Origin of the sequence: Pseudomonas sp. NPDC012596 (assembly GCF_042902325.1) — a bacterium.
In the GTDB taxonomy this organism is placed as follows: Bacteria; Pseudomonadota; Gammaproteobacteria; order Pseudomonadales; family Pseudomonadaceae; genus Aquipseudomonas.
Window position 1 is genome coordinate 1 of record NZ_JBIBEB010000001.1, and the last position, 113,403, is coordinate 113,403.

The window sequence follows — 113,403 nt, forward strand, 5'->3', positions numbered from 1 at the left end:
ACTATCAGTCCGTACTCACAAGCACCCACACGAATTGCTTGATTCAATTTGTTAAAGAGCGTTTGGTTAAGAGCTTTTCGCCTCAACCGAGGCGCGCATTATACGCTTTCCCCAGAGCCTGTCAAGCGTTTATTTTGAAGTTTTTACCGAGAAACTCGTTTAGCTTCAAACACTTAACTCGCTGCGATCTCTCATAGCGGGAGGTGAATCATACAGCGTTTAGAAGCGCTGTCAATCACCATTTCAACCGCTTGCGATCATTCGATCGTAGCCCTTTCAGCACCACCTTAACTACTTAACTCATTGAATCTCAAGGAGTTTGTCGTTCCGATGTCGCTGGAAGTGGGGCGCATTATAAGGGGATCTGGAAATGGGTCAAGGGTTAATTTCAGGTATTTGAAATATTCCAGGCGAAGGCCGTATCAAGGCCACCAGGTGCCCGCCACAACACATTCAGCGCCTATAAGATCGAGCGCCGCCCGCGCGGCGCATCGCGGCTAAAGCCGCTCCTACATTTGTTGCAACGTGCCATGGCCTGACTAGGCCATAGTTGTCAGCCTTGTTGGCACGGCGCGATATTTCGGCTGGCGCTCTAGCGCCGCCCCACCCGTCTTCAGCCATGCGCCAAAGCGGACAACCATGGCCTGTCTGGAACGGCACGTTGCAACAAATGTAGGAGCGGATTTATCCGCGATGCGCCGCGCGGGCGGCGCTCGATCTCAAGGGCGCCGTATCCCCCAAGCCAAGCACCCCTCAGCCCCACCATAAAAAACAAAACGGGGAGGCCTTTCGGCCTCCCCGCTTCTCCTCATGCCTTAAAGGCTAGGGAACGCAAATTGCGACGCCTCATGGCTGGCCCGCTGCGGCCAACGCTGGGTGATCGCCTTGCGACGGGTATAGAAGCGCACCCCGTCCGGGCCATAGGCATGCAGGTCGCCAAACAGCGAGCGCTTCCAACCGCCAAAGCTGTGGTACGCCACCGGCACCGGCAGCGGTACGTTGACGCCGACCATGCCCACTTCGATCTCGTCGCAGAACAGCCGCGCGGCTTCGCCATCGCGGGTGAAGATGCAGGTACCGTTGCCGTACTCGTGATCATTGATCAACTGCATGGCTTGCTCCAGGCTGTTCACCCGCACTACGCACAGCACAGGGCCGAAAATCTCTTCTTTATAGATGCGCATCTCAGGGGTCACCTTGTCGAACAGGGTGCCACCCACGAAATAGCCATCTTCATTGCCTGCCACACGGAAACCACGCCCATCCACCACCAGCTTGGCGCCAGCAGCAACGCCGTCGTCGATGTAGCCGACCACCTTGTCACGGGCAGCGGCAGTTACCAACGGGCCCATGTCCAGGCCACAAGAGGTACCGGCACCAATTTTCAGCGCTTTGATCTGCGGTTCCAGCTTGGCAATCAGCGCATCGGCTACCTGGTCACCTACGCACACCGCAACGGAAATGGCCATGCAACGCTCGCCGCACGAACCGTACGCGGCCCCCATCAAAGCACTGACGGCGTTGTCCAGGTCGGCATCGGGCATCAGCACTGCATGATTCTTGGCGCCGCCCAGTGCCTGGACACGCTTGCCGCGCTTGGTGCCTTCGGCGTAGATGTACTCGGCGATCGGGGTCGAACCGACGAAGCTCAGGGCCTTCACTTCCGGTGCCTCGATCAGCGCGTCCACGGCTTCCTTGTCGCCATGCACCACGTTGAGGATGCCCTTAGGCAGGCCAGCCTCCAGCAGCAGCTGAGCAATGTACAAGGTCGAGCTCGGGTCGCGCTCGGACGGTTTCAGAATAAAAGCGTTACCGCAGGCAATGGCCAATGGGTACATCCACAGCGGGACCATGGCCGGGAAGTTAAACGGGGTGATGCCAGCGACCACGCCCAGTGGCTGGAAGTCGGACCAGGCGTCGATGTTCGGGCCGACGTTGCGGCTGTACTCGCCCTTCAGCACTTCAGGCGCTGCGCAGGCGAACTCGACGTTCTCGATGCCGCGCTTCAGTTCACCTGCAGCGTCTTCGATGGTTTTGCCATGCTCTTCGCTGATCATTTGCGAAATACGTGCTTCGTTCTGCTCCAGCAATTGCTTGAAGCGGAACATCACCTGGGCGCGCTTGGCCGGTGGGGTGTTGCGCCAGGCCGGGAAGGCCGCCTTGGCCGAATCGATCGCTTCCTGCACGGTCGCGCGGCTCGCCAGCTCGACCTTGCGTACCGCCTGGCCAGTGGACGGGTTGAAGACATCGGCGGTGCGCTCACCTTTGGTAACCAGCTCGCCGTGAATCAGGTGCTGAACAATGCTCATGCAAAACTCCAGATAAAGAGGTTGAGGCTGGCGCGTAATCGGCTCACACGCCTTACGTCAAATTCGGAACGGTCAGTCGACCTTGTTCAGCGCTTCACCGACCGCATCGAACAGGCGGTCGAGTTCTTGCGGCTGGGTATTGAAGGTTGGGCCGAATTGCAGGGTGTCACCACCAAAGCGGACATAGAAGCCGGCTTGCCAAAGTTTCATCGCAGCTTCGTACGGACGGACGATGGCATCGCCATCGCGGGCAGCGATCTGGATCGCGCCGGCCAGGCCGTAGTTGCGAATGTCGACAACGTTCTTGGTGCCCTTGACGCCGTGCAGCAGCTTCTCGAAGTGCGGTGCCAGCTCGGCAGCCGACTGCACCAGGTTTTCCTTCTGCAGCAGGTCTAGCGCGGCAATACCGGCGGCGCAGGCAACCGGGTGAGCCGAATACGTATAGCCGTGTGGGAATTCCACGGCGTATTCCGGGGTCGGCTGGTTCATGAAGGTGTGGTAGATCTCGCTGCTGGCGATCACGGCGCCCATCGGGATGGCGCCGTTGGTGACCTGCTTGGCGATGCACATCAGGTCCGGGGTGACGCCGAAGGCTTCGGCGCCGGTCATGGCGCCCATGCGGCCGAACCCGGTGATCACTTCGTCGAAGATCAGCAGAATATTGTGCTGGGTGCAGATTTCACGCAGGCGCTTCAGGTAACCCTTCGGCGGCGGCAGCACACCCGCTGAACCCGCCAGCGGCTCGACGATCACCGCGGCGATGTTCGAAGCATCGTGCAGTTCGATCAGTTTGAGCATCTCATCAGCCAAGGCGATGCCACCCTCTACCGGCAGGCCCTTGGAGAAAGCGTTCACCGGCAGCACGGTGTGCGGCAGGTGGTCGACATCCAGCAGCTGGCCGAACATCTTGCGGTTGCCGTTGACGCCACCCAGGCTGGTACCGGCGATGTTCACCCCGTGGTAACCACGGGCGCGGCCAATGATCTTGGTCTTGGTGGCCTGGCCCTTCAGGCGCCAGTAGGCACGGACCATCTTCAGCGCGGTGTCGGCACACTCGGAACCGGAGTTGGTATAGAAGACGTGGTTCAGGTCGCCCGGGGTCAGCGCGGTGATCTTTTCCGCTAGCTGGAACGACAGCGGATGGCCGAACTGGAAGGCCGGGGAGTAGTCCAGGGTATTCAGCTGACGCGTGACTGCATCAGCAATTTCCTTGCGGGTATGCCCGGCGCCACAGGTCCACAGCCCCGACAGGGCATCGAAGATCTTGCGCCCCTTGTCGTCGACCAGGTAGTTACCTTCGGCCGCCACGATCAGGCGTGGGTCGCGATGGAAATTGCGGTTGGCGGTGTAAGGCATCCAGTGCGCGTCCAGCTTGAGCTGGCTGGCGATACCGGCGGGGGCGGTTTCGGGCATGTTCATCGGCGGTTCCTCGGGAGACGATTAGGCAACGATGGATGTTGTTGCAGCTAAATTGGCACGCAGATAAAGTCTGAAAAAGCCTACATTTCTAATCTTCAGGTAGCGCAAGACTAAACATATGAGCCGACGCCCCGACCCTCTCGCTCAAGTCAGTGATTTCGACATCCGCCTGCTGAAAATTTACCGCAGCGTCGTTGAATGCGGCGGTTTTTCGGCCGCCGAGAACGTGCTTGGCATCGGCCGTTCGGCCATCAGCCAGCAGATGAACGACCTTGAGCAACGCTTGGGCCTGCGCCTGTGCCAGCGTGGCCGCGCGGGCTTCTCGCTGACCGAGGAAGGCCGCGAGGTCTACCATTCGGCGCTGCAACTGCTCGGCGCGCTGGAGTCGTTCCGCACCGAGGTGAACGGGCTGCATCAGCACTTGCGTGGTGAGCTGAACATCGGCCTGACCGACAACCTGGTGACCCTGCCGCACATGCGCATCACCCACGCCCTGGCCGAACTCAAGGACCGCGGCCCGGATGTGCGTATCCACATCCGCATGATCGCGCCCAGCCAGGTCGAGCAGGGCGTGCTGGACGGCAGCCTGCATGTTGGGGTGGTCCCGCAGACCAGCCCGCTTTCCGGCCTCGAGTACCAACCGTTGTACAGCGAACGCTCGTTGCTCTACTGCGCGGTCGGCCACCCGCTGTTCTATGCCGACGACCAGCAAATCGACGATGAACGCCTCAACGACCAGGAAGCGATCGCCCCGACATTCCGCCTGCCCGCTGATATTCAGGCGCACTACCAGGCGCTCAACTGCACTGCCAGTGCCTCCGACCGCGAAGGCATGGCGTTTCTGATTCTCACCGGCCGTTACATCGGCTACCTGCCCGACCACTACGCAAGCTTCTGGGTGCAGCAAGGCCGCCTGCGCGCGCTCAAGCCTGCCCAACGCTTCTACGACCTGAGCCTGAGCTGGGTAACCCGCAAGGGGCGTCGACCGAATTTGGTGCTGGAAAGCTTCCTCGAAAGCCTGGCAGCGACACGCTGATGCCTGCTTGTGACGCTAATGCTTGTCACGTGAGCGCAGGCAGGTAATCTTGTCCGACATCCGTTGCCACAGACCTGTACGGAATCGTCCATGACCTTAGAAGTCCCTGCGCATCGCCTTTCCGCCTCGGGCAAGCCCGCCGGCCGCATCCGCCAGAAGAACGAACAGGCCATCATCCAGGCCGCCGAAGACGAGTTCGCCCGCCATGGCTTCAAGGGCACCAGCATGAACACTATCGCGCTGAAGGCCGGCTTGCCCAAGGCCAACCTGCATTACTACTTCACCAATAAGCTCGGGCTCTATATCGCCGTGCTGAGTAACATCATCGAACTGTGGGACAGCACCTTCAACGCCTTGAGCGTGGAGGACGACCCCGGTGCGGCGCTGAGCGAATACATCCGCACCAAAATGGAGTTCTCCAGGCGCAACCCCCAAGCCTCACGGATCTTCGCAATGGAGGTGATCAGCGGTGGCACCTGCCTGACCGAGTATTTCAGTGCCGACTACCGCGAGTGGTTCCGAGGCCGGGCCGCAGTGTTCCAGGCCTGGATCGACGCCGGCAAGATGGACCCGGTCGACCCGGTGCACCTGATCTTCCTGCTATGGGGCAGCACCCAGCACTACGCCGACTTCGCCACCCAGATCTGCCAGGTCACCGGCCGCAGCCGCCTGACCAAGCAAGACATGGAAGACGCGAGCAACAACCTTATCCACATCATCCTCAAGGGGTGCGGCATCGCGCCGAGTGCCTGACATCTATATATGCCTTCTACCCTGCTCGACCTCTGCGAATTTCGCGAGGAAATCCGCAAGAGCCGTTTCATTACCCTCGCCGGCCCCATATCCAGTGCAGCCGAGGCGATGAGCTTCATCGAACAGCACAGCGACCTCGCCGCCACGCACAACTGCTGGGCCTGGAAACTGGGCGGGCAATACCGCAGCAACGATGATGGCGAACCTGGCGGCACGGCCGGGCGGCCGATCCTTGCGGCCATCGAAGCCCAGGACTGCGACCAGGTGGTGGTACTGGTGATCCGCTGGTATGGCGGTATCCAGCTGGGCACCGGCGGCCTGGCTCGCGCCTACGGCGGTGGCGCCAACAAATGCTTGCAACAGGGGCCGAAAAGGCTGTTGGTGCAACGCAGCGAATACCGCTGCAGCTGCAGCTTCAGTGAGCTGGCCTTGGTCAAACTGCGTTTGGCGGAAATCGATGGGCTGGTGCTGGATGAGCAGTTCACCGCCAACGGGGTTGACCTGCAGATAGCCGTGGGCGAGGCCTTCATCAGCGCTCTGCAACAGCAGCTTGCTGACCTCAGCCGCGGCCGCATTCTGCTGCAGGCCTGCTGAAGGTTGCACACAACTGCTGTGGGCCTGGCTGTGGATAAGCTTGGGGCAACCCTCTGCAGGCCACGTATAACATGGCCTGCAATGCATTGAGCATATTTTGATCACTGTTTGATGACAGCCGTAACGCACTGAGCCATCGAAAGTTATCCCCAATCCGGCAATCAGCATCCGACAGGGCTTCAGCGCAGCTTGCGCACATTAACTGTGGATCAGGCTGTGGATAACCCGTTAGCCAACAAGCGAAGCGCCCGTCTGCGCACGGCAAATCGTAACTGATCGTTTTTTAATCAATCGTGAATACAGGCGCATTCAGCCCGCCTGAAGTATGCTGAATTTCTTTTTCCTGAACCGATAAAGGAAGGTTCCAATGGCAACCTCAAGAACTGCCCTCATCATCGGCGCCTCCCGCGGGCTTGGCCTGGGCCTGGTGCAACGCCTGAACGAAGATGGCTGGAACATCATTGCCACGGTGCGCGACCCACAGAGCCCCGGCGCACTGAAAGATGTGCCAGGTGTACGCATCGAACAGCTGGAAATGAATGACACCGCTCAGCTCGACGGCCTGAAGCAGCGCGTGCACGGTGAGGTATTCGACCTGGTGTTCGTCAATGCCGGGGTCATGGGCCCCCTGCCACAAGACCTGGAAACCGTGCAACGCAGCGACATCGGCGACCTGTTCATGACCAATGCCGTAGCCCCGATCCGCGTAGCCCGCCGCCTGGCTGGCCAGGTTCGTGAAGGGTCCGGTGTGCTGGCGTTCATGAGTTCGATCCTGGGCAGCGTGACCATCCCCGATGGTGGCGAGATCTGCCTGTACAAAGCCAGCAAAGCCGCCCTGAACTCCATGATCAACAGCTTCGTGGTCGACCTGCAGCGCCCCGACCTCTGCGTGCTGGCCATGCACCCGGGCTGGGTGCAGACCGACATGGGCGGCGAGAATGCGGAAATCGATGTACTCACCAGTACCCGTGGCCTGCTTGAACAGATCAACGCCCAGAGCGGCAACGGCGGCCTGCGTTTCATCAACTACAAGGGCGAGGCCCTGACCTGGTGACGTGCAACTGATCAGTGGTTGACGCATTCCAGGGCCTGTCCGGGCGCAATGCCTGGCCAGGCCCTGTAGAATGGCGGCAACCGTACCTGATTCGAGAACACCCACTATGTATGAATGGTTGAACGCCCTGCCCAAGGCCGAACTGCACCTGCACCTCGAAGGCTCGCTTGAGCCCGAGCTGCTGTTCGCCCTGGCCGAGCGCAACAAGATAGCCCTGCCCTGGAATGACGTCGAAGCGCTGCGCAGCGCCTATGCCTTCAACAACCTGCAGGAATTCCTCGACCTCTATTACCAGGGCGCGGACGTGTTGCGCACCGAGCAGGACTTCTACGACCTGACCTGGGCCTACCTGCAGCGTTGCAAGGCGCAGAACGTCATCCACACCGAACCGTTCTTCGACCCGCAAACCCACACGGACCGTGGCATCCCGTTCGAAGTGGTACTTAACGGCATCAACCAGGCACTCAAGGATGGGCGTGAACAACTGGGCATCAGCAGCGGCCTGATCCTCAGCTTCCTGCGCCACCTCAGCGAAGACGAAGCGCACAAGACCCTCGACCAGGCCCTGCCCTTCCGCGACGCCTTCATTGCCGTCGGCCTGGACAGCTCTGAAAAAGGTCACCCGCCCAGCAAGTTCCAGCGCGTCTTCGACCGCGCCCGCAGCGAAGGTTTCGTGGCGGTGGCCCACGCCGGTGAGGAAGGCCCACCCGAGTACATCTGGGAAGCCCTCGACCTGCTCAAGATCAAGCGCATCGACCATGGCGTGCGCGCCATCGAAGACGAGCGCCTGATGCAACGCATCATCGACGAGCAGATCCCCCTCACCGTCTGCCCATTGTCCAACACCAAACTGTGCGTGTTCGATCACATGAGCCAGCACAACATCCTCGACATGCTTGAGCGCGGCGTGAAGGTTACGGTCAACTCTGACGACCCGGCCTACTTTGGCGGCTACGTCACCGAGAACTTCCATGCCCTGCACACCCACCTGGGCATGACCGAAGACCAGGCTCGTCGCCTGGCGCAGAACAGCCTGGACGCACGCCTGGTCTGACCGGGGCACGGCGTTGCGGTCACCCCACCTGCAACGTCGGCACGCGGGCAATGCGGTTGATCTGCTGAATACCCAAGGCCGATATCTGCAACGCCCGCGTGTTGTCGGCCTCGCGTATCCAGCCCGACTGCAGGAACAACCTGAGCAACGCCTGCCCCAGGCTTCCGCCTAGATGCGGCCCCTGATCGCTCCACTCATTGCAGTGGCAAATCACGCAGCCTTTTCGCTGACGGGGTGCCAGCGCATCGATGTAAACGCCGATGCTGGCCAACTGCGTCCGTCCCTCGTCACTGACCATCATCTGCTGCACGCCGCCCTCCAGCCAGCCTGCCACCACCAGGCGGTGATACAGTTCACCCGCCAGTTCGCCGCCTAGATGATCACCACAGCGGCGGGCCCGGCGCATCGACATCGGCATCTGCAGCGGCGTCGCCTGCCCCCCTTTTTCGCCTCCCAGCTGTACGCTGGCCAACGCTTCGACTGCAGCCCCCACCTGGGGCGTTGCCAGCCTGAAGTAGCGCTTGCGGCCCCGCGCTTCGAGCCTGAGCAAACCTGCAGAAGACAACAACGACAGATGCGCGCAGGCTGACGATGAGGTCAGCCCCGTTATCATCGCCAGCTCATCGGTTGGTCGCGGCATGCCATCGATGAGCGCCCACAACATCGCGCTGCGCTTGGGGTCGGCCATCAGGCCGGCAATCTGACTGATACTGCTGACTGCACTCATGTCCTTCAACTCCCTGCAAGATCACATCTGATTTCCAATGGCAAAGCCTGGCAACGACGGTAGCCATCCCAGCAGCTGGGAGCCTGGCACCGGGGTAAGTATAAGCCGCACGAATGGGCACTCCGGCAGCTGCCCCACCGGCTTGCTGTGTTGAAGTGGAATGGGTATGACCACCCTCACGGGGTTCGAACCGGCGCACGGTTTGGCCGCTGGTCCCGAAAACAGGCAGGAACCGAGAGGTGTAAGGGAAGAAACACCGCATCAGGAAGAATGGCCCCACGCGGCCAGCGACTCTGCCGACAGCCTCGTTCCTTAAATAGCGCAAACAAAAGCGAACCTTCTACACGTATCCAGACATTGCACCTGGATACGGCTGACACTACTCGCGGACAAGCGCCCCGACCGCCAGTCAGGACGCTCACGCCGGCCATGGCGCCACGTGGCCACAGCGCTACACTAGGTCCGCTCTCCCCCCATTCGGAGGTATGCCGCGATGAAGATTGTCGTCAGTGCGTCGAACCGTAACCCCAACTGCCCCTGGCAGGTCCGGCTCGACCAGCATGTTGTGAGTTTCCGCAGCGAGGCCGAAGCGCGCGCCTTCGTGGTCACCCTGGAGGCCCGCCTACAGGCCCCCCATACCCTCATGCCAGACGCCTGGCCTGCAAACGGTGGGTCAACAGCGCGACACTGACCACCAGTGCCCCACACAGGCTGACGACCAAGGTCATGGGTACCGCACTGCCGTCGTGCAGCAGGCCGACCAACGCTGCCGCCCCGGCCGCGACGCTGAACTGCAGGCAACCCATGAGTGCAGAGGCACTGCCTGCGCGTGCGCCCTGGCCACTCATGGCGCAGGCCGACGCGTTGGGGATGATGCAGCCGAGGCTTGAGATGCAGACAAACAGCGGCACCAGCAGTGGCCACAGGTGCGCCGGGCGCAGCGCTGCAACACCCAGCAACACCAACCCTGCCGCCAGGTACAACCAGACTGCGCGCACCAGCAGGAACGCCGGGCCACGCTTGGCCAGCAGGCGTGCATTGATTTGCGCCACCAGAATGAAGCCCGCTGCGTTGGTGCCGAACAACCAGCCGTAATGCTCGGCCGGTACGCCATAGAGCTTGATGAATACGAAAGGCGAACCGGCGATGTAGGCAAACATCCCGGCGATGGCAATTCCCCCGGTCAAGGCATGCCCAACGAACACCCGATCAGCCAGCAGCCGCAGGTACTGGCGCAATGCGCCTGAAAGTGGCTGGCGTGGCATATGCGCGGGCAAACTCTCCGGCAGCCCCAGGCCGATCGCGACCAGGCAGGCGGCGCTGAACAAGCTCAAGGTGAGGAAGATCGACTGCCAGCCGGCCAGGTTCACCAGCACACCACCCAGCATCGGCGCGAGAATCGGCGCCAGCCCCATGACCAGCATCAGCTGCGAGAACACCTTGGCCGAGGCCACCGGGTCGCACTTGTCGCTGACGATCGCCCGCGACAGCACCATCCCGGCACACCCACCCAAGGCTTGGACAAAGCGCGCCACGATCAACGTGTCGAGGCTGGGGGCGTAGGCGCACGCCAGCGAGGCCAGGGTGAACAGCGCTACACCAAACAGCAGCGGTATGCGCCGGCCAAAGCGGTCGGCTACCGGGCCGTAGGCCAACTGCCCGAGGGACAGGCCCAGGAAGTAGGCGGCCAACGTGGTTTGTACGTGTTTTTCATCGGTGGCGAACGCCTGCGCCATCGCCGGGAAGGCAGGCAGGTAGAAGTCGATCGCCAACGGCCCGAACGCACTCAATGCGCCCAGGATCAGCACCATTCGCAGGTTCATCAGGAATCCATAGCAGGCTAAGCAAGCGCACAAGTCTACCTGCAGTGGGCGCCATCAGCATGAAAACATTTGCAACAAACTAGGGGCCGACGTGCGGCCCCTTCACGCTCAAGCCTGTTCGGCCTCATAACCTTCTTCACGGATTGCCGCCAGCAGCTGCTCGGCCGGCAGCGCGCTTTGTACACGCACTTGCTTGCCAGCCAGGTCGACCTCCACCTGAGCATTCACATCCTGTTCCTGCACCGCACGGGTCACCGCTTTCACGCAATGGCCGCAGGTCATGCCTTGAACATTGAACGCTTGCATGGGTGTTGCCTCCTTAGGGATTTTACGCAGTTTCAAGCTTGCCACCGGGGCAAGGTCAAGTTCTGCGTTGAACGGCCGGGCTGGAAATCCGCGCAAACCTCGGCCAAGCTGCGCCATTGACGATTTGGCAAGCAGGAGATTCTTCATGTTCAGGGCAGCAGTGGGCGTTGCCGGGCTAATGACCGCGCTGGCGGTTGTGCCTCCGGCCAGTGCCGAGGGCAACTCGGACTACAGCGTGCTGATCATTTCGCGGGAACGTCTGGAAGTGGCCACCAGTTGCGAAATCGGCGTGTACCTCAACGATCAGCTTTCCGGGCGCCTGTTCCAGGAGCAGTCGACCTCGTTCAACCTGCCGCCCGGCCCAATCGACGTGCGCTTGCGCTTGCTGCCCGGGCAGATGCCGGGTTGCGCCCCCGGCATCGAGGACCAGCGCAGCACGCGCCTGACGCTGCAGGCGGGTCAGATCAACAAATACCGCATTGCCATGGGCCACAATGGGCTGGAGCTCAGACGCGCCAATCTGGAGTATTGACCTTCCCCACATGGCAAGGTTGATGCTGGTGGCCTGTCCAAGGAGGAGAGCCATGTCCGCATCCACCGTTTTCGACCTGCCGATTTCCGGCATGACCTGCGCCAGCTGTGCTGGCCGCGTCGAACGCGCTCTGCGCAAAGTCAGCGGCGCTGAACACGTCAGCGTCAACCTCGCCACCGAACAGGCCCGGGTCCAAGCCCCGGCCGACAGCTTGCCCGCCCTGGTCGATGCCGTGCGCAGCGCCGGCTACGGCGTACCAACCCGGGGCGTCGAGTTGCAGATCGGCGGCATGACCTGCGCCAGCTGCGTCGGCCGTGTCGAGCGCGCCCTCGGCAAGCTGGCAGGGGTTGAGCAGGTCAGTGTCAACCTGGCCAACGAACGCGCCCACCTTGAGGTGCTACAGGCTCTGGATGACAACCTGCTGATCAGCGCGGTGGAAAAGGCCGGCTACAGCGCCAGCCTGCCGCAGCCCGACAAAGACCAACAACAGCAAGTACTCCGCCGCCTGCGCAAGGAACGCCTGGCGGTTGGCGCCGCCCTGGTGCTGGCCATGCCACTGGTGCTGCCGATGCTGGTGCAGCCGTTTGGCCTGCACTGGATGTTGCCCGCCTGGGTACAGTTTCTCCTGGCCACGCCGGTGCAGTTCATCCTTGGCGCACGCTTCTATGTGGCAGCTTACAAGGCGGTGCGCGCAGGTACCGGCAACATGGACCTGCTGGTGGCACTGGGCACCAGTGCCGGGTATGGCCTGAGCCTGTATCAGTGGGCCCAGGCCCCTGCCGGCATGGCCCCGCACCTGTACTTCGAGGCGTCGGCGGTGGTCATCGCCCTGGTGCTGCTGGGCAAATACCTGGAAAGCCGAGCCAAGCGCCAGACCGCCAGTGCCATACGCGCCCTCGAAGCACTGCGCCCCGAGCGGGCCGTCAGGCTGGTCGATGGCCGCGAGGAAGACGTCGCGATTGCACGGTTGCAGCTGGGAGATCTGGTGCTGGTCAAGCCCGGGGAGCGCTTTCCGGTCGATGGCAAAGTGGAAGAAGGCAGCAGCCACGCTGACGAAGCCCTGATCAGCGGCGAGAGCCTGCCGGTGCCCAAGCAACCAGGTGACAGTGTGACCGGTGGCGCCATCAACGGTGAAGGCCGGCTGTTGGTGCGCACCCAGGCTTTGGGTACCGAGACCGTGCTGGCGCGGATCATCCGCCTGGTCGAAGATGCTCAGGCAGCCAAGGCACCGATCCAGAAACTGGTGGACCGGGTCAGCCAGGTGTTCGTCCCGGCCGTACTCATCGTTGCATTGCTCACGCTGATTGGCTGGTGGCTGGCGGGTGCAGCGCTGGAGACCGCGCTGATCAATGCCGTCGCCGTGCTGGTCATTGCCTGCCCCTGCGCCCTTGGCCTGGCCACACCTGCAGCGATCATGGCTGGCACCGGGGTGGCCGCGCGCCATGGCATTCTGATCAAGGATGCGCAGGTACTGGAGCGTGCCCATGCGGTGAACCGTGTAGTGTTCGACAAGACCGGCACGCTCACCTCCGGCAGCCCGCGCGTGGTCCACAGCCAGGCAGTGGTGGATGACAGCGGCGAGCTGCATCGCCTGGCCGGCGCTTTGCAACGCGGCAGCGAACATCCCCTGGCCAAGGCCGTACTGGATGCCTGCAGCGAGCAGGGCCTGAACGTTCCAACCGTGGCCGACAGCCAGTCACTCACCGGCCGAGGCATCGCAGGCCAGGTGGAAGGCCGCGAGCTAGCGCTAGGCAACCGCCGCCTGCTAGACGAAAGCGGCCTGCAACCTGGCGACCTGGCCACCCTGGCTCAGGCTTGGGAAGCCGAAGGCCGCACCCTGTCGTGGCTGATCGAACGTGGCGCGCAGCCACGCGTTCTCGGCCTGTTCGCCTTCGGTGACAGCTTAAAGCCCGGCGCCGATCAGGCGATTGCCGCTCTACACGCACAACATATCAGCAGCCACCTACTGACCGGGGACAACCGCGGCAGCGCCAACGTGGTGGCCGATAGCCTCGGTATCGATGATGTGCACGCCGAAGTATTGCCCGCCGACAAAGCCGCCACCGTGGCCGAACTGAAAAAGGGCGGCGTGGTGGCGATGGTGGGCGATGGTATCAACGACGCCCCGGCCTTGGCCGCCGCCGACATAGGCATCGCCATGGGCGGTGGCACCGATGTGGCCATGCAGGCCGCCGGCATCACCCTGATGCGTGGCGATCCGCGCCTGGTGCCGGCCGCCCTGGAAATCTGCCGCAAAACCTACGCGAAAATCCGCCAGAACCTGTTCTGGGCGTTCATCTATAACCTGATCGGCATCCCTTTGGCCGCGCTGGGTTACCTCAACCCGGTGCTGGCCGGCGCCGCCATGGCGCTGTCCAGTGTCAGCGTGGTAAGCAATGCCCTGTGGTTGAAAACCTGGAAACCGTCCAGCACCCAGCAGGAGGAGCAATGAACATCGGCCAGGCCGCCCGCCGCAGCGGGCTCAGCACCAAGATGATCCGCTATTACGAGTCCATCGGCCTGCTCAAGCCGGCCACCCGCAGCGACAGCGGCTACCGCCTGTACCAGGCGCAAGACCTGCACAGCCTGGCGTTCATCAAACGCTCCCGCGACCTGGGGTTTTCGCTGGAAGAGGTCGGCAAATTACTCACCCTGTGGCAGGACCGGCAACGCGCCAGTGCCGACGTCAAGGCGCTGGCCTTGCAGCACATCGATGAGCTGAACCGGCGTATCGAGGAGCTGGTCAGCCTGCGCGACACGCTGGCTGAGCTGGTTGCCCACTGCAAAGGCAATGATCGGCCCGACTGCCCGATTCTCAAAGACCTGGCAAACGGAGGCGAGTGCTGCCACTGACGCATTGAGCACGGAATCAGCTTTTTGGTATGCCATATTAGCCTTAAGCCGACCGAATAGTCGCCAAACCCGACTTTGCCCAATAAATACGGGCATTTTCGCTCAAAAAATCCCGGACGCTGCCGATGCAGAAATACCTGCCTCGCGTGTCGAAAAAAATAAATTCCGGGAGCGTCGATGAACATCAAACAGAAACTGACCTGGGCCTTCGCGGTGATCGCCGCGTTGCCCATCGTCCTTGTGGCCACGCTGGTGGTCATCAATTTGCGCGGTGAAGCCCGCGAAGGATTCCTCGACAGCAGCAGCCGGGAAATCCGCCAGGTCAGCAATGCGATGAACCTGTTCTTCCAGGGGATCACGCAAAACGTCGATTACCTGGCCAGCCTGCCGCAGGTTACAGGTGCCGGCGGGACCATCAAGAAGCACATCAGCGCCGACGCCGCGCAGATTGCCCCCGGCGAGCAAGACAAAGCGCTGTTCGAACTGTTCACCCGCCTGGCCACCAGCCACCCTGACTACGCCTACGTGTCCTACGGCCTGAAGGACGGTGGTTACGCGTTCTGGCCCGGCGACCCGAGCATGAGCAACTACGACCCGCGCACCCGCCCGTGGTACCAGGCCGCCATGGCCAACCCCGGCAAGACCCTGCGCACAGCGCCTTACTACTGGGCAGGCGATGATGCCGTGCTGGTCAGCACCGTGCGCTCCGTCGCCAATCAGCTCGGCAACCCCGGTGGCGTGGTCAACATCGATGTGTCGCTCAAGGGCCTGACCGAGATCGTCCAGCAGATCAAACTGGGCGAAAGCGGCTATCTGATCCTCATGGAAAACAACGGCAACGTGATGGTCGACCCGCGCGATGCCAGCCACAACTTCAAACAGCTGGCCAGCTTTGGTGACGGTTATGCGGAGCTGGCCAAGGCCGGTAAAGGCCTGGTTGAAGTCGACCTCGGCGGGGTGCGCTACATGGCCAACGTCTACCCCGACGAGAAACTCGGCTGGACCTTCATTGGCCTGATCCAACAAGGCGAGGTGATGCAGACCACCACCCGCCTGACCTGGCTGGTCGGCAGTATCGCGCTCATCCTCGCTGCCCTGTTTGCCGTGGTCGGCGCGGCGTTCGCCAAGCTCATCGTGCGCCCCATCAACAGTGTCTCCAGCGGCCTCGAGGGCATCGCCCAGGGCGAAGGCGACCTGACCCGCAACCTCGAAGTGCGCGGCCGTGACGAAACCGCGCAACTGGCCAGCTGGTTCAACCAGTTCCTTGGTGCCATCCGCAGCCTGATCCAACACATCGGCTCGGCCGCCAGCAAGATCCTCGCAACCTCCACCAGCTCCACCCGGGTGTCCGGCGACATGGCCGAGGCTGCCGGGCGCCAGCGTGAAGCCGTAGACATGGTATCCACCGCCTTCCACGAAATGGTCGCCACCGCCAACGAAGTCGCCCGCTCCTGCAGCCAAGCCGCGCAGTCGGCAGACAGCGGCCAACAGCAGGCCCGGGAAGGCCAGCAACAGATCGATGCAGCGGTGAACAGCGTTGATCGGCTGAGCCAGGAGATCGAACAGTCAGCGCAGTCGATCCAGCAACTTGAGCGTGACAGCAATGCCATTCAGTCGATCCTCGGCACCATCCGCTCGATTGCCGAACAGACCAACCTGCTGGCGCTGAATGCCGCCATCGAGGCCGCCCGCGCGGGCGAACAGGGCCGTGGCTTTGCCGTGGTCGCCGACGAAGTGCGGGCCCTGGCCAAGCGCACTGCCGACTCCACCGCCGAGATCGATGGCCTGCTGGGCAACCTGGCCAGCCGCACCGCCGAAGTGGCCCAGCAGATGCACGCCAGCCTCGAAGTGTCGCAGCAGTCGGTCAGCCGCATTGGCCTGGCCCGCGACAGCTTTGGCCAGATCCGCGAATCGGTGGACATCATCCGCGACATGAACACGCAGATCGCCACGGCGGCGGAGGAACAGCACCAGGTGGCCGAGGACATCAACCGCCATATCAGCCAGATTCACGGCGATGCGCAGCTGGTGGCCGAGCTGGCCCAGGCGGCGCGGCAGGATTCGCAGAGCCTGGCGGGGTTGTCGAATGAGCTGGATTCGCTGGTGCGGCGCTTCCGTACCTGATCGGTTGCCAATACTGACCCCATCGCCGGCAAGCCGGCTCCTACAGGTACTGCACAAGCCTTCAGGCCCGCGCTGTACCTGTAGGAGCCGGCTTGCCGGCGATGAGCCCAGTGCAGCCAACGCTACAATTTCAGCTCGCCCGGGGTTGAGCCAAACATCTGCTTGAAAGCGGCAATGTAAGCTGAAGTCGAATCATACCCACAGCCCAACGCCGCATCGGTCACGCTCTCCCCCGCCTCCAGCAACGCCAGCGACGACAACAGCCGCATGCGCTGGCGCCAGTTACGGAAACTCAACCCGGTTTCACGCTGGAACAGCCGCATCAGGGTCTTCTCCGAGCACCCCAGTTCCCGTGCCCACTGTTGCAAGGTCTGCACCTGATCCGGCGCAGCGATCAGGCCATTGCACAGTGCCAGCAGCCCAGGATGGCGCGGTAACGGAAGCGAAAAGCCCACCTCTGGCAGCGTCCGCAGTTGGTCGAGCAGCACCGCAACCAGGCGCGCTTCGTCACTGTCATCCTCCGGGTAATCCGCCGGGAACAGGCAGAACGCCTTGATCAATTCGCGCGCCAGCGGCGTGACCTCCAGCACCCGGCATTGCGCCGGCGCCCACGGGCACGCATCACGGCGGACATACAGGCTGCGCATTTCAGCCTGCCCGGACGTCAGCACTTCATGTTCGGCATCGGCCGGGATCCACACCCCCCACTGCGGCGGTGCGAAGTAACTGCCGTCACGGGTGTACACACCCAATACGCCACTGATGGCGTAGGAAAACTGCACCCAGTCATGGCTATGACGCGTGGTCCACGACCCTGCCCCCAAGCTCTCGGCCCGGGCGTAGAGTGCCCTGGGCAGGTGGTCCAGGGCAGGAATAGCGCGCGGCTGTCCGATACTCGACATAGACAATTCTTGTAGTTGTGAGCAGACAAGCCTACCACTGCAGGCCGTCAGGGGCTCACCGCTCGACGATTACCGTCACCCCTTGGCCGCCTGCCGCGCAGATCGAAATCAGCCCGCGGCCCTTCCCTGACGTCGCCAACAGCTTGGCCAGGTTGGCCAAAATTCGCCCACCGGTGGCCGCAAACGGGTGCCCGGCGGCCAGCGAGCTGCCCTTCACGTTCAGCTTGCTGCGGTCAATCGCGCCAAGCGGGGCATCCAGCCCCAGCCGTTCACGGCAGTAATCGGCGTCTTCCCAAGCCTTGAGCGTGCACAGCACCTGGGCAGCGAAGGCTTCGTGGATCTCGTAGTAATCGAAGTCCTGCAGGCTCAGGCCATTGCGCGCCAGCAGCCGCGGCACGGCGTAGACCGGCGCCATCAGCAGCCCCTCCTGGCCTTTGACGAAGTCCACTGCTGCGGTTTCGCCATCGACCAGGTAGGCCAGCACCGGCAAGCCCTGAGCCTGAGCCCATTGCTCGGTGCCCAGCAGCACCAGCGAAGCGCCGTCGGTAAGTGGTGTGGAGTTGCCCGCTGTCAACGTGCCCAGGCCGCTACGGTCGAAAGAAGGTTTGAGCTTGCCCAGTTGCTCGAGCGTCAGGTCCGGCCGCAGGTTGTTGTCGCGGGTAAGGCCCATAAACGGTGTGAGCAGGTCGTCCTGCCAGCCCTCGGCATACGCCGCCGCCAGGTGCTGGTGGCTGAGCAGCGCCAACTCATCCTGTTCGGCGCGGCCGATCTGCCAGGTTTGCGCCATGCGCTCGCAATGTTCGCCCATCGACAACCCGGTACGCGGCTCGCCATTGCGGGGTAGCTCGGGCTTCAGGTGGCCGGGGCGCAGTTGCAGGAACGGCTTGAGCCGCTCGCTCAAGGCCTTGCCACGGTTAGCCTGCAACAGGATGCGCCGCAGCCCCTCATTAACGGCGATTGGCGCATCTGACGTGGTGTCAACGCCACCGGCGATGCCGCTGTCGATCTGCCCCAGGGCAATCTTGTTGGCCACCAGCAGCGCCGCCTCCAGTCCCGTCCCACAGGCCTGCTGGATGTCGTAGGCCGGCGTCTGCGGCGACAGGCGCGAGCCCAGGACGCATTCGCGGGTGAGGCTCATGTCGCCCGAGTGCTTGAGCACCGCGCCCGCGACCACCTCGCCCAGGCGCAGCCCGTGCAAGCGGTAACGCTCGATCAACCCTTCCAGCGTAACGGTGAGCATCGCCTGGTTGCTGGCGGTGGCGTAAGCGCCGTTGGAACGGGCGAAAGGGATTCGGTTGCCGCCCAGAATCGCGACCCGGCGAAGTGAACGCATGCGTAGATTCCTCCTTAAACAATTCGATCCGAATAGCCTTGGGTTTGTACGGAAAGTCGCCGAGCGGCGATCAGGCAAGGCGAAAACAGGCGAGGAAGCGGAGTTTGCTGGTTGCAAATGAGCATTCCGAGCCTGTTTTCAACGCAGCATGATCGTCGCGCAGGCACTTTCCGTACAAAGCCTAGGTGTTTTTGCTGCATTCGAACGACCCCGCCACAAAGTTGGTCCACACTTCAATGCTTGCCTTCAGGGAGACCCGCACATGAGCGACCGCTATCTCGACTTTGCCAACTCCAACCTCGGCCGCCGCCTCGTCGATGCCCTCGGGCTGCCAAGCCCGGCGCCGCTGGAGCGCTGGCAGGCCGGCCGCCTGCGCCCGGTGGAGGGCGCACTGGTCATCGGCGGAGGCCCTTTGGCAACCCAAGTCGAAGCCATCGCCCCGCGCCTGACCGATGAAATCTACAGCTTCAATGGCGAAAGCCTGCAAGCGCCTGCCTGGGTCGCTGGCCTGGGGCCCAAACTCAAGGCGGTGGTGTTCGATGCCAGTCATTTGTCCGACAGCGACGAGCTGAAGCAGTTGCGCGAATTCTTCCAACCCTTGCTCCGCAGCCTGGCGCCCAGCGCGCATATCGTGATCCTCGGCCGCGCACCCGAAGGCATTGACGAGCCGCTGGCCAGTGTCGCCCAACGTGCGCTGGAAGGCTTCACCCGCTCATTGGCCAAGGAATTGCGTAATGGCGCAACCGCGCAACTGTTGTATGTCGCCGAGGGCGCGGATGAGCAGCTTGAAGGGGCCTTGCGCTTCTTCCTTTCGCCCAAGAGTGCATTCATTTCTGGCCAGGTATTGCGCCTGCAGGCCTGCGCCAGCCAAGTCGAAGACTGGACCCGTCCGCTCGCGGGCCGACGCGCACTGGTAACCGGTGCAGCACGTGGTATCGGTGCCGCCATTGCCGAAACCCTGGCCCGGGATGGCGCCGAGGTGATGCTGCTTGACGTGCCACAAGCCCAGCAAGACCTCGACGCCCTCGCCGCCCGCCTGGGCGGAAAAGCGCTGGGCCTGGATATCTGCGCCGGCGATGCCGCGGCAAAGTTGCTTCAAGCCTTGCCCGGCGGCATCGACATCGTCGTGCACAACGCCGGCATCACCCGTGACAAGACCCTCGCCAACATGACCCCGGAATACTGGGACGCGGTCATGGCCGTCAACCTCAAGGCCCCTCAGGTGCTGACCCAGGCACTGTACGATGGCGGCGCGCTGGGCGAGAACGCTCGTATCACGCTGCTGGCCTCGGTGAGCGGCATCGCTGGCAACCGCGGCCAGGCCAACTACGCCGCGAGCAAGGCCGGGCTGATCGGTTTTGCGCAAGCCTGGGCGCCGAAACTCGCCGAGCGCGGTGGCAGCATCAATGCCGTGGCACCCGGGTTTATCGAAACCCACATGACTGCCGCCATGCCAATGGGCCTGCGCGAAGCTGGGCGGCGCCTCAGTTCGCTGGGTCAGGGCGGTCGCCCGCAGGATGTCGCCGAAGCCATCGCCTGGCTGAGCCAGCCCGATTCAGGCGCGGTCACCGGCCAGGTACTGCGTGTTTGTGGCCAGGCATTGATGGGGGCTTGAGCATGAACCGGCAATGGCACGACCTGAACAGCCCCGACTCGCGCGCCAGCCTTTACCTGCGCGCGGCCAGCAAACGCAAGATCAGCGGCAACACGCTGCCAACAGATGGCCTGCGCTGTTTCATTCGCGTGCAGCCCGACAACCTCGCAGCCTACCGGCGGCTCTGCCACTTTACCGAGGACGGCCGCCTGCCGGGCACCTACCCGCATGTGATGGCCTTCACCCTGCAACTGCAATTGCTGACGGCGCCCGACTTCCCTTTCCCGTTGCTCGGCCTGGTGCACCTGCACAACCGCATCGAAGTGCTGCGCCCGTTGGGCGGCATCGATGGGCTGCGCTTCGCGGTGTATGCCGACAACCTGCAGGCGCATACCAAGGGCGGCACCTTCGACCTGATCACCGAGGCTGAGGATGGCCTTGGCCTGCTGTGGCGCGAAACCAGCCGCATGCTGGTACGCGGCCTGAAACTCGAGGGCTCAGCCGATGAGCACGAAGAACGCGAACCGGCGCCATTGCCTGAAGCGACGCGTTGGTACGCCGACAGCGACATCGGCCGGCGCTACGCCAAAGTCTGTGGCGACTACAACCCGATTCACCTGAGCGCCGCCAGCGCTCGGCTGTTCGGCTTCCCCAAGGCGATTGCCCATGGCATGTGGAGCAAGGCCATGGCCTTGGCCGCGTTGGGCGGGCACCTGCCGCACAGCGGGTATGCCTTCGAAGTGGATTTTCGCAAGCCGGTGCGCTTGCCTTCCGAGGTTGTGTTGAGCGCCAGCGCGGCAGGCCCCACGGGTGAGCTGCGCCTGGATGGCCATGGCGAACTGCTGCACATGGTCGGGAGATGGGCCTTGCTCTGACGGCCAGGGCTGCTGCGCAGCCCCGAATCCACTTGCTTTGCAACAGGCCTCCACCGAAGCTATGCGGCACTAGGAGACCCGCAATGAACCTGCAAGAACTCACCAAACGCCTGCACCAGATCCGTGACAACAACGACTGGCGCGGCTTCCACAGCCCGAAGAACCTGGCCATGGCCGCCAGCGTCGAAATGGCCGAGCTGGTGGAAATCTTCCAATGGCTCAGCGAAGACCAATCGCGCCAGCTGCCTGACGACAAACTCGCTCACGCCGGGCAGGAGGTGGGTGACGTCGTCCTCTACCTGTTGCTGCTCTGCAGCGAACTGGGCCTGGACATGGAGCAGGTGGTACGGGCCAAGCTGGCCGACACTGAAAGGCGTTTCGCCCGATGAACGACCGTCATTTCGATGAGCTGGCCACCCGCTTCGCCGAGAAAATCTACGGCGGTGCCAAGGGCGCCATCCGGCTGGCTGTGCTGCAGGCCGACCTGGCCGAAGCCCTGCCCGACCGCCCACTGCGGGTCCTCGACATCGGTGCCGGGCTCGGCCACATGGCCCTGTGGCTGGCCCAGCGCGGCCACCATGTGACCCTCGCAGAACCTGCCGCCCCCATGCTTGAAGGCGCCCGCGCGCGCTTTGCTGAGGCCGGCCAGGCCGCCACGTTCATCCAGGCGCCATGGCAGGATTTGCTCGGCCAACTTACCGAGCCCTACGACCTGGTGCTGTGCCACGCCGTACTCGAATGGCTGGCCGAGCCGGAAAGCATCCTGCCGGTGCTGCACCAGCTGACCGCACCCGGCGGCTGGTTGTCGCTGGCCTTCTACAACCGCGACGCACTGGTTTATCGCAACCTGCTCAAGGGCCATTTCCGCAAGCTGCGCAGCAACCGCCTGGAAGGTGAAAAGCAGAGCCTGACCCCACAAAAACCGCTTGATCCGCGTGAACTCAAGGCGCAACTTGAGCCTATCTGGCAAGTCGAAAGCGAGAGTGGTGTGAGAGTGTTCCACGACTACATGCCCAAGGACTTCCAGGCCAAGGCCGAACTGCTCGACTTGCTGGAAATGGAACTGGCCCACCGCCGTCACCCAAGCTTTGCCGGGCTGGGCCGCTACCTGCACTGGATGTGCCGCCCCCGCTGACCTGCCCGCCGGGAGGAATCCATGCCGTACCGCCTGTTATGCCTGGCCTTGCTGCCGCTCGCCCTCTGCGCTTGCCAGGGCAGCAACCCCTACGTTGCCAGCAGCCGCCCGCTACCACCCGCCCCCGCGCAAGCGGCTACCACCTTCGACGCCAGTGCCTACCCGGCACCGGCGCGCGATTATGGGCGCTACCGCAGCTGGAGCTGGCGGGGCGGCCAGCTGCCAAGTGGTACCGCCGATGCCGACCCGGCGCAGCTGGCCGACGCTGTCAGTGGCGCACTCGACCAGCACGGCCTGCGCCCGGCCCGGGGCGCCGCCGGCGACCTGCTGGTGAGTGCCGACATGCGCCTGGAGCGGCGCTTACGCCAGGTACGTGATTACGACTACTACGACCCGTATTACGGCCCGTCCCCCTACGGTGGCGTCGGTTTCGGCGGCTACCGCAACGGCTACGGCGCCTATGGCAGCGTGCCGATCGTGCGCACCTACGAAGTTGAAGTGATGGTGGTGCGCATCGACCTGTTCGATGCCCGCAACGGCCAGCCGGTGTGGAGCGCGAGCGCGGAAAGCGGCAGCGACAAAGGCTCGCCACGTGATCGCGAAAGCGCCTTGCGCGAATCGGTACACAAGGCACTCAGCGGCTATCCTCCCAGTTAACACCTAACGGAGAACCATCATGTTGCGTCGTCTCGTTCTACTGTCATTCGCGTTCTTGCTGGCGGCTTGCTCCAGCAACAACGTCCAGCAGGATTTCGACGCCAGCCGCGATTTCGCCGCCTACCGCAGCTGGGCGTGGCAGGAGCCGGGCCTGCAATACCGCCCGGATGATCCACGGATCAAGAGCGACCTCACCGAACAGCGCATCCGCGCCGCCGTCACCGACCAGCTTGACCAGCGCGGCCTACGCCCGGCCCAGGGCAATGCCCGGCCTGACCTCAAGGTGCGGGCCTACCTGATCGTCGAGCAGCGCCAGCAACAGATCACCACCAACTATGGCGGCGGCTGGGGTGGCTATTGGGGGGGTTACTGGGGCGGGCCGATGTACAACGAGACCCGCAGCGTCGACTACAAGGTGGCGACCATCCAGGTCGACATGTTCGACGGCCGTGACGGCAAGCTGGTCTGGCGCGGCAGTGCCGAGCAAATCATGAACAACTACCCGCCCAGCCCCGATGAGCGCAACAGCGCCATCCAGAAGACCGTGAGCCAAGTGCTGGGCAATTACCCGCCAGGCAGAGCCAAGTAGCCTCCACGTAGCCCGTTCGTCAGATCGCGTCTACCCTGATGAAGACACCTGAGTGAACGGGTAGACGTGTTCAACGAATAGGGATGGCGACCTGCCAATGCAAAGCATTGTTCTCCTGATGTGGCTTGCCTTGTGCTCTGAACAGGATATTCGCGAACGCCAGATCGCCAACATGCTGACCTTGGGCGTAGCAGCGTGCGCCCTGGTCTGGCTGTTCGTCACTGGCCACAGCTGGATCGGTGCCGACGCCAGTGAGGCCGGCTGGGCACTGGCCATCGTCATGCTGCTGACCTTGCCCGGCTACATGCTCGGCCGCTTCGGCGCCGACGACGTCAAATTGATGGGCGCCCTGGCCTTGGCAACCAGCCCGCAATACGTGCTCGGCACCTTCATCGGTGCTGGCGTCAGCGTGCTGGTGTGGTTGCTCATGCGCCGTCGCCTGTGGACCCTGCTCAACCCCAAAGTGAAGAAGCGCCTGCAGGCATTGACCGAAGAAATGGGCGACAAACAAGCCTTCGTGCCCTATGTGCTGGCCGGGTTCATGCTCACAGCTGTATGGATCCAATAATCAATCCCGTTGTCCGATAACTTGTACATGCGTTGTACAGGGTCGCCAGCAGCGTCTATGGTTAAGCTGCCAGAGCGTCTGGCCCGGGAGCAGGGCCGCTTACGAACAGGGAGTTGATCGTGAACAAGTCATTTAGTGAGGTGAAGGTTCTGGTGGTCGATGACCAGCCCCTGATCGTCGAACAGTTGTGCGAGTTCCTCGAAAACCAGGGCCACCATTGCGTGGCGGCTCATTCCACCGACGAAGCCATCGAGCGCTATGTAGCGGATGAGGCGATTGGGCTGGTGTTGTGCGACCTGCACATGCCCGAGCGCGATGGCATCGAGCTGGTTCGGGCGCTGAAGGAAGTTGCCGGGCGCCAGCGCATGTTCGAAGCGATCATGCTCACCGGCCGTGCCGAGAAGCAGGATGTGATCCGCGCCCTGCGCGAGGGTTTCGCCGATTACTACCAGAAGCCCATGGACCTCGACGAATTGCTCGAAGGTTTGCGCCGGCAGGAGAAGGTGCTGCGCGAGCGCAAAGCCAACTTCCAGGACTTGGGTAACCTCAACCAGCGCCTGCAAGACCTGGCAGGGTGCATCGACGAGCTCTATCAGGACCTGGAAAAAGCCCGCGGCCAAGGCGTGCACCGCCGCGCCACCGATGGCGAAGAGCCTGAAAGCGAGCTGCCAGCAGCGTTCGAGAAGCTTTCGCCGCGCCAACTGGAGGTCGCCCGGTTGGTGAGCAAGGGCAAGACCAACTACCAGATTGCCTGCGAGCTGGGGATTACCGAGAACACCGTCAAACTGTACGTCTCGCAGGTGTTGCGCCTCACCCATATGCACAACCGCACGCAGCTGGCACTGGCGCTGACGCCCAGCTCTTCACCGGTGCATCTGCGCTTTACTACCCACTGAGAAACCTGGGGGCGCCGTGCGCCCCCTTTCGCGACGCAGGGCCCCGCCTCCACAGGCAACCTCACTCAAGCTGATAGCTGATGGTCAGCATCAACCGCGGCCCACGGTTCAAGCTGTCCAGCGCCACATCCGCCAACGGCTTGGCCACTTCAACCGCCACACTGCCTAAGCGCCCATCGCCCAGGCGCAGGCCCAGCGCTACCGAACTCATATGCGCATCCTCGAATGGCCCACCGTTGTACCAGGCCTGGGCGGCATCGAGCACGGCATAGGGCTGCAGCAACTTTACCCAGCCGTCACCCGGTCTAATGCTGTAGTTCAGCTCGTAAGCTACCCCCCACCCCTTGTCGCCAGCAGCTTGGTCCCGGGGGTAACCACGGCCGAAATGCTGCCCACCGAACACCGCTCGCTCAGTGTCGGGCACCCTGTCGTCACTCCAGTAAAACGCCGCCGACGCCACGCCCTGCCCACTGTCGAATAGCTGGTCGCTCTGCAAGGCAGAGACCCGAAAGCGCAAGAAGTCCATGTCGTAGTCGGCATCGCTACGAGCCCCAAGGTAATCCAGGCCCTGATAAACCCCGGCACTGACGATGCGCAGCCGACGCGAATCCGCCTTGCGCCAGTCGCCCTCGAATGACAGTGCGCGCACATACGTGTCGTATTCGAGCTGCCCTGCACGCCGATCGTCGATGTGGTCACTCAGCGAATACAAGCGCCCGGACACATTGACCCACTCATCCGGCGCAATCATCAGTGACTGTCCAAGGCCGATCGAATAACGCTCGATTTCACGGCGCTGGGTGACATCGCTGCCATCCTTCAGCCGCACACGCGTGCCCGGCTCAGCGCGATAACGCGCAGCCGACACCAGCAACTGGCTGCCCTGTGCGTCCAGATACTGGCTGTAGTCCAGGCTTTGGTAATGCATCGAATCATCGCCCGGCGGCAGCAGAAAGCGCGCAGTCAGCTGCTCGGCGAAGCGTGTGTGGGCGTTGCTCGACACCTTGAACAGCGCCTGCAGATCGTTGCGGTTACCATCGCTCAGCGTCACATCGGCATCGAACGGCCTGCGCTGCACGCGAAGCGTAAGCCGCGTGTGCCCATCCGGGCCCGGCGCGGCGGCAGCGTGCGCCTCTACCGAAACGCCCGGGAGACGTTGCGTCAAGCCGATAAAGCGCTCGAACGCTTCCTGGGTCAGCGGGCGCTCGGCCTGCAACCGCGCGATCATCTGTTTTAGGTAGGCCGCAGCCGGGCCGATATCGCCCAGCAACTCATAGTCATGGATGTACCCTTCCACCAGCACCACCTGCACGCGGCCTTCGGCGAGGTCCTGCGGTGGCAGGTAGGCATACGACAACGGGTAGCCGTCACGCCGGTAACGCTGGGTCAGCCGCTCGGTGAACTGCTGCAGCTCGCCCACCGAGATCATGTGGCCGATCAGGGGCTGGTAGTGCTCACGCAACTCGCTCAGCGGATAGACCGTGCCCCCCTCGAAGCGCACCTTGTGCAAGCGCAGGCGCGTGTCCGCCGGCAGCGCGGCGGCGCCGGTGCCAGGCACTGCAAGTCGCAGCTGCGTGGCACCAGGTAGGTAGTGTTCAACCGGCAGGTTCGCGGTGGGCAGGCGACGCTCGTACTCGTGGCTGTCGAGAAACCCCGGCAACGGTTCGGCACGGGCCAGGCTGGCCCAGGTCAGCAGCAACAGGGGCACGACCAGAGGACGCATAGGACGCTCCACAATCCCTTGGGCGCCGGGGCGTCGGCCGGTCACACCCGTCACCAGCAAGCGTAGGTGCTGCCCCGGCAAACGTCGAACGGCTAGTCGCTGACTTGAAACGCTACCCGTGCGGTTTCACCGCTCTCGTCCAGCGCGCTCAGCTCGACCTGCCCGGCGTGCTCGAAGCGAACCAGCAGGCTGTCCTGGCCTTCGGTTTCGCCCAACGGCTGGCCGTTCACGAACCACCAACGCCGCCCACCTCCACCCAGCGCCGAGACATGCAGTTGCAACGGCTCGGCGCTGGTCGCTGGGCGGCGCAGGTTGTCACCGCTGCGTACGCCCACAATGGCCAACGGCGGCGCACTGGCAGGCACCTGGGGTGGGCAGCTAGGGTCAACCGCCGGCAACCGAGCGGCTCGCCGCTCCACACGCCCCAGCCACGGCTCCAGCGGCGCCGGCCAGAGGGCGATGTCGCGCGCCTTCGCGCCTGGGCAGCTGCCATCCACACGCAAACCCTGGGCGTTGACCCACACGCTCTCGCGCAAGCCCAAACCGAGCGGTTGGTCGGCCGCCTGCAGGGTGGGTGGCGTGGTGCCGTCGAGTGTCCAGGCAAAACGCTGGCGCCTGCAGTTCGGGTGCTGGCGGTTCATGGGCTGGCCCAGCGGCCAGCAAATCGCGGCGACTCCAACGCTGCCCGGCACCTGCTCGACCGGCACGGGCAGCCCTCGCTGGCTGTCGCGGTTGCTCAGCAGGTCGTGAACCTGCAGCATCAGCGGTGCTGCCGAGGCCAGGCCGAACTGCCCAGGCACCGGGGTGCCATCGGGGCGGCCAATCCATACACCTATCAAGTAGCGCGGCCCGACACCGATCGACCATGCATCGCGAAAGCCGTAACTGGTGCCTGTTTTCCAGGCCAGCTGAGGGCGCTGTACCAGTTCGGCATGTGGGTCGCGGTCAGGCCGTGCCTGGCCGCTGAGGATGCGCCGAATGATCCATGCCGCCCCCGGCGACAACAGGCGCCGCTCCACTAGCGGGTCCTGGGGTTGCAGGCGCACCCGAGCGCTGTTGCCGCCCCGAGCGAGCGCCGCATAGCCACCGACCAGCTCTTCCAGGCGGCTGCCGGCCCCCCCGAGGATCAACGACAGGTTGGGCTCGGCCAGGGGCGGCAGCGCCAGCGGCATGCCGGCCATGCGCAACTCTGCAGCGAAGCGCTTTGGCCCGTACGCTTCAAGCAACTGCACCGCCGGCAGGTTGAGCGACAAGGCCAGCGCCGAACTGGCCGAGACCGGGCCGCTGAAACCCATGGAGAAGTTGCCGGGGCGGTAGTCGCCATAGCGGCGCGGCACATCCTGCAGCAGGGATTCGGAATGGATCAGGCCATCGTCCAGCGCCATGCCATACAGGAACGGCTTCAGTGTCGAGCCTGGCGAGCGCAGCGAGCGGACCATGTCGACATGCCCAAAGCGGCGCTCATCGGCAAGGTCGACCGAGCCCAGGTAGGCGCGCACGGCCATGCTCTGTGCGTCGACCACCAGCACCGCGGCCGAGGTGCGCTCGGGCAGGCGCGCACGCCAGCCCAGCAGCAGGTCTTCGAGGCGCCGTTGCAACGAGGCATCGAGGGTGGTGCGGATCAGCGGCGGGCTGCCGGGGGTATTCAGGCGGCGCGCCAGCAGCGGCGCCAGGGCAGGCTCCTGGCGCGGTGCCAATAGCAAAGGCTCTTCGGCGGCTTCCTTCAGTTGCTGGGCAGGCCACACCTGGTACTCGCCCAGGCGTTGCAGCACCTTGTCGCGGGCACGCTGGGCACGCGCGGGATGGCGGTCCGGGCGCAAACGGCTGGGCGCCTGCGGCAGCACCGCCAACAGCGCCGCCTCGGCTGGGGTGAGGTGCATCGGCGACTTGCCCAGGTAAGCCCAGCTGGCTGCTGCCACCCCCTGCAACGTGCCGCCAAACGGCGCGCGATTCAGGTAGATCTGCAAGATTTCACGCTTGGGCAGGTGCCACTCCAGCTGCGCCGTGCGCCACAGTTGCCGCAGCTTGCCAGCCAGCGTGCGATCGTGCGGGTCGAGCAGCCGCGCCACCTGCATCGACAGCGTGCTGCCGCCAGACACCACGCGCCCGCCGCGCAGGTTGAGCCAGGCCGCGCGCACCAGCGCCAGCGGGTTGACCCCCGGGTGGCGGTAGAACCAGCGGTCCTCGTAGGTCAGCAGCGCCTGCAGGTACAACGGCGAAACCTCCTCGGGGCTGACCGGGTAACGCCACACACCATCGGCATCGGCGAAGCGCCACAACGGTGTGCCGTCTTCCGCCAGCACCACCCGCGCCAGGTCATCAGCCGGCATGGGCAGCGGCCAGATACGGTCAGCCAGCCACAACAGGCCAAGCAACGCGACCACGGTGACCACACCGGCACGCAGGAACCTTCCCGCTCGCGTGCGCGGCCGGGCTAAGCTTGGCATCGGGAACCGACCTGGCCAGGTAATGGCCAAAGGCTTGGGAACGGCAACCTCGCCGATTCGTTCATCAGGAAGCAACTATGCATGTAGAAGGTTTTTTCGAGTGGCTTGGCCAGGCACTGGGTTCGTTGATCCGCTTCATCGTCGACGCATTGAGCGGCTTGTTCAACCTGTTGGCCAACGCCGGGGGCAACTTCATCGATGGCCTGGCACGCACGTTGGGTATGGACACCTCACTGGTCAGCATCCTCGCCCTTATCGTCGGTTTGATGCTGCTGTACTCGGCGATCCGCGCTTTCATGCGCGCCTCGATCATCCTCGGGATCATCTGGCTGGTGCTGGGGTTGTGGGTGATGAGCTGGGTGATTCATTAAGCTTCAAGCTACAAGCTTCAAGCCGATTGGCGATGGAAGACCCACCGCGTTTGGCTTTGTCTTGTAGCTTGCAGCTGCACGTTAGCGCCCTATGACGGTCATCTCACCCTGCCCATCACCCACCGCCTGCAGGTTCGGCCGGTACATCGACTCGACCTGCGGGGGCGGCACGCGGTAGGTGCCCGGGGTTACCGCACGGGCCAGGTACAGCAGGTGGGTGGTGCCATAGCCGTCGAGCTTGAGCGCCGCCACATAACGGTCATCACGGTACTCCTGATGCACCACGCTGGCGTTCTGCATCGACTCGCGCCACTGCTTCACGGCGCTGCTGGCGTTGTCCAGGCTGGCAGCGCTCTGCGCCAGGTTCTGGTTTTCCAGCTCCAGGCCCGCCGGCAGCAGGTCGACCACCAGCGCATCCGGCACCGCGTCGCTGGCCTTGAGTGCCAGGTGTACCAGCACCAGGTCGCCGCTGCGCAGGTTGTGCAGGTCCAGCGCCTGGCCATTCATGCCCAGGTACTCACGGCGGATCTCCATGCCATTACCGCCAGCGGCAGGCGCCTGGCGCGGGTAGCCGGAGAGCGTCAGTTGCTGGTACACGGTTTCGCTGCCTTCGTTCTGCAGGCTCAGCGGCGAAGCCAGCAACGGGCCTTCCAGCTTCATGCCTGACTCCCCATTGTTGAACTCACGGACCTCACCGGCACTGTCCAGGCGCGCCTTCCATGGGCTTTCCGGCTTGCCGAGCAAGCCCCGGCCGGCAAGGAACAACGCATTGCGTTCCTGGGTCGACAGCCAGCGGTTGGCTGCCAGCTCGTCGGACAGCGCGAACAGGCGCTGGTCGACCTGGTTGCTGGCCAGGTTGCTCTCTTGCAACAGCGCCAGGATCAACGCCTGGTCCCGCAGGCTGCTGCCGTAATCGGCCATCCAGCCCTTGCTGCGGCTGATGCCCAGGCCCGCCTGCAGGGCCTCCTGGGCACGCGGCTTGTCGCCCATCTTGTCCAGCGCCACCGCCAGTTGCACCAGCGGCAGGCCGGAGCGTGCGTCGGCGCGGCGTTCGAACAGGCTGCGCAAGGCACCCAGCGGCGCCTGTTGGCTGCGCGACAACACCAGCGCGGCGTAAGCCTGCACGGCAAAGCGGGTGTGCTCGGCGTTCTGGCTGTAGTCGACCTCGATCAGGTTGCGCTCCTGCAGGTAACGTAGCAGGCGCTCGCTGGCCTTCTTCAGCGCCTCGGCCGGCACACCGTAACCCTGGTCGCGGGCGCGCAGCAGGAAGTCGGTAACGTAGGCGGTCAGCCAATACTCTTCTTCACTGTCCGAACTCCACAGGCCGAAGCTGCCGTTGTAGCGCTGCATTCCCAGCAAATGCTCGATGCCCATCTCTATCTTGCGCTTGCGCACGTCGGCCGGCTCGCCCTTGATGCCCAGGCGCTTGAGGCTCTCGGCGTCGGCGTAGAGCGAGGGGTACAGGCCGCTGGTGGTCTGCTCCAGGCAGCCGTAGGGGTAGGCTTCGAGTGCGCGAATCTGCTCGGCCAGGTTAAGCGGTGGGCGGCTCGACAGGGCCAGGCTGGCTTCCAGCCCAGCAGGCTCGAAGGCGGCCAGGTCGGCTTCCGGCAAGGTCCACGGCTGGTCCTTGAGGGCCACCCGGTAGTGCTTGAGCATTGCCGGGTAGGCCGGGCGGATGCCCAGGGTCCATTCGCGCTCGAAGGCATTCACCGCCTCGCCCGGCAGCTTCAGGCCATTGACCCGCACATGCACCTTGCCCTGGCCCAGGCCGCCCTGAGCCTGCACCGGAACCATCAGCGTGGTGCGCTGGCCTTCGGCCAAGGCCACAGTCTGCTGCGCGCTCGCCGCCAGGCTCAACTGGCCCTCGGTGGTGATGTCGACGCTCAGTTGCTGAGCGCTGCCAGACAGGTTGGCCAGGTCCAGCGCCAGGCTGGTGCGGTCGCCACCGGCGAGGAAGCGCGGCGCCGAAAGCTCGGCGATCAGCGGCGCGGCCACTACAGTTTTGCCCTCGGCCATGCCGAAGTGCTCTTCGGTCCAAGCCTGGGCCATCAGCCGCAGCTCCCCGTTGAAATCCGGGATATCGACCGTCGCCTCGCCTTCGCCCTGCTCATTCAGGGTTACCGGCAGGCTCTGCTGGGCAACGATGGTCACCGTAGTGTTAGGGCGCTTGCCGCCCTTGGCCATGGCCGCGTCACCACCGAACGCCAGGCTGGCGAGGCGGCCCTGGCCGGCTTCGATCAGCTGACCGTAGATATCCAGCTGGTCGGCGCCGTAGGCTTTGCGGCCAAACAGGCTTGCGAATGGGTCTGGGGTCTTGAAGTCGGTGATGTTGAGGATGCCCACGTCGACTGCGGACAACAGCACATGCACCTGTTTGGGGATGCTGCCGTCGGCATTAGCGGCCTTGAACTTCACTGTAAGAGGCTGCTTGGGCCGCATCTTCTCCGGCGCCTGCAGGCTGACCGCAAGCTTGCGCTCGGCACGGCCAAGCGGCAGGTGCAGCACGCCCACAGCACGCTTGGGCGTGGCATTGGCCTTGCGCTCGCCCGGGCGAATCACCAGGGTGCTGATGTAAAGGTCGTGCCGTGCCCACTTTTTGTCCAGCTGCACGTCGAAGGTCTTGCCCTCGGCCGGCACGTCGATTTCCTGCCACCACAGCGGGCCATCGCTGGACTCGATCATCAGGTACCCGGTACCGGCGGCTGGGGGCGTGACGGTGACCTTTGCCGTGTCACCGTCGGCGTAGGCGGGTTTGTCCAGTGCCAGTTTGACCTGGTCGGGGCGCACCGCGCCGCCTTCGGCGTTGTCCTGGGCGCGATAGCCCGCCCAGAAGCGTTCGCTGGAAACCAGGCCAGTCTCAGGGTCTTCCACCTCGACCCGGTACGGGCCCCACTCGACCTGGAAGGTCAGCTTGGCGGTAGAGCCGGCTTTGACCTGAATGTTTTCCTCGCTCTGGGTGAGGAATTTTTCGTTGTAGTTGTAGCTCCAGCCGTCGCTCTGCGAGTAGTTCCAGTAGTAGTCGCGGCGTTCGCGGACCAAGCGAACCTTCAGGTCGTTGGCTGCCAGCTTGTTGCCGTCGCGGTCCGCAACCAGGAACTCGAATTCCACCGGGCCGTCACTGTCGGTCTCTTCGCCATCGAACAGACCACGCAAGCCAGGCAAGCGCTCGGCAGGCCAGATTGGCTGTTCGAGGCGGCGGGTTATCGGGCGGCCACCAGACTCCTGCAGGCTGGCCTGCACGGTCAGTTGCAGTGGCGAACGGGCTTCGGCCCACCGGCTTTCAATAGCGACCGTGGCCTTGCCGGCCTGGTCGAGGGTAACTTCGTCCAGCTCCAGGTCCTGGTTCAATTCGCTCTCGGTCACAGAGCCGAACTGGTAGCCAGGCAGCGCGGGCACCGCTTCGCGAAGGGGGCGAACGTAGGCCTGGCCGCTCAGGCGATTGCCGGCTGCCGGGGCACCATAGAGGTAACGACCGTTAATCTGGATCTCTGCAGCCTGGTCCGGCGAAAGCGGCGTGCTGCTGCCTTTGAGTTCCAGCGCCAGCCGCTCGGGGAGGAAGTCCTCGACGAGGAATTCGTAGACCTGTTTGTGCCCACCGCCAAGGTCGAGCAGCAGCTGCCATCGGCCGGTCGGGGCTTCTGTGGCCAGTTGCAACTGATACTGATACAGGCCATTGGCATCGGCCTCCCAGACGAACTTGCGGCTCACCTGTTCATCCGGTCGGCGCACTTCCACGCTTACCGGCTGGGCCTTGACCGGCTTGCCGTCCTGGTCACGCAGCAGGCCGTTGAGCAGCACCGTCTCCCCCGGGCGGTACAGGTCGCGCGGGCCAAAGATGAAGAACTGCAAGGGGTTGGCCTGGGGGCCGGTGATGTCGAATTCGGCCAGGTCCAGGGCTGCCGTGTTCAGGCGCAGCAGCGTGGTATGTACGCCTTGGGTAGCGATCAGGGTGTCGGCCTTGGCTGTGATGGGCAACTGGGCATGGCCGTCGCCATCGGTCTTGGCCTGGGCCAGCAGCTTGCCCTTCTCGTCATGCAGCTCGAGGTTCACATCCTTCAGTGCCTTGCCACCCTCCAGCGCCTGGGCAAATACATCGAGGCGGTCGCGATAGCGGTGGGCAGACACGCCGATGTCGCTGAGGGTGAACAGCGTTGCCGGCTGCGAGTAGTCGTAGGTGCCCGAGGCACGCATCACGGCCAGGTACACGCCCGGCTCTTGCAGCGGCTTGATCCCGGCGATCGGCAGCAGCACCGTTTCGCGCGTGTTGCGGGCCGGGTTGAGGTCAAAGCGGCCGCTGTAGACCAAGTCTGCCAGGGCCAGGGTTTCCTTGGACTGGTAGTAGTACAGGCTGCTGTTGCGCCCCCAGTTGACCAGGAAGGTCGACAGCATCTCGGGTTTTACCCGGAAGAACTCGACATCGACCTTGTCGACGTTCAGGGCAATCACCGGCAGGCCCTCGGCCAGGCGGGTGGGCAGCAACGAGCCGCGGCTGGCAAAGCCGATGGTCGGCTGCATGTCGCGGGTTTCCAGGCGGGTGACCGATTCGCTGTCGAGCTGCTTGCCGTTCACCGCCAGCAGGCCTTTGTCGACGGTCAGCACCAGTTTGCGCTGCGGCTCCAGGTGGCGCAGGCGCAGTTCCATCTGGTTGTCGGAGAGTTCCCAGGCACCGTCCACCTTGCCTTTGACGGTGTCGACCAGGTGCAGTTTGGTGGCGAAGTCCTGCTTGGCGTCCAGCGGTGCGGAAAAACTGACCGACAGGGTGCTGGCACCATCGAGCTGCACTTCCGAGACATCCAGCACGGACAGTTCGCGGCCCTCGTAACGCTTGGCGAGCACCGCGGGGTCCTCGCGCTTGGGCGCCGGGGCCTCGGCTGCAGCAGTCGCGGCCGGCTTTTCGGTAGCGGCGGGTTTGTCCGGCGTCGAGGAATCACAGGCACTGAGCAGGGCCAGCGCGCAGGCCAGCAACAATCCTTTGTTGAACATGGAGTGGGGACTCTTTGGCAGCGTGTACGTGAGGGCGCAACTATAGCGCAACGGCAGGTGGCTGGCCGGTACAATGCGGCTATTCGATCCAAAAGGGGGCGCTGCGCGCCCCAATCGCCGGCAAGCCGGCTCCCACAGCGTCCTCAGCGCCGGCAAAGGCGGTGCATGCCCCGTGGGGGCTGGCTTGGGCCCCGCTTACCCAGGACTTCAAATGTCGCAAATTGCCACCGACTGGCAGCACCGTCTCACCCATCGCAAGGTCTGGGCCCTGGCCGCGCCGATGATCCTGTCCAACATCTCGGTGCCCCTGGTGGCACTGGTAGACAGCACGGTAATCGGCCACCTGCCCCACGCCCACCAGCTTGGCGCAGTGGCGGTGGGCGCCACGCTGTTCACCTTCATGGTCGGCCTGATGGGCTTCTTGCGCATGGGCTCCACCGGGTTCGCCGCCCAGGCAGCGGGCCGCGCGGACGGCGCCGCGCTACGCCAGGTCCTGGTGCAAGGCCTGCTGCTGGCGCTTGCTTTCGCCTTGCTCATCGGCCTGCTCGCCCTGCCCTTCAGCCAGCTGGCGCTGCACGCGATGCAACCGAGCGAGGCCTTGCAACAATCCACCGAAGCCTTCTTCCACACGCGCTTGCTCGGCCTTCCTGCAGCACTGGCCAGCTACGCGCTGGTCGGCTGGTTCCTCGGCACCCAGAATGCCCGTGCGCCGCTCGCCATTCTGCTGACCACCAACCTGCTGAACATTGCGCTCAACCTCTGGTTTGTACTGGGTCTGGGCTGGGGGGTGCTGGGCTCGGCGCGGGCATCGGTAATCGCCGAGTGGGCTGCGGCGCTGCTCGGCCTGGCCCTCACCCGCCCTGCCCTGCGCGCCTACCCCGGCCATATCGCCTGGGCGGCACTCAAGCGCTGGCAGGCCTGGCGGCCGTTGCTGGCGGTGAACCGCGACATCTTCCTGCGCAGCCTGGCGCTGCAGTTGGTGTTTTTGTTGATCACCGTGCAGGGCGCGCGCCTGGGTGAAGCCACGGTGGCGGCCAATGCGCTGCTGCTCAATGGCCTGCTGCTGACTGCCTACGCCCTCGACGGCCTGGCGCATGCGGTGGAGGCCCTTTGCGGCCATGCCATCGGCGCGCGCGACCGCGACACCTTGCGCCGCTCACTGGTGGTGGCCTGTGGCTGGTCGTTGATCACCAGCTTGGGCTTTGCCGGGTTGTTCCTGCTGGCTGGGCACTTGTTCATCGACCTGCAGACCGATATTGCCAGCGTACGCGCGGCTGCCTACCCGTACTTGCCGTATCTGGCGGTACTGCCGTTGGTGGCGGTGTGGAGTTATTTGCTCGATGGGCTGTTCATCGGCGCAACGCGGGCACGGGAGATGCGCAACGCGATGCTGGTTTCAGTGCTGATTGCACTGCCGTTGGCGTGGGCCATGAGTGGCTTTGGCAACCATGGGTTGTGGTTGGCGTTCCTCGGCTTCATGGCGTTGCGGGCGGTGACGCTGGGGTGGGTGGGGTGGCGGTTGCAGCAAAAAGGGTTGTGGGTTCACTGAAGCTGGGGCTGCTTTGCAGCCCTTTCGCGACACAAGGCCGCTCCCACACATAAAAGTGGAAGCGGCCCCGGCGGTTACGACGACAGGTAAGAAGACCGGGTCAGCCCCAGGCGCAGCGCATCGAGGAACTGGGTGCGCTCGCGGGCGGTGATCTTCGCGCTGGCCACCTTGTCACGGTAGTGGGTCATCAACTCCTCCGGCGACAGGTGCACGTAGCGCAGCATGTCTTCGATGGTGTCGTGGGTCTCGATGCCGGCGTGGTACACGCTGCCATCGGCGTTCTGGTAGATGTTCACCGAATCGGTGTCACCGAACAGGTTGTGCATGTCGCCGAGGATTTCCTGGTAGGCGCCGACCAGGAATACGCCCAGCAGGTAGTCCTCGCCCTCGTTGAGCGCATGGACCGGCATGCTGGTCTCGATGCTCTGCTCGTCGACGTACTGGTTGATCTTGCCGTCGGAGTCGCAGGTCAGGTCCTGCAGCACAGCGCGGCGCAGCGGCTCCTCGTCCAGGCGGTGCAGTGGGATGATCGGCAGCACCTGGCCGATGGCCCAGGTGTCCGGCAAGCTCTGGAACACCGAGAAGTTGCAGATGTACTTGTCGGCCAGCTTGTCATTGAGCTCGTCCAGCACCTGGCGGTGGGAGCGCTGGCGGGCCTTGAGCGAATTGTGCAGGCGACGGCACACGGCGAAGTAGCACTGCTCGGCCAGGGCTTTCTCGGCCAGGCTGATCTTGCCATCGGCATACTGCGCTGCCACGTCACCCATGTAGTGGGTGGCGCGCCAGTAGGTTTCGGTGACCATCTCGATGTCAGTCGGGCCGAGCAGGTCGGCCAGCCACTGAACGGTCTCGGGCAGGCTTTCCTTGTTTTCGATGGTCGGTACGTCGTCGTTATGCTTCTCGACGTCGGTCACCTGGATCACCAGCATGGCGTGGTGCGCGGTCAGCGAACGGCCGCTCTCCGAGAAGATATGCGGGTGCGGCAGGCCCTGCGCGTCGCAGAACTCCTTGAGCATGCCCACCACTACACCGGCGTAGTCGTCCATGTCGTAGTTGATCGAGCTGGCGTTGCGCGAGTGAGTACCGTCGTAGTCCACGCCCAGGCCACCGCCCACGTCGATGTGGTCGACCGGCAAGCCCAGCGCGCGCAGCTCGCCGTAGTAACGGATGGCTTCCTTGAAGCCGTGCTGGTAGTCGGCCAGGTTGGCGATCTGCGAGCCCATGTGGAAGTGCAGCAGGCGGATGCCCTGGTCCAGGCCGGCATCGCGGAAGCGCTGCACCACCGAGATCAGCTGGGCAGCCGACAACCCGAACTTGGATTTCTCCCCACCGGTATCAGCCCACTTGCTCGAAGCCAGCGACGACAGGCGCACACGCAGACCGACCTGCGGCTTGACCTTCAGGTCGGCAGCCTCTTCGATCACCAACGCCACTTCGGACTCTTTCTCGATGACGATGAACACGTTGTGGCCGAGCTTCTGGCCCATCAGCGCCAGGCGGATGAACTCACGGTCCTTGTAGCCGTTGCAGACGATGGTGCCGCCCTTCGGCGCCAGCGCCAGCACAGCCAGCAGCTCGGGCTTGGAGCCGGCTTCAAGGCCGATCGAGACGTTCTGGGTGGCGATGATGTTTTCCACCACCGCTTCCTGCTGGTTGACCTTGATCGGGTACAGCGCGGTGTACTGGCTCTGGTATTCCAGGCGCGCGATATTGGCGTCAAAGGCACCGGTCAGCTGGCGCACGCGGTCCTGCAGAATATCCGGGAAACGCACCAGCAGCGGCAGCGACAAACCGCTCTGGCGCAGCTCGTCGACCTGCTCGAACAGGTCGATCGGCGCGCTCTCGGGGCCGTTGGGGCGCACTTCGACGCGCCCGGCTTCATTGATGGCGAAATAACCAGCGCCCCAATGGCGGATGCCGTAAACACTGCGGCTGTCGGCCACGGTCCATTGGCTACCATCGTCTTTGCGTGTGCGTCGTACGGACATTCAAGTCCCCTATAGATAAGTCGAAGACACTGCCCCGCAGGCAGCGGGGCGAGTGTAAAAGCTGAAAATGACGATTCATCCGTGCTCAGGCATAGACCCTGGCCACGGGAACGAGTTTAGAAAGCACTGGGCAAAAAATCGCGCGATGGCCTCAGCCGCCGGACTTTTTCGCCTTGAAACCCTGTTTGGTCAGCTCGCCGATCAACAGCTCGACATGGTCGCCCTGGATCTCGATAACCCCGTCTTTCAGGGCACCGCCGGTGCCGCAGCGGCGTTTGAGCGTGGTGGCCAGCTCTTTGAGCTGGCCAGGCGGCAGCGGCACGCCGGTGACGGTCGTCACGGTCTTGCCGCCACGGCCTTTGCTCTCGCGGCGCACACGGGCAATGCCGTCGCCTTCGGGAAGGGTTTGCTGCTTGCAGATGCAGGCATCCACCGGCTGGCTACAGTCGGGGCAGTGCCGACCAGCGTCGGTGGAGAACACGAGACCGCCAAGGGCGGAAAAGGAAGAAGCTTTCTTGGCCACTTTTGTTCCTCTGTGCTGAGGACAAAAACTGGTCGGCGGGAGCCGACCGCGAAGCCCCACTCTGGCAGGGGCGGCGCTACTGCCGCAAGTACCTGCGACAGCCCGAAAAGGGCGCGCAGTGTAACGATAAATCGGGCGGTTGTGTAGGAGCGGATTTATCCGCGAACAGGGCGTAGTCCTTGCCATGAAATGCAGGTGTCTGGACCGGCGCCTCGCGGATGAATCCGCTCCTACGGGCTGGCTTTATATCGCTGCAAAGCCGCCAGCGAGTCAGGGCAATAGGGCAGTACTTTGCTCTCAGCCTCCGCCTGGGCGACGGTGACAAACCTAGCCTCGATCACCTCTTCCGGCTGCAACCGCAGGGGCGCATCGGACACCGCCGAATACACCGCACACCACAGGTGGTTGCCTGGTTGGTCGAAGTAGAAGCGCTCATGAAAGCGCAATTCGGCACCTTCCACCCCCAGCTCCTCGGCCAGTTCGCGTGCCGCTGAATCGGCGTAAGCCTCGCCCGCCGCCACCATGCCGCCGGCCGCCACATCCCAGTAACCGGGGTACAGCGCCTTGCTCAAGGTACGACGGTGCACGCACAACTCACCGGCACCATTGAAGAGCAGAATGAACGTGCAGCGGCCGATCAGGCCGCGCTCACGCAGTTCAGCCCTGGGCAGGGCGCCGAGCACCTGGTCGGCTTCGTCCACCCAGGCGACCAACTCGCGGTCGGAGGCCGCCCGGTGGGCGGCCTCGTTTGGGCTGATGGCCATGTTCAACCTTGCGACAGCAGCTGACGCAGGTCGATTACCGCAGCGTTTGCCCGCGAGATGTAGTTGGCCATGACCAGCGAGTGGTTGGCCCACATGCCGAAGCCGCTGCCGTTGAGCACCATCGGGCTCCACAGCGGTTCCTGCGAGGCTTCCAGTTCACGGATGATCTGGCGCACGCTGACGGTGGCGTTCTTCTTGGCCAGCACGTCGGCGAAGTCCACCTCGATGGCACGCAACAGGTGCGACAGCGCCCAGGCCTGGCCGCGGGCTTCGTAGAACACGTTGTCGATCTGCAGCCACGGGGTTTCGACCACTTCCTCATCCACCTGCGGCGCCTGGCCAGCAACCACCGACTCGGTTTTCAGGTTGGTGTTGAGCTTGACCCGGCCAACGCTGGCCGACAGGCGCTGCGACAGCGAGCCAAGACGCGTGGCGACATCACCCAGCCAGTTGTTAAGGTTGTCAGCACGGGTGTAGAAGATCGCACCCTTGTCGCCGGCGGCCAGACGGGTCTGGTAGCGCGAGAGCGACTTGATGCCCTCTTCGAACTCCGATTCGCTCGACGGCAGGATCCAGCTCTTGTTGTCAAAGTTGAAACGCGGCTCGGCCTTGGCCAGGTCGGCGTCTTCGGTGGACTGCGACTGCGAGCGGGCGAAGTCCTTGCGCAGGGCACGGGACAGATCACGCACCTGCACCAGCACGCCATATTCCCAGCTCGGCATGTTGTCCATCCACAGGCCCGGCGGGAAGCGGTCGTTGGAGATATAGCCACCCGGCTTGTTCAGCAAGGTACCGGCCACGGTCTTGAGGGTTTCGATGGTGGTGTAGCCGATCACCATCTGCTGGCCGTTGCGCTCGGCCGCCGCCTGGGCATTCTGCTGCACCGGGAACAATTCCGGCTCCTGGCTCCAGTACCAGCCCAGGCCAATACAGACCAGCAGGTACAACCCGATCAGGGTCCCCAGGGCACGGCTCCAGAGCCCACCCAAGTAGCTACGGGCGGCAGCGCCGCGGCCGTCGACACGCTCACGGGGCTCGGCTTTGGCCTCGCGGTTTTTCCAGTCCAGCATGGCTTTTGTCCTTAATCAGTCACGACGGTTCAGGGGCTTTGACCACAGGCGTTCGCCAGGGTGCCACGGCAAGCCCGTGTAGCTGCACTATAAAGCAGACACTGCCGTACGCATAAGCGACCAGTGGGTCAGTAACTGAATATTCGTTATCAACGCTTTGTTGATGCTGCGCACGCGCACGCCTCAAAAGAGCTGCTAGCATAGAGCCATCATCGCACCTGCACCTCCCACCTATAAGTAGTCAGGACATGACCCAAGCCGCGGAGCCGAGCCAAGAGCGCCTCAAGCAGGAGCTCGACCACCTGCTGCAACGCCTTTCGCGCACCCGCTTGCGCGAAGGCGACCCTCCCGATCAGGCGCTGCTGCGACCGGCACGTAAACCCGTGTACCTGTTGTTGCGTGACCACGAGCGGGCCGAGCGCCTGGCCCAGCAGCTGGAGTTCTTCGGCCTGAGCGTGCAGCCGCTGCCCAACGCCGTCGCATTCATGGCGTCTGTGGCTGAACAACCGCCCGCAGCCATTGTGATGGATGTCGACTTCGACGGGCCTGGGGGCGGCGTGCCGTTGGCCGCATGCGTACAGCAAGGCCAGGAACAAACCTTTCCACTGTTGTTTTTCAGCCACCACGAAACCGACACGCCCACCCGCCTGGCGGCCGTGCGCGCGGGTGGGCAGGCGTTTCTGACCGGCACGCTGGAGGCCTCCAGCCTGCTGGAAAAGCTCGAGATGATCACCAGCACGGCCCCGCATGATCCGCTGCGGGTGCTGATCATCGACGACTCACGCACCCAGGCGCTGCATACCGAGCGCGTGTTGGCCAATGCCGGCATGATCACCCGCAGCCTGACCGACCCGATCCGCACCATGGCCGAGCTGGCCGAGTTCCAACCCGACCTGATCATCCTCGACTTGTACATGCCAGGCTGCTCCGGCCCGGAACTGGCCAAGGTGATCCGCCACAACGACCGCTATGTCAGCGTGCCGATCATCTACCTGTCGGCCGAGGACGACCTGGACAAACAGCTCGACGCAATGAGCGAAGGCGGCGACGACTTCCTGACCAAGCCAATCCGCTCGCGCCACCTGATCACCACGGTGCGCAACCGTGCCGCCCGCGCCCGCCACCTCAAAGCACGCATGGTCCGTGACAGCCTGACCGGTTTGTACAACCACACGCATATTTTGCAACTGCTCGAAGACTGCAGCTTCCGCGCCCGCCGCGAGCGCCAGCCGCTGAGCTTCGCCATGCTCGATATCGACCACTTCAAGAAGATCAACGACCACCATGGCCACCCCATGGGTGACCGGGTGATCAAGAGCCTGGCGTTGTTCCTCAAGCAACGCCTGCGCAAAAGCGACTTCATCGGCCGCTACGGCGGCGAAGAATTCGCCATCGTCATGCCCAACACCGCGCTGGACGCTGCGCACAAGGTGCTCGACGAGATTCGCCGGCGCTTTGCCGAGATTCTCTACCCGGCGCAGCCCAGCGACCTGCAGTGCACGTTCAGTGCCGGGGTGGTGCAGATGGATGAAGAACTCGATGCATTGACCATGGCCAGTGCAGCTGACGAGGCGCTGTATCGGGCCAAGCATGCGGGTCGCAACTGCGTGGTGCGGGTAGAGCCTTAGCGTTCAATCGCAACATAGCAATAAGCCACCACCGTCATCACCACGTCACAAAATAGCAATAACTTCAGCCACCTATCTTCTCCCCCGCAGGAAGTTCGCGGCTATGCGCCTGAAGTGGCTGACCAATTTCAACACCCTGTTGCTGGTGACTGTGTGTATCGCCTTGGGCGCAACCCTGTGGTGGTCGCAGCGCGCCCTGGAACGGCCCTATCAATTGATGGAACGCTACCTGGGCCTGTCGCAACAGTTCCAGAACCAGGCTGCCCGCAACATCCAGGCCTACCTGGGGAGTGGCGACGCGCTGCGCCATGCGGCCGCGATAGATGCCAACCAGCAATTGCAGGCCGCGCTGACCGATTGGCCCGACGCACTTGCCGGCAAATTGCGCCCGAGCCTGGACACCCTGCAGGCGTACGCCGCCAACGAACTGCTTGCCGCCGGCAAGTTGGCCGGCGACCCGCAGGCTTTGCTGTTGCAGGCCGAACGTGAGCTGGGTGGCAACTTCGAGCAGCTGGCCGGCTATGCGCGTGACAGCGGCAACAGCGAAGCCAGCCGCTATCTGCTGCCGTTGCTCGACGCCAGCGTGCACCTGGGCCGCCTGTCGCTGGCGCGGGAAAAACTGGTCAGCAGTGGCCGCGCCGAACTGGCTGACGAGGTGGAGCGCGAGCTTCAACTGATCCGCGCGCAGGCCCAGGTCATTGAAGGCCTGCCGCTACTGGGGGTGACGCGCGCGGCCGAATCCAATGCCGATGATTTCGCCGCCATGCTGGGCCTGGAAACCCAGGCCAGCGAGCAGCAGGAAGACGTCGCCGTCGGCCTCAAGCGCGAACTGCAAAGCCTGCTCAACCGCTACCCCGGCGAACTGCAGCGCACCCGCGCGCAGATCGAGCAGCGCACCGCTTTGGCCACTAGCACCAACGAACGGCTCGACGCCGTGCAACAGGCCATCGCCAGCCTGGAGCCGGAAGTGCGTGCACAGCACGCGAAGATCGCCAGCGAAGTGCGCACCATGCAGGGGCTGATGATTGGCCTGATCCTGCTGATCGCGCTGCTCATCGACACCTTGCAGCGACGCCTGACGCGCACCCTGACCAGTCTGGCCCCCGGGTTGTCCGCTTGGGCCGAGGGCGATTTCGCCGCCCCCATAGCCTTGGGCAAGACCAACCGCGAACTGCACGACATCGAGGAATCGCTCAACCGCCTGCGCCAGTACCTGGTGGAGCTGGTTGGCACCATCCGCCACAACGCCGAACAGGTCGCCGGCAGCAGCCACGCCCTGGCAGGCATGAGCGCCGCCCTGCACGACGGCGCCGAGCGCCAGGCGGGCGACACCGGGCAGATCCGCGATGCCTTGGGCGAACTGGAAGCGACCATCCAACAAGTGGCTGGTGATGCCAGCGCTGCCGCCGATGCCAGCCGCGATGCCGGCCGTGCCGTGGAACAAGGCCAGACGGTGATCGGCCAGAGCCTTTCCGGCCTGCGGGCACTGGTCGACGAAGTGCAGGGCAACGCCCGCATGATCGAACAGCTGGCGGAGGAATCAGCCACCATTGGCGGTGTGCTGACCGTGATCAGGTCGATTGCCGAACAGACCAACCTGCTGGCACTCAACGCCGCCATCGAAGCCGCCCGTGCGGGCGAGATGGGCCGGGGTTTTGCGGTGGTGGCAGACGAAGTTCGCTCGCTGGCGCAACGCACCACAGGCGCCACCGGCGAGATCCAGGCATTGATCGACCGGCTGCAGTTGGCCGCGCGTGAATCGGTGGCGGGCATGCGGGCGCAGCTCGAACACGCCGAAGCCACGGCTGACAAAGCCCAGGCAGCCGATGGCGCGCTCGATGAGATCGTCAGTGCAATCCGCACCATTGCCGATACTGCGGTGCGCATCGCCGATGTCACCGCCCAGCAGACCGGCGCGGTCAGCGAGATCCGTGGGCACAGCGAGCGAATTCATGAATTGGGTGAAGACAACCTGCAGCGCATCGGCGAGGGGCGCGAGCACGGCGAGCAGCTGTTAACCCTCGGCGGTGAGCTGAACCGGGCGGTGGGTGCGTTCAGGGTCTGAGGAATCATGCGCCCCTTGTGGGAGCATGGCCCCAACACTCCCCAACTCCGCTATCATGCCCGCCATGTTCCACCTCGCGAGTCCGCCATGCGCCGCCTGTTTTTCCTGCTGTTCCTGCTGCTGGCCAGCCCTGCCTTCGCCTCGGGCCTGCTCGACAACCGCCCCAGCGCTACCCTCGGCGCCGCCTCTCTGAGCAACAGCGCAGACTTCCTGCCGGTACACGAAGCGTTCAAGCTCAGCCTGGTCAAGGCCGATGCGCAAACCGTCAAACTGCGCTTCGTCGCCACCGACGGCTATTACCTCTACCGCCATCGTTTCCAGTTCCGCACCGAGCCTGCGGACGTCGCGCTGGGCACGCCCGTCATCCCTGCGGGCGAGGCCAAGCATGACGAATTCTTCGGCGACGTCGAGGTGTATCACGGTGTAGTCGACATCGAACTGCCGCGCACCGACCCCCGCGCGTTCACCCTGCTGGTGGGCTACCAAGGCTGCGCCGACAAGGGCCTGTGCTACCCACCGGAAACCGAACGCCTGAGCATCGGTGGCGAAGGTGGCGTTGCGGCCGGTGCAGCGGCGACGGTCAGCGAACACAGCTGGAGCTGGAAATCGCTGTTACTGTTCTTCCTCGCCGGCGTTGGCCTGACCTTCACTCCGTGCGTGCTGCCGATGCTGCCGATCCTCTCGGGCGTGGTCATGCGTGGCCAGGCCGGAGGCCTGCGCGGGTTCGCCCTGTCGTTGGCTTACGTGGTTCCGATGGCCGCCAGCTTCGCCGTACTGGGCGCGCTGATGGGCCTTTTCGGCGCGGGCTTGAACCTGCAGGCGCGGCTGCAATCGGCTTGGGTGCTGGTGCCGTTCGCGCTGTTCTTCGTGCTGTTCGCCCTTGCCATGTTCGGCCTGTTCGAACTGAAACTGCCGCAAGCCTTGAGCAAGCGCCTGGACACACTCGCCCATCGCACCAAGGGCGGCTCGCTGCTGGGTGCGGCGGTGCTGGGCGTGCTGTCGAGCCTGCTGGTTTCGCCGTGCGTTTCGGCGCCACTGGCCGGCGCCTTGCTGTACATCAGCGCCAGCGGCGACGCCTTGGGCGGTGCACTGAAGCTGTTCGCTCTCGGTTTGGGCATGGGCGCGCCGTTGTTGCTGATCGCCACCGGTGGCGCGGCCTGGCTGCCCAAGAGTGGCCCTTGGCTGAACACCGTGAAAAACGCCATTGGCGTGCTGCTGCTGGGCCTGGCCATCGGCTTGCTCAGCCGAGTCCTGCCGGGCCCCGCGACCTTGCTGCTGGTCGGTTTCCTGAGTGCGGGCGTGGCGCTGTTCCTGGGTGCCCTGGAGTTCGTGATCAAGACCCCGCGCCAACGCCTGGCGCAACTGCTCGGCCTGGCCCTGCTGGTGTATGCCCTGGCCTGCTGGTACGGCGCCCTCAATGGCCAGGGCGACCCGCTGCGCCCGCTGCCCGCGCCCACCCACGCAGCTGCAGGCAACAGCCCGGCAGCAGCAACGGACGCCTGGCAGACCATCACCACACCTGCAGCACTCGACGCCGCCCTGGCCCAGGCCAAGGAGGCAGGCCAGCCGGTACTGCTGGACTGGTACGCGGACTGGTGCATCAGTTGCAAGGTCATCGAGCATGAAGTGCTCAATGCGCCACAGGTTCAACCGCAGCTGGGCGCATTCAAGCTGTTGCGTTTCGACATCACCGAAAGCAACGCAGAACAGCGCGTGCTGCTGGATCGTTACCAACTGTTCGGCCCGCCAGCGCTATTGTTCTTTGCAGCTAACGGTAGCGAAATCACCGATGATCGGGTGGTTGGCGAGATAAACGCCGGCGAATTTGCCAACACTCTGACGCGCGTGCGCAGCAAACTCGGTCTATAACTTCCCGCGTGCCAGGAAAAATCTGCGTATGAGTGACCGGATTTAAATATTCGGTCACATACTTCGCGCGAACCTCGGACATCGTGCTGGCTATTGCCGGGAACTGGACACTTGCCGTCGCTTTGCGGCACACTCGCCGCGCTGTGTCGAATTGCCCTACAAATCCAAGGAATCCGCAGATGGCAACGCTACTGGTGCTCCACGGCCCCAACCTGAACCTGCTCGGTACCCGCGAGCCGGGCCACTACGGCGCCGTGACCCTGGCCCAGATCAACCAGGACCTGGAGCAGCGCGCGCGCGCCGCAGGCCACCATCTGCAGTACCTGCAGAGCAATGCCGAGTACGAATTGATCGACCGTATTCATGCCGCACGCAACGAGGGTGTGGACTTCATCCTGATCAATCCGGCTGCTTTCACCCACACAAGTGTCGCATTACGTGACGCATTGCTTGCGGTGAGCATCCCATTCATCGAAGTGCACCTGTCCAACGTGCACAAACGCGAACCGTTCCGTCACCACTCCTACTTCTCCGATGCAGCCGTAGGTGTGATCTGCGGTCTGGGCGCCAGCGGTTACCGCCTGGCCCTGGAAGCCGCGCTGGAACAACTGGCTGCCAACGCACAGCCCTGATGATTGAAACCCTGGCCTGAGTGGGCCGGGGTTCGAGAGAAACGTTCAGATACGTTTTTTAACTTACGCCCCCTGACCGAACCTTTGGGAGTTGATGATTAATGGATATCCGTAAAGTCAAGAAACTGATCGAGCTGCTGGAAGAGTCTGGCATCGACGAGCTGGAGATCAAGGAAGGCGAAGAGTCGGTCCGTATCAGCCGTCACAGCAAGACCCCGGCTGCTCAACAGTTCTACGCACCAGCACCGATGGCTGCCGCACCTGTAGCTGCTCCGGCCGCCGCCGCTGCCGCCCCGGCTGCTGAAGCTGCCGCTGCTGCACCTGCCCTGAAAGGCACCGTGATCCGCTCGCCAATGGTCGGTACCTTCTACCGCAAGCCGTCGCCGACCTCGCCTAACTTCGCTGAAGTTGGCCAGTCGGTGAAAAAAGGCGACACCCTGTGCATCGTTGAAGCGATGAAGATGATGAACCACATCGAAGCCGAAATCGGCGGTGTCATCGACGCCATCCTGGTGGAAGACGGTCAGCCGGTTGAGTTCGACCAGCCGCTGTTCACCGTCGTTTGATTCGCGGAGAGCCAACGATGTCTGGGAAGCTGGAAAAAGTCCTGATCGCCAACCGTGGGGAAATTGCCCTGCGGATCCTGCGTGCCTGCAAAGAGCTGGGCATCAAGACCGTGGCCGTACACTCCACGGCTGACCGCGAACTGATGCACCTGGGCCTGGCAGACGAGTCGGTCTGCATCGGTCCTGCTTCGTCCAAGGATTCGTACCTGCACATCCCGGCGATCATCGCCGCGGCTGAAGTGACCGGCGCCACCGCCATTCACCCGGGTTACGGCTTCCTGGCGGAAAACGCCGACTTCGCCGAGCAAGTCGAGAAGTCCGGTTTCGCCTTCATCGGCCCGAAAGCCGACACCATTCGCCTGATGGGCGACAAGGTTTCGGCCAAGGACGCGATGATCAAGTCGGGCGTACCGACCGTACCGGGCTCCGATGGCCCGCTGCCGGAAGACGAAGAAGTCGCCCTGGCAATCGCCCGTGATGTCGGCTACCCGGTGATCATCAAGGCCGCCGGTGGCGGTGGTGGTCGCGGCATGCGCGTGGTGCACAAGGAAGAGGACCTGATTTCCTCGGCCAAGCTCACCCGTACCGAAGCCGGTGCAGCCTTCGGCAACCCGATGGTTTACCTCGAGAAGTTCCTGACCAACCCACGCCACGTGGAAGTTCAGGTGCTGTCCGACGGCCAGGGCAATGCTATCCACCTGGGTGACCGTGACTGCTCGCTGCAGCGCCGTCACCAGAAGGTACTGGAAGAAGCGCCGGCTCCGGGCATCGACGAGAAGGCCCGCCAGGAAGTCTTCAAGCGCTGCGTCGATGCATGCATCGAAATCGGCTACCGCGGTGCCGGTACGTTCGAGTTCCTGTACGAGAACGGCAGTTTCTACTTCATCGAGATGAACACCCGCGTACAGGTTGAGCATCCGGTGTCGGAGATGGTCACTGGCATCGACATCGTCAAGGAGATGCTGAGCATCGCCGCTGGCAACAAGCTGTCGTTCCGCCAGGAAGACGTAGTGATTCGTGGCCACTCGCTGGAGTGCCGGATCAACGCCGAAGACCCGCGCAAGTTCATCCCGAGCCCAGGCAAGGTCAAGCACTTCCACGCCCCGGGTGGCAACGGCGTTCGCGTCGATTCGCACCTGTACAGCGGTTATTCGGTTCCGCCGAACTACGACTCGCTGATCGGCAAGCTGATCACCTACGGCAAAGACCGCGAGGAAGCCATGGCGCGCATGCGCAATGCCCTGGACGAGATCGTCGTCGACGGCATCAAGACCAACATCCCGCTGCACCGCGACCTGGTGCGTGATGAAGGTTTCTGCAAAGGCGGCGTCAACATCCACTACCTCGAGCACAAACTGGCCAACCAGGAGTGATCGCGTTAGCGTGATGCATGAAAAACCCCGGCCGAGTGCCGGGGTTTTTTATTGCTGGGAGGCCGCGCCCCGAACGCGAAGCGCGCTATTCGGGCGAAGCAAAGGCCTCCATGGCCGACGTGTTTCGCCATGCATCCTGGAAGCTCGAAATAGCCGTGAGCAGCGCACCCCCGCGATTATTGCTCCGCAAGTCCCGCAGACTTTGCAGATGCGCATGCAGCAGTAGCGTAATCCGCTTGTCATAGGCAGCGGCTTCTACCAGATCTGCCGGCCGAGCCTGCCAGTGCCGCAGCAGGTAGTCCTCATAGGCCTCAACCAGCCTGCTGTCCACGCTTTCAATCACGATCTCGATCCATTCATGGACCTTGCCGTCGGCTTCGGCACGCCAGGCCTGATCAGACCGGTCCAGCACTGCATCCTGCAATTTGGCCCTAAGCCCTGTTGCAAGGACATCTCCTGTCAATGTTTGATATTCAACCGTCAACTGCTGATTCAGTACGGCCAATAACGGCGCCTGGGACTGCAAGCTGGTTTCGAATACGTCACTCCACCAAACCAACCGCTGTTGCAAGTTTTCGCTGTCGTGCATGGCATGTCATCCACAATACTCAGGGAGCCTCCACGCTAACGCCCCGACAGGGGTCTAAAGCGATACACATTGCTCCGGATTGGCCATCACCGGCAAAACTAGCGGTCCACCCCCTCCTCTACAAACCCCCCGCACTCGCGTAAACTGCCAGCCTTCGCGCAGCCTCGAGCTGCCCCTGTCGATTTACCAAAGGTGCCCGCCATGCCCTGGCTGCAAGTACGCCTGGCCATCAGCCCGGAACAAGCCGAAACCTACGAAGACGCCCTGCTCGAAGTCGGCGCCGTCTCGGTCACGTTCATGGATGCCGAAGATCAGCCGATCTTCGAACCCGACCTCAACACCACCCCGCTGTGGTCGCACACCCACCTGCTGGCACTGTTCGAAGCCGACGCCGTGCCTGAGGCAGTATTCGCCCACCTGCAACTGCTGACCGGTGCCGAACTGCCCGAGCACCAGGCCGAGGTGATCGAGGACCAGGACTGGGAGCGCAGCTGGATGGACGGCTTCAAGCCAATGCGCTTCGGCCGCCGCCTGTGGATCGTGCCAAGCTGGCACGATGCGCCGGAGAAAGACGCGGTCAACTTGCTGCTCGACCCGGGCCTGGCCTTCGGCACCGGCACTCACCCGACCACCGCCTTGTGCCTGGAATGGCTCGACGGCCAACAGCTCGAAGGCACCCAGGTGCTGGACTTCGGCTGCGGCTCGGGCATCCTCGCCATTGCCGCGCTGCTGTTGGGCGCCCGTGAAGCGGTCGGTACCGACATCGACGTGCAGGCTATCGAAGCCTCGCGCGACAATGCCCAGCGCAATGGCATCGCCGACGAGAAGCTGGCGCTACACCTTCCCGAAAACATGCCGGCCATGCAGGCCGACGTGCTGGTCGCCAACATCCTCGCAGGCCCGCTGGTCTCGCTGGCACCGCAACTGTCCGGCCTGGTTCGCCCCGGTGGCCTGCTGGCCCTCTCGGGCATTCTTGCCGAGCAGGGTGAGGAGGTGGCCGCAGCCTACGCCGCCGACTTCGAGCTGGACCCGATCGTCGTACGCGACGGCTGGGTGCGCATCAGTGGTCGCCGCCGCTAAGCGGGCCTAGAATACTTCTCTGCACAGCCCTCCGGATCGCCGCATGACCGACAGTTTCGTCACCCAGTGCCCGCATTGCCAGACCAGCTTTCGCGTCACCCATCACCAATTGAGCGTGGCGCGTGGCGTGGTCCGCTGCGGCCAGTGCCTGCAGGTGTTCAATGCGGCTAAGCAGTTGCTGGAGCAGAGCCGCGCTGGCGCTGCGCCTGTGATCCCGCCGATCCCGGTGGTCGAGCCCGTCGCCGTGCTCGAACCGCCGGTAAGCGAACGCCCGAGCGCCCAGCCGCAAGACTGGGCGGCCACTGCCCAAGCCCTGGACGAACTCGACCTGGACCAGGAGCTGGCCCGCCTTGAACGGCGCGGCAAACCTGACGAGCCACGTATTGCCCCACCTGCCGATGCGCTGCAGGCACGGCGTGACGAGCCCGCCACCGACACCCATGGCGACGCGCTGTTTGGCAATGCAACTGACGAACACCATGAGCCGCTTGAAGCCGTCGAGCCCGCGCCGGTGCTGCTGGAGCAGGAGCCGCTGGACCTGGAGCCAGCCCCTGGGGACCGCACCGAGCCCACGCTGGGCGGCAACCTGGACCTGGAGTTCGAAAACGAGCCTACTGCGCCTCGGGCTACCCAACACGATGACATGGATGATTTCCACGAGCCGCTGCCAGCGGGAGAGGAAATCATCCACGAAAAAGGCCTGAGTGCCCGTGACGACGACGAAACGGATATCCGCCTGTCGGCGCGGGATGACGACCCTGACGAACCGCTGCCCGGCGAGCGCCTGGAGCCTGGTTTTAGCGCCAAGGGCGAGCGCCCGGCACGCAAGGAGCCGTTGGTCGATGTTGTCGACGACCCGCTGCAGCTGGGCTGGGAAAAACCCAAGCCCAACTGGGGCAAGCGCCTGCTGTGGGGCTTCCTGACGCTTCTGGCCGCGGGCCTGCTGGCCTTCCAGTATGTATGGTTCCATTTCGACGAAATGGTCCGCCAGGACCAGTACCGGCCGCTGTTCCAGCAGCTGTGCCCCCTGCTCGGTTGCGAAGTGCCTACCCGGGTCGACATCGGCCGCATCAAGAGCAGCAACCTGGTGGTACGCAGCCACCCGGACTTCAAGGGAGCACTGATCGTCGACGCGATCATCTACAACCGTGCACCGTTCGCTCAGCCGTTCCCGCTGCTGGAGCTGCGCTTCGCCGACCTCAATGGCCAACTGATCGCCAGCCGTCGGTTCAAGCCCAGCGAATACCTTTCGGGTGAACTGGCTGGCCGTGGCGAAATGCCCAGCCAGACACCGATCCACATCGCCCTGGATATCCTCGACCCAGGGCCGAAGGCCGTGAACTACAGCCTCAGCTTCCGCTCCCCGGAGTGACCGGCCGCGGCTGGCCGCCGTGTTTTCGGCGCCAGCCTGCTGTCGCTAACCATCGGGCATAAGCCCAAAGTTGTTCAGATTTTATCCAGATCCATCTTTATCCGGTCACCGAGAGCGGGTATTATGCCAACCCTTTTTCGAACTCCAATGATTCGGCCCCACAACAGGGAACACCTATGTCGGCGGTACGCATCGGCCCATACACACTACGCAACAACCTGATCCTCGCGCCCATGGCCGGGGTCACGGACCAGCCTTTCCGTACACTTTGTCAGCGCCTGGGCGCGGGCATGGTGGTGTCGGAGATGGTCAGCAGCGACATGAGCCTGTGGAACAGCCGCAAGTCGAGCCTGCGCCGCATCCATGAAGGTGATCCCGAGCCACGCTCGGTACAGATCGCCGGTGGTGATGCGCAGATGATGGCAACGGCGGCCCGGGCCAACGTCGAAGCGGGTGCTCAGATCATCGACATCAACATGGGCTGCCCGGCAAAAAAAGTCTGCAACAAAGCTGCAGGCTCTGCTTTATTGAGAGATGAAGCTCTGGTTCACGAGATCCTCCACGCCGTCGTCGGCGCCGTGGACGTCCCGGTGACCCTGAAGATCCGCACCGGCTGGGACCGGGCGAACAAAAACGGCCTGAACGTGGCGAAGATCGCCGAGCAGGCCGGCATCCAGGCGCTGGCGGTGCATGGCCGCACACGCGCCGACCTGTACACCGGCGAAGCCGAATACGACACCATCGCTGCAATCAAGCAGGCGGTGTCCATCCCGGTCTTTGCCAACGGCGATATCACATCGCCAGAAAAGGCCCGGGCGGTGCTGGACGCCACTGGCGTCGACGGCCTGCTGATTGGCCGGGCTGCCCAGGGGCGGCCATGGATCTTTCGCGAGATCGAGCATTTTTTAGGGACTGGCCAGCATTTGCCAGCCCCACAGCTGGACGAAGTGGAACGTATCCTGCTGGAGCACCTGGCCGCGCTGCACGCCTTCTATGGCGATGTGATGGGCGTTCGTATCGCCCGCAAGCACGTTGGCTGGTACTTGGCAACACGACCCGGCGGCAAGGAGTTTCGCTCCCGGTTCAACGCTTTGGAAGACACACAAGCGCAGTGCGCCAACGTTCGCGGTTATTTTAACGAACGTCGACAGAGCCTTGAGACAGAGGACGGACAAGGGGTGGCCGCATGACGATGATGACCGAGACATTAGTGAGTGGAACAACGCCCGTGAGCGACAACGCCAACCTCAAACAGCACCTCAACACGCCGAGCGAAGAGGGCCAGACCCTTCGCGACAGCGTCGAGAAGGCGCTGCACAACTACTTCGCACACCTGGAAGGCGCTACCGTCACTGACGTGTACAACCTGGTGCTCTCCGAAGTCGAGGCGCCCCTGCTCGAATGCGTGATGAATTACGTCAAGGGCAACCAGACCAAGGCCAGTGAGATGCTCGGGCTCAACCGAGGCACCCTGCGCAAGAAGCTCAAGCAGTACGACTTGCTGTAAGCCAGAATCCCAATCAGAAAAGGCGGCTCCCTGAACAGAGGCGCCTTTTTTGCTGACTCCACCGCGTTATTGGAATCCGAAATGACCGACCAGACTACCCGCCTGCCAGTCCGCCGCGCCCTGATCAGCGTCTCCGACAAGACCGGTATCCTCGAATTCGCTCGTGAGCTGCAACAGCTCGGTGTCGAGATCCTGTCCACCGGCGGCACCTACAAGCTGCTCAAGGACAACGGCGTGAACGCGGTGGAAGTGGCCGACTACACGGGCTTCGCCGAAATGATGGATGGCCGGGTCAAGACCCTGCACCCGAAGATCCACGGCGGCATCCTCGGCCGTCGCGGTACCGACGACGCCATCATGAACGAGCACGGCATCAAGCCGATCGACCTGGTCGCCGTCAACCTGTACCCGTTCGAAGCTACCATCGCCAAGCCTGGCTGTGACCTGCCGACCGCCATCGAGAACATCGACATCGGTGGCCCGACCATGGTCCGTTCGGCCGCCAAGAACCACAAGGATGTTGCCATCGTGGTCAACGCCAGCGACTACGCCAGCGTCCTCGAAGGCCTCAAGGCCGGTGGCCTGACCTATGCGCAGCGCTTCGACCTGATGCTCAAGGCCTTCGAGCACACCGCTGCCTACGACGGCATGATCGCCAACTACATGGGCACCATCGACCAGGCCCAAGCGACCCTGTCGACTTCCGCACGCAGCGAATTCCCGCGTACCTTCAACAGCCAGTTCGTCAAAGCTCAGGAAATGCGCTACGGCGAGAACCCGCACCAGAGCGCGGCGTTCTACGTGGAAGCCAACAAAGGCGAAGCCAGCATCTCCACCGCCGTGCAGCTGCAAGGCAAGGAACTGTCGTTCAACAACGTGGCCGACACCGACGCCGCGCTGGAATGCGTGAAGAGCTTCGTCAAGCCGGCCTGCGTCATCGTCAAGCATGCCAACCCATGCGGCGTGGCCGTTGTGCCTGAAGACGAAGGCGGTATCCGCCAGGCCTACGAGCTGGCCTACGCCACCGACACCGAGTCGGCCTTCGGCGGCATCATCGCCTTCAACCGCGAGCTGGATGGCGAAACCGCCAAGGCCATCGTCGAGCGCCAGTTCGTCGAAGTGATCATCGCACCGAAAATCTCCCAGGCTGCCCGCGACGTGGTGGCGGCCAAGCAGAACGTACGCCTGCTGGAGTGCGGCGAATGGCCAGCCGAGCGCGCTGCCGGTTGGGACTTCAAACGTGTCAACGGTGGCCTGCTGGTGCAGAGCCGCGACATCGGCATGATCACCGCCGATGACCTGAAGATCGTGACCAAGCGTGCACCGACCGAGCAAGAGATCCACGACCTGGTGTTTGCCTGGAAAGTGGCCAAGTTCGTCAAGTCCAACGCTATCGTCTACGCCAAACAGCGCCAGACCATCGGCGTCGGCGCCGGCCAGATGAGCCGCGTCAACTCCGCACGTATTGCGGCCATCAAGGCCGAGCATGCTGGCCTGCAGGTTCAAGGTGCAGTGATGGCATCGGACGCGTTCTTCCCGTTCCGTGACGGCATCGACAATGCGGCTAAAGTGGGTATCAGCGCTGTGATTCAGCCGGGTGGCTCGATGCGTGATGCCGAAGTCATCGCTGCAGCAGACGAAGCCGGCATTGCGATGGTGTTCACCGGCATGCGCCACTTCCGCCACTGATTTACGGCAATCGGCCGCACTGAAGCAGGCATCTGCTGCGTTGGGGCCGGTTCCGCTGATGCTCATTGCCAGAAGGCAACTCCGCTCATCGGAACCGGCCCCGCCTTGCATCTACCTGCTTCATTGCGACCTCGTACAGCGTGAGGCTTTACCTTGCGCCCGAAAGAATTCGAGGTTTTGACATGAAAGTTTTGATCATCGGCAGCGGCGGCCGTGAGCACGCCCTGGCCTGGAAAGTCGCCCAAGACCCTCGCGTCGAGAAAGTCTTCGTCGCCCCGGGCAACGCCGGCACCGCCATTGAAGCCAAGTGCGAGAACGTCGCCATCGACGTGACCGCCCTGGAGCAACTGGCCGACTTCGCCGAGAAGAACGTCGACCTGACCATCGTCGGCCCCGAGGCGCCGCTGGTCATCGGTGTTGTCGACCTGTTCCGCAGCCGCGGCCTGGACTGCTTCGGCCCGACCAAGGGCGCGGCCCAGCTGGAAGGTTCCAAGGCATTCACCAAGGACTTCCTGGCACGTCACAAGATCCCGACCGCCGATTACCAGAACTTCACCGAGATCGAGCCGGCCCTGGCCTACCTGCAGGAAAAAGGCGCGCCAATCGTCATCAAGGCCGATGGCCTGGCCGCAGGCAAAGGCGTGATCGTCGCCATGACCCTGCAGGAAGCCGAAGACGCCGTGCGTGACATGCTCGCAGGCAATGCCTTCGGCGAAGCCGGTTCGCGCGTGGTGATCGAGGAGTTCCTCGACGGCGAAGAAGCCAGCTTCATTGTGATGGTCGATGGCCACAACGTGCTGCCAATGGCCACCAGCCAGGACCACAAACGCGTCGGCGACCAGGACACCGGCCCGAACACTGGCGGCATGGGTGCTTACTCCCCTGCCCCGGTGGTCACCGCCGACGTGCACCAGCGCGTGATGGACCAGGTGATCTGGCCGACCGTGCGCGGCATGGCCGAGGAAGGCAATGTCTACACCGGTTTCCTGTATGCCGGCCTGATGATCGACAAGGCGGGTAACCCCAAGGTCATCGAGTTCAACTGCCGCTTCGGCGACCCGGAAACCCAGCCCGTCATGCTGCGCCTGGAATCGAGCCTGGTGCTGCTGATCGAAGCAGCGTTCGCCAAGGCCCTGGACAAGGTCGAAGCACAGTGGGACCCGCGCCCAAGCCTCGGCGTTGTGCTGGCAGCCGGCGGTTACCCGGGCGATTACGCCAAGGGTGATGCGATCAGCGGCCTGGACGCCGCAGCCAAGATCGAAGGCAAGGTGTTCCATGCCGGCACTTCGCTCAAGGACGGCCAAGTAGTCACCAACGGCGGCCGCGTCCTGTGCGCCACCGCCATGGGCAGCACCGTTGCCGACGCGCAGCAGCAAGCTTACCGCCTGGCCAAGGAAGTCAGCTGGAACTGCAGCTTCTACCGGACCGACATCGGCTACCGGGCGATTGCCCGTGAACGCGGTGAGCACCAGCAGTAAGTATTACCGGATGGCCGCGGCGCCTGGCGCCTGCGGCATCCGGCTCGTCGACAGGGCCCCAGTGGGGCCTTGCCTTCGACTTGGCGCGCCGCGCATAGTTAATACACGGCACATCGGCTAGGAAGGGATCTCGTAGTGCGTCGGCTTCGGATTGCCACAGCTCTGATCGTCAGCTTGCTGACTTTGCTCTGCCTGCTCCCGGTTTCGGCCGATCAAGGCGGAGGGTGGTCGGTTTTGCTTGATGAACAGGCCAGCCTGCAACTAAGCGATGTCCGCTCCGATCGCTATCGCAGCCAGTTCAGCCCGACAGCGCTAGGTGACCTCGATGCCGCCCCGGCGGAACAGGCCCTTTGGCTGCACTATCGCCTCGAACCAGGCGATCAGGAGCAACTGTTGCGGGTCTTCGCCCCCGACCTGTCCCAGCTGGACCTCTACGCCCTCAACGGCGACAGGCTGGTACGCCAGCTGCACCATGGGCGCCAGGCCGGCAACGCCAACCCGACCCTGCGCGGCAGCGACCATGTATTGCCCCTGCCAAACAGCCCGCAAGCACTGGATATCTACCTGCGCCTGGTGTCCGAGCACCAGCTGCGCCCGGCCATCAGCCTTGAGCCCGCAGCCGTAGCCGCGTCGAACCACAACCAACCGTTGCTGTTCGGCATGCTGTTCGGCGGCCTGGTGATGCTCATCCTGCACAACCTGATCCGCTTCCTGTACACCCGCTCCACCACTACCCTGATTCTTGCCCTGTACCACGGCCTGATGCTGCTCAGCGGCCTGATCCTGCTCAACCTCAGCGGCCCTTGGTGGCACCTGTGGCACAGCGCACAAACCCCGGCCGCCTACCTGACGCTGGTTCTGGCAGGTATGGCGGGGCTGTACTTCACCCAGCATTTTTTCGCCCCCCGCAACTCACCGCAGTTAAACCGCCTGCTGCAGGGCGAAATGCTGGTGGCGGCGGTCAGCGGGCTGGTCCTGCTGTTCGTCGACACCCTGCCGCTCAACCTGATGACCTATGCCCTGCTGGCGCTGGGCAGCGTGAGCATGCTGCTGGTCAGCAGCTACCACTGGTACAGGGGCTATGCGCCCGCGCGGTTGTTCTGCCTGGCCATGGTGGTGTTTAACCTCGGTGGCCTGGTGCTGCTGCCGGCCCTGCTTGGCCTGACACGCACCTCCACGCCCTGGTTGTTGTGCATTCTGCTGGGCCTGGCGGTTGCCAGCGGCCTGCTGCTCAACCTCGCCGTCAGCGAACGCCTGCGGCGGATGAACGAAGAGCGCTTCAGCGCCAGCCGCGCACTGGCCGCCAGCGACGCGGAAATCAACGCCAAGGCCGAGTTCCTGGCCAAGATCAGCCACGAGATTCGCACGCCCATGAATGGTGTGCTGGGCATGACCGAACTGCTGCTGGGCACACCGCTGTCGGTCAAGCAGCGTGACTACGTGCAGACCATCCACAGCGCGGGCAATGAACTGCTCACGCTGATCAACGAAATCCTCGACATCTCCAAGCTCGAATCGCGGCAGATCGAACTGGACGATGTGCAGTTCGACCTCAACGCCCTGATCGAAGACTGCCTGAACATCTTCCGGGCCAAGGCCGAGCAGCAGAACATCGAGCTGATCAGCTTCACCCAGCCACAAGTACCGCGGGTTATCAGCGGCGACCCCACACGCCTGCGTCAGGCACTGTCCAGCTTGCTGGAAAACGCCCTGAAAAACACCGACCAGGGCGAGATCCTGCTGGTGGTGGCGCTTGACCAGCGCGGCGAAACTCCGCGCCTGCGCATCGCCGTGCAGGACAGTGGCGAGCCGCTGCCCGCCGCCGAGCGCGAAGCCCTGCTGCAGGCAGAGCTGCACAGCCACCAGTTCCTTTCCAGCAACAAGCTCGGTGGCCACCTGGGGCTGATCATCGCCAAGCAGCTGATCGGCCTGATGCAGGGCGAATTCGGCATCAAAAGCAGCACCAGCATGGGCAACACCCTGTGGCTGACCCTGCCGCTCGACCCGTCGCGGCTGGAACAACCCCCGGCGGACCTCGACGGCCCGCTTCGCGATGCACGGGTGCTGGTGGTAGACGACAACGACACCTGCCGCAAGGTCCTGGTGCAGCAGTGCAGTGCCTGGGGCATGAACGTGAGTGCAGTGCCGTCCGGCAAGGAGGCCCTGGCCCTGCTGCGGACCAAGGCGCACCTGCGCGACTATTTCGATGCAGTCTTGCTGGACCAGAACATGCCGGGCATGACCGGCATGCAACTGGCGGCCAAGATCAAGGAAGATCCAAGCCTGAACCACGACATCCTGGTGGTGATGCTGACCGGTATCAGCAATGCGCCAAGCAAGGTCATCGCCCGCAATGCCGGGGTCAAGCGGATCCTGGCCAAACCTGTCGCCGGTTATACACTCAAGACCACCCTGGCCGAAGAGCTGGCCCAGCGCGGCCGCGAACAGACCGTGCCGATGCCGTTGCCCAACACGCCGCCAGCGCACGAGTTGCCAGGCGACTTCCGCGTGCTGGTCGCCGAGGACAACAGCATCTCGACCAAGGTGATCCGCGGCATGCTGGGCAAACTCAACCTCGAACCGGACACCGCCAGCAACGGCGAAGAAGCCCTGGAAGCGATGAAGGCTCGGCGCTACGACCTGGTGTTGATGGACTGTGAAATGCCGGTGCTCGACGGCTTCTCCGCCACCCAGCAACTGCGCGCCTGGGAGCTCGACAACCAGCGCCAGCGAACCCCGGTGGTGGCACTGACCGCGCACATTCTTGCCGAGCACAAGGAGCGCGCACGGCTGGCCGGCATGGATGGGCACATGGCCAAGCCGGTGGAGCTGTCGCAATTGCGCGAGTTGATCCAGTATTGGGCGAACCAGCGCGAAGCCAAGGCCGATCCGCTGCATACCTCGTAGCCGATACCGCCCCTACAAGGACACACCGCATGCTCCATGAGTTGTTCAGTGTCTACCTGAAGATGCTGGTGCTCTACAGCCCGTTTTTCGTGCTGTCGTGCTTCATCAGCCTGACCCGTGGCCACTCCAGCAAGGAGCGCAAGCAACTGGCCTGGAAAGTGGCCTTCGCCGCACTGGTCGCCAGCGTGCTGCTGTACCTGTTCGGGCGGGCGATTTTCGGTATTTTCGGCATCACCGCCGACGCCTTTCGCATCGGTGCCGGCAGCGTGCTGTTCATTTCGGCGTTGGGCATGGCCCAGGGCAAGCCGGCGGTACAGGCCGATAACGTGCAGCAGGATGTGACCATCGTGCCGCTGACCATACCGCTGACGGTTGGGCCAGGTACCATCGGTGCCCTGTTGGTGATGGGTGTAAGCCAGCCGCACTGGGACGATAAACTGCTGGCCATCGTCAGTATCGCGCTGGCCAGCTTCACCGTCGGCCTGGTGCTTTACCTGTCGCACGGTATCGAGCGGATCCTTGGCGACCAGGGGCTGCAGATCGTCAGCCGCCTGATGGGGCTTTTCGTCTGTGCCCTGGCGGCGCAGATCATTTTCACCGGGATCAAAGGGTATCTGGTGCCTTAGATGGCATAGTCATGAATGCGTGCGAGGGATACCTTGACCACGCTTTCCTGCACTTTTGGCAATACGCTGTTCTCAAAGGCCAGAATATTGAACCGTACCAGCTCCGCACGCACATTCTTGTAACTGCGCTTGCGGCTAATGAACCCTGCACTGAAAACCGACTGCTTGTCTGCTTCGTGGTAAATCACCATGTCCACCCGGTTGTTGCCGGCTGGTGCGCAGGCCAACACTTGAAAGTGCTGCCTCTCGAATGCCTTGTTCTCAAGTTCGCTCAGCACCGAGGGCTGGGTCAGCAACTTCTGGATGGAAACTTTGACCGACGACGCAAAGCTGTCCCCGGCCGTTTTGGACAGGGTTTGCAATACGTGGTCAGTCTGTTGCGTACGCGTCTTGTCCGGCCAATGAATCTGCTCAGCCGTGACGGCATCCCACCCCATGAACTTGAGCTGGTTACGGTAATAAGCGAACCAGTCTTTAATCAGGCCCTCTTTGTAAGCGGTATCAGTGGCACGTTCGGCCATTGCCAGGGCCAGCTTCACCTTGTTTTTCTGCGCGGCATCAATGCCCGGCAAGAACGAAACGATCCCAGCGCCGATAACGGCAGATGTGGCTTCACTCATGATGCTGCTCCTGTAGGTTGTGCGTGAGGGTCGAAGCGATAAACGGCCTGTGCATCCTTGGTTTTCATCAAGGCCTGCAATTCATCACGCTGGCGCTGGAAGCGCCCTTCATCCAACGCCAGGGAAACGCCGTTGAACTCGGCCTCGCCCTCGAGTACTTGTTCGCCCAGAAATGTCTCCAGCGAAACTAGCGAAAGTGGCTTGTCGATTTGCAGCGAGATGCTGCACAGCTCCAGCGTCGGCCCCGGCTTGAGTAAGCCGAGTTCGATGACCAGCGTGGAGCACTGCGCCTGATCATGCGCACTGAACTTCAGCAAGTGCCGCAAGCCCTCGGCAGATCGGCCAAGGCCCGTCTTTATCGCCGCCAGCACGGTCTCATGGCGAAGCGAACGCACTTTCAGCCACGCTTCAAGTGGCTGTATATGCGCGTTGCGCACAGGTCGCCCCAACGGTTTCAGGTCATAGGTGCTGGCCAGCTTGATCCAGCCCAGTTGGCGGTAGGCCTCCCGATACGCGGCATACCAGTTTTCATAATGTTCAACGCGTGAACCGGCGTGCTTGTTGGCTACCAACTGTGCGTACAAGATTGAATCGAAAGCGGCCTGGCGTTGTGCCTCGACCGCGCCCGGCGAATACAGCAATGCTGTTCCGCCAATCAACATCAATTGCTCAGCTGCTCTATCCATCGTGTTACCTCACCACAAAGAACCGAACAAGGCAGCGTTGCGAATACGCCGCAAAGCAATCAGATGTCGTACTCGAGAACGTTCTCGACACTGCGCACGCCGAGTTTGTTTTCTACGGTTTCGCGAATTTTGTCGTAGACAAAGTTATTGAGGGTGAGCACTGCCGTGCCGGCGTAGTACGTGGTCTTGTCCAGCTTCCACTGAATGCCGAGCACGTCGTCGTCCAGTTTTGGGGCAGATGCCTGGATGCAGCTCACCACCATGACCACATCGTTGTTTACGGTTTCGATGCAGGCCGCCAGGCCGACCATGCCCCTGGCTTTATTCTTGCGCTTGTGGTCGAGCACCGTGGCGTCGTTTTCGACAGTGGTCAGCTTGTCGAGAGCCAACTTTGCCACTTCACCCAGCTTTGTGCCGCCCAGCAGCGCATTGCCAACCACACTTATTGCCCGGATGGCTACGGCGCCTACGGTGACGGACAGTTCCGCCGACGTTTCAAGTTCGAAGGTACGGCGTGGGATGGTAAAGCCCAGGTCACGCATGACATCGATGAATTTGTCGTACCACTCCCGGCTCTGCTTTTCGGCGTCAAACGCTTTATCGGCGACCAACGTGGCGAAGTGAAAGGCATTCTTCACATCATGACGGTTTTGCGCAGACATGCCCGCGCCGCATGCAAGCAGGTTGCCTTCTACCAGGATCGCGGCATCGGTGGTGGTGACTTGTGTTGCATCGGACATTGGAAACTCCTTGATGTTGCCCCTTGAGTCAGGGGCAATCACCTTAGCCAGCGCGCTGGCCACACAGCGCGCTGAAGGGTTTCCGACGCAACTAGTTCGCGGTGGGGTACCAACGCGGCGTGTACGCCCACACACCACCCGACAGGCGAGGGAATACACAGGTTGTAGAGGAGCCGACCAGAACCATGGTGCGCATATCGACCATTTCCGGCAGCAGCTCGGCCAAGGTGACTACCTTAAGCGTCTGCCCCGGCCTACCGATGTCGCGGCCAAGGACTACAGGCGTGTTCCCCTCGCGATGGCGACGCACAACCTCCAGCGCCACCCCGAGCTGGTGCGGCCTGGACTTGGAGATCGGGTTGTAGAAGGCCAGCACCAGGTCGGCCTGGGCCGCCAGGTTCAGGCGCTTTTCAATGATCGACCAGGGCTTGAGGTTGTCCGAAAGCGACATCACACAGAAGTCATGCCCCAGCGGTGCCCCCGCCTGCGCAGCCGTAGCGAGCGAAGCCGACACCCCGGGCAGGATCTCCAGGTCGACGCGCTGCCAGGCCGGGTCACTGGATTCGTGCAGCGCTTCGAGCACTGCAGCGGCCATGGCGAACACGCCAGGGTCGCCCGACGAGACCACCACCACCGAACGGCCTTGTGCCGCCAGCTCGAACGCATGTCGGGCGCGCTGCATCTCTTCCCGGTTGTCAGTGCAGTGCAGCACCTGGTCGTCACGGAACGGGCCGGCCATGCGCACGTAGGTTTCGTAGCCAAGCACATCCTCGGCCCGCCCCAGCTCGGCCTTGACCGCCGGCACCATCAGTTCGGCGGCCCCCGGGCCCAGGCCGATAACAGCCAGACGACCACGGCGGCGGCCAACCTGCGCCACATCGACCGGGGCAGGCGCGACTGCGATGACCACTTCGGCCTGCTCTATCAACTCTGCATCTGGCAACGCTGCAGCCACCATGCTGGCCACATCCCCTGGCCTGGCAGCGAAGCGCAAGGCGACACCCAACCCCTGTGCAGCCTCGTGCAAGGCTCTGTCGGCCATGGCTTGCTCGTCCGCCAGCACACAAGCAACAGATGGCTCGGCGATGCCGGCCTGCTGCAATGCAGCACGAATACCGTGCAGGTTGCCACCTGCAACACCCACCACCACCGAGCGCGGGTGGATCAGCAGTTCGTCGCGGTTGGCCGGGCGGGCCTGATGCCCCACATGGATGGTGCGCCGGGCTGCTTCGCTGGCAGGCAACTGCACCTGTTGCAGCCACGGCGCATCACCTTCGATGCGCACCGCCTCGCCAGCCAGCAAATCAGAGACAAAGCGCTTGCCTTGCTCGATATCCGCCAGTGCATAACCCTGCGGCGGGTTCAGCAGGCAAGTGCCGAAACGCAGCTCGCCACTGGTGGTGATCGCAGCAGCAACGCCCAGTGCCTCTGCAATCTCGCGTGCCATCACGTTCACGCCACCCAGGCCACCGAGCAGCGGCACCACCGCACTGCCATCCTCGGCGACGGCCAGTACCGGCGGCTCGGTACCCTTCTCGCTGAGCAGACTGGCCAGGCTGCGGATGACAATGCCCGCAGCGCACAGGGCGATGATCGGCGTATCCTGCTGATACAACCCGCGCAGGGTATCGCCGAACGAGCTGTACGATTGGTCTACACCCTCGACACGCCCCTCCAGGCCATGGACCTTGGCCTGTGGATAACATTGCTGGATACGCTTCGCCGTCGCCAGGCTGCCCGGGCCGAGAACAATGATCGCCGGTGCCTTGTGCATGCTCATCCCTGCCATTTTTCCCCCGGCACGATGATCAGCGAGAAGTACGGCGACGACTGCGGGTCGACCTGGTCCAGCGGCACAATCTTCTGGTTGGCCATGGTGGCCCGCTCCACATACAGCGCCCGCCCGTCCATGCCCAGTTCGGCCAGTACTTCGCGGACTTTAGGGAAGTTGCGCCCAAGCTTCATGATTACCGCTGCATCGGCGTCAGCCAGGCGGCGCTTGAGGTCTTCGGCGGGCAACACGCCAGACAAAACCGACAGGCTCTGGTTGCGGTACACCAGCGGCGCACCCAGCACCGAGGCGCCACCGAGCATCGAGCACACGCCGGGAATCACTTCGGCTTCATAGCGGTGCGCCAGGCGGTCGTGCAGGTACATGTAGGAACCGTAAAAGAACGGGTCACCTTCGCAGATCACCGCCACGTCGCGACCGGCATCCAGGTGCTCGGCCACCTGCAAGCTGGCTTCGTCGTAGAAGTCGCTGATCACCTGCTCATAGGAAAGCGGCGCCGGCAGTGCTTCGGTGGTGACCGGGTAGACCAGCGGCAGCAGCGTCTGCTCCGCTTGCAGGTGCGCCTCAATGATGCCGAAGGCATTGCCACGCTTGCCCTTGGCCACGAAGTAGCCGACCACTGGCGCTTCGCGCAGCAGGCGCAGGGCCTTGAGGGTGATCAGTTCAGGGTCGCCCGGGCCCACGCCCAGGCCCAGCAGACGTCCACGCGGCGCCATCACTCCACCTCCGTGGCCAAGGCGTTGACCGCGGCCGCGGCCATCGCGCTACCGCCCAGGCGGCCTTGCATGATAACGAACGGCACACCGCGGCTATCGGCGGCGAGCATCGCCTTGGACTCGGCAGCGCCGACAAAACCGACCGGGAAACCGAGGATCAGCGCCGGCTTGGGTGCACCGGCGTCAATCATCTCAAGCAGGTAGAACAGGGCGGTAGGCGCGTTGCCGATCACCACCACGCTGCCTTCCAGGTAGGGCCGCCACAGCTCCAGGGCCACGGCGGAACGAGTGTTGCCGGCGTCCTTGGCCAGGCCCGGCACGCTTGGATCACGCAGGGTGCAGATGACTTGATTGTCTGCTGGCAGGCGGGCCCGGGTAATGCCTTCGGCGACCATGTGCGCATCGCACAGGATCGGCGCGCCGTTAAGCAACGCCTCGCGCCCGGCCCGGCCGGCGCCTTCGGAGAACTGCAAGCCATCGATGGCATCGACCATGCCGCAGGCGTGGATCACACGCACGGCAAGCTTCTCGAGGTCTGCGGGGATCCGCTCGAGTCGGGCTTCCTCACGGATGATCCGGAAGGAATTGCGATAGATCTCCTGACCATCGCGGATGTAATCAATCATCAAGGTGCTCCGTCGGCAGGGCGAGCATGGCGCCTGCTTCATTCAAGGTGAGGTCGGTGCCGCGCAGGGCGCCAAAGCCCGGCAGGCGCGCGTCACGCAAATAGAGGTCATAGCGGCCCGGCGAACGGGCCAGCAACGTGGCCGGGGCGACATGGGCCACGGCGCAGGATCGGGGGCAGCCGGAGAGGTGCACGCTGGCAGGGGCGCATGCGGGCAACAGCGCGGCCAGCCGCACGGCATCGGCTTTGGTATCACCCTGCGCCTTGGCGCAGCCGCTGGCGCCGGTGCAGGCAACCAGGCGGGCCAAGGGTGCATCGCTGTGGCAGAGCAGGCCCAGGCTCGACAACCTGTGTTGCGCCTGGGTGAGGCTTGTGGGGGCGATATTGGGCAGCATCAGGCTTTGCCAAGGGGTCAGGCGCAGGCTGCCATCGCCGTGCTGACGGGCGACACGCGCCGCGCCGCGGAGCATATCGGCGGTCAGCCGGCCAAGCGGTGGGGCGATGCCCAGCGCCACACCTTGCTGCTGAGGCACTGCACCAAGCCACCCGCTGTTGCCTGCCACGCGCCGCCAGCCGAGCACTGCAGCATCGCGGCGCACATCCAGCCCAAGCCCGTCGATGAAATAGTCCACAGTGCAATGTTCCAGCAACTGCCGCATGCGCGCCTGATCAGGCTGGGCCAGATCGAGGAAGCGCCCAAGTACGGCCCGCACCAGCGCCAGCCCCTGCTCCACCGGCACCGCACCGGCTACCTGGCCATCGCCCGGGCAGCCGGCCAGGCCGAACGCCAGCCAGGTACGTTGTTCAAGGCGCATGGCCGACAGCCACAGGTCGTGAGGGTGTTCGAGCATCGCCAGGCCTTCGCCGCCGTCCAGCTGCACGGCGAACTTGGCCGACAGTTGGTGAAATCGCGGCGTGCCTTGCAACAGGTCGAGAACCTGATCGGCCAAAGGCCGCACATCCAGCACCGTCGACGGGTCATGCCCGGCCAGGGGGCTGAGCATGAGATTGCGCACATCGTCGCTGGCGGCATCACGCGGGCCAAGGCCTGCTGCCAACAGGCCGTCGATCAGGTTCTGGTGGTCATCCCCAATACCGCGAATTTGCAGGTTGGCGCGGTTGGTCGCCTCGATCACGCCGGTGGCGAAACGCTCGGCAGCCTCCGCCACCGCATCGGCCTGGTCGGCGAGCAGCAGCCCGCCAGGCAGCTTGACCCGGCAGATCCCGCCATCGAGGGCGCTGACGATACGCCACAACCCCGGGCAAGCCGAGGGACGGGGCGATACGGTGGGGGCATGGTCCTGCTTCAATGGGGCGTCCGGCAATCGCTGAAAATGCGCTTGAGTGTAGAAGGCGCGGTATTATGCCTGCTTTGTCCGGCGGCATGAAAAGCCGGTGGTCGAGCATCATTAGTGATTTGGCAAAAAACAGGGTGCTTTGCAGCCCCAACACCACGGAACGAAACACATGGCACCCTGGCTGACAGTAGTAGGCATCGGCGAAGACGGCTTCAGCGGCCTGGGCAAACAGGCCCGGCGCGCCCTGATAGGCGCCTCGCGGATCATTGGCAGCCCACGCCAGCTGGCCTTGCTGCCGCGCTGCATAAGCGCTGCTCGGCAGGATTGGCCGAGCCCGTTCTCCCTGGCCCCGGTACTGGCCCTGCGCGGTGAACCCGTGTGCGTACTGGCCAGCGGTGACCCGATGTTCTACGGCGTCGGCGCAAGCCTGGCACGGCAGGTCCCGGCCGAAGAAATGCAGGTTCTGTCGATGCCCTCCTCCTGCGCCCAGGCGGCCGCCCGCCTGGGCTGGCCGCTGCAGGACGTGCAGGTGGTGTCGATTGTCGCGCGCCCCCTGGCCACTCTCAACGCTCACCTGTACAGCGGCATGCGCCTGCTGGTACTGAGCAACGACGGCGGCAGCCCTGCCGCCATCGCCGCTTTGCTGCGTGAGCGCGGCTTCGGGCCAAGCCGCCTGCAGGTGTTCGAACACCTCGGTGGCGCAGCTGAGCGCCGCCTGACGGGCAGCGCAGATGACTGGGCGCACGCTGAGGCGGCCGCACTTAACCTGGTTGCCATCGAGTGCCAGGCCACCGCAGATGCTCCCCGCCTCTCGCGTACGCCAGGCCTGCCGGACGACGCATTCCGCCATGACGGCCAACTCACTAAACGTGACGTACGCGCCATCACCCTGGCCCGGCTGGCCCCGCAGCCGGGCGAATTGCTGTGGGACGTGGGCGCGGGCTGCGGCTCGATCGGCATCGAGTGGATGCGCGCCCACCCTGCTTGCCGAACACTGGCGATCGAAGCCGATGAAGGCCGTCAGGGTTTCATCGAGTACAACCGTGACGCGCTCGGCGTGCCCGGCCTGCAGTTGATACGCGGCAAAGCACCGCAGGCGCTGGCCGAACTTGAGCGGCCGGATGCCATTTTCATCGGCGGCGGCGTCACTCGTGAAGGCGTGCTGGCGCTGTGCTGGGAGCGCCTGCGCCCCGGTGGCCGGCTGGTGGCCAACGCAGTAACCCTGCAGAGCGAACTGGCCCTGGCGCATTTTCGCCAACAGCATGGCGGCGAACTGACCCGCATCCATGTCGCCCAGGCCCAGCCGCTCGGGGCCTTCGACACCTGGCGCCAGGCGCTGCCGATCACCCTGCTCGACCTGGTGAAACCCTTCGATGCGTGAGGAAACCCGCGAACAACCCGCGCCACTGCGCAGCGGCCTGACCACCGGCAGCTGCGCAACCGCCACCAGCCTGGCCGCCGCCCGCCTGCTGCTAACCGGCCTGCGTGACGACGCTGTCAGCATTACGCTGCCCAAGGGCAAGGTGGTGCAAATGCGCCTGGAGTTCTGCCGCTGCGAGGGCGAGCGCGCCGAAGCCGGTACGCTCAAGGATGCTGGCGACGACCCGGATGTCACCCACGGCGCCCTGCTGTACAGCCAGGTGCGTTTGCTGGATGAGCCGGGCGTGCGCTTTGTCGCGGGCCAAGGTGTCGGCACCGTCACTCGCCCCGGGCTGGTACTCGCGGTGGGTGAACCGGCGATCAACCCGGTACCCCGCCGCATGATCAGCGAGCACCTGCAGCAGTTGGCCGATGAGTGCGATTACCGGGGTGGCTTCGAAGTCACTGTGAATGTGCAGGGCGGCGAGGCGCTGGCCTTGAAGACCATGAATCCGCGCCTGGGCATCCTCGGGGGGCTGTCGATTCTGGGCACCAGCGGCATCGTCAGGCCCTTCTCTTGCGCGGCTTACATCGCCTCGATCCACCAAGGCATCGACGTAGCCCACACCAATGGCTACACGCATATCGCCGCCTGCACCGGCAATGCCAGCGAGGACACCATGCGCCGGGTCTATGGCCTGCCGGAAATCGCCCTGATCGAGATGGGCGACTTCGTCGGTGCGGTACTCAAGCACCTGCGCAAGGTGCCGGTGCCCCGCCTGACCCTATGTGGAGGTTTCGGCAAGATCAGCAAACTGGCCGCCGGCCACATGGACCTGCATAGCCGCCATTCGAGCATCGACCTGCCGCAACTGGCCGGCTGGGCCGCAGACATTGGCGCCGATACCGACCTGCAGGCCGCGATCATCGCCGCCAACACCAGCCAGCAGGCCCTGGCCTTGGCGCACGCCGCCGGTATCGGCTTGGGCGACGCGGTCTGCGCCCACGCCTTGGCCTTCGCCCGCAGCATCGTACCGGCGCAGGTGCAGGTGGAAGTATTCGCCATCGACCGCCAGGGCGGCATCGTCGGCCAGGCAGGTGTGCAGTGAACCGGCGCATCCTGTTGCTGGGCGGCGTTACCGAAGCTCTGGCCATCGCCCGCCAGCTGGGCCCCGAGCATGTCTACAGCCTGGCCGGCATCGGCCGCGTGCCACACGACCTGACCTGCCAGGTCAGGGTCGGTGGCTATGGTGGCGCCGAAGGCCTGGCCAGCTACCTGCGCGAGGCGGGTATCACGCTGCTGATCGACGCCACTCACCCCTACGCGGCGCAAATCAGCCGCAATGCCGCCGCTGCCGCGCAGGCCGCTGGCATTCCTTGCTGGGCCCTGCGCCGCCCGGCCTGGCGGGCACAGCCGGGTGACGACTGGCGCGAAGTGAAAGATTGGGCAGGGCTGATCGAAGCGCTCAGGCCGTTCCGGCGGCCGCTGTTCACCCTCGGCCGCGAGCCGCTGCAACACCTTGACGACATTCCCCCGGACCAGTTCTGGACGCTGCGGGCGCTGGAGGCCTGTGTTGGCAATGATCGCTGTGAAGTGATCGGCGCGCGTGGGCCGTTTCAGCTTGAAGGGGAACGGGCGCTGTTTGCGCGGCGCGATATCGATGTGCTGGTCAGCAAGAACAGCGGTAGCGTGGCGACCGAACCGAAGCTTGAGGTGGCGAGAGAGCTCGGGGTTCCTGTACTGATTCTGAAACGTCCTGCATTGCCTGGCGTAGACCGTGAGTATGCGTCCCTGGATGCGTTGACGGCTGCTCTCGATGGTTTTGGCGATTAACCTTCAGGGCGCCTGCCTTGGCACCGCCAAACTCCCGACAAGCATCAGCATTTCCCTACGCACATCACTCTTTTGCCTGAATAGCCTTATGCCTCTCCATTAACCTAAAATCCCCCCCCCTCCCCCGGAAGGTTCACTCATATGGAAATGCAATGGTGGATATGGCTGGTCTTCGGCATCGCGCTGATCCTGCTCGAACTGGTCCTGCCCACGTTCTTCATCATCTGGTTCGGCATCGGTGCCGTACTGGTCGCACTCATTTCGCTGGCCGCCCCCACGCTGCAACTGGATATGCAGGTGCTTTTTTGGGTGCTGTTCTCCTCTGCCACCACGGCCCTGTGGTTCAAGCTGTTTCGGCGCAAGCAGCCGGATGTGCGCTGGACCGCCGACAGCGTGATCGGCGAAGTCGGGCTGCTGATAAGCAGCGTTTCGCAATTTCAGAAAGGCCGTGTGCGCTTCCAGAAGCCGATCCTGGGCAATGAGGAGTGGATCTGCGTGGCCGACAACGACATCCCGTCCGGCGAGCGCGTGCGCCTCGTCGCCATCGAAGGCAATACCGCCCGGGTCATTCGGGCCTGACGCCTTGTCAACAGCTTGCATTAAAAGGAAGTTCGCAGCATGACCAGCCTCATCGTTGTCGCCACACTTGCCGTATTCGTTCTGATCACGGTGTTCAAAGGGGTGCGCATCGTGCCCCAGGGCGAAGAATGGATCGTCGAGCGCCTGGGCCGCTACCACAGCACGCTCAAGCCCGGCCTGAACATCGTCATCCCATACATGGACGTTGTCGCTTACCGCTTGCCGACCAAGGACATCATCCTCGACGTGCAGCAACAGGAAATCATCACCCGCGACAACGCGGTGATCGTCGCCAATGCCCTGTGCTTCGCCAAGGTGGTCGACCCGCAGAAGGCTTCCTATGGCGTGCAGGACTTCTCGTTTGCCGTCACCAGCCTGACCATGACCTCGCTGCGTGCCATCGTCGGCGCCATGGACCTGGACGAAGCGCTGTCGAGCCGAGAGCAGATCAAGGCGCGCCTGCGCGAAGCGATGTCGGAACAGACCGAAGACTGGGGCGTGACGGTGCGTTCGGTGGAAATCCAGGACATCAAACCGTCCGAAAACATGCAGCTGGCCATGGAGCGCCAGGCCGCTGCGGAACGTGAGCGTAAAGCCGACGTGACCCGTGCCGAAGGTGCCAAGCAGGCGGCGATTCTCGAAGCTGAAGCACGGCTGCAGTCGGCCAAGCTGGATGCCGAGGCGCAGATCAACCTGGCCGAGGCTTCGGCGCGGGCGATCTCGCTGGTCAAGGAAGCCGTGGGCAACGAGACGGTACCGGCCATGTACCTGCTGGGCGAGCGCTACGTCGGCGCCATGGAGAACCTGGCAAACAGCAACAACGCCAAGGTGGTGGTGCTGCCGGCGGATCTGCAGGAAACCGTGCGTGGCCTGATGGGCCGCAACAAGGCTTGATGTCACCGGGGCGGCTATGCAGCCCCAGATGTCACTCCATCTGCGGCACTTCACCGCACCCCGCCATTTTTACCTATACTCCGCCTTACAATACCCGCCACGATTCCTGACCGGATCTCTCCATGCCCCCACGTCGGCACATTGCCTGGATAGCCTGCCTAGCAGTGCTGTTCAACCTGCTGGCCATGCCGCTGTCCTCTGCTGCGCCCAAGGGCCCGGCCGAACAGCTGCTGTGGGGGGCTTTCTGTTCCAGCCTGGCCGGCAAGGCCAAGGTCGATGTCCAGGCCCTGGCCAAGATCGACCTCGGCACCCAAAGCGACCAGCATGCCAACATGCAGCACTGCTGGTGCTGCTCTGGCGCCGCACCGCTGCTGGCGCTGCCGGGCTATCCGCCGCAGCTGCACAACCCGCCCACGCTGCTGGTCGGGTATCCACCGCCGCTCGCCACCTACCAACCGACGCCGCGCCAGCTATGGCCTGCGCTCAACCCCCGTGCCCCTCCCCTGGTCTGAGTTCATCACGCTGTCTGCCTGAACCTGAACAGAACGGAGACTCACACAATGCTCAAGCAAGCTCTCATCGTGGCCGCCTTGCTGCTGCCCGGCGCCTTCGCCAATGCCCATGAATACACCGTGGGCGACCTGCACATCGCCCACCCGTGGTCGCTCGCGTTGCCACCGAATGCGCCCAACGTCGCGGCCTATTTCATCGTGCACAACAACGGCAAGGCAGATGACCGCCTGCTGAGCGTCGACAGCCCGATCACTGCAGATGCACAACTGCACGAGCATACAATGAGCGCCAGCGGCGCCATGAAGATGCAGCAGGTGCCCAACGTGACCGTGCCGGCCGGCAAGGACCTGGTCTTCGCCCCCAGCGCCTACCATGTGATGCTGATGCAGCCCAAGGACCGCAGCCTGCTGCTCGACGGCAAGCGCTTCCCGTTGACACTGCACTTCGAAAAGGCCGGCGACATCACCGTCGACGTGGCTGTGCAGAAGCAGCCGCCGGCGGACCAGCCGCAAGGCCACGAACACGCGCACTGACCACTAGCTGACCGGCGCTCGCCAACATGAGCCAGCCCCGCAACGGCCGCAGCCGTACCACCCGCCCTGAACGCAGGCGCGTCGGTGGCGGCTGGCTGAGCCTGTTCGCCATGTGGATGATCTTCATCGGCCCGCTGGTTTCCCAGTCGATGCCGATGGAGCACCACGCGGGCATGAGCATGCCGATGGACATGAGCATGTCCATGGAGCATCAGCATGGCGACGCGCATAACGGCCACGGCGATGATGGCCAGCTGCATGTGATGTGGGAAAAGTGCGGCTACTGCAGCCTGCTGTTCAACTGCCCCGCGTTACCACAAACCCTCAGCCCGCTCAGCGCCGGTCACGTCGCCCCGACCACCCTCAGCGCCACGCCCACGCACCAAGGCCATGCCCGGCAGGCCGTCTTCCCCGGTGCGCGCAGCCGCGCGCCGCCGCTTTCGATCAGCATCTGACATCGCCTTTTGCCGCACGAAGCCTGGAGCTTCGCGCTGACTCATGACTGATCGACTGGAATCACTATGTCCGGCTGCACCCCTGTTTTCGCCCCCGCCCTGCGCGGGACATTCGCCGCGTTGTGCGGCTCGCTGCTCGCGCCCATGGCCATCGCCGCCGACCATGGCCACGAAGGCCACGAGCAAACGCTGCCCGAGCTTAACCCGACGGTGATCACCGCCATTGCGCCAAGCTCGCCGCTGACCGTGGTCACCAACCCGAAAGACCCACGCCAGCCCGTACCGGCCAGCGATGGCGCCGATTACCTCAAGACCATCCCAGGCTTTTCGGCCATCCGTGCCGGCGGCACCAACGGTGACCCGGTGCTGCGCGGCATGTTCGGCTCGCGCCTGAACATCCTCACCAACGGCGGCGTGATGCTCGGTGCCTGCCCCAACCGCATGGACGCACCAACCTCGTACATCGCACCCGAAACGTACGACCGCCTCACCGTCATCAAGGGCCCGCAAAGTGTGATCTGGGGCCCGGGCGGCTCGGCGGGTACCATCCTCTTCGAACGTGAGCCGGAGAAGTTCGGCACCCTTGGTAGCCGCGTCAACGCCAGCCTCCTGGCCGGCTCCAACGGCCGCTTCGACAAAGTGCTCGACGCCGCCGCTGGCAACAGCCAGGCCTACGCGCGCTTCGTCGGCAACCAGTCGCGCTCTGACGACTACCACGATGGCAACGGCGACACCGTGCCCTCGCGCTGGGACAAATGGAACGGCGATGTGACCCTGGGCTGGACGCCAGACCAGGACACCCTGCTGGAACTCACTGCCGGCAAGGGCGACGGCGAAGCCCGCTATGCCGGGCGTGGCATGGACGGCTCGCAGTTCAAGCGCGAAAGCCTGGGCCTGCGCTTTGAAAAGTCCAACCTCGGCGAGGTACTCGACAAGGTCGAGGCGCAGGTTTACTACAACTACGCCGACCACGTGATGGACAACTACAGCCTGCGCACGCCATCGGGCAGCGGCATGATGGGCATGCCCATGGTCAGCAACGTCGACCGCCGCACCATGGGTGCACGGCTCAAGGCAACCTGGCGCTGGGCAGACGTGCAACTGATCAGCGGCATCGACGCGCAAACCAACGAACACCGCCAGCGTGGTGGCATGGGCGTCGATGCACACAAGGGCCAACCCTGGACCAAGGACGCCGACTTCCACAACTACGGTGCCTTCGGCGAACTCACCTGGTACGCCACAGGTGTTGACCGGCTGATCACCGGCGCCCGCCTGGACCGCGCCTCGGCCCGCGACTTGCGCACGGGTAGCGCCACCGAAGGCGATACCCGCGCCGACACCCTGCCCAGCGGCTTCGTGCGTTACGAGCACGACCTGGCGGCGCTCCCCGCCACCACTTACATCGGCCTTGGCCACGCGCAGCGCTTCCCGGACTACTGGGAGCTGTTCTCGCCCAAGCTGGCGCCGCCTGGTGCGGCCAACGCCTTCGACGGTATCAAGCCCGAGAAGACCACCCAGCTCGATTTCGGCATCCAGTACCGCGATGAACGCCTGGAGGCCTGGGCCTCGGGCTATGTCGGGCAGATCCGCGATTACATCCTGTTCGACTACCGCACCGGCATGATGGGCATGAGCACCTCCCAGGCGCAGAACATCGACGCCCGCATCATGGGCGGCGAGCTGGGCGCCGCCTACAAGCTGACGGAAAACTGGAAAGCCGATGCCACGCTGGCCTACGCCTGGGGCAAGAACAGCAGTGACGGCAAGGCGCTGCCGCAGATGCCGCCCCTGGAAAGCCGCCTTGGCCTGACCTACAGCCGTGACACCTGGAGTGCAGGGGCATTGTGGCGGCTGGTGTCGGCGCAAAACCGCATCGCCGAGAACCAGGGCAACGTGGTGGGCAAGGACTACGAGAAAAGCGCAGGCTTCGGCGTGTTCTCGCTCAACGGTGCCTACAAGGTGAACAAAAACCTCAAGCTCAGCGCAGGGGTCGACAACCTGTTCGACAAAACCTACGCCGAGCACCTGAACCTGGCAGGCAATGCCGGGTTCGGCTACCCGGCCACCGATCCACAGCCGGTGAACGAGCCAGGCAGGACGTTCTGGACCAAGGTCGATTTCAGCTTCTGACAACAACAACGGGCGCAGCTTCGGTTGCGCCCATCTGCTGGTCAAACAGGAGGTTCCCATGAGAGGAACACGCGTCAATTTCTATAACCTGGCCTGGCGTTGGCACTTCTATGCGGGGCTGTTCGTTGCACCGTTCATGATCCTGCTGGCGATCACCGGGATCATCTACCTGTTCAAACCGCAGCTGGACCCGCTGCTGTACCGTGACCTGATGGTGGTCGAGGCCGGCCATCACCGGCAGGGCGCCGACCTGATGCTGGCCGAAGTACGCCAGGCCTACCCCAAGGGCCACGTCGGCCAGTATCTGCCGCCTATCGATGCCGAACGCAGCGCGCAGTTCGTGGTGCACGACAGCGGCCGCGAGCTGAATGTGTTCGTTGACCCCTACAGCGGCAAGATCCTCGGCGAGCAGGACGCCAAGCAAAACCTGCAAGCCGTCGCCCGCGCCCTGCATGGCGAGCTGATGGTAGGCACGCTGGGTGACCGCCTGGTGGAGCTGGCTGCCGGCTGGGGCATCGTGCTGGTGGTGTCCGGCCTGTACCTGTGGTGGCCGCGGGGGCGCAATGGCGCAGGCGTGCTCTGGCCACGCCTGAGCGCACGCGGTCGGCTGTTGTGGCGCGACCTGCATGCGGTGACCGGGTTCTGGGGATCAGCGTTGCTGTTGCTGATGTTGCTTAGTGGCATGACCTGGACCGGCCTGTGGGGCAAGCAGTACGCCGATTTGTGGAACCGCTTTCCAGCCGCCATGTGGAACGACGTGCCCAAATCCGATCAACAAGCCGGTGAACTGAACCATGCCCACCGCCAGACTGTGCCATGGGCCATGGAAAACACACCGATGCCGCAATCCGGCGCGCATGCCGAACACGCCGGGCATCACATGATGTCGAACGCCCCGGCGGCGCCGCAGGTGAGCGTACAGCAGGTCGAGGACATCGCCACGGCGCGTCAGGTCGAGCCGGGCTACAGCATCACCCTGCCGACCACGGCAGACGGCGTATTCACCATCGCGGTGTTCGCCGACGACCCGCGCAACGATGCCACCCTGCATGTCGACCAATACACCGGCAAGGTGCTGGCCGACGTGCGCTGGCAGGACTACAGCCCGGTGGCCCGCGCTACCGAGTTGGGCGTGATGCTGCATGAGGGCAAGATGTTCGGGGCGCTGAACCAGATCATCATTTTGCTGGTGTGCCTGATGATCCTGCTGGGTTCGGTGAGCGGCTTGGTGATGTGGTGGAAGCGCCGGCCGGCCGGAGGGCTGGGCGTGCCGCCGCTGCGCCATGACCTGCCGCGCTGGAAGGCGGCGGTCGGGGTGATGCTGGTGCTGGGGGTGATCTTCCCGCTGGTGGGGGTGTCGATGGTAGTGATGTGGGTGGTGGATAGCCTGGTGGTGCGGCGCCGTCGGGTACTCGCCAGCGCCTGACCCTTGCAGTGGCTTCACGGGCTTCTTCGCGGGGCAAGCCCGCTCCCACAGAGTTCATAGCGCTACCGAATTTGTGGGAGCGGGCTTGCCCCGCGAAGAGGCCGGTAAGCGCTCCACAAAGGTCGTGTCGATCTGTCGCGCCCCGAATTGGGACGCCCGTGTTAGCCTACTCGGCTTTCACAAAAAGACTGACCCTCAATGGAATGCAGCCAATGACCCGGACCTCTTCCCCACCTGCTGAAGACCAGCACCTGCAGCGCAACCTGACCAACCGTCACATCCAGCTGATCGCCATTGGCGGCGCCATCGGCACCGGCCTGTTCATGGGCTCGGGCAAGACCATCAGCCTGGCGGGGCCATCGATCATCTTCGTCTACATGATCATCGGCTTCATGCTGTTCTTCGTCATGCGCGCCATGGGCGAACTGCTGCTGTCGAACCTCAACTACAAGTCGTTCATCGACTTCTCCGCCGACCTGCTCGGGCCCTGGGCCGGCTACTTCACCGGCTGGACCTACTGGTTCTGCTGGGTGGTCACCGGTATTGCCGATGTGGTCGCGATCGCCGCCTACACGCAGTTCTGGTTCCCCGACCTGCCGCAATGGATACCCGCACTGACCTGTGTGGGCGTGCTGCTGGCGCTGAACCTGGTGACGGTGAAGATGTTCGGCGAGCTCGAGTTCTGGTTCGCCCTGATCAAGATCGTCGCCATCCTCGGCCTGGTCGCCACCGGCCTGTACATGGTCATCACCGGCTTCGAATCGCCGAGCGGGCGCACCGCGCAGCTGGCCAACCTGTGGAATGACGGCGGCATGTTCCCCAATGGCCTGATGGGCTTCTTCGCCGGTTTCCAGATTGCCGTGTTCGCTTTTGTCGGTATCGAACTGGTCGGCACCACCGCCGCCGAAGCCAAAGACCCCGAACGCACCCTGCCACGGGCGATCAACTCGATCCCGATCCGTATCATCGTGTTCTACGTGCTGGCGCTGATCGCGATCATGGCCGTGACCCCATGGCGTGATGTGGTACCGGGCAAGAGCCCGTTCGTCGAACTGTTCGTGCTGGCCGGCCTGCCGGCGGCGGCGAGCATCATCAACTTCGTGGTGCTCACCTCCGCAGCCTCGTCGGCCAACAGCGGCGTGTTCTCCACCAGCCGCATGCTGTTCGGCCTGGCCCAGGAAGGTGATGCCCCCCGCGCGTTCGAGAAGCTGTCACGCCGTGCCGTGCCGGCCAACGGCCTGTACTTCTCATGCACCTGCCTGCTGCTGGGCGCCGTGCTGATCTACCTGGTGCCCAATGTGGTCGAGGCGTTCACGCTGGTCACCACGGTCTCGGCGGTGCTGTTCATGTTCGTCTGGACGCTGATCCTGCTGTCGTACCTGAAATACCGCAAAACCCGTGCGGCGCTGCACCAGGCGTCGACCTACAAGATGCCGGGCGGGCGCTTCATGTGCTACGTGTGCCTGGCGTTCTTCGCGTTCATTCTGGTGTTGCTGAGCCTGGAAGCGGACACGCGCTCTGCGCTGATCGTCACGCCGATCTGGTTCGTGCTGCTGGCCGCCACCTACCAGGGTGTGCGCAGCAGGCGCCATCCGCGCAGCGCGGTTCGCGAAAGCTGAGTCACAGGAGGGGCTGCTTTGCAGCCCATCGTCGGCAAGCCGGCTGCCACAGGTACAGCGTTGCTCTTCAGCACAATGCACCCCTTGTGGGAGCCGGCTTGCCGGCGATGGGCCGCAGAGCGGCCCCAATGCTGTGCACGCAAAACATTCAGGCACCATCCTGGACCTGCCCCGCGCCCCAACACCTCGCACAACCCTTCTAACACGCACCTTCAGCCACTCGGCACACCCCTTGCAACGCCCCTCCCCGCTTGGCCAACACCACAAAAAACTCAGCGGAGAGAGCACATGAAGCGTCGCAGTCTGATCAAGGCCTTTACCCTCAGCGCATCGATTGCGGCGATGGGTCTTAGCTGGAGCATCCAGGCCGCCGAGACCATCAAGGTCGGCATCCTGCATTCGCTATCCGGGACCATGGCGATTTCCGAGACGTCGCTCAAGGACATGGCGCTGATGACCATCGACGAGATCAACGCCAAGGGCGGCGTAAACGGCAAGATGCTCGAACCCGTGGTTGTCGACCCAGCCTCCAACTGGCCGCTGTTCGCCGAGAAAAGCCGCCAGTTGCTGACCCAAGACAAGGTCGCCGTGGTGTTCGGCTGCTGGACCTCGGTGTCGCGCAAGTCGGTGCTGCCGGTGTTCGAAGAGCTCAACGGTCTGCTGTTCTACCCGGTGCAGTACGAGGGCGAAGAAATGTCGCCGAACGTGTTCTACACCGGTGCCGCGCCCAACCAGCAGGCGATCCCGGCGGTGGAATACCTGATGAGCGAAGACGGCGGCAGCGCCAAGCGCTTCTTCCTGCTGGGCACCGACTACGTCTACCCGCGCACCACCAACAAGATCCTGCGCGCGTTCCTGCACAGCAAGGGCGTGGCCGACAAAGACATCGAAGAGGTGTACACGCCGTTCGGCCACAGCGATTACCAGACCATCGTCGCCAACATCAAGAAGTTCTCCGCAGGCGGCAAGACGGCGGTCATCTCCACCGTCAACGGCGACTCCAACGTGCCGTTCTACAAGGAACTGGCCAACCAGGGCCTGAAGGCTACCGACGTGCCGGTGGTGGCCTTCTCGGTGGGTGAAGAGGAGCTGCGCGGCATCGACACCAAGCCGCTGGTGGGCCACCTGGCAGCATGGAACTACTTCGAGTCGGTGGATAACCCGGTCAACCAGAAGTTCGTCGCCGACTGGAAAGCCTACGCCAAGGCCAAAAACCTGCCAGGCGCCGACAAGGCGGTGACCAACGACCCGATGGAAGCCACGTACGTGGGCATACACATGTGGGCGCAGGCCGCTGAAAAAGCCAAGTCCACCGATGTCGACAAGGTTCGCGAGGCCTTGGCCGGGCAGAGTTTCAAGGCACCGTCCGGCTTCACGCTGACCATGGACAAGACCAACCACCACCTGCACAAGCCTGTGATGATCGGCGAGATCCAGGATGACGGGCAGTTCAGTGTGGTATGGGAAACCGAGCAGCCGCTGCGGGCGCAGCCTTGGAGCCCGTTCATTCCGGGCAATGACAAGCGGCCGGATTATGCGGTGAAAGGTAACTGAGTGCACTGGGGCTGCCGCGCAGCCCTATCGCGGATAAATCCGCTCCTACAGGTCCGTGTAGGAGCGGATTTATCCGCGATGAATCCACCGCCGATTTTCCAGGACTGCCCATATGCTCAGATTCCTGCTCACCCTCCTCCTGTTGCTGCCCCTGGCAACCCAGGCCAGCGAGGGCGAATTCTTCCTCAGCGCCAAGCCCGCCGAACAGGCCCGCCTGCTCGAAACCTGGGCGGCGCAGCCCGATGCCGCGCGCCTGCCGTTGCTGGAAAACCTGCGCCAGGGCCGCATCGCCGAAGGCGACAAGCGCAAGGTGCGCCTGAACAACCGCCTGCGCGGCTTGATCGATAACGCCCTGGCCAGCCATCAGTTGCTCAGCGACAACACCGGGACCCGCCTGGCCGCCGCCCAGCAACTGCAGAAAACCGCGCAACCGGCGCAGATGGCCTTCCTCGACCGGCGCTTCGCCAGCGAACCCGACACCGCCGTGCACGCCGCCCTTGGCCTGGCGCTGGCCAACCTGCAACTGGGCGCCAGCGAACCACGGGTGCGCCTGGCAGCCGTGCGCCTGCTCGGTGAAACCGGTGACCCCGTGGCGCGCACGCGCCTGGAGGCGTTGCTGCAGCCCGATGCGGAAACCGACGCGGTGGTGCGCACCGCTGCCGAAACCAGCCTGGCTCAGGTCAAGCGCAAACTCCTCTTCGGCGAACTGCTCGGCCAAGCCTTCAGCGGCCTGTCGCTCGGTTCGATCCTGTTGTTGGCGGCCCTGGGCCTGGCGATTACCTTCGGCCTGCTCGGGGTGATCAACATGGCTCACGGCGAGATGCTGATGCTCGGCGCCTACAGCACCTACATGGTCCAGGTGCTGCTGCAGCGCTATGCACCCGGCGCCATCGAGTTCTACCCGCTGATCGCCCTGCCGGTAGCGTTCACCGTCAGTGCCGGGGTCGGCATGGCGCTTGAGCGCACGATCATCCGCCACCTCTACGGCCGCCCGCTGGAAACCCTCCTGGCGACCTGGGGCATCAGCCTGATCCTGATCCAGGCCATACGCCTGCTGTTCGGCGCGCAGAACGTCGAGGTCAGCAACCCGGCCTGGTTGTCCGGTGGCATCCAGCTGCTGCCCAACCTGGTGCTGCCCTACAACCGCCTGGTGATCATCGGCTTCGCCCTGGCCGTGGTAGTGCTGACCTGGCTGCTACTCAACCGCACGCGGCTGGGCCTGAACGTGCGGGCGGTCACCCAGAACCGCAACATGGCCGCCTGCTGTGGCGTGTCCACCGGCCGCGTCGACATGCTTGCCTTCGGCGTGGGCTCGGGCATCGCCGGGCTCGGTGGCGTGGCCCTGAGCCAAGTCGGCAACGTCGGCCCGGACCTGGGCCAGAGCTACATCATCGACTCGTTCCTGGTAGTGGTGCTCGGCGGTGTCGGGCAACTGGCCGGCAGCCTCTGGGCCGCCTTTGGCTTAGGGATAGCCAACAAGTTACTGGAGCCGCAGATCGGCGCAGTACTTGGCAAGATCCTCATCCTTGCGTTGGTCATTCTGTTCATCCAGAAGCGCCCGCAAGGCCTGTTCGCCCTCAAGGGACGGGTAATCGACTGATGAACCAGCCACTGCTAGTCACCGCTTCGCAAAAGGCCGGGCCGCGCCTGTCGCTGGCCATCGGCGTCGTCGTCGTCCTCCTGTTGCTGGCCCTGCCGTTGCTTTCGTTACTGCCCGCAGACCATGCGCTGCAGGTTTCGGCGTACACCCTGACGCTGGTCGGCAAGATCCTCTGCTACGCCATCGTCGCGCTGGCGCTGGACCTGGTCTGGGGTTACGCCGGGCTGCTGTCGCTTGGCCACGGGCTGTTCTTTGCCCTGGGTGGCTACGCCATGGGCATGTACCTGATGCGCCAGGCGGCCGGTGACGGCCTGCCGGGGTTCATGACCTTTCTGTCGTGGACCGAGCTGCCGTGGTACTGGGCCGGCACTCAGCATTTTGCCTGGGCCTTGTGCCTGGTGGTGCTGGCGCCCGGCCTGCTGGCGCTGGTGTTCGGCTTCTTCGCCTTCCGCTCGCGGATCAAGGGCGTGTATTTCTCGATCATGACCCAGGCCCTGACCTTCGCCGGCATGCTGCTGTTCTTTCGCAACGAGACAGGCTTTGGCGGCAATAACGGTTTCACTAGCTTCCGCACCATTCTTGGCTTCGACATCGCCGCGCAAGGCACACGGGCGGTGCTGTTTCTGCTCACCGTGGGCCTGCTGGTGGCCAGCCTGTACCTGTGCTGGCGCCTGACCCAGAGCAAGTTCGGCCGCTTGCTCACCGCCGTACGTGACGCGGAAAACCGCCTGATGTTCTGCGGCTATGACCCCCGCGGCTTCAAGCTGCTGGTGTGGGTGCTCAGTGCCGTTCTGTGTGGTCTGGCCGGCGCGTTGTACGTGCCGCAGGTGGGCATCATCAACCCCAGCGAGATGTCGCCGACCAACTCCATCGAGGCCGCTGTGTGGGTGGCATTGGGTGGGCGCGGCACGCTGATCGGCCCGCTGCTGGGCGCAGGCCTGGTGAACGGGATGAAGAGCTGGTTCACCGTGGCCTTCCCGGAGTTCTGGCTGTTCTTCCTCGGCGCATTGTTCATCCTCGTCACCCTGTACCTGCCCAAGGGCGTGGTCGGCCTGCTGAAGAAAAGGAGCCAGCCATGAGAGGCGTGCCCCCTGTGCATCCGGAATTCATGCTTGAACCCGTGTTCGACAACCTGGGTAGCGGGCGTGACGCCATCGGCCTGGGCAGCCGCCGTACCGCGGGCCTGGACACCCGCCACGGCACTGTGCTGAGCCTGGAAGACATCAGCGTCAGCTTCGATGGTTTCAAGGCCCTCAACGCGCTCAACCTGTACATCGGCGTCGGTGAACTGCGCTGCATCATCGGCCCCAACGGCGCCGGCAAGACCACAATGATGGACGTGATCACCGGCAAGACCCGCCCCGACACCGGCAGCGCGTTTTTTGGCGACACCCTCGACCTGACCCGCATGAGCGAATACCAGATCGCCCAGGCCGGGATCGGCCGCAAGTTCCAGAAGCCGACAGTGTTCGAGGCGCTAACGGTGTTCGAGAACCTCGAACTGGCGCTGAAGACCGACAAGTCGGTGTGGGCCAGCCTGGCGGCGCGCCTGAGTGGCGAGCAACGCCAGCGCATCGAGGAGGTGTTGGCCACCTTGCGCCTGCTGCCCCTGGCCCAGCGCCAGGCGGGCTTGCTGTCCCACGGGCAGAAGCAGTTTCTGGAAATCGGCATGTTGCTGGTGCAGGAGCCACAGCTGCTGCTGCTCGACGAACCGGTGGCGGGTATGACCGACGCCGAGACCGAGTTCACCGCCGAGCTGTTCAAAGGCCTGGCCGGCAAGCACTCGCTGATGGTGGTGGAACACGACATGGGGTTTGTCGGCAGCATTGCCGACCATGTCACCGTGCTGCACCAGGGCAGTGTGCTGGCGGAGGGCTCGCTGGAGCAGGTGCAGGCAGATGAGCGGGTGGTCGAGGTTTACCTGGGCCGTTGATGACTACAAGGACATGACATGCTGAAAATCGACACCCTGCATCAGTATTACGGCGGCAGCCACATCCTGCGTGGCCTGTCCTTCGAGGCCAAGGTCGGCGAAGTCACCTGCCTGCTCGGGCGCAACGGTGTGGGCAAGACCACCCTGCTGCGCTGCCTGATGGGGCTGGTACAAGCCCGCGAAGGCAGCGTGGAATGGGAAGGCAAGCCAATCACCACGCTCAAGCCACAACAACGGGTGCATGCCGGTATCGCCTACGTGCCCCAGGGCCGCGAGATCTTCCCGCGCCTGACCGTCGAGGAAAACCTGCTGATGGGCCTGTCGCGTTTTCCGGCCCGCGAGGCGCGGGAGGTACCGGCCTTCATCTACGAGCTGTTCCCGGTGCTGGAGCAGATGAAGCAACGCCGTGGCGGCGACCTGTCCGGCGGCCAGCAGCAACAGCTGGCCATCGGCCGCGCCCTGGCCAGCCGGCCGCGCCTGCTGATCCTCGACGAGCCCACCGAAGGCATCCAGCCCTCGGTCATCAAGGAGATTGGCGCGGTGATCCGCCGCCTGGCCGAGCGCGGCGACATGGCCATATTGCTGGTCGAGCAGTTCTACGACTTTGCCGAAGAGCTGGCCGACCAGTACCTGGTCATGGCCCGGGGCGAGATCATCCAGCGCGGACGCGGTGAAAACATGCAAGCCGAGGGTGTACGCGGGCTGGTAACCATTTAATCTGCCCCCATCGACCCAGTGAGACGCTGCAATGAGCCACGAAATCCGCGATGCCCTGCCCACCGACGTGCCGGGCATCCTCGACATCTACAACGACGCGGTGCGCAACACCACGGCGATCTGGAACGAAACCCCGGTGGACCTGGGCAACCGCCAGGCCTGGTTCGAGGCCCGTGCGCAACAGGGTTACCCGATCCTGGTGGCGGCGGATGACACCGGCGTGCTCGGCTATGCCTCGTTTGGCGACTGGCGACCGTTCGAAGGGTTTCGCAATACCGTGGAGCATTCTGTGTACATCCGTGGCGACCAGCGCGGCAAAGGCCTGGGGCCGCAGCTGATGGCGGCGCTGATCGAACGGGCGCGGGGGTGTGGCAAGCATGTGATGGTAGCCGCCATCGAGAGCGGCAATGCAGCGTCGGTGCGCCTGCATGAGCGGCTGGGGTTCGTGGTGACCGGGCAGATGCCGCAGGTGGGTGTGAAGTTCGGGCGCTGGCTGGACCTGACGTTCATGCAGCTGGTGCTCAACCCAGGGGCTGAGCCCGCTTGAATTTCAGAGTGCCTGCATGGGCCTCATCGCCGGCAAGCCGGCTCCCACAGGATTTGCAGCGCTGCAGTCATTGTGGGAGCCGGCTTGCCGGCGATAGGGCCAGTGCGGGCACCATCACAGCTGGATAAACCGCCCCAGCCGCTGTTTCAGCATGCTGTTCTCACTGCGCAACTGCTGCACTTCCTGCAACAACTCCAGCGCCAGCGCCACTCCTTCCCATTCCAGTTCCAGCTCCTGGTGCAGCTTGGCCGCACGCCTGGCCAGCAGCGGCGCCTGATCGTCGAACAGCCAATCCTCCGGCGTTCGCCCTTTCGGTTCAACGATACCGTGCTCGACGATCTCGACCACGTAGTCGGCCGTGATGTCGGCCTCCTGGCAAAGGGTGCGCATGTCCAGTTGAACGATCAGGGTGCTGCTCATGATCACTTACTCCATTGTGCCCTCGGGTTGAACGCGGCCTTCTCGGAAAGCTTGGCCCACAGTTCACGGGTAGACTCGTCGGATGTCGTCGGCATCACCACTTTCAACTGCGCGTAGAGGTTGCCGCGCTCGCCCTGCTTGTTCGCCAGCCCCTTGCCCGGCACCCGCAGGCGCTGGCCACTCTGGCTGTCGGGGCGGATGGTCAGGTTGATCTTGCCGTCCAGGGTCGGCACTGCCACCTTGGTGCCCAATGCCGCTTCCCACGGTGCCAGCGGCACAGTGATGATCAGGTCTTGACCTTCGACATCGAACAGCGGGTGCGGTGCCATGCGGATGGTCAGGAACAGGTCGCCATTAGCCCCGCCACCACTGCCCGGCGCGCCCTGGCCTTTGAGGCGGATACGCTCGCCATCGCTGACCCCGGCCGGGATCTTCACATTCAGGGTCTTGGTGGTGAACCCGGTACGCTGGCCAGCGGCGTTGGTCTGCGGCACCTGGAAGCTGATCTGCTTGGATTCCTTGCTCAGGGTTTCTTCAAGGAAGATCGCCAGTTCCAGTTCCACGTCCTGCCCTCGTCTGCCCGCACTGCGTTGTTGCCGGGCGCCACCAAACGGGCTGCCGCCCCGCGCGCCGAAGATCGAGCTGAAGAAGTCGGAGAAATCGCCGCCCTCGAAACCCGCGCCCGCGCCACCCGCACCGCCACGGCTCTGCCAGCCCGGCGGGGCCTGGAATGGCCGGCCGTGCTGGCCGCCGTACTTGCGGATCTCGTCGAACTCGGCGCGCTTCTGGGCGTCGCCAAGCACCTCGTAGGCCTCGTTGGCCTCCTTGAATTTATCCTCGGCGTCGCGCTCCTTGCTGACGTCAGGGTGATACTTGCGCGCCAGTTTGCGGTACGCGGCCTTGATCGCCTTCTCGTCCGCCGTGGGCTCTACGCCGAGTATCTTGTAGTAGTCTTTGAAGTCCATCTATGGATCACCAATGTGAATTTGCGTATTGCATCTGAAGATAGGGTCCAAGCATAGCCTTTCAAGGTGCGCTTGGCTTTGCTCCATGGCAGACGACCGGTCTTGATTCTTGAGCCAAGTGGCATAAACTGCGCGGCCGTTTTGCCTCCGGAAGCCCTTTTCCCATGTCTGACGTATCCCCGGCCCGTGCCCTTGGCATCGACTTCGGCACCTCCAACTCCACGGTCGGCTGGCACCGCCCCGGCGTCGAGTCGCTGATCGCCCTGGAGAACGGCAAGATCACCCTGCCCTCGGTGGTCTTCTTCAATATCGAAGAACGTCGCCCGGTGTACGGCCGGCTTGCGCTGCACGAATACCTCGAAGGCTACGAAGGCCGCCTGATGCGCTCGCTAAAGAGCTTGTTGGGCTCCAAGCTGATCAAGCACGATACCAGCGTGCTGGGCAGCGCCCTGCCGTTCAAGGACCTGCTGGGCATGTTCATCGGCGAGCTGAAGAACCGCGCCGAAACCGCCGCCGATCGCAGCTTCGACCAGGTAGTACTGGGCCGCCCGGTGTTCTTCGTCGACGAAGACCCGGCTGCCGATCAGGAGGCCGAAGACACCCTGGCCGAAGTGGCGCGCAAGATCGGTTTCAAGGACGTGTCGTTCCAGTACGAACCGATCGCTGCGGCGTTCGACTACGAGTCCGGCATCAGCCGTGAAGAGCTGGTGCTCATTGTCGATATCGGCGGTGGTACCTCGGACTTTACCCTCATCCGCCTTTCCCCCGAGCGGCACAATGTGGCCGAGCGCCAGAGCGACATCCTTGCCACCGGTGGCGTGCACATCGGCGGTACCGACTTCGACAAGCAGTTGAGCCTGCAGGGCGTGATGCCGCTGTTCGGCTATGGCAGCCGGATGAAGAGCGGCGCGCTGATGCCCACCAGCTACCACCTCAACCTGGCCACCTGGCACACCATCAACGCCCTGTACTCGCAAAAATCGCAGCTGGCCCTGGGCAACATGCGCTATGACATCGAGGACACCCTGGGTATCGACCGCCTGTTCAAGCTGATCGAGCAGCGTGCCGGCCACTGGCTGGCGATGGAAGTCGAGGCCAGCAAGATCGAGCTTACCGACCACGAAACCCGCCGTATCGACCTCGGCCGCGTCGAGCGTGAGCTGGGCGTGGACTTGACCCGTGCGGTATTCGAAGGGGCCATCGAAGGGCTGCTGGAGCGAGTGCGGGCCAGCGTGACCGAGTTGCTGGCCAAAGCCGGCGTGAGCGAAGGCCAGGTCGACACGGTGTTCTTCACCGGCGGTTCGAGCGGTATTCCGGCCCTGCGCAACAGCGTGGCGGCGATGCTGCCGAATGCGCGGCATGTGGAAGGCAACATCTTCGGCAGCATTGGCAGCGGGTTGGCGATCGAGGCGCGCAAGCGTTACGGCACGCTCTGAATCTGCGTCAGCTTCATCGCCGGCAAGCCGGCTCCCCACAGGGATAGCACAAGCCTGAGGGCGGTGTCATTCCTGTAGGAGCCGGCTTGCCGGCGATGAGGCCGGTACTGGCCCCCTAACCTCAGACCAGCTCAGCCCGCCGCAACTCACTCTTCAGGTAGGCATAGTAGACCGGCCCCGCCACCACTCCCGGCAAACCGAACGCCGCCTCGAACACCAGCATCGCCAGCAACAGCTCCCAGGCCTTGGCACTGATCTGCCCGCCGACAATCCGCGCGTTGAGGAAGTACTCGACCTTGTGGATAACGATCAGATACCCCAGCGCCGCCGCCGCCACCCAGATCGACAACGACAGGCCGACGATGGTGATCAGCGTGTTGGACATCAGGTTGCCGATCACCGGCAGCAGCCCCAGCAGGAAGGTCAGCACGATCAGCGTCTTGGTCAGCGGCAGGTGCACGCCGAACGACGGCAGCACCACGGCCAGGAAAACACCGGTGAACGCGGTGTTCAGCAGGGAGATCTTGATCTGCGCGAAAACGATGTTGCGAAATGCCTGAACCAGCAGGCTCAGGCGCTCGAACAGCGCTGCGGCCAGCGGCTTGCGTCGGGAAATGTCAGGGATGCGCTGCAGGGCGATGATGGCCCCGAGGATCATGCCGATCAACAGGGTGACGAACATGTGCGCCATGCCCTTGCCGACCAGCTGCAGGTCGCTCAGGTGGCTCTTGATCCAGTCACCGATGGCCACCTTGAACTCGGCGGCACTGGCCGGCAGGTAGCCTTCGATGAAGGGCGGCAACTGGCCACGGGCACGCTCGACCAGGGCCATGAACTTGTCCAGCGAGGCGCCAGGGTTCTCCGCCTCATGCAGCAGGAAGCTGAACGCACCGGCGATCAGCAGCGCCAGAGTAATCACCACGAGCGTGCCAAGCAGCGCCACCGCCAGCCAGCGCGCTCGCTGGCCGGCGATCAGCGGTTGCAGCCGCGGCGTGAGCATGTTGACCAGTTCGAACACCAGCAGCCCGGCCAGCAGGCTTGGGAGCAACTTCATGGGGAGTGCCAGCAGAAGCCCGGCCATCACGATGATCAGGCTGGCAAGGGTAATCTGGCGGGGGGTGAAGGTCATACAGCCTCGGCGGCAGACAGCGGAAAGACCCGCAGTCTGCCAGCCTTCGACCGACAGGCATAGGCGCAGGTCATTTCTTCTTCAGGCAGTCGCTCATGTACGCCTTGCGCTCGTCGCCCTTGAGCGCCTTGGTGGAAGCATCGGCGTTGCAGGTCTTCATCTTTTCCTGCTGGGTGGCCGGCACGCTCTTTTTCAGGCAGGTGCTCATGAACGCCTTGCGCTCATCGCCCTTGAGCGCCTTGGCCGAGGCGTCGGCATTGCACGAAGTCATCTTTTCCTGCTGCGCGGTGGCGGCGAATCCCTGCGCGCTGAACAACACAGCCAACACCAGCAATGGCATTTGCAGCATCTTCATGGAGTGGTCTCCTTGGCTCCGCGCCCGATGCACGGTAGTGCACGTCAGTGTAGACAAGAATTTTTACACTCCCGCCCGGGCCTGGCGCCGGTACTGCTCCGGCGTGCACTGGGCCTGGCGCTGGAACATGGCGATGAAGGCCGAGGCGCTGCTGTAGCCGAGGTCGAAGGCAATCGCCTGGATTGGCTCGCCCGCCTCCAACGCTTCGATGGCCCGCAGAAACCGCAGGCGCAGGCGCCACTCGCCGAAACTGATGCCCAGCTCCCGCAGAAACTGCCGAGCCAGGGTGCGCTCGCTCACGTGCACCCGCGCTGCCCATTCGGCCAGCGGGCGGTTGTTGCCCGGCTCGGCACCCAGGGCATCAAGCACCTGGCGCAGGCCCTCGCTGTGGGCGAAGGGCAGGTAGCAGGTCTGCGTCGGCGCCAGCAGCAGCTGGTCGAGCAGCACCTGCACCAGGCGCTGGTCGCGCTCGCCCTGTGCCACTTTCAGGTCACGCCGGGCGAAGTCGCCGAGGATCGCCTTGAGGATATCGCTGATCACCAGGCTGCAGGGCTGCTGCGGCAGCTCGTTGCACAGGCTGCGGTCCAGGTAGACCGAGCGGTAGACGATGGCCTGGGGGTTGTAGCAGCCATGCTCGGTGCCCGGTGGTACCCAAACGGCGTAGTGCGGCGGCGAGAGGAAGCGCTGGCCGTCGACATCCAGGTGCATGACGCCGTGGGCCGTGTAGTTGAGCTGGCCCCAGGCATGCCGATGAGGTGCGCTATGGGTGTCGGCGCCGAACTCGTCATGGCGAAAGTACACTGGCGCCGGGAGCTGGTCGAACTGGGGGATGTCGAGGTATTTACGCGGCATGCTGTCTGCTTCAAGGGGCAGGTTGTCTGGATACGAGTATAGGCGTGCGGACAGACAACGGATAATAGTGTGCTATCGGGTGCTGCTTGGCAGCCCCAGGATTACTGTCTTCCCCCAGAGCATCACCTGAACATGAATTACCTCTTCCCCCTCACCGCTATCCTCATCTGGGCCGGCAATACCGTGGTCACCAAGCTGTCCGCCGGTGCCATCCACCCTGCCGAGATCGGCTTTTACCGGTGGCTGCTGGCCGGGCTGCTGTTCACCCCGTTCCTGCTGCCGGCCGTGTGGCGCAACCGCGCGGCCATCCGCCCGCACTTGGGCAAGATTGCCGTGCTCGGGGTACTAGGCATGGCGATCTACCAGAGCCTGGCGTACTTCGCCGCCAGCATCACCAGCGCCACCAACATGGGCATCATTCTGTCGCTGATGCCATTGATGTCACTGGCACTGTCCATCGCTTGGCTGGGGCAGCGCCTGAGCTATGGGGCGCTGGCCGGAGCCGTGGTCTCGTTCGTGGGTGTACTGGAAGTCGTCTCCGCAGGCCAGCCGGGCATCCTGCTGGAACAAGGCCTGAACAGCGGCGACCTGCTGATGCTGGTGGCCACCCTGGCTTACGCGTTTTATAGCTTCCTGCTGAAAAAATGGCAGTTGCGCTTGCCGCCTTTGCAGCTGCTGTATCTGCAGGTAGTGGTGGCGATCATCGTGTTGTTGCCGCTGTTCCTGCTGTCGGAGAAGACCGGCCTGAACGTTCACAACGCCGGCCTGGTGCTGTACGCCTGTGTACTGGCCTCGATGATCGCGCCGCTGGTGTGGATGCAGGCCGTGCACCGCCTAGGCCCCAGCCGCACGACGCTGTTCTTCAACCTGCTGCCACTGGTGACCGCACTGATTGCTGCTGCGGTACTCGACGAACAACTGGCGAGCTACCACCTGGTCGGCGGCCTGCTGACCCTGGTCGGGGTGATCCTTGCCGAGCGCTGGACCACCCCGGTGCTTGGCAAAATTACAGCCCCGCAGCTTTGAGCCGGGCGGCATGTTCGGTAAACAGGCGCACCGGCTCGGCGCCCTTGCCCACCGCGCCCAGTGACTGGTTGACGATGTCCAGGTGATCGAGCGGGTAGTTGTCACCGATCACCTGCCCCAGATGTGAACTGAAGCGGCCGACCATGCCGTCGCAATGGCCTTTTTCCTTGACGAAGCTGCGAGCGAACAGGCGGCAAAAGCGGTTGCTGCCGTCAAAGCGATTACGGCCTTGGTCGGTCAGGCCGGGCTGCAGAGTGCCTGACCAGGAGTAGTAGCGTACGCCGCTGACCTGGGCCGGCCCTTGACCGCCCCAGGTTTCGGGCAACCCCTGTGGATAAGCCTGGTTGAACAGCGCCACTCCGGCGCTGGTCAGCGCCTGGTGCGAGGCGTGCACGTCGATCGGCAACGGGTCGCGCCGCCAGCCGGTTTCAAGCCACACCAACAGCACCGCCAGGCCGTGCAACACGGCCTTGAGGATGCGCCCCTGGGGTGAGTCGCCCGGTGCCGTACGCTCCAGGTGGTCGGCCAGTTCCGAGCCATGGTTGGGCCCTGCCACTGACGTCACCGACGCCACCCGGTCAGGCCGCCGGGCAGCGGCATAGCGCGCGTCCAGGGCGCCCTGGCTATGGCCGATCAGGTTGACCTTATCGGCTCCGGTGCGCTGGCAGATGTCTTCGATGATCGCCAACAGTTGCTCACCGCGCACTTCGCTGCAATGCAGCGGCGAGACCTGCACGGGGAACACCTGCGCCCCGCCCTTGCGCAGGGCTGCCACGATGCCGAACCAGTAGGGGTACAGCAGCACGCGGACAAAACCGAGCATGCCCGGCACCAGCACCAATGGATATCGCGTGGCCAATTCCCGCTGCATAGCCCCAGCCCCTTTCCGTGGACGACCGGTGAACACTACAGGGGCTTTGATGACCATCGCAATCGAACTCCTGACTCGCCGCGCGGTTCCAAACCAGACAGACCCTGAGCAAGGAGCGGGACCATGTACAAGCAGACCCTGGCAATCCTTCTGGCCAGCGCCACCCTGGCCGCGTGCGGCAGCCACCCGGAAAACCCTGTGGACTACGCCACCTACCGCGACCAACCGCTGGTCAAGCAAGTGGAGAACGGCATGACCATGCAGAAGGTCATCGCCATTGGCGGTAGCCCGTCGAACGTGATCGACCTGCCACACGGGGGCACCTGCAACGACTACATCCTCAACCGCGATGGCCACCAGCAGGCTTACTACGTGCGCTTCGACGCCACCGGCCATGTCGATGCGAAGGGCTTCAAGACCTGCAAGCAACGAGAAGAGGACAGCGAAGCCGTACACGGCGCGTGAGCCTACGCCACACCTTGACCACCCGTCCCTGATCTTTTGGAGATAACCATGAGCAACGTTGAACTGACCGATGTGCAAACCCTGCGCAATCGTGCCCGCCAGCACGTAGAGCAAGGCGCGGTGACCGAGGGTTACCACGCCAACCGCGATGAAATCCTGCGCCTGCTCAACGAGTCGCTGGCAACTGAGCTGGTCTGCGTGCTGCGCTACAAGCGCCACTACTTCATGGCCAGCGGTATCAAGGCGAGCGCTGCTGCCGAAGAGTTCCTCGAGCATGCCAACCAGGAAAACGAGCATGCCGACAAGCTGGCCGAGCGCATCGTGCAGCTGGGTGGCGAGCCGGACTTCAACCCGGACAACCTGACCAAGAATTCCCATGCCCAGTACGTGGCGGGCAGCAACCTTAGGGAAATGGTGCTGGAGGACCTGGTAGCCGAGCGCATTGCGATCGACAGCTACCGGGAGATCATCCAGTACATTGGTGACAGCGACCCGACCACGCGGCGCATCTTTGAAGACATCCTGGCGCAGGAAGAAGAGCACGCGGACGATATGGCCGACCTGCTGCAAGGGCTGTAATTTTTGGGGGCGCGCTGCGCCCCATTCGCAACACAAGGCCGCTCCCACAGGTTCACCGCTAAGTTCAAAGTTTGCGGAGTACCTGTGGGAGCGGCCTTGTGCCGCGAATGGGCCGCAAAGCGGCCCCCCCTTGCACTATTTCTTGCTCTTCACCGTAGCTGGCGCTTTGCCAGCCTTCATCTGCTGCAGCAACGGCGTGCACTGGTTAGGCTCATCGCCACTGCTCGGCGCCACCAGCGCCAGCAGCCCCGCCGCCGGGCCCGCAACTACCCCAAGCGCCACCATCCCCGCCCCGCGCAACGCCAGCGGCAGTGCCTGCACACCGGCACTCGGCTTGGCAAACGCCCCGCGCACATAAAGTGGCGAACGCAGCGAGAACAGCCGCACACCTTTCGACTCCGGGGTGATCTTCAGGTCCAATTGCTCACTGGCAAAGTTGGCCGTGCCATTGATGTAGATGATCGCGTTCTCGGTATCGAAGATGAACAGGCGGGTTGTCGCCAGGCCGTCCTTGATCCCGACATCCGCCGCTGCGCAGTTGATCTGCACATCTTCGTCGCCGAACAGCTTGCCGACTACATAGTTGCCCACGTTCAACCCGGCGATCTCCATCAGGCTGCGGCTTACCGCCCCATCGTTGATCAGCATGCGCAGGTCGCCATTGGCCGTGCCCAGCAGCGCGGCCACCGAGTTGCCGCGGCCACTGATGTCAGCATCGCCGTTGAGCTCGCCAAAGCTGGTCTGCATCGGCGCAAAGGTTGGGAACAGTTGCTTGAGCTTGAAACCACGCGCAGTCAGTCGCGCCCTGCCTTGCAACGGCACACTGCGCCCGTCCAGGCGGATCCTCGACGCCAGGTTACCCCCGGCCACGCCAAAGCGCAGTGGCTCCAGGCGCAACAGGCCGTCTTCGAGAATCACGTGGGCCGACAGGTCGTTGAACGGCAACTGTTCACTGTGGACGATGCGCTTGCCAGCAAACTCGACGTCGGCGTCCATGGCGCGCCAGCGTTCGGTGCGGAATTCTTCCACGGGCAGCACCTTGCCTGCCGGCTGCTTGCTGGCACCGCCGCGGGCCTTCTGTTCGGCGTTGGAATCGGCGCCGATCAGCGGCGCCAAGTCCTTGAACAGCAGCTGGTTGGAGACCAGCTTGCCGGAAAGCTTGGGCCGTGGCTGGCTGGCGACAAAGGCCAGGTCACCGTGAATATCGCTGTCGCCGATCTTGCCGTTGAAGCCCTGGTAATTGAAGGTGGCGCCTTCGGCCGCATGCAGGTTGGCGGTGAGGTGGCCGTCGGTTTCATAGGCTGGGGTGTCTGGCAGCGTGACGCCCGTCAATGGGTAGAGGTTGCCCAGGCTAGCGCCGGACAGGCGCAGGCGAAGGTCCAGGGCGCCAAAGTTGCGCGGGTCGGTCAGGGTGCCCGCGAGCACCACGTGGGTATCGGCAATCCGCACATCAGCCTGCAAGGGGAACGGCTGGGTGGCATCCTGCAGCGCCAGCAGGCCGCCGATCTTGCCCGTGCCGGAAACCGCCTGGCCCTTGTAGCGGCCCTGGGCCTTGAGCCCGAAAGCGTAGTCCTGGGTACCGCTGGCCTTTTCCGCACGGGCCTTGCCGACGATATCGCTGAACGGGATCGGTTTGCCCAGCGGGTCGATCTGCACCTTCATGCTGGTTTTCAGCGTCTGGTCGTCGAAGCTGACATTGCCCTGGTCAAAGCCGATGGCGCCGATATCCAATTGCCACTTGGAGGGTTCTGCGTTCTCGTCCTTGGGGCCGAAATCGAAGGCCCAGTTGGCGCGCCCATCAGCCAGGCGAGTGAGGCTGGCGGTGGGTTTCACCAAGTCGATGCGGGGGATGACGATCTGCTGGAATACCAGCGGCAGCGGCGCCAGGCGGAACTGCACACGCTCCAGGCCGACCATCTTCGGCTGCTTGAGCCACTCAGGGTTGCCCAGGGTAAGGTCTTCGGCAATGAAATGCGGCCACGGCACCCAGGCGCGCCATCCACCCTCTTCGGGCTCGGTACGCCAGTGCACGGCGAGGTTGCCATTGATCGCGAAGGGCCGGTGCAAGGCTTCGGAGACCTTCTCGTTGAGCAACGGCTTGACGCGGTTCCAGTCGAAAGTGGCGATTACCACCACCAATATTGCCAGCAGGGTCAGCAGGCTGGTTAAGGTCCAGACGAGGATTCTGGCGGGACGCGTCATTGCGTGATTCTCCTGACGGCTTGGCGCAAAACGGGCGCAACAAGGGCACTCATTGTTTCGGACTGATGAAAACCCTCTGGGTTTTATCGATTGCGGCCATGATAGCGAAGTTTTTCCTGGCTCCCGGCTCAGCTTTCCCTCGTGACGGATGCATCGCACACCAGGGGCACGCTACTGGCAAACAGCCACGCACCACCCCGAAATCTGCACCCTAGAGCGCTCGCGGTGCGCTATCAATAACGTCGATTGTTACCATTACCCGTATGAACTTCTCTCTGGCGTTACCGGGCGTAGCATTGGCTCCGTACCCACTTTCCAGCCCCCGAGAGGAGCACCGAAATCATGAAACGCCACCTGCTGACCCTGACTCTGTCCCTTCTTGCTGCCAACGCCTTCGCCTTGCCAGCTGCCGACCAACACCTGACTGCGGAATCGCGCTCCAGCGCCGCTGAAATCGCCCAACCGTTGAAAACCGTTGCCGAAGGTGGCGCCGAGCGCCTGCAGGAACGCGCTGGCCGTGTTGCAGAAGGTGGCTCGGATCGCCTGATCGAACAAAGTGGCCGCGTTGCCGAAGGCGGCTCTGATCGCCTGATCGAACAAAGTGGCCGCGTTGCTGAAGGCGGTTCGGATCGCCTGATCGAACAAAGTGGCCGCGTTGCCGAAGGCGGCTCGGATCGCCTGATCGAACAAAGTGGCCGCGTTGCCGAAGGTGGCTCGGATCGCCTGATCGAACAAAGTGGCCGCGTTGCTGAAGGTGGTTCGGATCGCCTGATCGAACAAAGTGGCCGCGTTGCTGAAGGTGGCTCGGATCGCCTGATCGAAATCAGCCGTGTGAGCTGATAACCATGGCCGAAAAGAACAACTTGCAGCTTTGCGCCTGTTCCCCTCCAAGCCCGGTCCATTGACCGGGCTTTGTTTTTTTAACTAGAGTGCCCAGCTTCACTGTCACAGAATCCTGCACCATGCTGCCGCGCGCCGAACAGAAGCTACAGACCCGCCAGGCCCTGCTCGATGCGGCTTGCCAGCTCATGGAGAGCGGCCGCGGCTTCGGCAGCATCAGCCTGCGCGAAGTGGCCAAGGCCGCCGGCATCGTGCCCACCGGTTTCTACCGGCATTTCCCCGACATGGACGCACTGGGCCTGGCCCTGGTGGCCGAAGTCGATGACACCTTCCGCCAGACCATCCGCCTGGTGCGGCACAACGAATTCGAACTGGGCGGCATTACCGATGCCTCTGTGCGTATCTTCCTCGACGTGGTCGCCGCCCACCGCGCGCAGTTCCTCTTCCTCGCCCGCGAGCAGTACGGTGGTTCGCAGGCGGTACGCCAGGCCATCGCCCGCCTGCGCCAGGGCATCAGCAACGACCTGTCCACAGACCTTGCGCGCATGAAACGCTGGCAGCACCTGGACAACGCGGCCTTGGCGGTGATGGCCGACCTGGTGGTGAAGACGGTATTTGCCACCCTGCCCGAACTGATCGATGACCCGCAACAAGGTTATCCACAGGCGCTGAGCGCGCGCGAGAAGATCACCCAGCAATTGCGCTTCATCTTCGTCGGTGCGCGGCATTGGCAGGGCCTGGGCAACCCGGGCTGAAGCGCAGTTCTGCTACCATGGCGCACTGCCCGATTGTGACGAGCGCATTCATGTCCGACCCCCGCCCCACTCTGCCCGAACTGGCCCGCTTCAACCAGCACTTCGCCGAGCGCATCGTGCCGCTGTGGCAAGGCCCGGGCTGGAACGCCGAAATGGCCCTGCCCTACGAGGCGCTGGATGCCCAGCACCGGCCACTGCCCGTGCAGCGCTACCGGGCTATGGCCTGCGCACGCCAGTTGTACCTGTTCAGCAGCCGCATCGAGCAACCGGGCGCGGCAGAGCGGGCAGCGGCGCTGTTCCGCTCACTGCAGCAGCATTTCCACGACGCCGAACACGGCGGCTGGTTCTACAGCATCGATGCCGACGGCAAACCGCTGGACCGGCGCAAAGACCTCTACACCCACGCGTTCATCGTGTTTGCCTGCGCGCATTACTGGGGCAAGGTACGAGAAGGGTTGGTGGAATCGGCGCTGAATGCAGCGTTGGAGATCGTCAGCGAGCAGTTCGCCCGCGATGATGGCCTGTACGAGGCGAGCCTCGGTGAAGACTGGTCAGACCTCGGCAGCGGGCCGTTGCAAAACCCGCAGATGCATTTGGCAGAAGCCTTTTTACAGGTCATCGCCGTGCGTGATGATAAGGGCGTGCAACAGGCGTTGCTGGCGCTGTGCGAAGCCCTGCAGGCGCACTTCATCGAACCGCAACATGGCCTGATGCTGGAGAAACCGCGTGGCGCTGTGGATAACTGGTTCGAGCCGGGGCATCAGTTCGAGTGGTTCTACCTGCTCGAAACCTCGACGCTGCTGCGCGGTACGCCGCTGCATGCGTCCATCGACCGGGCATTCGGCTATGCGCAACAGTACGGTGTGAAGCATGCCGCCGTGCTGGCGATGCTGGATGTGGATGGCAAGGTGATCGACGCCACCCAGCGGGTCTGGGCGCAGGCCGAGTATCTTCGAGCGCTGGCGTTGCGTCCGGGAAGCGAAGCGAAGCTTGCTGAGCAATTGCAGGCAATGGAACAACGGTTCCTGCATGAAGGTGGCTGGTATGAGTGCCGGGATGGTGAGGGCGCCGTCAGCCGGCATGACATGCCTTCGACTACCCCCTATCACCTTGCGACCTGCCTGGAAGGCTTGCAGCGCCTGGGCTGACGTATCCGCCGGCAAGCCGGCTCCCACAGGTGTTGCGGCGCCGCTTACTCCTGGGAGATTACCCAGCCCTTCAGGCTGCGCTGTCGAGCAGATAACAAAGCCCGCGAGCGCGCCGCATACCCTGTGGGAGCGGCTTCAGCCGCGAAGCAGGCGCCGCGGTGGGTGGCACCGGCTTCGCCGGTGTTCGCGGCTGAAGCCGCTCCTACACGTGTGCTATCAGCTTTCGCATCAGCCCTTGGCCGAACGGTCGATAGAGAACCCAGCCCAGTCCTGGCTCACCGGCATCAACTCGAGGCTGTTGATGTTGATGTGCGCCGGCTGGTTCATGATCCAGAAGATGGTTTCGGCAATGTCCTGCGGCTGGATTGGCTCGGCACCCGCGTAGGTCGCGTCGTACTTGGCCTGGTCCCCACCGAAACGTACCAGCGAGAATTCGCTCTCGCACAGCCCCGGCTCGATGTTGCTGACGCGTACGCCCGTGCCGCGCAAGTCGCAGCGCAAGCTCAGCGAGAACTGGCCGACGAATGCCTTGGTGCCGCCGTATACGTTGCTGCCCGGATATGGGTAATTGCCCGCCACCGAACCCACATTGAGGACCGACGCCCCACGGCCGTGGGCGATCAGGCGTGGCAGCAGCAGGCGGGTGGTGTACATCAGGCCCTTGATGTTGGTGTCGACCATGGTTTCCCAGTCGTCCAGGCTGCAGTTCTGCGCCGCATCCACGCCCAGCGCCAGGCCTGCGTTGTTGACCAGGCCGCGCAGCTTGTCGAAGCCGGCCGGCAGGTTGGCGATGGCCTGCTCCATGGCCTTGCGGTCACGCACATCGAGCACCAGGCCATGCACCTCGGTCTTGGCCGACAGTTCGGCGCACAGGGCGTCCAGGCGCTCCTTGCGGCGACCGGTGAGGACCAGCTTCCAGCCGGCGTCGGCGAACAGGCGAGCGGTCGCCTCGCCAAAACCGGAAGTCGCGCCAGTGATGAATACGGTGGACGTCATGCTCTGTTCCTCGCAGTGAATTGTCGTCGGCAGGGTTTGCAGCATGCCCGCGCCTGGCGCTGTCAGCAAGCCGCTCAATGATATGGTCATTTTTTGTACATTATCCGCAAAGCCCCGTGGCAGAGGCCTTGGCGGTAGCTATGCGCATGTTATCCACAAGCCTTTCCCCACGGATTGGGGGCAACTTCGCCTGGTAGCGGAACCCTTTCAGCGTAATGCGGTCTCCTTCGACCTTTGAAGTGATGGCTCAAGGCTTTCAAGCATGCCGCCTGCAGCGGTCTGTCCAAGGGTTTTTCACAGAGTTATCCACAGAAGTATGGCGCGGTGCCAGGCGATCCTTGCTGTGTAGAAAACACTCAGAAAATCATCCACAAGGGCCTTATGATCAAATTATGATCAAACCTATGCAGCCATTGAATTCAAAGGGGTGCAGCGACATGCCACCATGTTTTCCACAGGCGGCTCCACATTATCCGTGGAAAAGCACAGCCTGTGGAAACAATGGCTTGCGAGGGGAATGTGGAGAGCTTCGGGAAAGATGTGCGACAAGTTGTCCACATGTGCATCAACGCCAGGGGAGCAGCCTGCGCTCCCCTGGGTATAACTCAGTGCCCGCCGAGGTAAGCGTTGCGCACCTCTTCGTTTACCAGCAACTCCTGCCCTGTGCCGGTCATGCGGATCTGCCCGTTGACCATCACATAAGCCCGGTCCGACAGCTTCAAGGCATGGTTGGCGTTCTGTTCCACCAGGAAAATGGTCATCCCCGTCTTCGCCAGTTCGCGCAGGGTGGCGAAGATCTGCTTGACCACGATCGGCGCCAGCCCCAGCGACGGCTCGTCGAGCAGCAGCAGCTTGGGCCGGCTCATCAGTGCGCGGGCGATGGCCAGCATCTGCTGCTCACCGCCGGACATGGTCATGGCGCGCTGGTTGCGGCGCTCCTTCAGCCGCGGGAACAGCTCGAACATGCGCTGCATATCCTCGTTGGCATATTTGTCGCCGATTGGGATGGTGCCCATCATCAGGTTTTCCTCGACGGTCATGTCGGGGAACACCCGGCGGCCTTCCGGCGACTGGGCAATGCCGTTGGAGGCGATGTAGTGCGATGACTTGCGAGTGATGTCGGTGCCTCGGTAGACGATATGCCCAGAGGACGCGCGCGGCTGGCCGAAAATCGACATCAACAGCGTCGACTTGCCAGCGCCGTTGGCGCCGATCAGGCTGACCGTCTCCCCTTCGTTGATGTGCATCGAAACCTTTTTCAGCGCCTGGATCGGCCCGTAGAACACGTCCAGGTCCTGCAGTTCGAGAATGGGTGCAGTCATACCAGTTCCTCTTCGTCAGCACCCAGGTAGGCGGCGATCACCGTCGGGTTGTGGCGGATATCCTGCGGCGCGCCTTCGGCGATCACGTTGCCGTGGTCGAGCACGACAATGTGGTCGGAGATACTCATGACCATGCCCATGTCGTGTTCGATCAACACCACGGTGATGTCGTGCTCGTCACGCAGCACGCGGATCATGCGGCTCAAGGCCTCGGTCTCCTGCGGGTTGAGGCCGGCAGCCGGCTCGTCCAGGCAGATGATCTTTGGCCGCGTGCACATGGCCCGGGCAATTTCCAGGCGGCGCTGCTGGCCGTACGACAACTCGCCGGCCAGGCGGTTGGCGCAGTCGACCAGGTCAACCACTTCAAGCCAGTAGAAGGCGTGGTCCAGGGCGTCACTTTCGGCCTTGCGGTAGCCCTTGGTGTTGAGCACACCTGCCAGCAGGTTGCGGTTGACCCACATGTGCTGGGCCACCAGCAGGTTTTCCACCACCGACATTTCCTTGAACAGGCGAATGTTCTGGAACGTGCGCGCCAGCCCGGCGCGGTTGACCAGGTGGGTACCGCCGAACATCTTGTAGTACATGCGGTTGGCAAAGCGCGCCGGCGACACGAAGTCGGCAGCCCGGAAGCGCTCGCCGAGCAGCTGGATGACGTTGGTGTGGTTGCCGCGCACGTTCAGCTCGATACGCCCCCCGCTGGCCTTGTAGAACCCGGTCAGGCAGTTGAACACCGTGGTCTTGCCGGCACCGTTGGGGCCGATCAGGGCGAAGATCTGGTTGCGCTTGACCTTGAGGCTGACATCGCTGAGCGCCTTGATGCCGCCAAACTGCATCATCAGGTTGTCGACCGAGAGAATGATTTCGTCGCTCATGGCGCCACTCCTTTACGCGGGACCACACCGGTACGGCTGATGCGGATCAGCCCACGCGGTCGCCAGATCATCATCAGCACCATCAGCACGCCAAACAGCAGCACGCGGTACTCGGAGAAGCTGCGCAGCAGCTCGGGCGCCACGGTCAGCACGAATGCGGCAATCACCACACCCACTGTTGAGCCCATACCCCCGAGCACGACGATGGCGAGGATCAGCGCCGACTCGAAGAAGGTGAACGAGGACGGGTTGACGAAGCCCTGGTAGGTGGCAAAGAACACCCCGGCCAGGCCGGCGGTGGAGGCACCGAGGGTGAAGGCCGAAAGCTTGACCAGCACATGGTTCAGGCCCATCGAGCGGCAGGCGATTTCGTCTTCGCGCAGCGCTTCCCAGGCGCGCCCGACCGGCATGCGGGTGAGCCGGTGCTTGATGTACAGCACTGCCAACACCACCAGGAACAGCACGGCGTAGATGAACACGAACTTCAGGTTGGCGTTGTAATCGATGCCGAGGAACTCGTGAATCGGCACCCCGCCATCCTTGGCCCGGCGGCCAAACTCCAAGCCGAAGAAGGTCGGCGACGGTGCCGGCATGCCGTTCGGCCCGCCGGTGAACGACAACCAGTTGTTCAGCACCAGGCGGATGATCTCGCCAAAGCCCAGCGTCACGATCGCCAGGTAGTCACCGTGCATGCGCAGCACCGGGAAGCCGAGTATGCACCCCGCCAGCGCCGCAGCGATGGCCGCCAGTGGCAGCACGCTCCAGAACCCCAGGCCAAGGTACTGATACCCCAGCGCCAGGCCGTAGGCGCCGATGGCGTAGAACGCCACGTAGCCCAGGTCGAGCAGGCCGGCCAGGCCGACCACGATGTTCAGCCCAAGGCCCAGCAGCACGTAGATCAGGCCGAGGATGACCACAGTCAAAAGGTACTTGTTGGCGAAGATCGGGAAGACGATGGCAATCACCACCAGCGCAGGGATGATATAGCGCAGCCGCGACTTGTAGCCCGGCGCGTTGACATGCACGCCCGAGCCACCGCTGTCGAAGCCTTGCAGCATGCGTTTGCCCGCTGCGCTCTGGAAGTACAGGCTGAGCAGAAAACGCCCGACCATCACCCCGCCGACCAGCCAAGCCACGCGGCGCGGTTCGGCATTGAAGGTGTAGCCATCGAGCACCACGCCGACGACCGGGCCAAACACGATAAGTGCCAGCAGGCCGGCGACGATCGTCTCCAGCAGGCTGCGTTTGAGATCGAAACCGTTGGTTTCGGCAACAGGAGCAGTTTTGGCAGTGGACATGTTCACACCTTAGCCACGAGCGGGCGACCCAGCAGGCCTTGTGGGCGGAAGATAAGGATCATCACCAGCAGCGAGAAGCTGAACACGTCCTTGTAGTCGGAGTTGATCAGGCCAGAGAACAGCGACTCGGAAATACCCAGGATGATCCCGCCAAGCATGGCGCCAGGTAGTGAGCCGATGCCGCCGAGCACTGCGGCGGTAAACGCCTTGATGCCGATGATGAAGCCGGCATAGAAGTCGAAGGTGCCGTAGTTCATGGTGATCAGCACGCCGGCCAGCGCGGCCATCACCGCACCGATGACGAACACGTAGGAAATCACCCGGTCGGTGTTGATGCCGAGGATCGAGGCCATCTTGCGGTCTTGCTGGGTGGCACGGCACATGCGGCCGAGCTTGGTGTACTTGATCACATAGGTCAGCAGGCCCATGCCGACGAATGCGGCGATCAGGATGAAGATCTTGGTGTAGGTCAATTGCACGAAGCCGGTGCCCACTTCGACGCGCCAGGCCCCTTCGAGCAGGGTCGGTACGCCTTGCTGGCGGGCGCCCTGGCTGATCTGCGCGTAGTTCTGCAGGATCAGCGAGATGCCGATGGCACTGATCAGCGGCGCCAGGCGGGTGGAGTTGCGCAGGGGTTTGTAGGCGATGCGTTCGATGGTGAAGCCATAGACGCCCGTGACGACGACGGTGAACAACAGCGTCCCCAGCATCAGCAGCGGGAACGATTCGACGCCGAAATAGGCCAGCAGTGCCAGGCTGATTGCCGCGAGGTACGCGGAAATCATATACACCTCGCCGTGCGCGAAGTTGATCATGCCGATGATGCCATAGACCATTGTGTAGCCGATGGCGATCAGGCCATAGACCGACCCGAGGGTAAGGCCGTTGACCAGTTGCTGCAGGAAAATACCATCCATAACGCAATCTCACCTGAGTGAGACTGCACAGGCGCCGACCACGGCAGGCCACGGATAAAGCGGCCCCCGCAGTGCAGAACCGTGCAGATCTCCGAATAAAGACAGGTACCGCAGGGGCATTGGCCCGGGCCTGCGCCCGGGCGGGCTGCCGTTGTTATTTTTGTTTTTCCAGCTGGTGGTACTTGCCTTCCTTGTCCCACTGGTAGACCACGTAGTCGGACACGGTCAGGTCGCCCTTGCTGTCCCACTTCTTCTCGCCCATCACGGTCTGCACCGGGTTGGCCTTGAGCCACTTGGCGGCGTCTTCGCCCTTGTTGGATTTGGAGCCATTGAAGGCTGCGGCCAGCGCTTGTACCGAGGCGTACGCATACAGGGTGTAGCCCTCAGGCTCGGTACCGCCTTTGCGGAACTCTTCCACCACGGCCTTGCTGTCTGGCAGCAGGCGTGGGTCGGCGCCGAAGGTCATGTACACGCCATCGACGTACTGCTTGCCGCCGGCGGTGGACACCAGCTCGTCGGTGACGATGCCGTCATCGGACATGAACTTGACGTCTTTGAGGCCCTGCTCGCGCAACTGGCGGACCAGCGGGCCGGCTTCTGGGTGCAGGCCGCCGAAGTAGACCACGTCGGCACCGGTGGAGCGGATCTTGGTCACCACGGCGCTGAAGTCTTTCTCGCCACGGGTCAGGCCTTCGTACAGCACCGGCTTGACGCCGCGCTTCTCGAGCTGCGCCTTGGTCGCATCGGCCAGGCCCTGGCCGTAGGTGTCCTTGTCGTGCAGCACCGCGACCTTCTTGCCCTTGAGCACGTCGACGATGTAGTCACCGGCCACGATGCCCTGCTGGTCGTCACGCCCGCACATGCGGAACATGGCGCTCAGGCCCCGTTCGGTCACTTGTGGGTTGGTCGAGCCCGGGGTAATGGCGATGATGCCCGCTTCGTCATACACCTCGGACGCCGGAATGGTGTTGGAAGAACAGAAATGCCCTACCACGCCGATCACCTTGTCCTGGTCGGCCAACCGGTTGGCCACGGCCACGGCCTGCTTCGGTTCGCAGGCGTCATCGCCTGCCACCAGGACGATTTTCTCGCCGTTGACGCCACCGGCGGCGTTGATCTTGTCGGCCGCTGCCTGCGCACCTTTCATGTACTGCTCGCCAAACGCTGCGTTCGCCCCGGTCATGGGGCCCGCGACACCGATCTTGACGTCGGCCTGAACATACGAAGAAACACCCAGTGCCGTTGCCACGGCCAGTGCCAGGAAACCTTTCTTGTAAAACGTCTGCGACATGAGGTGGTGCTCCTAGAGTTTTTTTTGGTTGGCACTACAACTTCTCAGCCCTGTGCTCCGAGCAAGGGCCGTGCCATTGGTTTTGTCTTCCGGGAAAACACACTGTGCGGGAGGCAGCGAGGCGACCGACGGCCTTTTCTTTATTGAGCGTGCAACCGTCTGCCACGCGGCAGGCGCCACCACACGTACAGACAAGGAGCAACCGCCCTGTGCCATCATTGCAACCCTGGCAAGTGTTTACGTGCAACCTCCCTGTAACAGCCGACGTCACCGAAGTGCACACCGCTGGTGCGCGACTGCTACAGGCAGCACTGTTTCAAGGCTAGCTGGTGCACGAAAAAACACCTGTTTTGCCTGTTATGGCCCCATCGCCGGCAAGCCGGATCCCACAGGATGTCTGCATGACTCAGAGGTTATGATGTAGCCGAGTGAGTCGGCTTGCCGGCGATGAGGCCGGTACAGACACATCAAAATCGAAAAGGCTGGCACAATGGCCGCCATTCGCCGCTTCCGGAGCCACCCTTGATGAGCGAGAGCGCATTCGCCGAGCGCATCGTGCACAACCTGCTCGACACCGACTTCTACAAGCTCACCATGATGCAGGGCGTGCTGCACAACTACCCCGACGCCGACGTGGAATGGGAATTTCGCTGCCGCAATGGCGAGGACCTGCGCCCCTACCTCGGTGAAATCCGCAACCAGCTCGAACGGCTCAGCGAACTCACCCTTGATGATGGCCAGCTGGCCTTCCTCGAACGCATCAGCTTCCTCAAGCCCGACTTCCTGCGCTTTCTGCGCCTGTTCCGCTTCAACCTGCGCTATGTACAGCTCGGCATCGAGAACGACCAGCTCAGCCTGCGCCTGAAAGGCCCCTGGCTGCATGTGATCCTCTTCGAAGTGCCGCTGCTGGCGATCATCAGCGAAGTGCGCAACCGCCACCTGCACCCGCGCATGCGCCTGGCCGAGGCTCGAGACCAGCTGTACCGCAAGTTCGACTGGCTGCAGGCGCATGCCAGCGCCGACGAGCTGGCTGAACTCCAGGTGGCTGACTTTGGCACCCGTCGACGTTTTTCCGGCCGAGTGCAGGAAGAAGTGGTGCGGGTGCTACGCGACGACTTCCCTGCACGTTTCGTCGGCACCAGCAACGTCGACCTGGCATGGAAACTGGATATCAAGCCGCTGGGCACCATGGCCCACGAATGGATCATGGCCCATCAGCAGCTGGGCCCGCGGCTGATCGACAGCCAGATCGCCGCCCTCGACTGCTGGGTCCGCGAGTACCGCGGTTTGCTCGGCATTGCCCTGACCGACTGCATCACCATGGATGCCTTCCTCGGCGATTTCGACTTGTACTTCGCCAAGCTGTTCGACGGCCTGCGCCATGACTCAGGCGAGCCGGTAGCCTGGGCGGAAAAGGCCATCGCCCATTACCAGAAGCTGGGCATCGACCCGATGACCAAGACCCTGGTGTTTTCCGATGGCCTGAACCTGACCCGTTCGCTGGAAATATTCCGTGCCCTGCGCGGGCGCATCAACGTCAGCTTTGGCATCGGCACCAACCTGACCTGTGATATCCCTGGCGTGGCGCCGATGAACATCGTGCTTAAAATGACCGACTGCAACGGCTCGCCGGTGGCGAAGATCTCCGACGAAGCCGCCAAGACACAGTGCCGCGATGAGAACTTCGTCGCCTACATGCGTCACGTATTCAAAATCCCCAGCAGCAAGGAGTAACCGATGCAAGCCGTTCAGCAAGAGATTGCCCAGGCGCTCAAGGTGCAGCCGCCGTTCACCGACGCTGCTGCGCTCGACGCCGAAGTCGCCCGGCGCGTGGCGTTCATCAAGGACTGCCTGGCCAATGCCCGGCTCAAGACCCTGGTGCTGGGCATCAGCGGTGGTGTCGACTCACTGACCGCCGCCCTGCTCGCCCAGCGCGCCATCAACGAACTGCGCGCCGAGACCGGTGACAAGGCGTACACCTTCATCGCCGTGCGCCTGCCGTACCAGGTGCAGCATGACGAGCACGATGCGCAAGCCTGCCTGGACGTGATCAAGGCCGATGAAGTGCACACGGTCGACATCGCCCCAGCCGTGCGGGCGCTGGCAGCGGAAGTGCAAGAGTTGCAAAGCGGCTCGCCGACCCTGGTGGATTTCGTCGTCGGCAACGTCAAAGCGCGCACGCGCATGGTTGCCCAGTACACCATCGCCGGCGCCCGCGCGGGCCTGGTGATCGGTACCGACCACGCCGCCGAGGCAGTGATGGGCTTCTTTACCAAGTTTGGTGATGGAGCCTGCGACCTGGCGCCGCTGAGCGGCTTGGTGAAAAACCAGGTACGGGCCATTGCACGCAGCTTTGGCGCGCCGGAGTCACTGGTGGAGAAGGTGCCGACTGCCGACCTTGAGGACCTGGAACCGGGCAAGCCGGACGAGGCCTCGCATGGCGTGACCTATCAGCAGATCGATGCCTTCCTGCAGGGGCAGCCGGTGGATCCGGCAGCGTTCGATATCATCGTGGCTACCTACCGCAAGACCCAGCACAAGCGCGAATTGCCGTTCGCCCCGTAAAAGCTTCGCGGGACAAGCCCGCTCCCACAGGTACTCCACTTGATATCGATTAGTGGGGTACCTGTAGGAGCGGGCTTGTCCCGCGAATGGAGGGCTAAGCCCTCCCCTGCATCAAGTCATTACTTGACTACAACCTTGCCTTTCATCATCGAGATGTGGCCCGGGAAGGTGCAGAAGAAGCTGTAATCGCCACCAGCTTCCAGCTTGGAAGTGTCGAACTTCACTTCGGTTTCTTTCTCTGGCGCGCCGATCATCGCGGTGTGGGCGATGATGTTGGCGTTGTCTTCCTTCAAGTAGCCCTTGTCGATGCCCTGGGTCATGCCTTCAGTGGCAATGGCCTGCATGTCGGCAGTCTTGCTGATCACCAGGTTGTGGCCCATCACGTTCTTCGGCAGGTTGCCGGAGTGGGTCAGTTTGACGGTGAATTCCTTGCAGCTCTTGTCGACGGTGAATTCCTTGGTGGTATAGGACATCTGGTCCGTCGATTCGACCGTTACCGAGCACTCGGCTGCGAAGACAGAGGCGCTGGCGAGGGTCAGCAGGGATACCGCTACAGCTTTCGCAAACATCATGAATCTCCTTGGCAGGGTTTTATCAATTGCGAGACTGCCTGAAACCCCTGCCCCCCTTGCTGATGTGCATCAAAGGGGTGTCAAGTGGCCAGCCAGTTGAATTGTTCAATGGATTGTATACAACCAATCTAAGGGCACATCATGCCCTTTTAATAGACGATGGGACAACCTCTCATTTAGGAGCAACCGCAATGTCCCTCTCAAGTTTCATGAACAGCCTGCTTGCCGCGTACGCCCACGGCGCCAGTGGCGCGATCTGCGAGTTCTCCCGCCCCGAGTGAAGCCGGCCTTGGAACCGGCAGGCATCGGCCTTACCCTGTGCACGCATGTGACTGGAGATGAGCAATGCCTGTACGTTCCGTTTGTGTGTTCTGCGGCGCCAGCATCGGCGCCAACCCCGCCTACCGAGAAGCGGCCATCGCCCTCGGCCAGGCCATCGCCCGCCGCGGCCTGACGCTGGTGTATGGCGGTGGAGCTGTCGGCCTGATGGGCACCGTTGCCGACGCGGCCATGGCGGCGGGTGGCGAAGTGATCGGGATCATCCCCCAAAGCCTGATGAACGCCGAAATCGGCCACCGTGGCCTGACCCGCCTGGAGGTCGTGGACGGCATGCACGCGCGCAAGGCACGCATGGCCGAGCTGAGCGACGCCTTCATCGCCCTGCCAGGGGGCCTGGGCACGCTGGAGGAGTTGTTCGAGGTGTGGACCTGGGGCCAGCTGGGCTATCACGCCAAGCCGCTGGGCTTACTGGATGTGAATGGCTTCTACGAGAAGCTGGGCGGGTTCCTCGACCATATCGTCGAAGAAGGCTTCGTGCGGCCGCAGCATCGGGCGATGTTGCTGCTTGAACAGCAGGCCGATGCGCTGCTGGACGGGATGGAGCGGTTCGAGGCGCCGGTGCTGCCCAAGTGGGTCGACAAGCAACCTGATTGAAGGCTGACATGCTGGGGCCGCTTCACGGCCCATCGCAGGCAAGCCAGCTCCTACAAGAATTCGTGGGAGCTGGCGTGCCCCGATTCAGCGCGGAATGACGGGCTGGCGCGGCTTCTTACCCTTGCCGCCGCCACCCTTGGCTGCTTCCTTGCGCTCCTTGGCTGCCTGCTGGTTGCGGGCGAACGCGTCAGCCTTGGCCTTCTCGCGCTTGTCCCACGGCTTGCTGCCATCGCTGGCACGCGGTGGCAGCCCGGTGTGCTGGGTGAGGATCTTCTGCTCCTTGGCCACCTTGTGGCTCCCGGCCGGCGTCGAGTTCTTGCGCCGGGCACTCTGGTAGCTGTCGGTCTGCGGCTGGTGCAGCGGGATCAGCTGGTGCTTGCCCGGGCCGATCAAGTCGGCACGCCCCATGCGCTCCAGCGCCTCACGCAGCATCGGCCAGCCCTTCGGGTCGTGGTAGCGCAGGAACGCCTTGTGCAGGCGGCGTTGCTCCTCGCTCTTGACGATCTCCACGCCTTCGCTTTTGTATGTCACCTTGCGCAGCGGGTTCTTGCCCGAGTGGTACATGGCGGTGGCCGACGCCATGGGCGACGGGTAGAACGCCTGGACCTGGTCGGCGCGGAAGCCGTTGCCCTTGAGCCACAGGGCCAGGTTCATCATGTCTTCGTCGGTGGTGCCCGGGTGCGCGGCGATGAAGTACGGGATCAGGTACTGCTCCTTGCCCGCCTCTTTCGAGAACTTCTCGAACATGCGCTTGAAGCGGTCATAGGTGCCGATGCCCGGCTTCATCATCTTGTCCAGCGGGCCACGCTCGGTGTGCTCCGGGGCAATCTTCAGGTAACCGCCCACGTGGTGGGTGACCAGTTCCTTGACGTACTCCGGCGATTCCACGGCCAGGTCGTAACGCAGGCCCGAGGCAATCAGGATCTTCTTCACACCCGGCAGGGCACGCGCCTTGCGGTACAGCTCGATCAGCGAGCTGTGGTCAGTGTTGAGGTTCTCGCAGATACCAGGGAACACGCACGACGGCTTGCGGCAGTGCTTCTCGATGTCGTGGCTCTTGCAGGCGATGCGGTACATGTTGGCGGTCGGGCCGCCAAGGTCGGAGACCACGCCGGTGAAGCCCGGCACCTTGTCACGCATCTCTTCGATTTCGTGCAGGATCGACTCGTGCGAGCGGTTCTGGATGATGCGGCCTTCGTGCTCGGTGATCGAGCAGAAGGTGCAGCCACCAAAGCAGCCACGCATGATGTTCACCGAGAAGCGGATCATCTCGTAGGCCGGGATGCGCTCCTTGCCGTAGGCCGGGTGCGGAACACGGGCGTACGGCATGCCGAACACATAGTCCATTTCTTCGGTGGTCATGGGGATGGGTGGCGGGTTGAACCACACATCCACCTCACCGTGCTTCTGCACCAGGGCGCGAGCGTTACCCGGGTTGGTCTCCAGGTGCAGCACGCGGTTGGCGTGTGCATAGAGCACCGGGTCGTTACGCACCTTTTCGAACGATGGCAGGCGGATCACCGACTTTTCCCGGGTGACGGCCGGGCTGTCGAGAATCTGCACCACCTTGGCTTCGTTCGGGTCTTCCACCTCGCCCTTGGCCTGCTCGATGGCGCAGGCCTGGGTGTCCTGGGTGTTGACGTACGGGTTGATGATCTTGTCGACGCGGCCTGGGCGGTCGATGCGCGTGGAGTCGATCTCGTACCAGCCCTCTGGCGTGTCACGGCGCACGAATGCCGTGCCGCGCACATCGGTGATGCGCTCGATGCTCTCGCCCTGGGACAGGCGCTGGGCCACCTCGACGATCGCCCGCTCGGCGTTGCCGTACAGCAGAATGTCGGCGCTGGCGTCGATCAGGATCGAGTGGCGGACCTTGTCCTGCCAGTAATCGTAGTGGGCGATGCGGCGCAGCGACGCTTCGATGCCGCCCAGCACGATCGGCACATGCTTGTAGGCTTCCTTGCAGCGCTGGCTGTACACCAGGCTGGCGCGGTCCGGGCGTTTGCCGGCCAGGCCGCCAGGTGTGTAGGCGTCATCGGAGCGGATTTTCTTGTCCGCGGTGTAGCGGTTGATCATCGAGTCCATGTTGCCCGCGGCGACACCGAAGAACAGATTCGGCTCGCCAAGCTTCATGAAGTCGTCTTTCGACTGCCAGTTCGGCTGGGCAATGATGCCCACACGGAAGCCCTGGGCTTCCAGCAGGCGGCCGATGATGGCCATGCCGAACGACGCGTGGTCGACGTAGGCGTCACCGGTCACGATGATGATGTCGCAGGAATCCCAGCCGAGCAGATCCATCTCCTCCCTGCTCATTGGCAGGAAAGGTGCTGGCCCGAAGCATTCGGCCCAGTACTTGGGATAGTCGTAGAGTGGTTTGGCTGCTTGCATGTCAGTGACCGGTTTTGGTGTTCAGGGAAATCGCGGGCGCGGAATATAGCACAAATTTTGACCAAATCCGACGACAGAGGTCGGATTCATGGATCAGGCCTGCCTGGATTATTCGTCGTCGTCGAAGTTGTACATGCCCGGCGCGAGGTTCTCGAAGCGGGTGTACCTGCCAATGAACGCCAGGCGGATGAAGCCGATGGGGCCGTTACGTTGCTTGCCGATGATGATTTCGGCAATCCCCTTGTGCTCGGTCTCCGGGTGGTACACCTCATCCCGGTAAACGAACATGATCACGTCGGCGTCCTGCTCGATTGCACCGGATTCACGCAAGTCGGAGTTCACCGGGCGCTTGTTCGGCCGCTGCTCGAGGGAGCGGTTGAGCTGCGACAGGGCGATGACCGGGCAGTTGAATTCCTTGGCCAGGGCCTTGAGCGAGCGGGAGATCTCGGAAATTTCGTTGGTACGGTTGTCACCGGCCGAACCTGGAATCTGCATCAGCTGCAGGTAGTCGACCATGATCATGCCGATCTCGCCGTGCTCACGCGCCAGGCGGCGGGTACGCGCGCGCATCTCCGACGGGCTGATACCAGCGGTATCGTCGATGAACAGCTTGCGGTCGTTGAGCAGGTTGACCGCCGAGGTCAGGCGCGGCCAGTCGTCATCGTCCAGTTGGCCGGAACGCACCTTGGTCTGGTCGATACGGCCCAGGGACGAAAGCATACGCATGATCAGCGACTCACCTGGCATCTCGAGGGAGAACACCAGCACGGCCTTGTCGGTCCGCAACACGGCGTTTTCCACCAGGTTCATGGCGAAGGTGGTCTTACCCATCGACGGACGGCCAGCAACGATGATCAGGTCGGCCGCCTGCAGGCCGCTTGTCTTCTCGTCCAGGTCGGTGTAGCCGGTGGAGACACCGGTGATGTCGCTGTCGGAGTTGAACAGCGTGTCGATCCGGTCGATGGCCTTGGTCAACAGCTCGTTGACCCCCACCGGGCCACCGGTCTTCGGCCGCGCCTCGGCGATCTGGAAGATCTGCCGCTCGGCATCGTCGAGAATTTCTTCGGCGTTGCGCCCCTGCGGGTTGAAGGCGTTGTCGGCGATGTCGGTACTGATACTGATCAGCTGGCGCAACGTGGCCCGCTCGCGAATGATCGCAGCGTACGCCTTGATGTTGGCCACCGATGGCGTGTTCTTGGCCAGCTCGGCCAGGTACGCCAGGCCGCCGACCTGGGTCGACAGGCCTTCCTTGTCCAGTTGCTCGTGCAGGGTGACGACGTCGAACGGCTGGTTGGCGTCCGCCAGCTTGTGCACGGCACGGAAGATCAGGCGGTGGTCATGCCGATAGAAATCGCCATCCGAAACCTGATCCAGCACCCGCTCCCAGGCGTTGTTGTCCAGCATCAGGCCACCGAGCACGGCCTGTTCGGCCTCGATGGAATGCGGCGGCACCTTGAGGGCAGCGGTTTGCAGGTCTAGCTGGTCGGGATTGGTGATCTCGTTCATGGCCACGAAAGAATTCTGGAGGATGAAAAAGACAAAGGGCACGGCCTGTAAAGAACAGGACCGTGCCCGATGTTAACCGGCAAGCCCGCCAGGGGCCAGCCAGTCAGCGCAGCTTAGGCAGCTACGACGACCACACGTACGGTGGCTTCAACGTCGCTGTGCAGGTGCACGGCTACGTCGTATTCGCCAACCTGACGGATGGTGCCGTTCGGCAGACGAACTTCAGCTTTGGCCACTTCAACGCCGGAGGCGGTCAGGGCGTCAGCGATGTCGTGGGTGCCGATCGAACCGAACAGCTTGCCTTCGTCGCCAGCGGTGGCAGTGATGGTCACTTCCAGCTCGGCCAGTTGGGCAGCACGGCTTTCAGCCGACGATTTACGGTCAGCTGCTGCTTTTTCCAGCTCGGCGCGACGCTCTTCGAACGCAGCCAGGTTGGCGGCGTTGGCAACGGTGGCCTTGCCGAATGGCAGCAGGAAGTTACGGCCGTAACCAGCCTTAACTTTTACTTTGTCGCCCAGGTTGCCCAGGTTAGCGACTTTTTCCAGCAGGATCAGTTCCATTTGGTAAAACCTCTTAACTTTTAACCTTCACCGTTCGCGGAATCATCCCCCTGAGGGGACTTGCGACCGCGAAAATCAATCAGGCTGTCGACAATGGCCAGAACCACGAGCAACGGATAAATCAGCTGCATGATCAGCGGCAGCGTCACGTACATGCCAACCAGCCAGAAACCGGCCAGTCGCCCCTGCGCCACCAGCCCATGCATCAAAGCGATGCCGGCCAGGACGAGCACCAGGCTGGACGCGGAAGCCAGGACGATGAACTGCGGGCCGATGAACGGGCCCAACACCATCGCGGCAACCAGAGCCAGCATGACTGCCCGCGGCAACTTCAGCGCGCGAAATTCGCGACCAAAGCCTCCAGGGTTGTACAACGCTGCTTGCCAATAACGCGCCAGCATCAAAGCCAGCACGCTGAACAACTGCAGCATCACCGCTGTGGAAGCGACCAGCACTGGGCCGATCAGCTCACCGGGAATCACTGGCTTGCCTTCGACTTGCGGCAGCGCTTCGGAAAGCGCCTTGGCCAACACGGCGAAGGTTTCGCGCAGTACCGCGTCCAGGATGAGGCTGTAGACCAGCCCCAGCACAACACTGGACAACAACACCCGGCTCCAGGAATGCCCGGCACGCAACAAGGCGGCCAGCCCCAGTGTTCCCAACAGCACCAGCAAGGTACTTGGATCACCGAAGGCCCAGATGGCCACCGCCGGCACAAGGCCGAACGCGATGACCGTTGAAGCATCCTTGAACCCGCGCCGCAGCAGCACAAGGCTGCCGGCAGCGGCACTCAACCAGAACAGCAGCGGTAATACCGCACTCACGACCACCACCAGGGTGGCCTGCACACGACCGCGCATGATGAAATCAGCCAACGCTCGCATGCTTATCCCTTACTTCTTGTCGACGGCCCGGTCTCAGCGGCCGTGGCTGTCGGTGTAGGGCAGCAGGGCCAGGAAGCGGGCGCGCTTGATAGCGGTAGCCAGCTGACGCTGATAACGAGCTTTGGTACCGGTGATACGGCTTGGAACGATC

At 63.4% G+C, this 113,403-nt stretch carries 102 protein-coding genes and 1 pseudogene (1 of these 103 only partly in view); 62 read left to right on the forward strand and 41 right to left on the reverse strand.

All coding sequences use genetic code 11. The features are described from left to right. Window positions 1-815 precede the first annotated feature (815 nt). Window positions 816-2,309: a CoA-acylating methylmalonate-semialdehyde dehydrogenase gene (locus tag ACFY68_RS00005; RefSeq protein ID WP_346614704.1), complete on the reverse strand. Its 1,494-nt coding sequence runs from the start codon at window positions 2,307-2,309 to the stop codon at window positions 816-818. A gap of 72 nt (window positions 2,310-2,381) precedes the next feature. Beyond that, entirely contained in the window at window positions 2,382-3,728 is a 1,347-nt protein-coding gene (locus ACFY68_RS00010; RefSeq protein WP_387522371.1) for an aspartate aminotransferase family protein, read from the reverse strand. A 118-nt stretch (window positions 3,729-3,846) separates the two neighbouring features. On the opposite strand from ACFY68_RS00010, the gene ACFY68_RS00015 reads away from it, so the two are divergent. From ACFY68_RS00015 to ACFY68_RS00035, 5 genes are all read left to right on the forward strand, one after another. Beyond that, the gene (locus ACFY68_RS00015) at window positions 3,847-4,764 is read left to right on the forward strand and encodes a LysR family transcriptional regulator (RefSeq protein WP_387522372.1); all 918 of its coding nucleotides are present in this window, start codon (window positions 3,847-3,849) and stop codon (window positions 4,762-4,764) included. Window positions 4,765-4,854: 90 nt separating this feature from the next. Then, a complete protein-coding gene (locus tag ACFY68_RS00020; RefSeq protein ID WP_346614707.1) occupies window positions 4,855-5,517 on the forward strand; it encodes a TetR/AcrR family transcriptional regulator in 663 nt (220 codons plus the stop codon). Between the two features lie 9 nt (window positions 5,518-5,526). Next, window positions 5,527-6,111 (forward strand): IMPACT family protein, encoded by a 585-nt coding sequence (locus tag ACFY68_RS00025; RefSeq protein ID WP_387522374.1) that lies wholly within the window; start codon window positions 5,527-5,529, stop codon window positions 6,109-6,111. 367 nt (window positions 6,112-6,478) lie between these two features. After that, window positions 6,479-7,165: an SDR family oxidoreductase gene (locus ACFY68_RS00030; RefSeq protein WP_387522376.1), complete on the forward strand. Its 687-nt coding sequence runs from the start codon at window positions 6,479-6,481 to the stop codon at window positions 7,163-7,165. A gap of 106 nt (window positions 7,166-7,271) precedes the next feature. Beyond that, window positions 7,272-8,219 (forward strand): adenosine deaminase, encoded by a 948-nt coding sequence (locus ACFY68_RS00035; protein WP_387522378.1) that lies wholly within the window; start codon window positions 7,272-7,274, stop codon window positions 8,217-8,219. A 19-nt stretch (window positions 8,220-8,238) separates the two neighbouring features. Here ACFY68_RS00035 and ACFY68_RS00040 read toward each other — a convergent pair whose 3' ends face one another. Beyond that, a complete protein-coding gene (locus tag ACFY68_RS00040; RefSeq protein ID WP_346614711.1) occupies window positions 8,239-8,946 on the reverse strand; it encodes a helix-turn-helix transcriptional regulator in 708 nt (235 codons plus the stop codon). Between the two features lie 493 nt (window positions 8,947-9,439). Between ACFY68_RS00040 and ACFY68_RS00045 the strand changes: the two genes are divergently transcribed. Next, on the forward strand, window positions 9,440-9,637 hold the full coding sequence (locus tag ACFY68_RS00045; protein WP_387522380.1) for a hypothetical protein: 198 nt from the start codon (window positions 9,440-9,442) through the stop codon (window positions 9,635-9,637). On the opposite strand, the gene ACFY68_RS00050 is transcribed toward ACFY68_RS00045, so the two are convergent. Further along, window positions 9,588-10,769 (reverse strand): multidrug effflux MFS transporter, encoded by a 1,182-nt coding sequence (locus ACFY68_RS00050; protein WP_387522382.1) that lies wholly within the window; start codon window positions 10,767-10,769, stop codon window positions 9,588-9,590. The two genes, ACFY68_RS00045 and ACFY68_RS00050, sit on opposite strands and share 50 nt — an antisense overlap. 108 nt (window positions 10,770-10,877) lie before the next feature. Beyond that, entirely contained in the window at window positions 10,878-11,075 is a 198-nt protein-coding gene (locus ACFY68_RS00055) for a heavy-metal-associated domain-containing protein (protein ID WP_387522384.1), read from the reverse strand. Window positions 11,076-11,220: 145 nt separating this feature from the next. Here ACFY68_RS00055 and ACFY68_RS00060 point away from each other — a divergent pair, with 145 nt between their 5' ends. The 5 genes and pseudogenes from ACFY68_RS00060 to ACFY68_RS00080 all read left to right on the forward strand — a co-directional run bounded on the left by ACFY68_RS00060 (window position 11,221) and on the right by ACFY68_RS00080 (window position 16,584). Further along, window positions 11,221-11,607 carry a hypothetical protein gene (locus tag ACFY68_RS00060; protein WP_346614715.1) on the forward strand — a complete coding sequence of 129 codons (387 nt, stop codon included), beginning with the start codon at window positions 11,221-11,223 and terminating at the stop codon, window positions 11,605-11,607. A 52-nt stretch (window positions 11,608-11,659) separates the two neighbouring features. Further along, a complete protein-coding gene (locus ACFY68_RS00065) occupies window positions 11,660-14,059 on the forward strand; it encodes a heavy metal translocating P-type ATPase (protein ID WP_387522386.1) in 2,400 nt (799 codons plus the stop codon). Beyond that, the gene (gene cueR, locus ACFY68_RS00070) at window positions 14,056-14,460 is read left to right on the forward strand and encodes a Cu(I)-responsive transcriptional regulator (protein WP_387522388.1); all 405 of its coding nucleotides are present in this window, start codon (window positions 14,056-14,058) and stop codon (window positions 14,458-14,460) included. Before ACFY68_RS00065 ends, cueR begins: the two co-directional genes overlap by 4 nt. Before the next feature lie 333 nt (window positions 14,461-14,793). Continuing rightward, a pseudogene (locus ACFY68_RS00075) lies at window positions 14,794-15,726 on the forward strand (cache domain-containing protein); the annotation flags it as partial. A gap of 129 nt (window positions 15,727-15,855) precedes the next feature. Next, entirely contained in the window at window positions 15,856-16,584 is a 729-nt protein-coding gene (locus ACFY68_RS00080) for a methyl-accepting chemotaxis protein (RefSeq protein ID WP_387523009.1), read from the forward strand. Window positions 16,585-16,706: 122 nt separating this feature from the next. Here ACFY68_RS00080 and ACFY68_RS00085 read toward each other — a convergent pair whose 3' ends face one another. Then, a complete protein-coding gene (locus ACFY68_RS00085; RefSeq protein ID WP_387522390.1) occupies window positions 16,707-17,486 on the reverse strand; it encodes an AraC family transcriptional regulator in 780 nt (259 codons plus the stop codon). A 55-nt stretch (window positions 17,487-17,541) separates the two neighbouring features. Continuing rightward, window positions 17,542-18,819, reverse strand: coding sequence for an acetyl-CoA C-acetyltransferase (locus ACFY68_RS00090; protein WP_387522391.1), 1,278 nt, complete (start codon window positions 18,817-18,819; stop codon window positions 17,542-17,544). A gap of 262 nt (window positions 18,820-19,081) precedes the next feature. Between ACFY68_RS00090 and ACFY68_RS00095 the strand changes: the two genes are divergently transcribed. The 8 genes from ACFY68_RS00095 (at window position 19,082) to ACFY68_RS00130 (ending at window position 25,133) form a co-directional block, all read left to right on the forward strand. Continuing rightward, window positions 19,082-20,434, forward strand: a complete 1,353-nt coding sequence (locus ACFY68_RS00095; RefSeq protein ID WP_387522393.1) for a 3-oxoacyl-ACP reductase — start codon at window positions 19,082-19,084, stop codon at window positions 20,432-20,434. 2 nt (window positions 20,435-20,436) lie between these two features. After that, complete coding sequence (locus ACFY68_RS00100; protein WP_387522395.1) at window positions 20,437-21,288, forward strand: MaoC family dehydratase; 852 nt, start codon at window positions 20,437-20,439, stop codon at window positions 21,286-21,288. Window positions 21,289-21,371: 83 nt separating this feature from the next. Then, window positions 21,372-21,677, forward strand: coding sequence for a MazG-like family protein (locus ACFY68_RS00105; protein ID WP_387522397.1), 306 nt, complete (start codon window positions 21,372-21,374; stop codon window positions 21,675-21,677). Further along, window positions 21,674-22,423: a methyltransferase domain-containing protein gene (locus tag ACFY68_RS00110; protein ID WP_387522399.1), complete on the forward strand. Its 750-nt coding sequence runs from the start codon at window positions 21,674-21,676 to the stop codon at window positions 22,421-22,423. Before ACFY68_RS00105 ends, ACFY68_RS00110 begins: the two co-directional genes overlap by 4 nt. A 21-nt stretch (window positions 22,424-22,444) precedes the next feature. After that, complete coding sequence (locus ACFY68_RS00115; RefSeq protein WP_387522401.1) at window positions 22,445-23,080, forward strand: DUF4136 domain-containing protein; 636 nt, start codon at window positions 22,445-22,447, stop codon at window positions 23,078-23,080. Window positions 23,081-23,099: 19 nt separating this feature from the next. Continuing rightward, window positions 23,100-23,669: a DUF4136 domain-containing protein gene (locus tag ACFY68_RS00120; protein WP_387522403.1), complete on the forward strand. Its 570-nt coding sequence runs from the start codon at window positions 23,100-23,102 to the stop codon at window positions 23,667-23,669. Between the two features lie 97 nt (window positions 23,670-23,766). Continuing rightward, window positions 23,767-24,237 carry an A24 family peptidase gene (locus ACFY68_RS00125; protein WP_387522405.1) on the forward strand — a complete coding sequence of 157 codons (471 nt, stop codon included), beginning with the start codon at window positions 23,767-23,769 and terminating at the stop codon, window positions 24,235-24,237. A 113-nt stretch (window positions 24,238-24,350) separates the two neighbouring features. Next, window positions 24,351-25,133, forward strand: coding sequence for a response regulator (locus ACFY68_RS00130; protein ID WP_387522407.1), 783 nt, complete (start codon window positions 24,351-24,353; stop codon window positions 25,131-25,133). Between the two features lie 61 nt (window positions 25,134-25,194). On the opposite strand, the gene ACFY68_RS00135 is transcribed toward ACFY68_RS00130, so the two are convergent. Together ACFY68_RS00135 and pbpC are read right to left on the reverse strand one after the other, a co-directional pair. Further along, the gene (locus ACFY68_RS00135; protein WP_387522409.1) at window positions 25,195-26,856 is read right to left on the reverse strand and encodes a ShlB/FhaC/HecB family hemolysin secretion/activation protein; all 1,662 of its coding nucleotides are present in this window, start codon (window positions 26,854-26,856) and stop codon (window positions 25,195-25,197) included. A 92-nt stretch (window positions 26,857-26,948) separates the two neighbouring features. Continuing rightward, window positions 26,949-29,303, reverse strand: a complete 2,355-nt coding sequence (pbpC, locus tag ACFY68_RS00140) for a peptidoglycan glycosyltransferase PbpC (RefSeq protein WP_387522411.1) — start codon at window positions 29,301-29,303, stop codon at window positions 26,949-26,951. 77 nt (window positions 29,304-29,380) lie between these two features. Between pbpC and ACFY68_RS00145 the strand changes: the two genes are divergently transcribed. Continuing rightward, entirely contained in the window at window positions 29,381-29,674 is a 294-nt protein-coding gene (locus ACFY68_RS00145) for a hypothetical protein (protein ID WP_054913171.1), read from the forward strand. Window positions 29,675-29,755: 81 nt separating this feature from the next. On the opposite strand, the gene ACFY68_RS00150 is transcribed toward ACFY68_RS00145, so the two are convergent. Next, window positions 29,756-34,657 carry an alpha-2-macroglobulin gene (locus tag ACFY68_RS00150; protein ID WP_387522413.1) on the reverse strand — a complete coding sequence of 1,634 codons (4,902 nt, stop codon included), beginning with the start codon at window positions 34,655-34,657 and terminating at the stop codon, window positions 29,756-29,758. A 211-nt stretch (window positions 34,658-34,868) separates the two neighbouring features. On the opposite strand from ACFY68_RS00150, the gene ACFY68_RS00155 reads away from it, so the two are divergent. Next, complete coding sequence (locus ACFY68_RS00155) at window positions 34,869-36,206, forward strand: MATE family efflux transporter (protein WP_387522415.1); 1,338 nt, start codon at window positions 34,869-34,871, stop codon at window positions 36,204-36,206. A 74-nt stretch (window positions 36,207-36,280) separates the two neighbouring features. Here the strand turns inward: ACFY68_RS00155 and speA are convergent, their stop codons facing one another. From speA to ACFY68_RS00175, 4 genes are all read right to left on the reverse strand, one after another. Then, a complete protein-coding gene (gene speA / locus ACFY68_RS00160) occupies window positions 36,281-38,194 on the reverse strand; it encodes an arginine decarboxylase (protein ID WP_387522417.1) in 1,914 nt (637 codons plus the stop codon). 151 nt (window positions 38,195-38,345) lie between these two features. Next, window positions 38,346-38,717 carry a translation initiation factor Sui1 gene (locus tag ACFY68_RS00165; RefSeq protein ID WP_387522419.1) on the reverse strand — a complete coding sequence of 124 codons (372 nt, stop codon included), beginning with the start codon at window positions 38,715-38,717 and terminating at the stop codon, window positions 38,346-38,348. A gap of 230 nt (window positions 38,718-38,947) precedes the next feature. Continuing rightward, complete coding sequence (locus ACFY68_RS00170; RefSeq protein WP_387522421.1) at window positions 38,948-39,481, reverse strand: NUDIX hydrolase; 534 nt, start codon at window positions 39,479-39,481, stop codon at window positions 38,948-38,950. Window positions 39,482-39,483: 2 nt separating this feature from the next. Then, complete coding sequence (locus tag ACFY68_RS00175) at window positions 39,484-40,551, reverse strand: DUF2333 family protein (RefSeq protein ID WP_387522423.1); 1,068 nt, start codon at window positions 40,549-40,551, stop codon at window positions 39,484-39,486. 248 nt (window positions 40,552-40,799) lie between these two features. Here ACFY68_RS00175 and ACFY68_RS00180 point away from each other — a divergent pair, with 248 nt between their 5' ends. The 6 genes from ACFY68_RS00180 to accC all read left to right on the forward strand — a co-directional run bounded on the left by ACFY68_RS00180 (window position 40,800) and on the right by accC (window position 48,684). Beyond that, window positions 40,800-42,179, forward strand: a complete 1,380-nt coding sequence (locus ACFY68_RS00180; protein ID WP_387522425.1) for a diguanylate cyclase — start codon at window positions 40,800-40,802, stop codon at window positions 42,177-42,179. 217 nt (window positions 42,180-42,396) lie between these two features. Beyond that, window positions 42,397-44,244 carry a methyl-accepting chemotaxis protein gene (locus tag ACFY68_RS00185; RefSeq protein WP_387523013.1) on the forward strand — a complete coding sequence of 616 codons (1,848 nt, stop codon included), beginning with the start codon at window positions 42,397-42,399 and terminating at the stop codon, window positions 44,242-44,244. 87 nt (window positions 44,245-44,331) lie between these two features. Continuing rightward, window positions 44,332-46,113, forward strand: coding sequence for a protein-disulfide reductase DsbD (locus ACFY68_RS00190; RefSeq protein WP_387522427.1), 1,782 nt, complete (start codon window positions 44,332-44,334; stop codon window positions 46,111-46,113). Window positions 46,114-46,292: 179 nt separating this feature from the next. Then, the gene (gene aroQ / locus ACFY68_RS00195; protein ID WP_346614741.1) at window positions 46,293-46,745 is read left to right on the forward strand and encodes a type II 3-dehydroquinate dehydratase; all 453 of its coding nucleotides are present in this window, start codon (window positions 46,293-46,295) and stop codon (window positions 46,743-46,745) included. A gap of 101 nt (window positions 46,746-46,846) precedes the next feature. Then, window positions 46,847-47,311 (forward strand): acetyl-CoA carboxylase biotin carboxyl carrier protein, encoded by a 465-nt coding sequence (gene accB / locus ACFY68_RS00200; protein WP_346614742.1) that lies wholly within the window; start codon window positions 46,847-46,849, stop codon window positions 47,309-47,311. A 17-nt stretch (window positions 47,312-47,328) separates the two neighbouring features. Further along, complete coding sequence (accC, locus tag ACFY68_RS00205; protein WP_387522430.1) at window positions 47,329-48,684, forward strand: acetyl-CoA carboxylase biotin carboxylase subunit; 1,356 nt, start codon at window positions 47,329-47,331, stop codon at window positions 48,682-48,684. Between the two features lie 85 nt (window positions 48,685-48,769). Here accC and ACFY68_RS00210 read toward each other — a convergent pair whose 3' ends face one another. Continuing rightward, window positions 48,770-49,273 carry a hypothetical protein gene (locus ACFY68_RS00210; RefSeq protein WP_387522432.1) on the reverse strand — a complete coding sequence of 168 codons (504 nt, stop codon included), beginning with the start codon at window positions 49,271-49,273 and terminating at the stop codon, window positions 48,770-48,772. 201 nt (window positions 49,274-49,474) lie between these two features. Here ACFY68_RS00210 and prmA point away from each other — a divergent pair, with 201 nt between their 5' ends. The 8 genes from prmA (at window position 49,475) to ACFY68_RS00250 (ending at window position 59,932) form a co-directional block, all read left to right on the forward strand. Further along, the gene (prmA, locus tag ACFY68_RS00215) at window positions 49,475-50,353 is read left to right on the forward strand and encodes a 50S ribosomal protein L11 methyltransferase (protein WP_387522433.1); all 879 of its coding nucleotides are present in this window, start codon (window positions 49,475-49,477) and stop codon (window positions 50,351-50,353) included. A 43-nt stretch (window positions 50,354-50,396) separates the two neighbouring features. Continuing rightward, window positions 50,397-51,725: a DUF3426 domain-containing protein gene (locus tag ACFY68_RS00220; RefSeq protein WP_387522435.1), complete on the forward strand. Its 1,329-nt coding sequence runs from the start codon at window positions 50,397-50,399 to the stop codon at window positions 51,723-51,725. A 176-nt stretch (window positions 51,726-51,901) separates the two neighbouring features. Then, window positions 51,902-52,915 (forward strand): tRNA dihydrouridine synthase DusB, encoded by a 1,014-nt coding sequence (gene dusB / locus ACFY68_RS00225; protein WP_387522437.1) that lies wholly within the window; start codon window positions 51,902-51,904, stop codon window positions 52,913-52,915. Beyond that, a complete protein-coding gene (fis, locus tag ACFY68_RS00230; protein WP_011535876.1) occupies window positions 52,912-53,232 on the forward strand; it encodes a DNA-binding transcriptional regulator Fis in 321 nt (106 codons plus the stop codon). Before dusB ends, fis begins: the two co-directional genes overlap by 4 nt. An 81-nt stretch (window positions 53,233-53,313) precedes the next feature. Beyond that, window positions 53,314-54,921 (forward strand): bifunctional phosphoribosylaminoimidazolecarboxamide formyltransferase/IMP cyclohydrolase, encoded by a 1,608-nt coding sequence (purH, locus tag ACFY68_RS00235; RefSeq protein ID WP_387522439.1) that lies wholly within the window; start codon window positions 53,314-53,316, stop codon window positions 54,919-54,921. 182 nt (window positions 54,922-55,103) lie between these two features. Beyond that, window positions 55,104-56,399 (forward strand): phosphoribosylamine--glycine ligase, encoded by a 1,296-nt coding sequence (gene purD, locus ACFY68_RS00240; RefSeq protein ID WP_387522441.1) that lies wholly within the window; start codon window positions 55,104-55,106, stop codon window positions 56,397-56,399. A gap of 135 nt (window positions 56,400-56,534) precedes the next feature. Next, window positions 56,535-59,306: a response regulator gene (locus ACFY68_RS00245; RefSeq protein WP_387522443.1), complete on the forward strand. Its 2,772-nt coding sequence runs from the start codon at window positions 56,535-56,537 to the stop codon at window positions 59,304-59,306. Window positions 59,307-59,335: 29 nt separating this feature from the next. Next, window positions 59,336-59,932 (forward strand): MarC family protein, encoded by a 597-nt coding sequence (locus ACFY68_RS00250; RefSeq protein WP_300028642.1) that lies wholly within the window; start codon window positions 59,336-59,338, stop codon window positions 59,930-59,932. Here ACFY68_RS00250 and ACFY68_RS00255 read toward each other — a convergent pair. The 7 genes from ACFY68_RS00255 to cobG all read right to left on the reverse strand — a co-directional run bounded on the left by ACFY68_RS00255 (window position 59,929) and on the right by cobG (window position 66,436). Beyond that, a complete protein-coding gene (locus ACFY68_RS00255) occupies window positions 59,929-60,552 on the reverse strand; it encodes a hypothetical protein (RefSeq protein ID WP_387522445.1) in 624 nt (207 codons plus the stop codon). The two genes, ACFY68_RS00250 and ACFY68_RS00255, sit on opposite strands and share 4 nt — an antisense overlap. After that, window positions 60,549-61,214, reverse strand: a complete 666-nt coding sequence (locus tag ACFY68_RS00260) for a hypothetical protein (protein WP_387523015.1) — start codon at window positions 61,212-61,214, stop codon at window positions 60,549-60,551. The genes ACFY68_RS00255 and ACFY68_RS00260 overlap by 4 nt, the downstream gene beginning before the upstream one ends. Before the next feature lie 83 nt (window positions 61,215-61,297). Then, window positions 61,298-61,978, reverse strand: coding sequence for a hypothetical protein (locus tag ACFY68_RS00265; RefSeq protein WP_387522447.1), 681 nt, complete (start codon window positions 61,976-61,978; stop codon window positions 61,298-61,300). A gap of 91 nt (window positions 61,979-62,069) precedes the next feature. Beyond that, a complete protein-coding gene (cobJ, locus tag ACFY68_RS00270; protein ID WP_387522448.1) occupies window positions 62,070-63,767 on the reverse strand; it encodes a precorrin-3B C(17)-methyltransferase in 1,698 nt (565 codons plus the stop codon). Then, window positions 63,755-64,486, reverse strand: a complete 732-nt coding sequence (locus tag ACFY68_RS00275) for a precorrin-2 C(20)-methyltransferase (RefSeq protein ID WP_387522449.1) — start codon at window positions 64,484-64,486, stop codon at window positions 63,755-63,757. The genes cobJ and ACFY68_RS00275 overlap by 13 nt, the downstream gene beginning before the upstream one ends. Then, window positions 64,486-65,112, reverse strand: a complete 627-nt coding sequence (locus ACFY68_RS00280) for a precorrin-8X methylmutase (protein ID WP_016501828.1) — start codon at window positions 65,110-65,112, stop codon at window positions 64,486-64,488. The genes ACFY68_RS00275 and ACFY68_RS00280 overlap by 1 nt, the downstream gene beginning before the upstream one ends. Next, on the reverse strand, window positions 65,105-66,436 hold the full coding sequence (cobG, locus tag ACFY68_RS00285; RefSeq protein ID WP_387522450.1) for a precorrin-3B synthase: 1,332 nt from the start codon (window positions 66,434-66,436) through the stop codon (window positions 65,105-65,107). The genes ACFY68_RS00280 and cobG overlap by 8 nt, the downstream gene beginning before the upstream one ends. 142 nt (window positions 66,437-66,578) lie before the next feature. Between cobG and cbiE the strand changes: the two genes are divergently transcribed. The 17 genes from cbiE (at window position 66,579) to ACFY68_RS00370 (ending at window position 84,105) form a co-directional block, all read left to right on the forward strand. Next, window positions 66,579-67,790, forward strand: coding sequence for a precorrin-6y C5,15-methyltransferase (decarboxylating) subunit CbiE (cbiE, locus tag ACFY68_RS00290; protein WP_387522451.1), 1,212 nt, complete (start codon window positions 66,579-66,581; stop codon window positions 67,788-67,790). Continuing rightward, window positions 67,783-68,877 (forward strand): cobalt-precorrin-5B (C(1))-methyltransferase, encoded by a 1,095-nt coding sequence (locus ACFY68_RS00295; protein ID WP_387522452.1) that lies wholly within the window; start codon window positions 67,783-67,785, stop codon window positions 68,875-68,877. Before cbiE ends, ACFY68_RS00295 begins: the two co-directional genes overlap by 8 nt. Then, complete coding sequence (locus tag ACFY68_RS00300; protein WP_387522454.1) at window positions 68,874-69,602, forward strand: cobalt-precorrin-6A reductase; 729 nt, start codon at window positions 68,874-68,876, stop codon at window positions 69,600-69,602. The genes ACFY68_RS00295 and ACFY68_RS00300 overlap by 4 nt, the downstream gene beginning before the upstream one ends. Before the next feature lie 141 nt (window positions 69,603-69,743). After that, window positions 69,744-70,181, forward strand: a complete 438-nt coding sequence (locus tag ACFY68_RS00305) for an NfeD family protein (protein WP_387522456.1) — start codon at window positions 69,744-69,746, stop codon at window positions 70,179-70,181. Window positions 70,182-70,220: 39 nt separating this feature from the next. Continuing rightward, on the forward strand, window positions 70,221-71,075 hold the full coding sequence (locus ACFY68_RS00310; protein WP_387522458.1) for an SPFH domain-containing protein: 855 nt from the start codon (window positions 70,221-70,223) through the stop codon (window positions 71,073-71,075). A gap of 122 nt (window positions 71,076-71,197) precedes the next feature. After that, window positions 71,198-71,587, forward strand: a complete 390-nt coding sequence (locus ACFY68_RS00315) for a DUF2946 domain-containing protein (RefSeq protein ID WP_387522460.1) — start codon at window positions 71,198-71,200, stop codon at window positions 71,585-71,587. Between the two features lie 48 nt (window positions 71,588-71,635). After that, a complete protein-coding gene (locus ACFY68_RS00320) occupies window positions 71,636-72,121 on the forward strand; it encodes a copper chaperone PCu(A)C (RefSeq protein ID WP_387522462.1) in 486 nt (161 codons plus the stop codon). A 26-nt stretch (window positions 72,122-72,147) separates the two neighbouring features. Then, window positions 72,148-72,576: a DUF2946 domain-containing protein gene (locus ACFY68_RS00325; protein WP_387522463.1), complete on the forward strand. Its 429-nt coding sequence runs from the start codon at window positions 72,148-72,150 to the stop codon at window positions 72,574-72,576. Window positions 72,577-72,642: 66 nt separating this feature from the next. Beyond that, a complete protein-coding gene (locus ACFY68_RS00330; RefSeq protein ID WP_387522465.1) occupies window positions 72,643-74,709 on the forward strand; it encodes a TonB-dependent copper receptor in 2,067 nt (688 codons plus the stop codon). Between the two features lie 58 nt (window positions 74,710-74,767). Then, on the forward strand, window positions 74,768-76,135 hold the full coding sequence (locus tag ACFY68_RS00335; protein ID WP_387522467.1) for a PepSY-associated TM helix domain-containing protein: 1,368 nt from the start codon (window positions 74,768-74,770) through the stop codon (window positions 76,133-76,135). A 212-nt stretch (window positions 76,136-76,347) separates the two neighbouring features. Next, window positions 76,348-77,754, forward strand: coding sequence for a D-serine/D-alanine/glycine transporter (gene cycA / locus ACFY68_RS00340; RefSeq protein WP_387522469.1), 1,407 nt, complete (start codon window positions 76,348-76,350; stop codon window positions 77,752-77,754). Between the two features lie 288 nt (window positions 77,755-78,042). Then, window positions 78,043-79,308, forward strand: a complete 1,266-nt coding sequence (gene urtA / locus ACFY68_RS00345) for an urea ABC transporter substrate-binding protein (RefSeq protein WP_346614766.1) — start codon at window positions 78,043-78,045, stop codon at window positions 79,306-79,308. A gap of 112 nt (window positions 79,309-79,420) precedes the next feature. Then, a complete protein-coding gene (gene urtB / locus ACFY68_RS00350; protein WP_387522471.1) occupies window positions 79,421-80,908 on the forward strand; it encodes an urea ABC transporter permease subunit UrtB in 1,488 nt (495 codons plus the stop codon). After that, window positions 80,908-81,987, forward strand: coding sequence for an urea ABC transporter permease subunit UrtC (gene urtC, locus ACFY68_RS00355; protein ID WP_387522473.1), 1,080 nt, complete (start codon window positions 80,908-80,910; stop codon window positions 81,985-81,987). The genes urtB and urtC overlap by 1 nt, the downstream gene beginning before the upstream one ends. Continuing rightward, window positions 81,984-82,841: an urea ABC transporter ATP-binding protein UrtD gene (urtD, locus tag ACFY68_RS00360; RefSeq protein ID WP_346614769.1), complete on the forward strand. Its 858-nt coding sequence runs from the start codon at window positions 81,984-81,986 to the stop codon at window positions 82,839-82,841. The genes urtC and urtD overlap by 4 nt, the downstream gene beginning before the upstream one ends. Before the next feature lie 18 nt (window positions 82,842-82,859). Next, window positions 82,860-83,558 carry an urea ABC transporter ATP-binding subunit UrtE gene (gene urtE, locus ACFY68_RS00365; protein ID WP_387522476.1) on the forward strand — a complete coding sequence of 233 codons (699 nt, stop codon included), beginning with the start codon at window positions 82,860-82,862 and terminating at the stop codon, window positions 83,556-83,558. Window positions 83,559-83,589: 31 nt separating this feature from the next. After that, a complete protein-coding gene (locus ACFY68_RS00370) occupies window positions 83,590-84,105 on the forward strand; it encodes a GNAT family N-acetyltransferase (protein WP_387522478.1) in 516 nt (171 codons plus the stop codon). A 114-nt stretch (window positions 84,106-84,219) separates the two neighbouring features. Here the strand turns inward: ACFY68_RS00370 and ACFY68_RS00375 are convergent, their stop codons facing one another. Beyond that, on the reverse strand, window positions 84,220-84,525 hold the full coding sequence (locus ACFY68_RS00375) for a chaperone modulator CbpM (RefSeq protein WP_346614772.1): 306 nt from the start codon (window positions 84,523-84,525) through the stop codon (window positions 84,220-84,222). A 2-nt stretch (window positions 84,526-84,527) separates the two neighbouring features. Then, complete coding sequence (gene cbpA, locus ACFY68_RS00380; RefSeq protein WP_346614773.1) at window positions 84,528-85,490, reverse strand: curved DNA-binding protein; 963 nt, start codon at window positions 85,488-85,490, stop codon at window positions 84,528-84,530. Between the two features lie 164 nt (window positions 85,491-85,654). Between cbpA and ACFY68_RS00385 the strand changes: the two genes are divergently transcribed. Beyond that, on the forward strand, window positions 85,655-86,926 hold the full coding sequence (locus tag ACFY68_RS00385) for an Hsp70 family protein (RefSeq protein WP_387522480.1): 1,272 nt from the start codon (window positions 85,655-85,657) through the stop codon (window positions 86,924-86,926). Window positions 86,927-87,047: 121 nt separating this feature from the next. On the opposite strand, the gene ACFY68_RS00390 is transcribed toward ACFY68_RS00385, so the two are convergent. The 3 genes from ACFY68_RS00390 to ACFY68_RS00400 all read right to left on the reverse strand — a co-directional run bounded on the left by ACFY68_RS00390 (window position 87,048) and on the right by ACFY68_RS00400 (window position 89,262). Beyond that, window positions 87,048-88,055: an AI-2E family transporter gene (locus tag ACFY68_RS00390; RefSeq protein WP_387522482.1), complete on the reverse strand. Its 1,008-nt coding sequence runs from the start codon at window positions 88,053-88,055 to the stop codon at window positions 87,048-87,050. Between the two features lie 70 nt (window positions 88,056-88,125). Further along, a complete protein-coding gene (locus tag ACFY68_RS00395) occupies window positions 88,126-88,410 on the reverse strand; it encodes a PsiF family protein (RefSeq protein ID WP_387522484.1) in 285 nt (94 codons plus the stop codon). Window positions 88,411-88,473: 63 nt separating this feature from the next. Further along, the gene (locus ACFY68_RS00400) at window positions 88,474-89,262 is read right to left on the reverse strand and encodes an AraC family transcriptional regulator (RefSeq protein WP_387522486.1); all 789 of its coding nucleotides are present in this window, start codon (window positions 89,260-89,262) and stop codon (window positions 88,474-88,476) included. Between the two features lie 132 nt (window positions 89,263-89,394). Between ACFY68_RS00400 and ACFY68_RS00405 the strand changes: the two genes are divergently transcribed. Next, window positions 89,395-90,288, forward strand: coding sequence for a DMT family transporter (locus ACFY68_RS00405; protein WP_387522488.1), 894 nt, complete (start codon window positions 89,395-89,397; stop codon window positions 90,286-90,288). Here ACFY68_RS00405 and ACFY68_RS00410 read toward each other — a convergent pair. Next, entirely contained in the window at window positions 90,269-91,159 is an 891-nt protein-coding gene (locus tag ACFY68_RS00410) for an alpha/beta fold hydrolase (RefSeq protein ID WP_387522490.1), read from the reverse strand. The genes ACFY68_RS00405 and ACFY68_RS00410 overlap by 20 nt on opposite strands. A 123-nt stretch (window positions 91,160-91,282) precedes the next feature. Here ACFY68_RS00410 and osmE point away from each other — a divergent pair, with 123 nt between their 5' ends. Both osmE and ACFY68_RS00420 read left to right on the forward strand, forming a co-directional pair. Then, window positions 91,283-91,624, forward strand: a complete 342-nt coding sequence (gene osmE / locus ACFY68_RS00415) for an osmotically-inducible lipoprotein OsmE (protein WP_346614780.1) — start codon at window positions 91,283-91,285, stop codon at window positions 91,622-91,624. A gap of 48 nt (window positions 91,625-91,672) precedes the next feature. Next, a complete protein-coding gene (locus tag ACFY68_RS00420; protein ID WP_346614781.1) occupies window positions 91,673-92,203 on the forward strand; it encodes a ferritin-like domain-containing protein in 531 nt (176 codons plus the stop codon). Window positions 92,204-92,338: 135 nt separating this feature from the next. Here the strand turns inward: ACFY68_RS00420 and ACFY68_RS00425 are convergent, their stop codons facing one another. Next, window positions 92,339-94,405, reverse strand: a complete 2,067-nt coding sequence (locus ACFY68_RS00425; protein WP_387522492.1) for an AsmA family protein — start codon at window positions 94,403-94,405, stop codon at window positions 92,339-92,341. 342 nt (window positions 94,406-94,747) lie between these two features. Here ACFY68_RS00425 and ACFY68_RS00430 point away from each other — a divergent pair, with 342 nt between their 5' ends. From ACFY68_RS00430 to ACFY68_RS00440, 3 genes are all read left to right on the forward strand, one after another. Next, the gene (locus tag ACFY68_RS00430; protein WP_387522494.1) at window positions 94,748-95,245 is read left to right on the forward strand and encodes a phage infection protein; all 498 of its coding nucleotides are present in this window, start codon (window positions 94,748-94,750) and stop codon (window positions 95,243-95,245) included. A 122-nt stretch (window positions 95,246-95,367) separates the two neighbouring features. Then, on the forward strand, window positions 95,368-96,000 hold the full coding sequence (locus tag ACFY68_RS00435) for a TetR family transcriptional regulator (RefSeq protein ID WP_346614784.1): 633 nt from the start codon (window positions 95,368-95,370) through the stop codon (window positions 95,998-96,000). 50 nt (window positions 96,001-96,050) lie between these two features. Continuing rightward, window positions 96,051-97,148, forward strand: coding sequence for an AGE family epimerase/isomerase (locus tag ACFY68_RS00440; protein ID WP_387522496.1), 1,098 nt, complete (start codon window positions 96,051-96,053; stop codon window positions 97,146-97,148). Between the two features lie 228 nt (window positions 97,149-97,376). Here ACFY68_RS00440 and ACFY68_RS00445 read toward each other — a convergent pair whose 3' ends face one another. The 6 genes from ACFY68_RS00445 to ACFY68_RS00470 form a co-directional block, all read right to left on the reverse strand. Next, window positions 97,377-98,144, reverse strand: a complete 768-nt coding sequence (locus ACFY68_RS00445; RefSeq protein ID WP_387522498.1) for an SDR family oxidoreductase — start codon at window positions 98,142-98,144, stop codon at window positions 97,377-97,379. A gap of 605 nt (window positions 98,145-98,749) precedes the next feature. Then, complete coding sequence (locus tag ACFY68_RS00450) at window positions 98,750-99,466, reverse strand: ABC transporter ATP-binding protein (RefSeq protein ID WP_346614786.1); 717 nt, start codon at window positions 99,464-99,466, stop codon at window positions 98,750-98,752. Beyond that, window positions 99,463-100,338 carry an ATP-binding cassette domain-containing protein gene (locus tag ACFY68_RS00455; protein ID WP_346614787.1) on the reverse strand — a complete coding sequence of 292 codons (876 nt, stop codon included), beginning with the start codon at window positions 100,336-100,338 and terminating at the stop codon, window positions 99,463-99,465. The genes ACFY68_RS00450 and ACFY68_RS00455 overlap by 4 nt, the downstream gene beginning before the upstream one ends. After that, window positions 100,335-101,636, reverse strand: a complete 1,302-nt coding sequence (gene livM, locus ACFY68_RS00460; protein ID WP_387522501.1) for a high-affinity branched-chain amino acid ABC transporter permease LivM — start codon at window positions 101,634-101,636, stop codon at window positions 100,335-100,337. Before livM ends, ACFY68_RS00455 begins: the two co-directional genes overlap by 4 nt. 2 nt (window positions 101,637-101,638) lie before the next feature. Beyond that, on the reverse strand, window positions 101,639-102,553 hold the full coding sequence (locus ACFY68_RS00465) for a branched-chain amino acid ABC transporter permease (RefSeq protein WP_016501863.1): 915 nt from the start codon (window positions 102,551-102,553) through the stop codon (window positions 101,639-101,641). 154 nt (window positions 102,554-102,707) lie between these two features. After that, window positions 102,708-103,844: a branched-chain amino acid ABC transporter substrate-binding protein gene (locus ACFY68_RS00470; RefSeq protein WP_387522503.1), complete on the reverse strand. Its 1,137-nt coding sequence runs from the start codon at window positions 103,842-103,844 to the stop codon at window positions 102,708-102,710. Between the two features lie 525 nt (window positions 103,845-104,369). On the opposite strand from ACFY68_RS00470, the gene pncB reads away from it, so the two are divergent. Both pncB and nadE read left to right on the forward strand, forming a co-directional pair. Further along, a complete protein-coding gene (pncB, locus tag ACFY68_RS00475; RefSeq protein WP_387522505.1) occupies window positions 104,370-105,578 on the forward strand; it encodes a nicotinate phosphoribosyltransferase in 1,209 nt (402 codons plus the stop codon). Between the two features lie 3 nt (window positions 105,579-105,581). After that, window positions 105,582-106,409, forward strand: coding sequence for an ammonia-dependent NAD(+) synthetase (gene nadE / locus ACFY68_RS00480; protein ID WP_387522507.1), 828 nt, complete (start codon window positions 105,582-105,584; stop codon window positions 106,407-106,409). Between the two features lie 119 nt (window positions 106,410-106,528). On the opposite strand, the gene azu is transcribed toward nadE, so the two are convergent. Beyond that, window positions 106,529-106,978 (reverse strand): azurin, encoded by a 450-nt coding sequence (gene azu, locus ACFY68_RS00485; protein WP_346614840.1) that lies wholly within the window; start codon window positions 106,976-106,978, stop codon window positions 106,529-106,531. A 348-nt stretch (window positions 106,979-107,326) separates the two neighbouring features. Between azu and ACFY68_RS00490 the strand changes: the two genes are divergently transcribed. After that, the gene (locus tag ACFY68_RS00490) at window positions 107,327-107,914 is read left to right on the forward strand and encodes a TIGR00730 family Rossman fold protein (protein ID WP_346614792.1); all 588 of its coding nucleotides are present in this window, start codon (window positions 107,327-107,329) and stop codon (window positions 107,912-107,914) included. An 84-nt stretch (window positions 107,915-107,998) separates the two neighbouring features. Here ACFY68_RS00490 and ACFY68_RS00495 read toward each other — a convergent pair whose 3' ends face one another. The 5 genes from ACFY68_RS00495 to rpsR form a co-directional block, all read right to left on the reverse strand. Beyond that, window positions 107,999-110,302: a YgiQ family radical SAM protein gene (locus ACFY68_RS00495; RefSeq protein ID WP_387522510.1), complete on the reverse strand. Its 2,304-nt coding sequence runs from the start codon at window positions 110,300-110,302 to the stop codon at window positions 107,999-108,001. A 108-nt stretch (window positions 110,303-110,410) separates the two neighbouring features. Continuing rightward, window positions 110,411-111,808, reverse strand: coding sequence for a replicative DNA helicase (dnaB, locus tag ACFY68_RS00500; protein ID WP_387522511.1), 1,398 nt, complete (start codon window positions 111,806-111,808; stop codon window positions 110,411-110,413). 113 nt (window positions 111,809-111,921) lie between these two features. Next, window positions 111,922-112,368 (reverse strand): 50S ribosomal protein L9, encoded by a 447-nt coding sequence (gene rplI, locus ACFY68_RS00505; protein WP_012316464.1) that lies wholly within the window; start codon window positions 112,366-112,368, stop codon window positions 111,922-111,924. 20 nt (window positions 112,369-112,388) lie between these two features. Continuing rightward, window positions 112,389-113,252 carry a hypothetical protein gene (locus tag ACFY68_RS00510; RefSeq protein ID WP_346614795.1) on the reverse strand — a complete coding sequence of 288 codons (864 nt, stop codon included), beginning with the start codon at window positions 113,250-113,252 and terminating at the stop codon, window positions 112,389-112,391. A gap of 33 nt (window positions 113,253-113,285) precedes the next feature. Beyond that, window positions 113,286-113,403, reverse strand: the 3' portion of a protein-coding gene (gene rpsR / locus ACFY68_RS00515; RefSeq protein ID WP_003249563.1) for a 30S ribosomal protein S18. It continues 113 nt past the right edge of the window; the window shows 118 of its 231 coding nt (coding positions 114-231); its start codon lies beyond the right edge, outside the window; the stop codon is at window positions 113,286-113,288.

What these genes read in the sequence shown, in the direction of transcription:
- ACFY68_RS00005 (WP_346614704.1), bottom strand. Translation starts at nt 2,309, where the DNA reads ATGAGCATTGTTCAGCACCTGATTCACGGCGAGCTGGTTACCAAAGGT.
- ACFY68_RS00310 (WP_387522458.1), top strand. Translation starts at nt 70,221, where the DNA reads ATGACCAGCCTCATCGTTGTCGCCACACTTGCCGTATTCGTTCTGATC.
- ACFY68_RS00220 (WP_387522435.1), top strand. Translation starts at nt 50,397, where the DNA reads ATGACCGACAGTTTCGTCACCCAGTGCCCGCATTGCCAGACCAGCTTT.
- ACFY68_RS00035 (WP_387522378.1), top strand. Translation starts at nt 7,272, where the DNA reads ATGTATGAATGGTTGAACGCCCTGCCCAAGGCCGAACTGCACCTGCAC.
- urtE (WP_387522476.1), top strand. Translation starts at nt 82,860, where the DNA reads ATGCTGAAAATCGACACCCTGCATCAGTATTACGGCGGCAGCCACATC.
- ACFY68_RS00125 (WP_387522405.1), top strand. Translation starts at nt 23,767, where the DNA reads ATGCAAAGCATTGTTCTCCTGATGTGGCTTGCCTTGTGCTCTGAACAG.
- ACFY68_RS00100 (WP_387522395.1), top strand. Translation starts at nt 20,437, where the DNA reads ATGAACCGGCAATGGCACGACCTGAACAGCCCCGACTCGCGCGCCAGC.
- ACFY68_RS00210 (WP_387522432.1), bottom strand. Translation starts at nt 49,273, where the DNA reads ATGCACGACAGCGAAAACTTGCAACAGCGGTTGGTTTGGTGGAGTGAC.
- ACFY68_RS00390 (WP_387522482.1), bottom strand. Translation starts at nt 88,055, where the DNA reads ATGACCTTCACCCCCCGCCAGATTACCCTTGCCAGCCTGATCATCGTG.
- ACFY68_RS00450 (WP_346614786.1), bottom strand. Translation starts at nt 99,466, where the DNA reads ATGACTGCACCCATTCTCGAACTGCAGGACCTGGACGTGTTCTACGGG.
- ACFY68_RS00260 (WP_387523015.1), bottom strand. Translation starts at nt 61,214, where the DNA reads ATGTTGATTGGCGGAACAGCATTGCTGTATTCGCCGGGCGCGGTCGAG.
- azu (WP_346614840.1), bottom strand. Translation starts at nt 106,978, where the DNA reads ATGTTTGCGAAAGCTGTAGCGGTATCCCTGCTGACCCTCGCCAGCGCC.
- ACFY68_RS00280 (WP_016501828.1), bottom strand. Translation starts at nt 65,112, where the DNA reads ATGATTGATTACATCCGCGATGGTCAGGAGATCTATCGCAATTCCTTC.
- pbpC (WP_387522411.1), bottom strand. Translation starts at nt 29,303, where the DNA reads ATGCCAAGCTTAGCCCGGCCGCGCACGCGAGCGGGAAGGTTCCTGCGT.
- purD (WP_387522441.1), top strand. Translation starts at nt 55,104, where the DNA reads ATGAAAGTTTTGATCATCGGCAGCGGCGGCCGTGAGCACGCCCTGGCC.
- urtD (WP_346614769.1), top strand. Translation starts at nt 81,984, where the DNA reads ATGAGAGGCGTGCCCCCTGTGCATCCGGAATTCATGCTTGAACCCGTG.
- ACFY68_RS00255 (WP_387522445.1), bottom strand. Translation starts at nt 60,552, where the DNA reads ATGAGTGAAGCCACATCTGCCGTTATCGGCGCTGGGATCGTTTCGTTC.
- ACFY68_RS00060 (WP_346614715.1), top strand. Translation starts at nt 11,221, where the DNA reads ATGTTCAGGGCAGCAGTGGGCGTTGCCGGGCTAATGACCGCGCTGGCG.
- ACFY68_RS00050 (WP_387522382.1), bottom strand. Translation starts at nt 10,769, where the DNA reads ATGAACCTGCGAATGGTGCTGATCCTGGGCGCATTGAGTGCGTTCGGG.
- ACFY68_RS00470 (WP_387522503.1), bottom strand. Translation starts at nt 103,844, where the DNA reads ATGTCGCAGACGTTTTACAAGAAAGGTTTCCTGGCACTGGCCGTGGCA.
- ACFY68_RS00055 (WP_387522384.1), bottom strand. Translation starts at nt 11,075, where the DNA reads ATGCAAGCGTTCAATGTTCAAGGCATGACCTGCGGCCATTGCGTGAAA.
- ACFY68_RS00065 (WP_387522386.1), top strand. Translation starts at nt 11,660, where the DNA reads ATGTCCGCATCCACCGTTTTCGACCTGCCGATTTCCGGCATGACCTGC.
- ACFY68_RS00105 (WP_387522397.1), top strand. Translation starts at nt 21,372, where the DNA reads ATGAACCTGCAAGAACTCACCAAACGCCTGCACCAGATCCGTGACAAC.
- cycA (WP_387522469.1), top strand. Translation starts at nt 76,348, where the DNA reads ATGACCCGGACCTCTTCCCCACCTGCTGAAGACCAGCACCTGCAGCGC.
- ACFY68_RS00010 (WP_387522371.1), bottom strand. Translation starts at nt 3,728, where the DNA reads ATGAACATGCCCGAAACCGCCCCCGCCGGTATCGCCAGCCAGCTCAAG.
- ACFY68_RS00095 (WP_387522393.1), top strand. Translation starts at nt 19,082, where the DNA reads ATGAGCGACCGCTATCTCGACTTTGCCAACTCCAACCTCGGCCGCCGC.
- ACFY68_RS00490 (WP_346614792.1), top strand. Translation starts at nt 107,327, where the DNA reads ATGCCTGTACGTTCCGTTTGTGTGTTCTGCGGCGCCAGCATCGGCGCC.
- aroQ (WP_346614741.1), top strand. Translation starts at nt 46,293, where the DNA reads ATGGCAACGCTACTGGTGCTCCACGGCCCCAACCTGAACCTGCTCGGT.
- ACFY68_RS00185 (WP_387523013.1), top strand. Translation starts at nt 42,397, where the DNA reads ATGGAACGCTACCTGGGCCTGTCGCAACAGTTCCAGAACCAGGCTGCC.
- ACFY68_RS00080 (WP_387523009.1), top strand. Translation starts at nt 15,856, where the DNA reads ATGGTATCCACCGCCTTCCACGAAATGGTCGCCACCGCCAACGAAGTC.
- ACFY68_RS00135 (WP_387522409.1), bottom strand. Translation starts at nt 26,856, where the DNA reads ATGCGTCCTCTGGTCGTGCCCCTGTTGCTGCTGACCTGGGCCAGCCTG.
- ACFY68_RS00430 (WP_387522494.1), top strand. Translation starts at nt 94,748, where the DNA reads ATGAAACGCCACCTGCTGACCCTGACTCTGTCCCTTCTTGCTGCCAAC.
- ACFY68_RS00305 (WP_387522456.1), top strand. Translation starts at nt 69,744, where the DNA reads ATGGAAATGCAATGGTGGATATGGCTGGTCTTCGGCATCGCGCTGATC.
- ACFY68_RS00170 (WP_387522421.1), bottom strand. Translation starts at nt 39,481, where the DNA reads ATGGCCATCAGCCCAAACGAGGCCGCCCACCGGGCGGCCTCCGACCGC.
- ACFY68_RS00265 (WP_387522447.1), bottom strand. Translation starts at nt 61,978, where the DNA reads ATGTCCGATGCAACACAAGTCACCACCACCGATGCCGCGATCCTGGTA.
- ACFY68_RS00275 (WP_387522449.1), bottom strand. Translation starts at nt 64,486, where the DNA reads ATGGCGCCGCGTGGACGTCTGCTGGGCCTGGGCGTGGGCCCGGGCGAC.
- cbiE (WP_387522451.1), top strand. Translation starts at nt 66,579, where the DNA reads ATGGCACCCTGGCTGACAGTAGTAGGCATCGGCGAAGACGGCTTCAGC.
- ACFY68_RS00040 (WP_346614711.1), bottom strand. Translation starts at nt 8,946, where the DNA reads ATGAGTGCAGTCAGCAGTATCAGTCAGATTGCCGGCCTGATGGCCGAC.
- urtB (WP_387522471.1), top strand. Translation starts at nt 79,421, where the DNA reads ATGCTCAGATTCCTGCTCACCCTCCTCCTGTTGCTGCCCCTGGCAACC.
- ACFY68_RS00440 (WP_387522496.1), top strand. Translation starts at nt 96,051, where the DNA reads ATGTCCGACCCCCGCCCCACTCTGCCCGAACTGGCCCGCTTCAACCAG.
- purH (WP_387522439.1), top strand. Translation starts at nt 53,314, where the DNA reads ATGACCGACCAGACTACCCGCCTGCCAGTCCGCCGCGCCCTGATCAGC.
- pncB (WP_387522505.1), top strand. Translation starts at nt 104,370, where the DNA reads ATGAGCGAGAGCGCATTCGCCGAGCGCATCGTGCACAACCTGCTCGAC.
- ACFY68_RS00410 (WP_387522490.1), bottom strand. Translation starts at nt 91,159, where the DNA reads ATGCAGCGGGAATTGGCCACGCGATATCCATTGGTGCTGGTGCCGGGC.
- ACFY68_RS00090 (WP_387522391.1), bottom strand. Translation starts at nt 18,819, where the DNA reads ATGCGTTCACTTCGCCGGGTCGCGATTCTGGGCGGCAACCGAATCCCT.
- ACFY68_RS00375 (WP_346614772.1), bottom strand. Translation starts at nt 84,525, where the DNA reads ATGAGCAGCACCCTGATCGTTCAACTGGACATGCGCACCCTTTGCCAG.
- osmE (WP_346614780.1), top strand. Translation starts at nt 91,283, where the DNA reads ATGTACAAGCAGACCCTGGCAATCCTTCTGGCCAGCGCCACCCTGGCC.
- ACFY68_RS00155 (WP_387522415.1), top strand. Translation starts at nt 34,869, where the DNA reads ATGTCGCAAATTGCCACCGACTGGCAGCACCGTCTCACCCATCGCAAG.
- ACFY68_RS00315 (WP_387522460.1), top strand. Translation starts at nt 71,198, where the DNA reads ATGCCCCCACGTCGGCACATTGCCTGGATAGCCTGCCTAGCAGTGCTG.
- ACFY68_RS00400 (WP_387522486.1), bottom strand. Translation starts at nt 89,262, where the DNA reads ATGCCGCGTAAATACCTCGACATCCCCCAGTTCGACCAGCTCCCGGCG.
- ACFY68_RS00510 (WP_346614795.1), bottom strand. Translation starts at nt 113,252, where the DNA reads ATGCGAGCGTTGGCTGATTTCATCATGCGCGGTCGTGTGCAGGCCACC.
- ACFY68_RS00030 (WP_387522376.1), top strand. Translation starts at nt 6,479, where the DNA reads ATGGCAACCTCAAGAACTGCCCTCATCATCGGCGCCTCCCGCGGGCTT.
- ACFY68_RS00455 (WP_346614787.1), bottom strand. Translation starts at nt 100,338, where the DNA reads ATGAGCGACGAAATCATTCTCTCGGTCGACAACCTGATGATGCAGTTT.
- ACFY68_RS00180 (WP_387522425.1), top strand. Translation starts at nt 40,800, where the DNA reads ATGACCCAAGCCGCGGAGCCGAGCCAAGAGCGCCTCAAGCAGGAGCTC.
- ACFY68_RS00320 (WP_387522462.1), top strand. Translation starts at nt 71,636, where the DNA reads ATGCTCAAGCAAGCTCTCATCGTGGCCGCCTTGCTGCTGCCCGGCGCC.
- ACFY68_RS00295 (WP_387522452.1), top strand. Translation starts at nt 67,783, where the DNA reads ATGCGTGAGGAAACCCGCGAACAACCCGCGCCACTGCGCAGCGGCCTG.
- ACFY68_RS00150 (WP_387522413.1), bottom strand. Translation starts at nt 34,657, where the DNA reads ATGTTCAACAAAGGATTGTTGCTGGCCTGCGCGCTGGCCCTGCTCAGT.
- cobJ (WP_387522448.1), bottom strand. Translation starts at nt 63,767, where the DNA reads ATGGCAGGGATGAGCATGCACAAGGCACCGGCGATCATTGTTCTCGGC.
- ACFY68_RS00025 (WP_387522374.1), top strand. Translation starts at nt 5,527, where the DNA reads ATGCCTTCTACCCTGCTCGACCTCTGCGAATTTCGCGAGGAAATCCGC.
- ACFY68_RS00330 (WP_387522465.1), top strand. Translation starts at nt 72,643, where the DNA reads ATGTCCGGCTGCACCCCTGTTTTCGCCCCCGCCCTGCGCGGGACATTC.
- urtA (WP_346614766.1), top strand. Translation starts at nt 78,043, where the DNA reads ATGAAGCGTCGCAGTCTGATCAAGGCCTTTACCCTCAGCGCATCGATT.
- ACFY68_RS00325 (WP_387522463.1), top strand. Translation starts at nt 72,148, where the DNA reads ATGAGCCAGCCCCGCAACGGCCGCAGCCGTACCACCCGCCCTGAACGC.
- ACFY68_RS00145 (WP_054913171.1), top strand. Translation starts at nt 29,381, where the DNA reads ATGCATGTAGAAGGTTTTTTCGAGTGGCTTGGCCAGGCACTGGGTTCG.
- accB (WP_346614742.1), top strand. Translation starts at nt 46,847, where the DNA reads ATGGATATCCGTAAAGTCAAGAAACTGATCGAGCTGCTGGAAGAGTCT.
- rplI (WP_012316464.1), bottom strand. Translation starts at nt 112,368, where the DNA reads ATGGAACTGATCCTGCTGGAAAAAGTCGCTAACCTGGGCAACCTGGGC.
- ACFY68_RS00420 (WP_346614781.1), top strand. Translation starts at nt 91,673, where the DNA reads ATGAGCAACGTTGAACTGACCGATGTGCAAACCCTGCGCAATCGTGCC.
- ACFY68_RS00395 (WP_387522484.1), bottom strand. Translation starts at nt 88,410, where the DNA reads ATGAAGATGCTGCAAATGCCATTGCTGGTGTTGGCTGTGTTGTTCAGC.
- ACFY68_RS00175 (WP_387522423.1), bottom strand. Translation starts at nt 40,551, where the DNA reads ATGCTGGACTGGAAAAACCGCGAGGCCAAAGCCGAGCCCCGTGAGCGT.
- ACFY68_RS00120 (WP_387522403.1), top strand. Translation starts at nt 23,100, where the DNA reads ATGTTGCGTCGTCTCGTTCTACTGTCATTCGCGTTCTTGCTGGCGGCT.
- urtC (WP_387522473.1), top strand. Translation starts at nt 80,908, where the DNA reads ATGAACCAGCCACTGCTAGTCACCGCTTCGCAAAAGGCCGGGCCGCGC.
- ACFY68_RS00020 (WP_346614707.1), top strand. Translation starts at nt 4,855, where the DNA reads ATGACCTTAGAAGTCCCTGCGCATCGCCTTTCCGCCTCGGGCAAGCCC.
- accC (WP_387522430.1), top strand. Translation starts at nt 47,329, where the DNA reads ATGTCTGGGAAGCTGGAAAAAGTCCTGATCGCCAACCGTGGGGAAATT.
- ACFY68_RS00370 (WP_387522478.1), top strand. Translation starts at nt 83,590, where the DNA reads ATGAGCCACGAAATCCGCGATGCCCTGCCCACCGACGTGCCGGGCATC.
- dnaB (WP_387522511.1), bottom strand. Translation starts at nt 111,808, where the DNA reads ATGAACGAGATCACCAATCCCGACCAGCTAGACCTGCAAACCGCTGCC.
- ACFY68_RS00445 (WP_387522498.1), bottom strand. Translation starts at nt 98,144, where the DNA reads ATGACGTCCACCGTATTCATCACTGGCGCGACTTCCGGTTTTGGCGAG.
- ACFY68_RS00435 (WP_346614784.1), top strand. Translation starts at nt 95,368, where the DNA reads ATGCTGCCGCGCGCCGAACAGAAGCTACAGACCCGCCAGGCCCTGCTC.
- ACFY68_RS00495 (WP_387522510.1), bottom strand. Translation starts at nt 110,302, where the DNA reads ATGCAAGCAGCCAAACCACTCTACGACTATCCCAAGTACTGGGCCGAA.
- ACFY68_RS00110 (WP_387522399.1), top strand. Translation starts at nt 21,674, where the DNA reads ATGAACGACCGTCATTTCGATGAGCTGGCCACCCGCTTCGCCGAGAAA.
- cueR (WP_387522388.1), top strand. Translation starts at nt 14,056, where the DNA reads ATGAACATCGGCCAGGCCGCCCGCCGCAGCGGGCTCAGCACCAAGATG.
- prmA (WP_387522433.1), top strand. Translation starts at nt 49,475, where the DNA reads ATGCCCTGGCTGCAAGTACGCCTGGCCATCAGCCCGGAACAAGCCGAA.
- livM (WP_387522501.1), bottom strand. Translation starts at nt 101,636, where the DNA reads ATGTCCACTGCCAAAACTGCTCCTGTTGCCGAAACCAACGGTTTCGAT.
- speA (WP_387522417.1), bottom strand. Translation starts at nt 38,194, where the DNA reads ATGTCCGTACGACGCACACGCAAAGACGATGGTAGCCAATGGACCGTG.
- ACFY68_RS00085 (WP_387522390.1), bottom strand. Translation starts at nt 17,486, where the DNA reads ATGTCGAGTATCGGACAGCCGCGCGCTATTCCTGCCCTGGACCACCTG.
- ACFY68_RS00425 (WP_387522492.1), bottom strand. Translation starts at nt 94,405, where the DNA reads ATGACGCGTCCCGCCAGAATCCTCGTCTGGACCTTAACCAGCCTGCTG.
- fis (WP_011535876.1), top strand. Translation starts at nt 52,912, where the DNA reads ATGACGATGATGACCGAGACATTAGTGAGTGGAACAACGCCCGTGAGC.
- ACFY68_RS00015 (WP_387522372.1), top strand. Translation starts at nt 3,847, where the DNA reads ATGAGCCGACGCCCCGACCCTCTCGCTCAAGTCAGTGATTTCGACATC.
- ACFY68_RS00335 (WP_387522467.1), top strand. Translation starts at nt 74,768, where the DNA reads ATGAGAGGAACACGCGTCAATTTCTATAACCTGGCCTGGCGTTGGCAC.
- ACFY68_RS00115 (WP_387522401.1), top strand. Translation starts at nt 22,445, where the DNA reads ATGCCGTACCGCCTGTTATGCCTGGCCTTGCTGCCGCTCGCCCTCTGC.
- ACFY68_RS00250 (WP_300028642.1), top strand. Translation starts at nt 59,336, where the DNA reads ATGCTCCATGAGTTGTTCAGTGTCTACCTGAAGATGCTGGTGCTCTAC.
- cbpA (WP_346614773.1), bottom strand. Translation starts at nt 85,490, where the DNA reads ATGGACTTCAAAGACTACTACAAGATACTCGGCGTAGAGCCCACGGCG.
- ACFY68_RS00385 (WP_387522480.1), top strand. Translation starts at nt 85,655, where the DNA reads ATGTCTGACGTATCCCCGGCCCGTGCCCTTGGCATCGACTTCGGCACC.
- ACFY68_RS00405 (WP_387522488.1), top strand. Translation starts at nt 89,395, where the DNA reads ATGAATTACCTCTTCCCCCTCACCGCTATCCTCATCTGGGCCGGCAAT.
- ACFY68_RS00190 (WP_387522427.1), top strand. Translation starts at nt 44,332, where the DNA reads ATGCGCCGCCTGTTTTTCCTGCTGTTCCTGCTGCTGGCCAGCCCTGCC.
- ACFY68_RS00465 (WP_016501863.1), bottom strand. Translation starts at nt 102,553, where the DNA reads ATGGATGGTATTTTCCTGCAGCAACTGGTCAACGGCCTTACCCTCGGG.
- dusB (WP_387522437.1), top strand. Translation starts at nt 51,902, where the DNA reads ATGTCGGCGGTACGCATCGGCCCATACACACTACGCAACAACCTGATC.
- ACFY68_RS00045 (WP_387522380.1), top strand. Translation starts at nt 9,440, where the DNA reads ATGAAGATTGTCGTCAGTGCGTCGAACCGTAACCCCAACTGCCCCTGG.
- nadE (WP_387522507.1), top strand. Translation starts at nt 105,582, where the DNA reads ATGCAAGCCGTTCAGCAAGAGATTGCCCAGGCGCTCAAGGTGCAGCCG.